Annotated in this window: 104 protein-coding genes, 1 tRNA gene and 1 riboswitch (1 of these 106 running past the window's edge); of the genes, 60 read left to right on the top strand and 45 right to left on the bottom strand. The window is 47.0% G+C overall.

The features are described from left to right. Positions 1–134: the 5' end (the start) of an adenylate kinase gene (locus QGP82_RS17705; RefSeq protein ID WP_348917911.1), read on the bottom strand. 493 nt of this gene lie to the left of the window's left edge; only the first 134 of its 627 coding nucleotides appear in the window; it begins with the start codon at positions 132–134; its stop codon lies beyond the left edge, outside the window. An 83-nt stretch (positions 135–217) separates the two neighbouring features. Here QGP82_RS17705 and rpmI point away from each other — a divergent pair, with 83 nt between their 5' ends. The 4 genes from rpmI to QGP82_RS17685 all read left to right on the top strand — a co-directional run bounded on the left by rpmI (position 218) and on the right by QGP82_RS17685 (position 2,226). Next, positions 218–415, top strand: coding sequence for a 50S ribosomal protein L35 (gene rpmI / locus QGP82_RS17700; RefSeq protein ID WP_006516368.1), 198 nt, complete (start codon positions 218–220; stop codon positions 413–415). Positions 416–479: 64 nt separating this feature from the next. Further along, positions 480–833 (top strand): 50S ribosomal protein L20, encoded by a 354-nt coding sequence (gene rplT / locus QGP82_RS17695; RefSeq protein ID WP_006516367.1) that lies wholly within the window; start codon positions 480–482, stop codon positions 831–833. 66 nt (positions 834–899) lie between these two features. Next, positions 900–1,625, top strand: a complete 726-nt coding sequence (locus QGP82_RS17690) for a transporter substrate-binding domain-containing protein (RefSeq protein WP_250564884.1) — start codon at positions 900–902, stop codon at positions 1,623–1,625. Between the two features lie 58 nt (positions 1,626–1,683). Beyond that, positions 1,684–2,226, top strand: coding sequence for a tetratricopeptide repeat protein (locus QGP82_RS17685; RefSeq protein ID WP_006516365.1), 543 nt, complete (start codon positions 1,684–1,686; stop codon positions 2,224–2,226). Positions 2,227–2,355: 129 nt separating this feature from the next. Here the strand turns inward: QGP82_RS17685 and QGP82_RS17680 are convergent, their stop codons facing one another. Continuing rightward, the gene (locus tag QGP82_RS17680; RefSeq protein WP_163662696.1) at positions 2,356–3,243 is read right to left on the bottom strand and encodes a 6-pyruvoyl trahydropterin synthase family protein; all 888 of its coding nucleotides are present in this window, start codon (positions 3,241–3,243) and stop codon (positions 2,356–2,358) included. Between the two features lie 318 nt (positions 3,244–3,561). Beyond that, positions 3,562–3,670: riboswitch (Glutamine riboswitch) on the top strand. Positions 3,671–3,704: 34 nt separating this feature from the next. Here QGP82_RS17680 and pirA point away from each other — a divergent pair. The 5 genes from pirA to QGP82_RS17655 all read left to right on the top strand — a co-directional run bounded on the left by pirA (position 3,705) and on the right by QGP82_RS17655 (position 7,465). Further along, the gene (gene pirA, locus QGP82_RS17675) at positions 3,705–4,127 is read left to right on the top strand and encodes an arginine synthesis PII-interacting regulator PirA (protein ID WP_499060525.1); all 423 of its coding nucleotides are present in this window, start codon (positions 3,705–3,707) and stop codon (positions 4,125–4,127) included. A 154-nt stretch (positions 4,128–4,281) separates the two neighbouring features. Next, positions 4,282–4,725 (top strand): tellurite resistance TerB family protein, encoded by a 444-nt coding sequence (locus QGP82_RS17670; RefSeq protein WP_006516362.1) that lies wholly within the window; start codon positions 4,282–4,284, stop codon positions 4,723–4,725. A gap of 110 nt (positions 4,726–4,835) precedes the next feature. Beyond that, positions 4,836–5,996, top strand: a complete 1,161-nt coding sequence (locus tag QGP82_RS17665) for a CobW family GTP-binding protein (protein ID WP_499060523.1) — start codon at positions 4,836–4,838, stop codon at positions 5,994–5,996. Beyond that, on the top strand, positions 5,996–6,451 hold the full coding sequence (gene dtd, locus QGP82_RS17660; RefSeq protein ID WP_499060522.1) for a D-aminoacyl-tRNA deacylase: 456 nt from the start codon (positions 5,996–5,998) through the stop codon (positions 6,449–6,451). Before QGP82_RS17665 ends, dtd begins: the two co-directional genes overlap by 1 nt. 258 nt (positions 6,452–6,709) lie before the next feature. Further along, positions 6,710–7,465 (top strand): HAD family hydrolase, encoded by a 756-nt coding sequence (locus QGP82_RS17655; RefSeq protein ID WP_163697550.1) that lies wholly within the window; start codon positions 6,710–6,712, stop codon positions 7,463–7,465. Here QGP82_RS17655 and mreD read toward each other — a convergent pair. Genes mreD through QGP82_RS17640 form a run of 3 tightly spaced genes read right to left on the bottom strand, consistent with a single transcriptional unit; the run spans position 7,462 to position 9,910 of the window. Beyond that, the gene (gene mreD / locus QGP82_RS17650) at positions 7,462–8,016 is read right to left on the bottom strand and encodes a rod shape-determining protein MreD (RefSeq protein WP_163662685.1); all 555 of its coding nucleotides are present in this window, start codon (positions 8,014–8,016) and stop codon (positions 7,462–7,464) included. The genes QGP82_RS17655 and mreD overlap by 4 nt on opposite strands. 24 nt (positions 8,017–8,040) lie before the next feature. Next, positions 8,041–8,823 (bottom strand): rod shape-determining protein MreC, encoded by a 783-nt coding sequence (gene mreC / locus QGP82_RS17645; RefSeq protein ID WP_163662682.1) that lies wholly within the window; start codon positions 8,821–8,823, stop codon positions 8,041–8,043. Positions 8,824–8,869: 46 nt separating this feature from the next. Beyond that, entirely contained in the window at positions 8,870–9,910 is a 1,041-nt protein-coding gene (locus QGP82_RS17640) for a rod shape-determining protein (RefSeq protein ID WP_156828612.1), read from the bottom strand. 350 nt (positions 9,911–10,260) lie between these two features. Between QGP82_RS17640 and QGP82_RS17635 the strand changes: the two genes are divergently transcribed. Next, a complete protein-coding gene (locus QGP82_RS17635) occupies positions 10,261–10,626 on the top strand; it encodes a single-stranded DNA-binding protein (RefSeq protein ID WP_006516355.1) in 366 nt (121 codons plus the stop codon). Positions 10,627–10,709: 83 nt separating this feature from the next. On the opposite strand, the gene QGP82_RS17630 is transcribed toward QGP82_RS17635, so the two are convergent. Next, positions 10,710–11,051, bottom strand: a complete 342-nt coding sequence (locus tag QGP82_RS17630; protein WP_163662680.1) for a hypothetical protein — start codon at positions 11,049–11,051, stop codon at positions 10,710–10,712. A 303-nt stretch (positions 11,052–11,354) separates the two neighbouring features. Beyond that, a complete protein-coding gene (locus tag QGP82_RS17625) occupies positions 11,355–11,891 on the bottom strand; it encodes a DUF2062 domain-containing protein (RefSeq protein ID WP_163697551.1) in 537 nt (178 codons plus the stop codon). Positions 11,892–12,061: 170 nt separating this feature from the next. Here QGP82_RS17625 and mnmE point away from each other — a divergent pair, with 170 nt between their 5' ends. Both mnmE and QGP82_RS17615 read left to right on the top strand, forming a co-directional pair. Further along, on the top strand, positions 12,062–13,441 hold the full coding sequence (mnmE, locus tag QGP82_RS17620; RefSeq protein ID WP_163662675.1) for a tRNA uridine-5-carboxymethylaminomethyl(34) synthesis GTPase MnmE: 1,380 nt from the start codon (positions 12,062–12,064) through the stop codon (positions 13,439–13,441). 39 nt (positions 13,442–13,480) lie between these two features. Then, positions 13,481–13,888 (top strand): VOC family protein, encoded by a 408-nt coding sequence (locus QGP82_RS17615; RefSeq protein WP_163662672.1) that lies wholly within the window; start codon positions 13,481–13,483, stop codon positions 13,886–13,888. Here QGP82_RS17615 and QGP82_RS17610 read toward each other — a convergent pair. Continuing rightward, positions 13,885–16,176, bottom strand: coding sequence for a RelA/SpoT family protein (locus QGP82_RS17610; protein ID WP_163662669.1), 2,292 nt, complete (start codon positions 16,174–16,176; stop codon positions 13,885–13,887). The genes QGP82_RS17615 and QGP82_RS17610 overlap by 4 nt on opposite strands. Before the next feature lie 501 nt (positions 16,177–16,677). Between QGP82_RS17610 and patD the strand changes: the two genes are divergently transcribed. The 3 genes from patD (at position 16,678) to QGP82_RS17595 (ending at position 19,380) form a co-directional block, all read left to right on the top strand. Beyond that, positions 16,678–17,028 carry a heterocyst frequency control protein PatD gene (gene patD / locus QGP82_RS17605; protein ID WP_163662667.1) on the top strand — a complete coding sequence of 117 codons (351 nt, stop codon included), beginning with the start codon at positions 16,678–16,680 and terminating at the stop codon, positions 17,026–17,028. 123 nt (positions 17,029–17,151) lie between these two features. Next, on the top strand, positions 17,152–17,721 hold the full coding sequence (locus QGP82_RS17600) for a TFIIB-type zinc ribbon-containing protein (protein ID WP_163662664.1): 570 nt from the start codon (positions 17,152–17,154) through the stop codon (positions 17,719–17,721). A gap of 21 nt (positions 17,722–17,742) precedes the next feature. Further along, entirely contained in the window at positions 17,743–19,380 is a 1,638-nt protein-coding gene (locus QGP82_RS17595) for a dipeptide ABC transporter ATP-binding protein (protein WP_499060516.1), read from the top strand. Between the two features lie 118 nt (positions 19,381–19,498). Here the strand turns inward: QGP82_RS17595 and petE are convergent, their stop codons facing one another. After that, positions 19,499–19,903 carry a plastocyanin gene (gene petE / locus QGP82_RS17590; RefSeq protein ID WP_006516346.1) on the bottom strand — a complete coding sequence of 135 codons (405 nt, stop codon included), beginning with the start codon at positions 19,901–19,903 and terminating at the stop codon, positions 19,499–19,501. 437 nt (positions 19,904–20,340) lie between these two features. Here petE and petJ point away from each other — a divergent pair, with 437 nt between their 5' ends. The 3 genes from petJ (at position 20,341) to ftsH (ending at position 24,574) form a co-directional block, all read left to right on the top strand. Next, positions 20,341–20,673 carry a cytochrome c6 PetJ gene (petJ, locus tag QGP82_RS17585; protein WP_163662658.1) on the top strand — a complete coding sequence of 111 codons (333 nt, stop codon included), beginning with the start codon at positions 20,341–20,343 and terminating at the stop codon, positions 20,671–20,673. Between the two features lie 328 nt (positions 20,674–21,001). After that, a complete protein-coding gene (locus QGP82_RS17580; RefSeq protein ID WP_163697554.1) occupies positions 21,002–22,576 on the top strand; it encodes an alpha amylase C-terminal domain-containing protein in 1,575 nt (524 codons plus the stop codon). A 144-nt stretch (positions 22,577–22,720) separates the two neighbouring features. Continuing rightward, on the top strand, positions 22,721–24,574 hold the full coding sequence (ftsH, locus tag QGP82_RS17575; protein ID WP_499060513.1) for an ATP-dependent zinc metalloprotease FtsH: 1,854 nt from the start codon (positions 22,721–22,723) through the stop codon (positions 24,572–24,574). A gap of 115 nt (positions 24,575–24,689) precedes the next feature. On the opposite strand, the gene QGP82_RS17570 is transcribed toward ftsH, so the two are convergent. After that, positions 24,690–26,702, bottom strand: coding sequence for an EAL domain-containing protein (locus tag QGP82_RS17570; protein WP_163662649.1), 2,013 nt, complete (start codon positions 26,700–26,702; stop codon positions 24,690–24,692). Positions 26,703–27,075: 373 nt separating this feature from the next. Next, complete coding sequence (gene recN / locus QGP82_RS17565; protein WP_163662646.1) at positions 27,076–28,794, bottom strand: DNA repair protein RecN; 1,719 nt, start codon at positions 28,792–28,794, stop codon at positions 27,076–27,078. Between the two features lie 460 nt (positions 28,795–29,254). Between recN and QGP82_RS17560 the strand changes: the two genes are divergently transcribed. Next, a complete protein-coding gene (locus QGP82_RS17560; RefSeq protein WP_499060511.1) occupies positions 29,255–31,180 on the top strand; it encodes an ABC1 kinase family protein in 1,926 nt (641 codons plus the stop codon). A gap of 112 nt (positions 31,181–31,292) precedes the next feature. Here the strand turns inward: QGP82_RS17560 and QGP82_RS17555 are convergent, their stop codons facing one another. Next, positions 31,293–31,742, bottom strand: a complete 450-nt coding sequence (locus tag QGP82_RS17555) for an HmpF-related protein (protein WP_006516339.1) — start codon at positions 31,740–31,742, stop codon at positions 31,293–31,295. A 487-nt stretch (positions 31,743–32,229) separates the two neighbouring features. Here QGP82_RS17555 and QGP82_RS17550 point away from each other — a divergent pair, with 487 nt between their 5' ends. Then, on the top strand, positions 32,230–32,793 hold the full coding sequence (locus QGP82_RS17550) for a hypothetical protein (protein ID WP_163697570.1): 564 nt from the start codon (positions 32,230–32,232) through the stop codon (positions 32,791–32,793). A gap of 48 nt (positions 32,794–32,841) precedes the next feature. On the opposite strand, the gene QGP82_RS17545 is transcribed toward QGP82_RS17550, so the two are convergent. Then, the gene (locus QGP82_RS17545) at positions 32,842–34,071 is read right to left on the bottom strand and encodes an FIST signal transduction protein (protein ID WP_163697571.1); all 1,230 of its coding nucleotides are present in this window, start codon (positions 34,069–34,071) and stop codon (positions 32,842–32,844) included. A 449-nt stretch (positions 34,072–34,520) separates the two neighbouring features. On the opposite strand from QGP82_RS17545, the gene QGP82_RS17540 reads away from it, so the two are divergent. From QGP82_RS17540 to QGP82_RS17525, 4 genes are all read left to right on the top strand, one after another. Beyond that, positions 34,521–34,745, top strand: a complete 225-nt coding sequence (locus QGP82_RS17540) for a Calvin cycle protein CP12 (RefSeq protein WP_006516336.1) — start codon at positions 34,521–34,523, stop codon at positions 34,743–34,745. A gap of 195 nt (positions 34,746–34,940) precedes the next feature. Continuing rightward, on the top strand, positions 34,941–35,537 hold the full coding sequence (locus tag QGP82_RS17535) for a DUF3177 family protein (protein ID WP_163697573.1): 597 nt from the start codon (positions 34,941–34,943) through the stop codon (positions 35,535–35,537). Between the two features lie 3 nt (positions 35,538–35,540). Then, complete coding sequence (locus QGP82_RS17530) at positions 35,541–35,831, top strand: DUF7734 family protein (RefSeq protein WP_006516334.1); 291 nt, start codon at positions 35,541–35,543, stop codon at positions 35,829–35,831. Between the two features lie 137 nt (positions 35,832–35,968). Beyond that, complete coding sequence (locus QGP82_RS17525) at positions 35,969–37,036, top strand: 3-deoxy-7-phosphoheptulonate synthase (RefSeq protein ID WP_499060507.1); 1,068 nt, start codon at positions 35,969–35,971, stop codon at positions 37,034–37,036. On the opposite strand, the gene QGP82_RS17520 is transcribed toward QGP82_RS17525, so the two are convergent. Continuing rightward, positions 37,033–38,271: a hypothetical protein gene (locus QGP82_RS17520; RefSeq protein WP_163662628.1), complete on the bottom strand. Its 1,239-nt coding sequence runs from the start codon at positions 38,269–38,271 to the stop codon at positions 37,033–37,035. The genes QGP82_RS17525 and QGP82_RS17520 overlap by 4 nt on opposite strands. A gap of 371 nt (positions 38,272–38,642) precedes the next feature. On the opposite strand from QGP82_RS17520, the gene QGP82_RS17515 reads away from it, so the two are divergent. Further along, a complete protein-coding gene (locus tag QGP82_RS17515; protein WP_499060505.1) occupies positions 38,643–40,088 on the top strand; it encodes a FecR domain-containing protein in 1,446 nt (481 codons plus the stop codon). A 169-nt stretch (positions 40,089–40,257) separates the two neighbouring features. On the opposite strand, the gene QGP82_RS17510 is transcribed toward QGP82_RS17515, so the two are convergent. Beyond that, complete coding sequence (locus tag QGP82_RS17510) at positions 40,258–42,678, bottom strand: CHASE2 domain-containing protein (protein ID WP_163662623.1); 2,421 nt, start codon at positions 42,676–42,678, stop codon at positions 40,258–40,260. 853 nt (positions 42,679–43,531) lie between these two features. On the opposite strand from QGP82_RS17510, the gene QGP82_RS17505 reads away from it, so the two are divergent. Then, the gene (locus tag QGP82_RS17505) at positions 43,532–44,050 is read left to right on the top strand and encodes a LabA-like NYN domain-containing protein (RefSeq protein WP_006516329.1); all 519 of its coding nucleotides are present in this window, start codon (positions 43,532–43,534) and stop codon (positions 44,048–44,050) included. A 3-nt stretch (positions 44,051–44,053) separates the two neighbouring features. Here QGP82_RS17505 and QGP82_RS17500 read toward each other — a convergent pair whose 3' ends face one another. Both QGP82_RS17500 and QGP82_RS17495 read right to left on the bottom strand, forming a co-directional pair. Continuing rightward, positions 44,054–45,037: a glutathione S-transferase family protein gene (locus QGP82_RS17500; protein ID WP_163697578.1), complete on the bottom strand. Its 984-nt coding sequence runs from the start codon at positions 45,035–45,037 to the stop codon at positions 44,054–44,056. 71 nt (positions 45,038–45,108) lie between these two features. Further along, a complete protein-coding gene (locus QGP82_RS17495; RefSeq protein ID WP_163662618.1) occupies positions 45,109–45,861 on the bottom strand; it encodes a 5-formyltetrahydrofolate cyclo-ligase in 753 nt (250 codons plus the stop codon). A gap of 278 nt (positions 45,862–46,139) precedes the next feature. Between QGP82_RS17495 and QGP82_RS17490 the strand changes: the two genes are divergently transcribed. From QGP82_RS17490 to lepB (QGP82_RS17465), 6 genes are all read left to right on the top strand, one after another. After that, positions 46,140–48,095, top strand: a complete 1,956-nt coding sequence (locus tag QGP82_RS17490) for a tetratricopeptide repeat protein (protein WP_163697580.1) — start codon at positions 46,140–46,142, stop codon at positions 48,093–48,095. A 593-nt stretch (positions 48,096–48,688) separates the two neighbouring features. Next, complete coding sequence (locus tag QGP82_RS17485) at positions 48,689–49,906, top strand: glycoside hydrolase family 10-like protein (RefSeq protein ID WP_163662613.1); 1,218 nt, start codon at positions 48,689–48,691, stop codon at positions 49,904–49,906. A 117-nt stretch (positions 49,907–50,023) separates the two neighbouring features. Further along, a complete protein-coding gene (locus tag QGP82_RS17480) occupies positions 50,024–51,220 on the top strand; it encodes an NAD(P)/FAD-dependent oxidoreductase (RefSeq protein ID WP_163662610.1) in 1,197 nt (398 codons plus the stop codon). A 157-nt stretch (positions 51,221–51,377) separates the two neighbouring features. Continuing rightward, positions 51,378–52,055 carry an HAD-IA family hydrolase gene (locus tag QGP82_RS17475; RefSeq protein WP_163697582.1) on the top strand — a complete coding sequence of 226 codons (678 nt, stop codon included), beginning with the start codon at positions 51,378–51,380 and terminating at the stop codon, positions 52,053–52,055. Between the two features lie 273 nt (positions 52,056–52,328). Then, positions 52,329–52,877 carry a signal peptidase I gene (gene lepB / locus QGP82_RS17470; protein ID WP_163662604.1) on the top strand — a complete coding sequence of 183 codons (549 nt, stop codon included), beginning with the start codon at positions 52,329–52,331 and terminating at the stop codon, positions 52,875–52,877. 59 nt (positions 52,878–52,936) lie between these two features. Then, positions 52,937–53,488: a signal peptidase I gene (gene lepB, locus QGP82_RS17465; RefSeq protein WP_163662601.1), complete on the top strand. Its 552-nt coding sequence runs from the start codon at positions 52,937–52,939 to the stop codon at positions 53,486–53,488. A 61-nt stretch (positions 53,489–53,549) separates the two neighbouring features. On the opposite strand, the gene QGP82_RS17460 is transcribed toward lepB (QGP82_RS17465), so the two are convergent. Together QGP82_RS17460 and QGP82_RS17455 are read right to left on the bottom strand one after the other, a co-directional pair. Continuing rightward, complete coding sequence (locus tag QGP82_RS17460; RefSeq protein WP_499060498.1) at positions 53,550–54,809, bottom strand: dihydroorotase; 1,260 nt, start codon at positions 54,807–54,809, stop codon at positions 53,550–53,552. A gap of 28 nt (positions 54,810–54,837) precedes the next feature. Next, positions 54,838–56,187: a histidine phosphatase family protein gene (locus tag QGP82_RS17455; RefSeq protein WP_163662597.1), complete on the bottom strand. Its 1,350-nt coding sequence runs from the start codon at positions 56,185–56,187 to the stop codon at positions 54,838–54,840. A gap of 407 nt (positions 56,188–56,594) precedes the next feature. Here QGP82_RS17455 and QGP82_RS17450 point away from each other — a divergent pair, with 407 nt between their 5' ends. Further along, positions 56,595–56,744: a hypothetical protein gene (locus tag QGP82_RS17450; RefSeq protein WP_163662595.1), complete on the top strand. Its 150-nt coding sequence runs from the start codon at positions 56,595–56,597 to the stop codon at positions 56,742–56,744. A gap of 193 nt (positions 56,745–56,937) precedes the next feature. Next, positions 56,938–57,669: a ComF family protein gene (locus tag QGP82_RS17445; RefSeq protein WP_163697588.1), complete on the top strand. Its 732-nt coding sequence runs from the start codon at positions 56,938–56,940 to the stop codon at positions 57,667–57,669. Here the strand turns inward: QGP82_RS17445 and QGP82_RS17440 are convergent. Then, positions 57,602–58,093, bottom strand: a complete 492-nt coding sequence (locus QGP82_RS17440; RefSeq protein WP_163662591.1) for a hypothetical protein — start codon at positions 58,091–58,093, stop codon at positions 57,602–57,604. The genes QGP82_RS17445 and QGP82_RS17440 overlap by 68 nt on opposite strands. A 791-nt stretch (positions 58,094–58,884) precedes the next feature. On the opposite strand from QGP82_RS17440, the gene QGP82_RS17435 reads away from it, so the two are divergent. The 4 genes from QGP82_RS17435 to QGP82_RS17420 all read left to right on the top strand — a co-directional run bounded on the left by QGP82_RS17435 (position 58,885) and on the right by QGP82_RS17420 (position 63,096). Further along, positions 58,885–60,081 carry a response regulator gene (locus QGP82_RS17435; RefSeq protein ID WP_163662589.1) on the top strand — a complete coding sequence of 399 codons (1,197 nt, stop codon included), beginning with the start codon at positions 58,885–58,887 and terminating at the stop codon, positions 60,079–60,081. Positions 60,082–60,248: 167 nt separating this feature from the next. Continuing rightward, positions 60,249–60,770: a hypothetical protein gene (locus tag QGP82_RS17430; RefSeq protein ID WP_499060496.1), complete on the top strand. Its 522-nt coding sequence runs from the start codon at positions 60,249–60,251 to the stop codon at positions 60,768–60,770. Continuing rightward, positions 60,754–61,899, top strand: coding sequence for an HTTM domain-containing protein (locus QGP82_RS17425; RefSeq protein WP_499060494.1), 1,146 nt, complete (start codon positions 60,754–60,756; stop codon positions 61,897–61,899). Before QGP82_RS17430 ends, QGP82_RS17425 begins: the two co-directional genes overlap by 17 nt. Before the next feature lie 30 nt (positions 61,900–61,929). After that, positions 61,930–63,096, top strand: coding sequence for a class I SAM-dependent methyltransferase (locus QGP82_RS17420; RefSeq protein WP_163662583.1), 1,167 nt, complete (start codon positions 61,930–61,932; stop codon positions 63,094–63,096). Positions 63,097–63,202: 106 nt separating this feature from the next. Here QGP82_RS17420 and QGP82_RS17415 read toward each other — a convergent pair whose 3' ends face one another. Continuing rightward, the gene (locus QGP82_RS17415) at positions 63,203–63,868 is read right to left on the bottom strand and encodes a pyridoxamine 5'-phosphate oxidase family protein (protein WP_163662581.1); all 666 of its coding nucleotides are present in this window, start codon (positions 63,866–63,868) and stop codon (positions 63,203–63,205) included. Positions 63,869–64,189: 321 nt separating this feature from the next. Here QGP82_RS17415 and pdxR point away from each other — a divergent pair, with 321 nt between their 5' ends. Continuing rightward, positions 64,190–65,647 carry a MocR-like pyridoxine biosynthesis transcription factor PdxR gene (gene pdxR / locus QGP82_RS17410; RefSeq protein WP_163662580.1) on the top strand — a complete coding sequence of 486 codons (1,458 nt, stop codon included), beginning with the start codon at positions 64,190–64,192 and terminating at the stop codon, positions 65,645–65,647. A gap of 559 nt (positions 65,648–66,206) precedes the next feature. After that, positions 66,207–67,502 (top strand): adenylosuccinate lyase, encoded by a 1,296-nt coding sequence (gene purB, locus QGP82_RS17405; protein ID WP_163662578.1) that lies wholly within the window; start codon positions 66,207–66,209, stop codon positions 67,500–67,502. Between the two features lie 183 nt (positions 67,503–67,685). On the opposite strand, the gene tatA is transcribed toward purB, so the two are convergent. From tatA to QGP82_RS17390, 3 genes are all read right to left on the bottom strand, one after another. Next, entirely contained in the window at positions 67,686–67,874 is a 189-nt protein-coding gene (tatA, locus tag QGP82_RS17400; protein ID WP_163662576.1) for a twin-arginine translocase TatA/TatE family subunit, read from the bottom strand. 67 nt (positions 67,875–67,941) lie between these two features. After that, positions 67,942–68,307, bottom strand: a complete 366-nt coding sequence (locus QGP82_RS17395; protein ID WP_163662574.1) for a hypothetical protein — start codon at positions 68,305–68,307, stop codon at positions 67,942–67,944. Between the two features lie 169 nt (positions 68,308–68,476). Beyond that, entirely contained in the window at positions 68,477–68,770 is a 294-nt protein-coding gene (locus QGP82_RS17390; RefSeq protein WP_163662572.1) for a hypothetical protein, read from the bottom strand. A gap of 216 nt (positions 68,771–68,986) precedes the next feature. On the opposite strand from QGP82_RS17390, the gene QGP82_RS17385 reads away from it, so the two are divergent. Then, positions 68,987–69,985, top strand: coding sequence for a glycosyltransferase (locus QGP82_RS17385; protein ID WP_499060718.1), 999 nt, complete (start codon positions 68,987–68,989; stop codon positions 69,983–69,985). 77 nt (positions 69,986–70,062) lie between these two features. Here the strand turns inward: QGP82_RS17385 and QGP82_RS17380 are convergent, their stop codons facing one another. Then, entirely contained in the window at positions 70,063–71,481 is a 1,419-nt protein-coding gene (locus tag QGP82_RS17380) for a phospholipase D-like domain-containing protein (RefSeq protein WP_499060491.1), read from the bottom strand. A gap of 153 nt (positions 71,482–71,634) precedes the next feature. Here QGP82_RS17380 and QGP82_RS17375 point away from each other — a divergent pair, with 153 nt between their 5' ends. From QGP82_RS17375 to QGP82_RS17365, 3 genes are all read left to right on the top strand, one after another. Then, complete coding sequence (locus tag QGP82_RS17375; RefSeq protein ID WP_499060489.1) at positions 71,635–72,150, top strand: DUF2518 family protein; 516 nt, start codon at positions 71,635–71,637, stop codon at positions 72,148–72,150. 135 nt (positions 72,151–72,285) lie between these two features. Beyond that, on the top strand, positions 72,286–73,440 hold the full coding sequence (locus QGP82_RS17370; RefSeq protein WP_499060487.1) for an iron-containing alcohol dehydrogenase family protein: 1,155 nt from the start codon (positions 72,286–72,288) through the stop codon (positions 73,438–73,440). 11 nt (positions 73,441–73,451) lie between these two features. Beyond that, positions 73,452–74,651: an aspartate aminotransferase gene (locus tag QGP82_RS17365; RefSeq protein WP_163662564.1), complete on the top strand. Its 1,200-nt coding sequence runs from the start codon at positions 73,452–73,454 to the stop codon at positions 74,649–74,651. Between the two features lie 101 nt (positions 74,652–74,752). On the opposite strand, the gene QGP82_RS17360 is transcribed toward QGP82_RS17365, so the two are convergent. The 7 genes from QGP82_RS17360 to QGP82_RS17330 all read right to left on the bottom strand — a co-directional run bounded on the left by QGP82_RS17360 (position 74,753) and on the right by QGP82_RS17330 (position 82,330). Continuing rightward, positions 74,753–75,280: a pentapeptide repeat-containing protein gene (locus tag QGP82_RS17360; RefSeq protein ID WP_163662562.1), complete on the bottom strand. Its 528-nt coding sequence runs from the start codon at positions 75,278–75,280 to the stop codon at positions 74,753–74,755. Positions 75,281–75,315: 35 nt separating this feature from the next. Further along, positions 75,316–75,855: a DUF456 domain-containing protein gene (locus tag QGP82_RS17355; protein WP_489670915.1), complete on the bottom strand. Its 540-nt coding sequence runs from the start codon at positions 75,853–75,855 to the stop codon at positions 75,316–75,318. Between the two features lie 119 nt (positions 75,856–75,974). Then, positions 75,975–76,688, bottom strand: a complete 714-nt coding sequence (locus QGP82_RS17350) for a DUF1995 family protein (protein ID WP_163662560.1) — start codon at positions 76,686–76,688, stop codon at positions 75,975–75,977. A 160-nt stretch (positions 76,689–76,848) separates the two neighbouring features. Beyond that, positions 76,849–78,033 (bottom strand): cysteine desulfurase family protein, encoded by a 1,185-nt coding sequence (locus tag QGP82_RS17345; protein ID WP_163662558.1) that lies wholly within the window; start codon positions 78,031–78,033, stop codon positions 76,849–76,851. Positions 78,034–78,190: 157 nt separating this feature from the next. Next, positions 78,191–79,828: a peptide chain release factor 3 gene (locus QGP82_RS17340; RefSeq protein ID WP_163662556.1), complete on the bottom strand. Its 1,638-nt coding sequence runs from the start codon at positions 79,826–79,828 to the stop codon at positions 78,191–78,193. 93 nt (positions 79,829–79,921) lie between these two features. Next, on the bottom strand, positions 79,922–80,563 hold the full coding sequence (locus QGP82_RS17335) for a hypothetical protein (RefSeq protein WP_163662552.1): 642 nt from the start codon (positions 80,561–80,563) through the stop codon (positions 79,922–79,924). 798 nt (positions 80,564–81,361) lie between these two features. Further along, complete coding sequence (locus QGP82_RS17330; protein ID WP_163662551.1) at positions 81,362–82,330, bottom strand: DNA-methyltransferase; 969 nt, start codon at positions 82,328–82,330, stop codon at positions 81,362–81,364. 119 nt (positions 82,331–82,449) lie between these two features. Between QGP82_RS17330 and ffh the strand changes: the two genes are divergently transcribed. Then, on the top strand, positions 82,450–83,931 hold the full coding sequence (gene ffh, locus QGP82_RS17325) for a signal recognition particle protein (protein WP_163662549.1): 1,482 nt from the start codon (positions 82,450–82,452) through the stop codon (positions 83,929–83,931). Between the two features lie 79 nt (positions 83,932–84,010). Then, entirely contained in the window at positions 84,011–84,625 is a 615-nt protein-coding gene (locus QGP82_RS17320; protein ID WP_163662548.1) for a hypothetical protein, read from the top strand. Here the strand turns inward: QGP82_RS17320 and hpsE are convergent. Beyond that, positions 84,611–85,684 carry a hormogonium polysaccharide biosynthesis glycosyltransferase HpsE gene (gene hpsE / locus QGP82_RS17315; RefSeq protein ID WP_163662546.1) on the bottom strand — a complete coding sequence of 358 codons (1,074 nt, stop codon included), beginning with the start codon at positions 85,682–85,684 and terminating at the stop codon, positions 84,611–84,613. The genes QGP82_RS17320 and hpsE overlap by 15 nt on opposite strands. Before the next feature lie 377 nt (positions 85,685–86,061). On the opposite strand from hpsE, the gene QGP82_RS17310 reads away from it, so the two are divergent. Next, positions 86,062–86,301 carry a hypothetical protein gene (locus QGP82_RS17310; protein WP_006516289.1) on the top strand — a complete coding sequence of 80 codons (240 nt, stop codon included), beginning with the start codon at positions 86,062–86,064 and terminating at the stop codon, positions 86,299–86,301. Between the two features lie 363 nt (positions 86,302–86,664). Here the strand turns inward: QGP82_RS17310 and QGP82_RS17305 are convergent. Then, positions 86,665–86,737 (bottom strand) — tRNA-Arg (locus QGP82_RS17305). Positions 86,738–87,075: 338 nt separating this feature from the next. Between QGP82_RS17305 and QGP82_RS17300 the strand changes: the two genes are divergently transcribed. The 3 genes from QGP82_RS17300 (at position 87,076) to QGP82_RS17290 (ending at position 90,095) form a co-directional block, all read left to right on the top strand. After that, positions 87,076–87,753: an Npun_F0813 family protein gene (locus tag QGP82_RS17300; RefSeq protein WP_163662544.1), complete on the top strand. Its 678-nt coding sequence runs from the start codon at positions 87,076–87,078 to the stop codon at positions 87,751–87,753. 334 nt (positions 87,754–88,087) lie between these two features. Then, positions 88,088–89,134, top strand: coding sequence for a hypothetical protein (locus QGP82_RS17295; protein WP_163702568.1), 1,047 nt, complete (start codon positions 88,088–88,090; stop codon positions 89,132–89,134). A gap of 64 nt (positions 89,135–89,198) precedes the next feature. Further along, positions 89,199–90,095 carry a helix-turn-helix domain-containing protein gene (locus QGP82_RS17290; RefSeq protein WP_163662540.1) on the top strand — a complete coding sequence of 299 codons (897 nt, stop codon included), beginning with the start codon at positions 89,199–89,201 and terminating at the stop codon, positions 90,093–90,095. A 57-nt stretch (positions 90,096–90,152) separates the two neighbouring features. Here the strand turns inward: QGP82_RS17290 and QGP82_RS17285 are convergent, their stop codons facing one another. Then, positions 90,153–90,845, bottom strand: coding sequence for an NUDIX hydrolase (locus QGP82_RS17285; RefSeq protein ID WP_499060480.1), 693 nt, complete (start codon positions 90,843–90,845; stop codon positions 90,153–90,155). Between the two features lie 94 nt (positions 90,846–90,939). On the opposite strand from QGP82_RS17285, the gene QGP82_RS17280 reads away from it, so the two are divergent. The 3 genes from QGP82_RS17280 (at position 90,940) to QGP82_RS17270 (ending at position 94,078) form a co-directional block, all read left to right on the top strand. Continuing rightward, complete coding sequence (locus tag QGP82_RS17280; RefSeq protein WP_163662536.1) at positions 90,940–91,728, top strand: ADP-ribosylglycohydrolase family protein; 789 nt, start codon at positions 90,940–90,942, stop codon at positions 91,726–91,728. Positions 91,729–91,761: 33 nt separating this feature from the next. Continuing rightward, entirely contained in the window at positions 91,762–92,790 is a 1,029-nt protein-coding gene (locus QGP82_RS17275; protein WP_163662534.1) for a cysteine hydrolase family protein, read from the top strand. Between the two features lie 598 nt (positions 92,791–93,388). Beyond that, positions 93,389–94,078 carry a zf-TFIIB domain-containing protein gene (locus QGP82_RS17270; protein WP_499060478.1) on the top strand — a complete coding sequence of 230 codons (690 nt, stop codon included), beginning with the start codon at positions 93,389–93,391 and terminating at the stop codon, positions 94,076–94,078. Positions 94,079–94,100: 22 nt separating this feature from the next. On the opposite strand, the gene QGP82_RS17265 is transcribed toward QGP82_RS17270, so the two are convergent. Then, positions 94,101–95,621: a DUF3370 domain-containing protein gene (locus QGP82_RS17265; RefSeq protein ID WP_499060476.1), complete on the bottom strand. Its 1,521-nt coding sequence runs from the start codon at positions 95,619–95,621 to the stop codon at positions 94,101–94,103. A gap of 120 nt (positions 95,622–95,741) precedes the next feature. Then, the gene (locus QGP82_RS17260; protein WP_163662530.1) at positions 95,742–96,536 is read right to left on the bottom strand and encodes a TIGR01548 family HAD-type hydrolase; all 795 of its coding nucleotides are present in this window, start codon (positions 96,534–96,536) and stop codon (positions 95,742–95,744) included. A 72-nt stretch (positions 96,537–96,608) separates the two neighbouring features. Between QGP82_RS17260 and QGP82_RS17255 the strand changes: the two genes are divergently transcribed. Then, the gene (locus QGP82_RS17255) at positions 96,609–96,941 is read left to right on the top strand and encodes a 30S ribosomal protein PSRP-3 (protein WP_499060474.1); all 333 of its coding nucleotides are present in this window, start codon (positions 96,609–96,611) and stop codon (positions 96,939–96,941) included. Between the two features lie 166 nt (positions 96,942–97,107). Here the strand turns inward: QGP82_RS17255 and atpC are convergent, their stop codons facing one another. From atpC to QGP82_RS17235, 4 genes are all read right to left on the bottom strand, one after another. Further along, positions 97,108–97,515 (bottom strand): ATP synthase F1 subunit epsilon, encoded by a 408-nt coding sequence (atpC, locus tag QGP82_RS17250; RefSeq protein ID WP_006516278.1) that lies wholly within the window; start codon positions 97,513–97,515, stop codon positions 97,108–97,110. A 190-nt stretch (positions 97,516–97,705) separates the two neighbouring features. Further along, positions 97,706–99,160 carry a F0F1 ATP synthase subunit beta gene (gene atpD / locus QGP82_RS17245; RefSeq protein WP_163662526.1) on the bottom strand — a complete coding sequence of 485 codons (1,455 nt, stop codon included), beginning with the start codon at positions 99,158–99,160 and terminating at the stop codon, positions 97,706–97,708. 185 nt (positions 99,161–99,345) lie between these two features. Beyond that, on the bottom strand, positions 99,346–100,218 hold the full coding sequence (locus QGP82_RS17240) for a hypothetical protein (protein WP_490793605.1): 873 nt from the start codon (positions 100,216–100,218) through the stop codon (positions 99,346–99,348). 427 nt (positions 100,219–100,645) lie between these two features. After that, complete coding sequence (locus QGP82_RS17235; protein ID WP_163662522.1) at positions 100,646–102,079, bottom strand: two-partner secretion domain-containing protein; 1,434 nt, start codon at positions 102,077–102,079, stop codon at positions 100,646–100,648. A 388-nt stretch (positions 102,080–102,467) separates the two neighbouring features. On the opposite strand from QGP82_RS17235, the gene groES reads away from it, so the two are divergent. From groES to QGP82_RS17215, 4 genes are all read left to right on the top strand, one after another. Then, positions 102,468–102,779 carry a co-chaperone GroES gene (groES, locus tag QGP82_RS17230; protein ID WP_006516274.1) on the top strand — a complete coding sequence of 104 codons (312 nt, stop codon included), beginning with the start codon at positions 102,468–102,470 and terminating at the stop codon, positions 102,777–102,779. 205 nt (positions 102,780–102,984) lie between these two features. After that, positions 102,985–104,613: a chaperonin GroEL gene (gene groL, locus QGP82_RS17225; RefSeq protein WP_163662520.1), complete on the top strand. Its 1,629-nt coding sequence runs from the start codon at positions 102,985–102,987 to the stop codon at positions 104,611–104,613. A gap of 674 nt (positions 104,614–105,287) precedes the next feature. Further along, positions 105,288–107,111, top strand: a complete 1,824-nt coding sequence (locus QGP82_RS17220) for a hypothetical protein (protein ID WP_499060469.1) — start codon at positions 105,288–105,290, stop codon at positions 107,109–107,111. 71 nt (positions 107,112–107,182) lie between these two features. Beyond that, positions 107,183–109,009 carry a DUF3685 domain-containing protein gene (locus QGP82_RS17215; RefSeq protein WP_163702572.1) on the top strand — a complete coding sequence of 609 codons (1,827 nt, stop codon included), beginning with the start codon at positions 107,183–107,185 and terminating at the stop codon, positions 109,007–109,009. 75 nt (positions 109,010–109,084) lie between these two features. On the opposite strand, the gene QGP82_RS17210 is transcribed toward QGP82_RS17215, so the two are convergent. The 3 genes from QGP82_RS17210 to hisIE form a co-directional block, all read right to left on the bottom strand. Beyond that, a complete protein-coding gene (locus QGP82_RS17210) occupies positions 109,085–109,828 on the bottom strand; it encodes a phycobilisome rod-core linker polypeptide (protein WP_163702573.1) in 744 nt (247 codons plus the stop codon). A 376-nt stretch (positions 109,829–110,204) separates the two neighbouring features. After that, a complete protein-coding gene (locus QGP82_RS17205; protein WP_499060467.1) occupies positions 110,205–111,386 on the bottom strand; it encodes a DNA double-strand break repair nuclease NurA in 1,182 nt (393 codons plus the stop codon). A 79-nt stretch (positions 111,387–111,465) separates the two neighbouring features. Beyond that, a complete protein-coding gene (gene hisIE, locus QGP82_RS17200) occupies positions 111,466–112,107 on the bottom strand; it encodes a bifunctional phosphoribosyl-AMP cyclohydrolase/phosphoribosyl-ATP diphosphatase HisIE (RefSeq protein ID WP_499060465.1) in 642 nt (213 codons plus the stop codon). Positions 112,108–112,414: 307 nt separating this feature from the next. Between hisIE and hemL the strand changes: the two genes are divergently transcribed. Together hemL and QGP82_RS17190 are read left to right on the top strand one after the other, a co-directional pair. After that, positions 112,415–113,716 (top strand): glutamate-1-semialdehyde 2,1-aminomutase, encoded by a 1,302-nt coding sequence (gene hemL, locus QGP82_RS17195; protein ID WP_499060462.1) that lies wholly within the window; start codon positions 112,415–112,417, stop codon positions 113,714–113,716. A gap of 146 nt (positions 113,717–113,862) precedes the next feature. Beyond that, positions 113,863–114,621 carry a HEAT repeat domain-containing protein gene (locus QGP82_RS17190; RefSeq protein WP_163662509.1) on the top strand — a complete coding sequence of 253 codons (759 nt, stop codon included), beginning with the start codon at positions 113,863–113,865 and terminating at the stop codon, positions 114,619–114,621. 19 nt (positions 114,622–114,640) lie between these two features. Here the strand turns inward: QGP82_RS17190 and QGP82_RS17185 are convergent, their stop codons facing one another. Then, complete coding sequence (locus tag QGP82_RS17185; protein WP_499060460.1) at positions 114,641–115,177, bottom strand: hypothetical protein; 537 nt, start codon at positions 115,175–115,177, stop codon at positions 114,641–114,643. Between the last annotated feature and the right edge of the window lie 166 nt (positions 115,178–115,343).

The following is a 115,343-nucleotide window of genomic DNA, read 5'->3' as shown; positions in this document are numbered from 1 at the left end:
TTTTGCGATTGAGTGCCTTTGCCTGAACCAGGACCGCCTAAAATCAATAGCCGCATAGATGATAAATATCCTTTTTCATATCCTCCCCGTAATAACCCTAGTCTGGGTTTGCGGAGTCGGATTGCTTTTTCCACGGATCTTAACTGGACTATTGAAGCAAGGCCTGAAGACGTAGTAAGCTATTAGACCGTGTAAAAGTTTATCCAAGTGCAAAACTATGCCCAAGCTTAAAACCCGTCGGGCTGCTGCAAAGCGCTTTCGCCGTAGCGGAAGCGGTAAGATTATGCGTCGTAAGGCGTTTAAGAACCACTTATTGCAGCATAAATCCACTGCCCGCAAGAGCCGTTTGTCTAAGAAGGCGGTTGTGGTAGATGCAGATGTACCTAACATCGAAGGCATGATGCCTTATTTGTAGAGTGGCATGCAACGTCTCTGCAATCAATTGATTGTTTTTTGTTTTTAGCTATTAACGACCTAATATGGCACGTGTAAAACGCGGCAATGTAGCTCGCAAGCGCCGCAAGAAAATTCTCAAGCTTGCGAAGGGTTACCGGGGTTCCCATTCTAAACTCTTCCGGACTGCAAACCAGCAGGTAATGAAGGCCCTGCGGTATGCGTATCGCGATCGTCGCAATAAGAAACGTGATTTTCGCCGGTTGTGGATTACGCGTATTAATGCAGCAGCTCGTCTCAATGGCACTACCTACAGCCGTTTGATTGGCGATCTGAAGACCGCAAACATTCAGGTAAATCGTAAGATGCTGGCTCAAATGGCTGTTCTAGATCCAGATACCTTTACCAAGGTGGTTGAGCTAGCTGGCAAGAAAGGCTAGTATCGCCACATGTGGCGATATATTTGGCAACATTTGCTAGGCATAAGTTTACTGTTAGGGGCACAGATGTCTGTGCCCCTAATTGCTATATCTGCTGAATTAGCTGAGATTGAGGCTCGCGGTCGGTTAATTGTGGCGGTTAAGGATAATCGGTTCCCCTTGGGATATCGTGATGCAACAGGCGAGTTAGACGGATTTGAAATTGAGATTGCCCGTCGATTGGCACTGGATCTTCTTGGGGACGAAACAGCTGTAGAGTTTCGTTCAGTGCATAATGTCGATCGTGTCAATGTGGTGGTTAATGGTGACGTGGATATTGCGATCGCATCAATTACGGTGACCGCTCAGCGTCAGCGCATTGCTAGTTTTAGTGAACCTTATTATTTAGATGGCACTGGGTTTATCACCACATCAACCCAGATTAAGACCTTAGATGACCTCGCCCCTGGTCGTATTGCGGTGCTGGCCAATTCCAGTACCCTGGCCCATGTCCGTTATCAATTACCTGATGCCAATCTGGTGACAGTGTTGTCTTATCAAGACGCCATTGCTGAATTGGCTAGGGGGCAAGTAGATGCCTTTGCTGGAGATGTGTCGCTCCTGACTGGATGGCAGCAGCAGGATAATCGCTATCGGTTGTTGGATGAAGTAATTTCAGTGGAGCCGGTTGCGATCGCAATTCCTAAAGGGACTCAGTACAGCGACTTACGTCGAGCTATTAACGATGCTATTCGTCAATGGGATGACGAAGGTTGGTTACAAGATCGAGCTACCTACTGGGGGTTACCGTAGCTACCATGGGAGAATAAAAGTAGACCACTGCAGTACGCATAACTGATAGAGCGAGTTCATGGAGAATAGCACCCTATTTTTGACATACCTGGGCATTCTTATTGCCCTACTAGGGCTTTCAGCCTTTTTTATAATTCGCCAGGTATTTAAGACTCGCCGTATTGAGACCACACTAGGCCGTTTACAAAAGAAGCTCACCAAAGAAAAGGGAACCGCCCAAGAGTATTACGAGCTAGGAAGTCTCTTGTTAGATAAAAAGCTTTTTTCCCAATCAGCTCTCTATTTGCAACAGGCCCTAAAGGCTTTAACAGAGGAAGAAGAAGCTGAAAATGCACCGCTAATCTATAACGCCTTAGGATATACCTACTTTGCCCAAGGGCAGTTTGATCTAGCGATTCGTCAGTATAAGGCAGCATTAAAAATTGCCCCAGGTTATGTAACGGCTCTCAATAACCTGGGACATAGCTACGAGAAAAAGCAACTGACCGTTCAGGCACTAGAAAGCTACGATCAGGCCCTTAAAGTTGAGCCTGATAACGCTACTGCCAAGCGTCGGGCACAGTCTTTACGTAAGCGTGTAGTCATCCCAATGAAGCAGTAGTCGTTTTACGTTGACACGTCTGGAGTTAAAGTTTTGGGGCTAACACATGACATGACATATGTCTGACTAGCCCCACATTTTCGACGGTATGCAGCCGTTCAGACCTACAATGCAAGCCCCGGAACCCGTTTAGACAGCTGCTAGTTCTGGTGTCGCTGACTGTTTTGGCGTAGTAGTTTCAGCCGTTGCTTCACAATAAACCTCAGCTGAATTATTTGGGCTCTCGATTAATTTCACCTTATGCAGGCTAGCTCCAATTTCCTTAATAGGCCCGCGTAGTAAATCCCGAATGTGCACTGCGATATTCTCAGCTGTGGGTACTACTTCGGCAAAGTAGGGAATATCCTTATTCAAAAACGTGTGGTCAAAGGGCTTCACCACATGGGTTTTCACGGCATTCTGAAACTCCACTAGGTCGGCAATCATGCCCGTGCGTGGGTCCATCTCCCCCTTGATTGTGACCTCCAGATGATAATTATGGCCGTGACCATTAACGCGGGCACAAAGACCATAAATTTCGCTGTTTTGCTCCAATGTCAGGGTTGGTAGAGCCAGGCGGTGGGCAGCACTGAAATGGGTGGAGATGGTCAAATAAGCTTCCATGGCGTTTCCTTTATAGTCGGCCCAGAGGGTAGAGGTTTCAAATAGTTGGACGTTGGTAATGGGTAAGTGGGGGACTAAACGCTGCCAGATGATACGGGCGATATTTTCTGTGGTTGGCAGCCCTCCCTTGGGAGTGTCAATTTGGAATTCGGGCCAAACATCGTTCAAGTAGGAAAAATCAAGCTGACTAGTGACTTCACGCTTAATTACCTTTTTGACATCGGACAGATTAAGCACCATGCCATACTCATCTAAATCGCCTTCCATAGAGACGAACAACTCATAGTTGTGGCCATGGCCTGGGGCACGGGTGCATAGACCAAACTTGGTCTGGTTTTCATCGTCACTCAGTTCGGGCAGCCAGTAACGATGGCTGGCGGAAAACTGAGCCCGACGGTTGATGGTGCATTTCATAGCAATACCAAAAACAGCGAGTCAAATATTAATTTTTGCTAAATCTTTTCCCTTAAGCATAGACCATCGTCAAGAAAATGATGGTCTAAGTATCCTATGGATACTAATGTGTTATCTCAGGGGATGGAATTTGATACGCGGGTTGCTTTAATGTGAGCGATAGTAACTCAAGTCATGAAGTTTTGACACGATTTTATTGCCTAAAAACCGTCAAATCCTGAAAAGCCTTGCAAGCTTTACTGTTTAGGATTTCTCAGCAGAAATATCAGGAGTTGCTAATTTAAGTTGTAAACGGTAAAAATAGATACAGAACAAATCCTCGTTCATCTCCAAGAATTCGTCCCCTGTTCGACGATGAGACGGAAGTAGGGTGTCCTATATGACTATGGTCCCATAGGTTATATTGGCCTGCCCGAAGGAACGCACGCGTAATCGGTGCTCATTCAGGAGGAGACACACTCATGAAACTTACTTACCGTGGTGTCGACTATGACCACAATCCGCCTATGTTAGAGGTTTCTGAAAGCGACATTCTTTGTAATTATCGTGGCCGTCAACATCGCTATACGTATGTGCGCCATGTTCCTTTTCCCCAGCCTAAAGCAGAGCTTACCTATCGTGGTGTAGCCTACCAGACTGATCGTTATGGTCAGCGTCAGGTTGCAGCTCAAACTGAGACTAAGTCAGTTTTCTCGGCGTTTCAGCGCAAGCTTGCAGAGCTGACTCCTCTAATGGATGAGCGTCGTCAGTTGCTACGTGAGGCAGCTCGTAGCCATAGCGATAGTATTCACCGCTCTTTAGAGCATCGAATTGCGGTGGCCCGTGCACAAGGCAACATGAATTTGTTACAGCAGCTGGAAGATGAACTGCGTCAAATGGCTTAAGGGCTGTTTTTTTACCGCTTGAGTTCCCAGATTCGTGGCTAGAGTAAGTTAGGGAGAAGCTCCCAAAGCTTCTCCTTTTTGTTTGTCCCCATCATGTTTCACAATAAGTTTGGTCTGACTATCAACGGCCAAATCTTATTCGCAAAAGGGTGTTATGGGACTATTTGATAAGGTTTTTGACCCGTCGCCAGAATCGCTCTCTATGAATCCAGCAGAAGCACTGGCGGCGATTTGTTTAGTTGCGATCGCTGCCGATGGATACCTTTCTGACCAAGAGAGTCGCGAAATGGACATGCTGTTAAGCCGTATGCGACTGTTCAAAAGTTACTCTACAGAGATGATGACTCGGATGAAGGATAGATTGCTGCAGCAGCTACAGCAGCATAGTCCTAGCCGTTTAGTAGAAGCGGCTAATACCGTACTTCCAGTTGAGCTAAAACCTACAGCTTTTGCCTTAGCAACAGATCTAGTACTTGCCGATGGTAGCGTGACACCTCAAGAGCAAGCCTTCCTGGATGACCTCTATCGCATTCTGGAAATCCCCAGCGAACAAGCGCTCACCATTGTCGAAGTCATGACCATCAAAAATCGAGGATAAAGAGTCAGTCAAAGTTTTTACTTCAGTGAAGCCTGAACCTCATTTTCTGACAAATACGAGATAATAAACTCTGCACTAACTCCAATCGACCCCACCATTTATTCTTGTCTATGACTGCTGCAATTTCAGCTCCATCCAAACAGATGGATGACTCCAAACACGGCTTGCCCGTAACGATCATTACTGGTTTTTTGGGGAGTGGTAAAACTACTCTGCTTAACCACATTTTGACTAATCAAGACGGCCTGAAAACAGCGGTGCTGGTCAATGAGTTTGGTGAAGTCGGGATTGATAATGACCTGCTCATTACAACAGATGACGATACTATGGTGGAGCTGAGCAACGGCTGCATCTGCTGCACCATCAATAATGATTTGTTAGAGGCAGTTTATAAGGTATTAGAGCGTAAGGACAAGATTGATTATCTAGTTGTGGAGACAACGGGGCTGGCGGATCCGCTGCCAGTAGCCCTTACGTTTTTAGGCACCGAGCTACGGGATCTCACTCGATTAGATTCTATTGTGACGCTAGTAGATGCGGAGAACTACAGCATCGATTTATTTAACAGCCAGGCAGCCCATAACCAAATTGCCTATGGTGACATTATTCTGCTGAATAAGACAGATCTAGTGGATGAAGCTGATCTAGATCTGCTGGAAGTTAAGGTGCGAGACATTAAAGAAGGTGCCCGAATCTTACGGACAACTCAGTCTCAAGTCCCGCTACCGCTGATTTTGAGTGTAGGTCTTTTTGAGTCTGATAAATACTTTGAACCGGCTAAAGAAGAGCACCACGATCATGGGCACGAGCATGATCATGGGCACGAGCATGATCATGAGCATGGGCATTCCCACGCAGAACATCACGATCATGCCAATTGCGATCATGAGCATGGCCACTGCGAACATGAGCACGAGCATGATCATGAGCACGAGCATTCCCACCTGGATGTAGATGGATTTACATCGATTTCTATTGTTCGTGATCAACCTCTAGCGATTCGAAAGTTTCAGCATTTCTTGGATAACAAGCTGCCGGATAACGTCTTTCGAGCCAAGGGGATTTTGTGGTTTGACGAGAGTGAAAAGCGCCACATCTTTCATCTCAGTGGTAAACGATTTTCTTTAGAAGATGAAGAATGGAATCATCGACCTCGGAAAACCCAACTGGTGCTCATTGGTCAAAATCTTGACCATGAAGCCTTAAAAGCTGAAATTGAAAAATGCTTTTGCCTTGAATCCAAAGGTCGTGGTAGAGGTTTCAGCAGCTAGTGCGCGTTGTAATTCAGCGTGTATCAGCATCCCAAGTCATGGTTGACGGTGAGGTTGTGGGCTGTATCGGTCGTGGGCTTAACCTTTTGATTGGGATCGCTGAAACCGATACAGAAAAAGAACTCGATTGGATGGTCCAGAAGTGCCTTTCATTAAGGCTTTTCCCGGCTGAAGGGTCAGGGCGTTTTGATTTATCGATTCAAGATGTTCAGGGTGCCTTGCTTGTTATTAGTCAATTCACACTTTATGGTGACTGTCGCAAGGGACGACGTCCTTCATTTGACCAGGCAGCTTCACCTGACCAGGCCGTTAAGCTATATGAACAGTTTGTAGCTAAACTGCGACAGAGTGGGTTACAGGTAGAAACAGGACAATTTGGTGCCCATATGCAAGTCGCCATCGATAATGAGGGTCCGGTTACGTTGTTCTTAGAACGAGACGCCCGGTTAGCCTAGCTTTTACTTGGGGCTGACCTGCATGGTCTAGCTCGTCCTGGGGGGACTATGGGCGATCGTTATTCTTTAGAGGAGATAGTCACTACACAAGCAATACAGAGAATATGCCACTTTATTTTCTTTGGCTGCGCTTGTGTCAGTTCCGGTTTCCCTTGATAAGGTAAAGAAATGTTAAATGGTCTAGCAACCCTTCCTACATAGAGACGATCCCAGAATACGACTATCACAGGTCCCTTTATGCTGCACAGTATTAATCTAATGTCCTCGTTTCAAGTGCCTGCTGGGCAGGTTTTGTTCTGTGACTTTGATGGTCCTATCGTAGATGTTTCGGAGCGTTACTACCGAACCTATCGCTTAGGACTTTCAACTCTGCAAGCTAGTTACCAAGAGAGTCATGGTGCAGCGTTATCGCTGCAAATACTGTCTAAAAAGCAGTTTTGGTGGATGAAACGCAATCGAGTGGCTGATACCGACATTGCTATTCGTTCGGGGGTACCTACAGAGCTGGTCGATACTCTTTTACAGCAGGTTCAGCGGATTGTGAATCATCCCCATTTGCTACAGTGGGATACTCTACAGCCCGGTGCTGACAAGGCTATTCATTATCTCAACCGTGAACGAGGTCTACGTTTAGTTCTAGTAACACTACGCCATCCTCGACAGGTGCAAGCCTTTTTACAGGCCCATGATCTGAGTCAGTATGTTGACGAAATCTTTGGGGCATCTGATATCAATGCCGCCCACTTGAACCGAGCTGAGCAAAAGGTGGCGTTGCTAGAGCGTGCGATCGCAGCTCAGAAAAGCCAAGGTTATCAAACTTACCCCACTTGCATGATTGGGGATACAGAGGCAGATATTATTGCCGGGCAACGAGCGGGCATCGTTACTATTGCCCTCACCAACGGCATTCGTAGCTGTGAACACCTAAAGCGATACCAACCAACCTCTATAGAACCTAGTTTGCTCAACGCGATTCAAAGCCGTCATATGACACAGGTTTTACAGGCGGCCTAACCCTTCCACCAGCGATGCAATGGATAGTAAAGTGCTGGTGTCCATAGGCTGCTAAGAATTGCTGAACTGAGAGCTACTCGCTGATGGGTACGCCAAATTTGCCAAAGGCTCAGGTAGGGTGAATCAGGCCATAGCAGATGGCGAAAACTCATTTGCAGAGCCATGATTGTGGCGGCAACCACAGCCATGCCAAAAACAATAAATGCCACTAGCACGACATTTTCTTGAATCAACCGCTGTCGCTGTAACCTAGCTGTCAACATACCTACTACTAGCAAGCTTAAGGCATGGGTGGGAAAAGGACCTGTCAGACCGTCCTGTAATAATCCCAAGACAATCCCAGCGATGGCCCCATCGATAATGGGATGGTGAATACTCCAGATAACGACCCAGATTAGTAACCAGTTTGGAGCGATACCCAACAATTCGATGCCAGGAAAGCGCATAGGAGATAGCAGCAAGCAAATTAAGCCTGAGCCCACCACAATAACGATATTGAGGCAAGTTTTTTGAAAGTCGGATAGCGCTTCCTTCCCTTTAGATGAAGTCATATTGTCTCAGGTAGCGCTATCGCGCTATTCATTGTCGATTATCTCTGCGGGAGGCGCATTAACGTCGGTTTTGGCTTCAAAGGGATGAATAGTAACCCATTCAAGAATATTTAGAGGAGACGATAGTTTAATCACAGCTTCAGGCGCGGGACTTTTCTTTAAGTCCATACTTTCGATACGCCCGACGGGAATCCCTTGAGGGAAAAGACGGCTGTAAGAAGACGTGACAATGACATCACCCGGTTTGACATCAGGCGTAGTCTCAAAAAACTGCATAACGACCCGACCGTCAACATTGCCACGTACTACGCCTAAGGACCGGCTACGACTGACCTTCACACCCATCTGGCTAGTGGGGTCAGTAATTAACAAAATTTGACTAGTATTTAGAGAAACACTAGTAACTCGACCTACTAAACCCCCAGGCCCCGTGGCCATGTCACCTTCTGTAATGCCTTCCAAACTACCTTTATTGACCGTAATTTGCTGCCACCAATTATCGGCACTACGCCCAATCACAGCAGCAACGGTAACCTTGCCTTGACTATCAGCATAGTCAATATTTTCCCGCAGGCTTTGATTTTGGTTTTCTAATTCAATCACCCGTTGTTGCAGCTCTAGGATGTAGGCATTTTCCAGCCGCTCTGCTTGTGTAAGGCCAGGTTGAAGCGGTGCTGTTAGTACCTGATAGATTTCATAAATGACAGCACCCTGGCTTTGACGCATAGCCCAGGCTAAGACGATAACAAGGGTGGTAATGCCAGCCCTCGTTGCGTATCTATCCCACCAGCGTCTCAGTGCAAACATAATTTGCAAACAATAGTTGTCAACCTGTCAACCGTCTACGGAAACCTTAGAGATCGCGAGAACGAGCACTAAATACCCGCTCCATCTGACTAAAGTTTTCAAGCACACGTCCAGTTCCTAGGACTACACAACTCAACGGATCAGCCGCAACGTGAACTACAATGCCGGTTTCATGGCTAATCAGGGTATCTAGACCTTTTAGTAACGCTCCGCCACCTGCCAGCATAATACCCCTATCGATAATATCAGCTGCCAACTCTGGAGGAGTTCTTTCCAGGGTTCGTTTCACAGCCTCAACGATCACCGACAACGGTTCTGCCATACTTTCGCGGATTTCAGCACTTTTTACAGTCACTGTTCTGGGTAAACCGGATAGCAAGTGTAAGCCTCGAACATCCAAAACATTTTCACTGTCATTAGGACTGGGATAAGCAGAGCCAATATTGATCTTGATTTCTTCGGCTGTGCGCTCACCAATGACCAAGTTATGGACTTTTTTCATGTATTGAGAAATGGAATCACTCAGCTCATCACCAGCTACACGTACCGATTCACTTAAGACAGTGCCTTGTAAACTTAGCACTGCGACTTCAGTGGTACCGCCACCGATATCAATAATCATGTTGCCTGTGGGCTCAGCTACGGGTAACCCAGCGCCAATAGCTGCCGCAACGGGTTCATCGATGAGATAGACCATACGAGCCCCAGCCTGTAGAGCTGCATCCATAACTGCCCGACGCTCTACACCGGTAACACCACTGGGAATGCCAATCACGATGCGGGGCATTCCTAACGCTCGACCTTCATGCACTCGTTTAATAAAGTGCTTGAGCATGAGCTCGGCAGTATCAAAATCAGCAATCACACCGTCCCGTAAAGGACGCAGAGCCGTAATGTTGCCTGGCGTACGTCCTAGCATTCGTTTGGCTTCTTCTCCAACAGCTAAGGGCTTGCCGTCCTTATCCCTAGCTACAACGGAGGGCTCTTGCAAGACAACGCCTTTACCCGAAACATAGACCAGAGTGTTAGCTGTCCCCAGGTCTATTCCCATGTCACGGGAGAATGAAAAGCGATCGAGTAAACTCACTGTTAGACGTGCCCCCAAACGAGCTGTGAAAAAACAAATGGATGGTTTATTAGGCCGGTGTGGATTTTATTACGTTTTATATCTGTACGTCTAGTCCGCACTTCTGAACGCAACCAATATTCGGCCTATGGCGATGATGTTGAGAAACATCCTGAGGGAACGTTGACTATTAATCAACCTGCGCTATCTACCATACTCCAAGGTTACACGGTCTGAAATTCTGTAATCTGGAGTACCGGGGGTAAAACCTTATGCCCATCTACTTCAAAGCGTAAGAGATAAAGATAATTCTAGACGGTGGTGTATCTCTCGCATATAAAGTAGTTAGCACAGTAGCTGGTGAAATAGCGATGAGTCTCAATGTTGTAAATCTTGTAGGGCGAGCGGGACGAGATCCTGAGGTTCGCTATTTTGAGTCAGGCAATGTGCTGTGCAAGTTTACGATTGCTGTGAATCGACGTACTCGTAATAGCGATCAGCCTGATTGGTTCAACCTAGAACTCTGGGGACGCAACGCTGAGGTGGCTGCTAATTACGTCAAGAAGGGGAGTCTTGTCGGCGTAGTGGGCGCGCTTAAGCTTGATAGCTGGCAAGATCGCGCTACGGGTGCACAGCGCTCTAGTCCTGTTATTCGAGTAGAACGCCTTGAGCTTTTAGGGTCTAAGCGAGACAACGCTGCTCCCATGTCAGGTAACTACGATGATGACCAGTTCTAATGCCTGCTACTTAGAGAAGGCATTAGAACACGTTTTATTATTTTTTACTCAGTGGGCAAAGTCGAAATTAGGCAGAGTGAATACTAGCTAGCTAAACGATCGTTCTGCTCGGTCGTTTCGCCATCGGCTTGAATGCTGGCTTGAACCTCGCACCAAGCAGCCCCAGGAATCACCTCAATTTTGCCACGATTAGGGAAACGCAAATCTTCCACAGCTGTAACACCGTTGGTAAAAAGGTATTCACGTAAAAGCTGATAAGCCTCATCTATATTGCTAACTGTATAGTTGGCAGCGTATAGATAAGGCTTTAAGCGATCTTGATTACGAGGGGCAGTTTCTCGAAACGTGACGCGAGTTGTCTTAGGTGAGCTATGTTGGCAGCTGATCCGATACTTAATGGTGTGACAAGCTGTGTTGGGGAACATTTCACTGTGAAAAGATGGAACTCTGGAGAAGCTGCCAGGATTATCCAGCTAGCTGAATAAACGAGCAATAAAGATTTACGGGAATATTTCCTCTAATAATACAAACTGGTACTAATAAACGAACCGTAATCTATATTGTCTGAAGTTGTCAAAAGTAATATTGGGTTACCTGTTACATTTGATCAACTTTTATCAATGCACCCGATGTTCATAATAACGTCCATTAACGTCAATTATCCAAATTATTTGAAATGGATGCTGGGATGCTCTTACGGCTAGTAAGTCGCAAATAATAAATAAATTCTAACGGCTATTACGGTTGGATTGGATATGGTATGCCATATGTAAGCAGCCATAGTAGCTGAGAAAAGCTAAAATCATCCCTACGAGAGTACTGCCTACCATTAGGGCAACTGTGATATCAAGGCCAAGGTTCATCCATTCTTGAGGAGAACGCCCTGTCAGGCTGGTTGCTGCACTTTGTCCTAAAACCCAGCGCCCAATTTGGTAGTTGAATGCATAAATAGGAACATAGGTCAGTGGATTGCTAATCCAAGTGCCGGCGGCTGCAACAATTTTATTGCCTCGAATGGCTACAGCGATCGCAACGCCAATGATTGTCTGTAACCCAAACAAGGGATAGCTGCCGGCAAAAACCCCCGCTGCCAGACCCCTGGCAATGGCTTGAGGATGGCTTCTGAGACGGATAAAGCGAATATAGACATACCTGGCCAGACGCTGCAATTTACCTCGCTTCTGGCGTTTTAGGGGGCGATGTGATCTTTTGTAAGATTGTTTGCTGGATTGATTATCGTCAGAATGACCTTGTGGGTCTGCCACGGCTGGATTCCTTGTGAAAAATTGACATGTAATGGAGCAAGGCCGCCGTCCATGGGCTACTAGGATTAATTATGACAACATAACCAACTTTGGTCATTCCAGGTGGACTTGCGTGCAAGGCGGCACAGGGGGCGTTAAAGTTTGATGTTGGCAGTGTTTGAGTCAGGAATGTGGGTGAGCCAAGGGAAACAATTGTGCAGGGTGAAACCATTGCTGCGATCGCAACCGCGATTGTGCCACAGCAGGGGAGTGTCGGCATTGTGCGACTCTCGGGTTCCACAGCAGTTTCCATTGCTCAACAGGTGTTCCACAGCACTGCACCTTGGGAAAGCCATCGTATTCTCTATGGTTACATTGCCCACCCAGAGACTCGGCAGACGATTGATGAAGCTTTACTGCTGTTGATGAAATCCCCACGTTCTTATACCCGTGAGGATGTGGTGGAATTTCACTGCCACGGTGGCATCATGGCGGTGCAGCAGGTATTGCAGTTATGTATTGCCCAGGGAGCGCGCCTGGCAGAACCAGGGGAATTTACTCTGCGGGCCTTTCTCAATGGTCGTCTAGATTTAACCCAGGCCGAAGGTATTGCTGATTTGGTCGGAGCCCAATCACCTCAAGCGGCCCAAGTGGCATTGGCTGGAATTAAAGGCAAGCTGACCCAGGTGATTCGCCAATGTCGCAGCCGGTGTTTAGACGTGCTGGCGGAGGTGGAAGCTCGCATTGACTTTGCCGATGATCTTCCCCCTTTAGATGAAGATCATGTGCGTAATCAGGTGGCGGTGCTCCTAGCTGAAGTATCCCAAATTCTGTCTACAGCCCATCAGGGGGAGCTGCTGCGGACAGGGCTCAAGGTGGCAATCGTGGGGCAGCCCAATGTGGGTAAATCCAGTTTGCTGAATGCCTGGAGTCGTTGCGATCGCGCCATCGTCACCGCCTTACCCGGCACCACCCGTGATGTGGTTGAATCGCAGCTGGTGGTTGGTGGCATTCCTGTGCAGGTGCTCGATACAGCGGGCATTCGTGATGCCACTGACCAAGTAGAGCAACTGGGAATTGAACGTTCCCAGGCAGCGGCTAAAAATGCAGATTTAGTCTTGCTGACCGTGGATGGCACTGTCGGCTGGACTGATGCGGAAGCCGCACTATATGGCGATATTCAGCATAAACCTCATATTTTAGTGATCAATAAGGTAGATCTAGGGCCGCCGGTTAGTCTGCCTGGGGTGGATGGGCCTGTTGTCCACACAGCCGCCGCCCAAGGTCAGGGCATTGACGATTTAGAGAATGCCATCCTTACCATTGTGCAAGCGGGTAATGTCAGTGCTGCCAACATGGATTTAGCAATTAATCAGAGACAGGCAGCGGCCCTAACCCGTGCCCACAGTGCGCTTAAGCAGGTGCAAGCCACCATAGAAGCTGTGCTGCCCCTTGATTTTTGGACCATTGATTTACGGGACGCCATCCGTGCTTTGGGAGAGGTAACCGGTGAGGAGATGACCGAGTCGATGTTAGATGAGATTTTTAGCCGATTTTGTATTGGTAAGTAATGCCGATTTTGTATTGGTAAGTAATAGTGGATCATACCTATGGCAATAGTTAACGGCGATCCTAGGGTAGGCATCGTCCACCCTATCAAAATGCAGGACGCCTTCGTGACCCTAGCCAGTGAAAATCTACAGGCCTTAGTGGAGTTTTATCAGGGCTTATTAGGCCAAGCACCCCACCGTTATATCCCCCAGTGTTATGCAGAATTTGTGTTACGAGGTTTAAGGCTGGCTTTATTTAAACCTGGCGATACTCAGGAGTTTACTGGACCAGCCGGGAGTATGAGCCTGTGTCTTGAGGTGGAGGATTTACGAGGTGCGATCGCAACTGTAACAAAACTAGGCCATGCACCACCGGATGACATCATCCACGCCAGCCACGGCCAAGAAGTCTATGTATACGATCCAGCTGGGAATCGCCTGATTTTGCACCAATCATCGGTGCCTTAATCCATCTGACTAAGGCGCTTAAGTTTTAGCACATCGGTCATCTTGCGCAATTTCTTAATGGTTCGATCAAAATGGGCATGGTCTTTAACATCAAGGCCCAAGTCAATTTCAGCAATTTGATCCGGAAATGTCGTGACTGTTGCTCGATGTACGTTGATCTTAAGATCTGATAAGTGGCTCAAAATATCCTTAAGAACACCCACCCTATCAATAACCTCCAGTTTCAGCATGACTGGGTAGGTTTGAGGTCGGCCAGTGGCGGCTCCCACTGAATTCCAACGTACTGGTATGAGGCGATCCCCAGGTACCGAGGCCACATTCGGACACCCTTGACGATGGATAGCAATGCCCCGAGCACCCATTGATACGGCCCCGAGAATCGGCTCCCCTGGCAGTGGATTGCAGCAACCGGCAATATGATGCAGTAACCCCTCGACACCGATGATGGAACTGCCTGATGCACTACTATGGGTATCGCCGCCCCAGCGAGTACGAACGACTGCGCCTTCATTGATTTGCTCTGCTAGGGCTTCATCGTTTCCTTCGTCTATTGGCTGGAGTTCTTTAGTGGCCTCTTGCAGACGGTTAACCACCGCATTCAGTGTGATTTCTCCGTAACCTAAAGCTGCCAACATATCCTCAACACAGGGATAATTGCTGCGTCGCGCTGCTGCTTGGGCTGGAGCTGATTTCAACAAAGAATCTAGACCATCACGCCCCATGACCTTTTCCAGCATGGCATGGCCACGGGCCATGTTCTCATCATGGTGAGACTGCTTATACCAATGACGAATACGGTTACGAGCACCGGCGGAAACGACAAAATTTAGCCAGTCCAGGCTGGGGTGGCTGTGTTTGTTGGTCAGAACTTCAACAATGTCACCGTTTTCAAGTTGGGTATCGAGGGTGACAATGCGATCGTTTACCTTGGCCCCAGCACAGTGATGCCCTACTTCTGTATGGATACGATAGGCAAAATCTACAGGCGTGGCTCCTTGACTTAAGGCAAATACATCACCTCGGGGACTGAAGACATAGACTTCTTCATCAAAAAGGTTATCTTTAACATCGCTCAAATATTCCTGGGCGTCTTTGAGATCGCTTTGCCATTCCAGGAGTTGTCGCAGCCAGGTGAATTTTTCGTCTTCTGCGTTGACCTTGGTATTACTGTTACCAGTTTCCTTATATTTCCAGTGAGCAGCGATCCCATATTCGGCAACGTGGTGCATTTCCATCGTACGAATCTGCACTTCAATGGGGCGACCTTGCTCGCCAATAACAGCCGTGTGTAATGACTGATAACGGTTCGCTTTAGGTAGACCAATATAGTCTTTAAAGCGTCCAGGAATTGGCTTGAATTGATCGTGAACGACCGCTAGAGCTCGATAACATTCCACCTTGGTACTAACGATGATGCGTACTGCCGCAATGTCATAGATCTGGTGGAAGTCTTTTTTCTGACGCTGCATCTTGCGATAGATGCTGTAAAGATGTTTGGGGCGACTGCTGATCTCAACACAGTTGATCCCGTCATTGGTCAAATGAGTTTCTAATAATTCGGCAACCTGTTTTAACCGGGCCTCTCGGTCTACACGCTTTTCAGAAATTAAGTTTTTGATTTCTTGATAAGAAGACTCTTCTAGGTACTTAAAAGAAAGGTCCTCTAGTTCCCACTTCATACGACCGATCCCCAGTCGATTTGCCAGTGGGGCAAAAATTTCGATGGTTTCGCAGGCTTTTTGTACCTGCTTTTCGGGTGGCAGATGTTGCAATGTCCGCATGTTATGGAGGCGATCTGCCAGCTTAACTACAATGACTCGGATATCTTGAGCCATAGCCAAGAACATACGGCGGAAATTTTCAGCTTGACGCTCTGTTTTACTGTTGAACTGAAATTTTGATAGCTTGGTGACCCCTTCTACCATTTGGCGGACTTCTGCCCCAAAATGAGCCTCGATTTCATCCGCTGAAACATCTGTGTCTTCTACGACATCGTGTAAAAAACCGGCTGCAATCATAGCGCTGTCTCCCCCTAGACTGCGCAAGATATTCGCGACGGCTACCGGATGGGCAATATATGGTTCCCCAGAGGCCCGCATCTGCCCTTTGTGGAGTTGATAGGCAAATTCAAATGCGCGACAGACTAGCTGATTGTTATCTTTAGGACGCTCAAGCGGGACCTGGCTGTCCCCATGGATCTCTATTGGCTGGCTGTGTTCTAGGATGCAAGACCTAAGCCAGGTCGGTAAGGTACAGTCTTTGGGGATAACAGGGGCTACTGGTGTCATGGTAGATCGGGGGAGAGGATAAAAACTGCAAAAACCACATTGGCTCCGGGTGGTCTGAATAGGGCCAGTACCGATACGCTCTGTTCTACTGGAAGTTGCGTTAATTCAAAACGTCGGTACTTAGTGAGCAAGCAAGATCCGCAATCATCTGTCTTATGTAAGAAATTACGCCTGTGGCACGATGCATCAAAGTTTCAAGTGCCATCTTGACCAAGACGTTTATCCTCTTAATTCGTAGGATAGATTACAGAGTATAAATTCTTACAATTGTAGCTTTATGGTGAGGTTATTAGTGGTCGTTACAGACGATTGCCTGAGTTCTGTAAGTGGATAATTTCAAGGCTTAGATTAGTGCTTACATCAGTTACCAGGCGATTTGCTTGCCTTTACTATTAGAATATGTGCGTAATTAAAGAACAATAAAATACTTATATAAAAGCTATAGAGATTAAAAAAAAAGTTCTAAATGGCTTTATTAAAATCTTGCATTATTATTAAATCATGACATTTGCTACTGTAGTTGATGATCTCAATGCCTATAGTGCTCAATTAGCTCAGGTAAAGTTGGCATTAGGGCAGATGGAAGGGGCTGCAAAGGCTAATATTCTGCAACAGTTCTTTGCTCAAACCCTTTGGCCTCAGCTAAGTCAGACAGATATGTTGGAGCAGCCTCAAGGGCGTGCAGCGATAACGGAAATCCATCGTCACATGCGGCTTTTGATGGTGGAGGTCAACTTTGTGACCTCAGCTAGCCACGGTGATACTCGGCAGCAGCGTCTACAGCAAATGGAGCAGCGTCTGCAGCAGTTAGAAGGGTTTACTCAAGTCTTAATTAACCTCTGTAATCAGTGATTTGCTCCTAGATTTGCTCCTAGAAAAACTTGAGTTTTCCCCTGCTAAAAACTACAGTTCTGGATGTAGACGCGATTTAGTACATGTGTCTGTATAGTTTTTGTACTTTATTCACGGAGGGCGATGTTCTGTCCAAAGCATCCGCAGGAATCGCTGCTGATAGGTGAGCTAGTAGATGGGCTAAAGGCTTCTAATTGTCCAACCTGTAGTGGCTCTTGGATAGCTCCTGAGGATTATCAGTCTTGGCAAGCTACCCAGACAGATCCGTCTCTTAGGATTGATGACTTGACGTTGCCCATTAACCAAGACATTGATTATCAGCCAGCTCGCTACGACAATCGAGCTGGCCTTTGTCCGAGCTGTGGATTTTATTTAGTTAGAAGCAGAATTAATCTACAAAAAGTTGCATTTTTTCTGGAACGCTGTCCTGCTTGCAAAGGTGTTTGGTGTGATGCAGGGGAGTGGGATGTGCTTAGTGAGCTTGGTCTGAGTGCCTATATCCCTGTGCTTTTTACCGATGAATGGCAAAGCCGTGTGCGTGTTGCTGAGGCCGAACTGCGTGAGCAGGTGGCGACAGCGGAGAAACTTGGGCCAGAAATTGCGGAGAGACTTTTTGAGCTAGCAACTTTGCTGGAAAATCACCCCAATGGAGATTTTGGGGTGGCTTATTTGATGAGGCGATTTGAGAAGTGAAATATCTATGTTTTGAGTATTATGACTCCTCCCTTGCTACAGCTTGATGACTTTGGTGTCGCTTATCCACAGCAGGAAAGTTGGGCAGTTGAGAATGTGTCTTTATTGCTACAGCCTGGAGAAATGCTGGGGCTAGTGGGAGAATCTGGATGTGGCAAGTCCACCTTGGGGCGAGCTGCTCTACGGTTGTTGCCAAGGGGTAGTCAGACTAAAGGACGGTCACTGTTTGAAGGGCGCGATGTGTTGGGCTTTTCGAGCAAGGAAATTCGGCGGTTTCGAGGAGAAGCGGTGTCATTGGTGTTTCAAGATCCGATGACGCGACTCGATCCGCTGATGACCATCGGGGATCACTGCGTAGAGACCCTGCGCGCCCATCGCTCCGATGTGTCTAAGCAGGTTGCGAAGGAAATTGCGATCGCAACCCTAAAATCCGTCAGTATCCCTGCCAACCGCTGGGATCAGTATCCCCACGAGTTTAGTGGTGGTATGCGGCAGCGGGTTGCCATCGCCCTGGCGCTGCTACTCAATCCCAAGCTGATTGTGGCAGATGAACCCACCACCAGTTTGGATGTCACGGTTTCGGCGCAAATTTTAGACCTGCTGACTCAGCTGTGTCGAGAACGGGGGATGGCCCTGATCCTGATTTCCCACGATCTGGCATTGGTTGGGGAATATTGCGATCGCATTGCCGTCATGTATCAAGGCAAACTTGTAGAGCTGGGAGCGACCGCAGACGTTTTGTATCATCCTCAGGCGGATTACACTCAGTCTTTGCTACAGGCGGCCCATCAGTTGCAAAACTATGAGGCTGATGATTCGGCATTAGAACAAGAAACCGCAACCGCTCCTCTTCTGCGAGTACAAGATCTAGTAAAGCACTACACCATTGAGCAAAATTTGCTTTCGAAGTTGTTTAATCGAGCACAATCGGAGGATATCAAAGCCGTTGATGGCATTTCTGTAGACTTGCATCCCGGTGAGATCCTGGGTCTGGTGGGAGAATCAGGCTGCGGAAAAAGTACGTTTTCCCGTGCATTGATGCAGATTATTCCACCGACATCAGGGCGGGTGGAGTTCATGGGACAAAACTTGGTAGGCATGTCTCGGGCTCAACTGCAGGCGCAGCGACGCAATTTCCAAATGATTTTCCAAGATCCCCATGCTTGTCTCAATCCTATGATGACCGTGGGGCAGGGGATTGCTGATCCGTTAATTATCCATGGTTTGGCGAATGCGTCGGATGCCAAGCAGCAGGTCCGTGCCATGTTGAAGCGGGTGGGACTGACGCCGACCGAAGACTATTATGGCCGTTATCCTGGTGATTTGTCTGGGGGGCAGCAGCAGCGCGTTGCTATTGCCCGTGCCTTAATTACTAAACCTAAGCTGGTGATTTGTGATGAGCCAGTGAGCATGTTAGATGCGAGCGTTCAGGCCCAGGTCCTAGAGCTGATGCTGGAGCTGAAAGGAGAGCTTGACTTAACCTATCTATTTATTACCCACGATTTATGGGTGGCGCGGTATCTTTGCGATCGCATAGCTGTCATGAATGGTGGCAAAATCGTTGAAATTGGACCAACAGAGCAGATTTTCATATCACCGCAGCATTCATATACGAAAACGCTCTTGTCGGCTGCCCCTTTATTGGCAAAACAAACATGACTTTAGCGATCTCTGAGCATTGCTGTGTCCAGTGAGAGTTCTTGAGAACGACAAAAAGGTCGGGCCATTGACCCGACCTTTTGCGTTACATTCAAATGACTTGATTAGCAATCATCATCTATTCAACGATAATCTTGCCAACCATGCCAGCACCACGGTGAGGGGCGCAGAAGTAGCTGTACTCACCAGGCTCAGTGAATTTGGAGGAGTAGGACTCACCAGGGGAGAAGGTTAGCTGTTCTTGGGATAAGGCGTCTGCAACGTCTTTGCCGCCAGGAACCTGAGCTGCATCAAAGATAACGTTGTGGGGGGCCATTTTGTTGTTAACCCAAGTCACTGTATCGCCAGCCTTAATGGTGAGGGTTGCAGGCTCAAACGCCAGCAGACCTGCATCGGAACCCATTTTTACTTGGTAATCAGTAGCGTAGGCAGGAGCTGCATTGAAAACAGTGCCTGCAAAAACCAGAGCAGCCGCTACTAATAGCGCACCCATGGCTCGCAAAGCGCGATTGATAAAGGTCATGGTGATTTCTCAAGGTTGAATTTAGAGGTAGTTAAGCATTCTTAACTACAACATGCTTAGTTATTTTAGAATGCCGGATGTCGTCGTAGACAAATAAACAAAAAATAAAGCGTTGTTCAGCAGTACCAGACCTCTAGTCAACTATTCGATAGCGTTTCGGACACGTCTAATGGTCTCTTTCTCTAGATGTTAAAACTAGGGAATGCCTTTCAGCATATAGGTTTGAGTCGATCTCCAAAAGACATGTGCCATGGCCTAATAGTTAGCTATGGCTGGCTAAAGCTGATGGCAAGGCTCTTTACAGTTGTTAATGTTTGACCTGCTGTCATTTGACGCGGTCTGAAAAAACTGGAGACGATCATCTTTAGTCAAACTTTAAGCTTTTGGCTGAAATCGTTTGATTATTAGACTGTGACTTTTTTTGAGAGGAGTATCCGATGAAGTCTATTTTGGCTACTGTTGTAGCGTTTGTAGCAAGCGCAGTTTTCTTGATTGCGCCTCCTGCTATGGCTGCTGATGCTGGTGCTGGTGCTCAGGTATTTGCTGCTAACTGTGCGGCTTGCCACATTGGTGGTGGTAACGCAGTTAACCCTGCTAAGACTCTAAAGAAGGATGACTTGGTTGCTAATGGCAAAGATACTGTTGATGCAATTACGACTCAGGTAACAAATGGTAATGCTGGTATGCCCTCTTTCGGTGGTCGTTTGACACCTGAGCAGATTGAGAACGTTGCATCTTATGTATTGGCTCAATCCGATAAGGGCTGGTAGTCACGTCCTACTTTTGAACCAGTTATATTTTGATTAGCCTTGGCTTTCACCTAGCCTAATCCTCAATTTGAATTAATAAAGCCTGTTTTTAGGGGGATTCCCCCCCTGGAAGCGGGTTTTTGTATTAGGTAACGTAGTTCTGAAGCCTAAAAAAATCTCAAGAACTCTGAATGCGCTATCACATCCGTGTAAAAAATATTACTTGGTTGGCGGAGTGCTAATCGTGGATAATACGTGACCGATACTGGACACAGTTGTGAGGCTATATAATGCTCGCTTTGCTTGTTGAAACAATGAGTCTCCCTGCGATCGCAGGTGGTGCAGTCCAGTGGGTTCCTTGGTGAGTTCAGGACGACTGGCATCCTTTGCCAGGCGCTCGGCAGCTATAGCCTGTGCCTTAGGAATGGGAGGATGTCAGGTAGCTGCCCAATTGCCCCCCTCAGCGGGTGGACGACAGATTACGAGTTCCCGTTCGGTGATCGTTCAGCTATTTGAGTGGCGTTGGCCAGATGTTGCCCAGGAGTGTGAAAGTTGGTTAGGGCCAAAGGGTTACGGGGCTGTGCAAATTTCTCCCCCCCATGAACATCGGATAATCGCTCAAGACCCCACTCCATTTCCTTGGTATCAGCGCTATCAGCCGGTTAGCTATAAATTGTCAAGCCGTAGCGGTGGTCGAGCTGAGCTAGCAGATATGATCAAGCGCTGTTATGACTCGGGTATCAAAGTCTATGCCGATTTGGTGATCAATAATATGGCTAGTGCTGGCGCTGGCAAAGGCAGTGACGGCAGTGATTTCGATACAGCGACGTTTTCCTACAACGAGGTGCCGTACATTAAGGCAGACTTTAATGCCCCATGTACGATTGCGCCTCGGGACTATGTTGAAGACCCCTGGCAGGTAAAGCACTGCCAGGTGGAGGGGCGTCAGGATTTGGATACGGGGAGTGAGACGGTGCAAGCTGCGATCTCAGCTGCCATGAATGAACTGTTAACCCTCGGTGTGGCTGGTTTTCGTATTGATGCTGCCCAACATATTCCACCACAGCACATTGCCAAGATTCTGCGGCGTCTGCATCCCCTAAGCCCCCGATTCTATCCCGATGGAGGGCGTCCATTTATTTACCAGGAAATCACGAGCCCCGGAACAAACGCTATTCAAGCCAGCGATTACTTTAGCAATGGTGCGGTTACCGAGGTCCGCTATGGTCGTAATCTGGGTGAGCAAGTGCGCCATGGTGAACTAAAAAACTTGGTGCTATTTGGGGAAGCCTGGGGATTAATACCGAGTCATAAGGCTGTTGTTTTTACGGATAACCACAAAACTCAGCGTAGTCGCGATCGCAACATAATCACTTTTTATGCACCAACCGATGGCGGAGCACGATATCGGCTAGCCAATATATTCATGTTGGCATGGCCCTATGGCACTCCAAAAATTATGTCCAGCTATGACTGGCCGCGAGAGCAGGGCAACTGGGTAGGACCGCCTGCGGATGAAAACGGACAAACCTTACCAGTGAGCTGTGGGGATGGCTGGGTGTGTGAACATCGCTGGTCTGACATTGCCAGTATGGTGGAGTTTCGCAATGTGACCCAAGGTGTTTCTACCATTGACCATTGGTGGGATAACGGCAAGAGCCAAATCGCATTTGCCCGTGGCAATCGGGGGTTTGTAGTTATTAATAACGAAAATAATACTCTCAGTGAAATATTGATGACAGGATTGCCAGCGGGTGGTTACTGCAATGTTTTGTCTGAGACATCGATGGCCGAATCTGGTGAAACACCTAGCGAAACGTTAGACAGTTGTAAACGCTTGATTACAGTAGATTCAGAGGGTCGAGCTCAGTTCGATGTAGCGCCTCAACAGGCCGTAGCATTGCATATTAGAGCTCGTCTGTAATGACACCTTTGACCGAGGTTGCTTTCAGACCTGCTCACAAAGCGTTGAAAACCCGACCACTGGTGTACGGTTTTCAATCAAGTTTTTTCTTCAGCTGCGTTGATAGGCTAAAGCTAAGGACGTATCTGTAAGGAATTTCAGCCCATGCCAGTCAATAAGGACCCACGCCCGCCACGCTCTCGACAAATTGGTAATTTGCTATTTTTGCTAGGGGCAGTTTTGCTGGTCCTAAATATTTTCCTACCTATTCAGCGTACCCCACGTACTCCTTACAGTATGTTCCTCCATCAGGTACAAGAGCATGAGGTAGTCAAAGCATCGGTGGGGCAAAATGAAATTCGCTACCAGGTGAAAAATGAGCTAGGAGAGCCTGGTGCGATATATTCCACAACGCCAATTTTTGATTTGAAGCTACCGGATTTGCTAGAAGCCAACGGTGTGGAATTTGCGGCCACTCCCCCGGCTCAAAATCAGTGGATTGGTAGTTTACTAAGCTGGGTGATTCCGCCACTAATCTTTATTGCGGTTTGGCGCTTTTTCTTAGCCAGAGGTGGAGGTCCTCAGGGTGCACTTTCTATTGGTAAAAGTAAAGCCAAAGTCTATGTAGAAGACGAAGCCACCAAAATTACCTTTGAGGATGTCGCTGGTGTTGAAGAAGCCAAAACTGAATTAGTAGAAATCGTTGACTTTTTGAAAACACCCAAGCGGTTTACCGATATTGGAGCCAAGATCCCTAAGGGGGTATTGCTGGTGGGACCACCAGGAACCGGTAAAACCCTATTGGCTAAGGCGGTAGCGGGTGAAGCCGGAGTCCCTTTCTTTAGTATTTCGGGGTCTGAATTTATTGAACTATTTGTAGGTGTCGGGTCTTCAAGGGTGCGTGACCTGTTTGACCAAGCGAAAAAGCAGGCCCCTTGTATTGTCTTTATTGACGAGCTAGATGCCATTGGTAAATCTCGTGCTTCCGGTGGTTTCTATGGTGGTAACGATGAGCGAGAACAAACACTAAACCAGCTGCTCACAGAGATGGATGGCTTCAGTGCCGATGATAATACCATCATTGTGCTGGCAGCCACTAACCGACCTGAAACATTGGATCAAGCACTGCTACGTCCAGGCCGATTTGATCGTCAGGTACTGGTCGACCGCCCCGACCTCAAAGGACGTGAGGCGATTCTCAAAATTCATGCCCAGGAAGTCAAGCTGGGCGACGATGTGAATCTCAATGCCATTGCTACACGTACCCCTGGATTTGCAGGGGCTGATCTGGCCAACTTGGTGAATGAAGCTGCCCTGTTAGCCGCCCGTAATAACCGTCAGGCAGTTCTCCAGACTGATTTTGCTGAAGCTATTGAGCGTGTTGTTGCGGGGCTTGAGAAAAAGAGTCGTGTCCTCAATGCAAAAGAAAAAGAAATAGTCGCGTACCACGAAGTTGGTCATGCCATGGTGGGCTCACTCATGGAAGGGGGTGGGCAGGTAGAGAAAATCTCTATTATACCAAGAGGTATGGCGGCGCTAGGGTACACGCTCCAACTCCCCACGGAAGACCGATTTCTCCGCAGTTCTGACGAGTTAAAAGGTCAAATTGCCACATTGTTGGGGGGCAGATCGGCGGAAGAAGTTGTGTTTGGCTCCATTACAACGGGGGCAGCAAATGATCTACAGCGGGCAACAGAAGTGGCTGAGCAAATGGTCACCACCTACGGTATGAGTGATGTCTTAGGACCATTGGCCTATGACAAAGGCCAACAAAGCTCATTCCTAGACAGTGGTATGCCCAATGCTCGACGCAATATGAGTGAAGAGACAGCGCGAGCAATTGATGCAGAAGTCAAAGGACTAGTAGAAGCAGCCCATGAACAAGCTCTGACAATTCTGCGGACTAATCGGGATTTATTAGAGAGTATTTCTCAACAGCTGCTAGCGGAAGAAGTGATTGAAGGAGACACGCTAAGGGAAATGCTGGCACAAGTTCAACCCTTAGAGGTGTTGGTATAAAAACTTTTGTTGATGGCCCTCTCTTGTAGAAAGGGTGTGTAGAGAGGACCATCAGCAAGTTTCCGAAATCACCTACATTAGTTCAAATACCATAAATCAAAAACTGGTATAAGGGCTATGCGCTGATCGATGGCAAGGGCCTGGGCTTACTAATACCGTAACCCTGAGCATAATCTATGTTCAGAGTGCGCAGTCTTTCTAAAATGGCATCGTTTTCAGCAAACTCAGCAATAGTTTTCATGCCCATCATGATGGCCACCTGATTGACCATATCTACAATTGTTCGAATGTACTCTTCTTCATCAATGTTCCGAATTAAATCCCCATCAATTTTGAGGTAATCAACGGGTAATCGTCGTAAATAGCCAAAAGAAGAAACACCACTGCCAAAATCGTCTAAAGCAAAGCGGATACCAAGCTTTTTCAAGGTGTTGATAAATTTAAGTGCTTGATCGAGCTGAGAGATAGTTGTTGTCTCAGTTATTTCAAAGCATAGTCGTTCTGCTGGCATAGCAGACTGTTGCAACAACTGTGTCACAAACTCAGTAAATCTCTCGTCACTCAAACTACTACCTGAGAGATTGATAGCTACTATTGTGTTTGCTTCAGGATAGTAGTGGTGGTAGTTTGTTAGCACAGTTTTCACTACCCAGCGGTCTATAAGACCTATCATTCCATAGCGTTCTGCCATGGGGATAAACAGATTTGGCTGAACAATATTCCCGTTCTCGTCAGTCAATCGCAACAAAATTTCAACATGTTGATATGAGTCATTGAGCAGTGAAATGATCGGTTGTTCCATCAGGTAAAACCGGTTTTCTTCAATTGCTTGAGGGATATTAGCGATATGGACTAATTCAAGATGTTGTCGATCAAGTTCTGTATCATTTTGGTCGGCTAAATAAACGCGACCTCGCCCTAGATCCTTGGCTTTATAACAGGCCAAATCAGCTCTGCTAAGTAGGTCAATCACATTAGAGGCATCACCTAATATGGGCACTAGTCCAATACTTACCCCCACCTGAAATTGGCGGCCACGCCATACAAATTGATAGTCCTTAATTTTGTCGACGAGATGCTGAGATAGTTTTTGGCCTTGCTCTATAGAGCAACCTTCCAGCAATAAGCCAAACTCATCACCACCAAGTCGCCCTAAACTATCAGAGCTACGAATATTTTGTTGCAGCAGCTGTGCAAGTTCTGTCAATAGCTGGTCACCGATGAGGTGACCAGCTGTATCATTAACGATCTTAAACTGATCTAAATCCAGATAGCCCAATACTGATTGAATCCCACGGTCACGTACGCGCTGAATAGCTTGCCTGAGTCGGGTGTCAAACTCGTTACGATTAATTAAACCCGTCAACGGGTCATAGGCAGCTTGATAGGCAATTGTCTGGGTGAGATTGTACTCTTCTGTAATTTCCCGTTGTAAACCTCGATACCCCTGAAAGACATGATGCTCATCAAATAAAGGATGGGCGTTGAGTTTAAAGATGCGTAGCGTTGTGTTGGAAGTGTGTAATCGTAGAGTGAAATTTTCCAGAGGTTGGTGCTGAAGTAATCGCTCGTTCAGTTGCTCCCAGTTGGCCTCCAAATTAGAAATAGTTTTTAGGGCTTGACCCAAGGCTTGACCTTCTAATCCTTCACATTGCAGATAGTGAAAGTTCCCAGACAAATAGGAGATTTTTAGATCTTTATCTAACTCCCAAAATAAATCAGCTCCCAATGTCGCCAGATCTTGGTATCGTTTCTCATTTTCTTGTAAAAGATAGGTATGTTGATTGTGACAGCGATATATGACAATCAGCAATGCGCCAATCCAAAGACTTTCTAAGCATAGGCAAACGATCAGCCACATGATTGCTGAAGTAAATCTAGTATCTTGCTTTGCTAACTGTGCCCAAAAATATGTATTTCCTATTTTCACGCCTTTCTGTTCAAAAGATAACCCTGTCTTGGTCTGTAGCTCGGCTTGTAATAAAGTTGGGCCATATTTAGGGATGATGTCTCTGGTGAGTTGGTTAGCAGGTGTTGTACTGGAGGTGATTAGCCATAAAGCACAAGCGTTTGCTCCAATCCAGGGAATCTTTAGGGCATGCCATGGAATAACAGGAGGATTAATCACGGTTTTGAGCAGATAATAGCTATAAGCTGGCAATAATGTTGACTATTGCTGCCAATGAAGAGTCGATAAGTAACCGGTTACTCCCTATTGATATCAACTATCACCCACGGTGTGCATGTGCTGAATATCGTATATGTTGCCTTGGCCTTCAAGAATCGATGGTTGAACTCGGGTTCAACATACCCAAGCCGTGGCGGAATGTATAACTTAGGTATTGCTGAACCTCGGGATGGTTTCAGCTGTTAGATCTAAGCTGTTAGGGAGTTTTACGGATCGATGTGTCCTTTCAGCAACGGTAACTGACGTATACCCAGATGACAGTATGCCCCTTGCGTATGAGTCAGTTACCGTTGCCCATGGGTGTGGCTCTTGCTTAAGTTTCACGGATAGAGGCTGCCTGGGCTAAAAGCGATTCAGCAAATGCAATGCCTTCCTGATGGGAGCGACCCCCAGCTAACTGGGCAAGCTCTTCTCGACGGGCATCTTCATCTAAGCCAGTGACCCTAACAACTGTTCGCTCATCGGTCTTCTTTTTGCCGTTTGTGACGACTTGTTTGTCAACATGAAAATGGGCATCAGCCATAGCTGCAACTAAGGGTTGATGAGTAACACAGAGCACTTGGCGATTCTGACTTAACTGATAAAGCTTTTCTGCAATTGTCTGAGCAACACGTCCTGAAACACCTACGTCAATTTCATCAAATATGAGGGTGCCAATCGGATCTACTTTGGTAAAACAGGCTTTGAAAGCTAGTAAAAAACGGCTCATTTCTCCACCAGAAGCAGTTTCTGTCAGTGGTTGTAAGGGCTCGCCGGGGTTGGGACTAAACAGAAATTCAACCACATCGGCTCCATGGGTTTGTGGGGATTCCAGGGGGCTCAAATCGGCTTTGAACTTGACCCGCTCCATAGCTAAGGGTTTGAGTTCCTCAACCAGCTGTGATTCCAATCGTTTTGCCGCTTTCTTGCGAAGTTTGGTGAGCTTTGCACATTCAGCTTCTAATGTGGTTTGGGCTTGTTCATTCGCTGCTTCTAACGCTTCAATGGTTTGCCCGTCACCATTGAGCGCATCTAGAGCCACTTGAATTTCTTGGTAATACTCAATTAACTCGGGTAAATCACGCCCATATTTCCGACATAGCTGCTTGAGATAACTCATGCGTTCTTCAACCTCAGCTAAACGAGTTGGGTCTGTCTCTAAATTTTCACCATAGGTATTGATTTGACGACCTGCTTCTTCTGCTTGGGCCAGGGCATCGCTGACGAGATCCAGTATGGGTGTGACGTCTTCATCAAAGCGCTGCATGGAGCTGAGTAGCTGTTCTACTCGTCCTAGTAAGTCAGAGCAGCTGTCAAAGCTACCGTCACTTTCATAGAGCACTTGGTAAGCCTCGTAGCTTTGTTTTTGTAGCTCGACGCTATGGCTCAGGCGTTGATGCTCTTGCTTTAAGCGATCTAGTTCATCTGGTTCTTGCAAGTTAGCTCCGCTCAGGTCTTGGGCGTGATATTCAAATAAATCTAGCTGCTGCTGCCGTTGTTGTTCAGCGCGATGACGACGGTCTAGAGCCTGTTGTGCATTGCTGGCGGCTGTGTAAGCTTGGGCCACTACCTGGCGTTGTTGTAATTGTGGATTACCGCCAAAGCCATCTAGCCAATTGCGCTGAGCATCTACAGACCCGAGCTGGACTGTTTGCCCTTGAGCGGTAATTTCTACTAATAAGCGCCGCAGCTCTTCTAGTTGATTCTTTTTGACGACAACGTCATTGAGGCGACTACGACTACGGACGCTGCCTCTGCCTGTAGTGAGTTCGCGGGTACATCGTAAGCCATCGCCGTTGAACGGGATATCGTTGGCTGTGAGCCAGTCGGCTACGGCAGGAGGTGCATGGAAAGTAGCTTCGATTACGGCTTTTTTCGAGCCGGTACGCACTAACCGCCCACTGGCTTTTCCTCCCAGGACTGTATCAATGGCATCGAGAATAATAGATTTACCGGCTCCTGTTTCTCCGGTCAGTACATTGAGGCCAGGCTGTAGCGATAATTCAAGCTGATCGATCAGGGTAAAATTATCGATTTTTAAGGAGGTTAGCATGGCCATTGCCTCCTGGATGCAAGTGTTAATAAAGAGATGTGACGACTAAACCAGATCACAGTGTGGGACAGCCAAATAACGGCACTGCTCGGTCGGCGAGCTAATCAATTTTACTGTGGATTTTTTACTGTGAAAATCATCGGTGAAGTGCCAGTTGCTGCCGACATATAAAATCCTTACGCTTTTTTAGGCGACAATTATGGCACTGAAGATCGCTAAGGACATTTTGATGCAGCTTGAAGGAAAGTAGTGGGTAGGAACTTCGGTTTCTTCGACTGTCGCTTTCCTGCCGAGCAAATTATGCTGATATTGACGGTAGGGGATGAGGAACGACGGGGGGACTTGTTACAATAGTTAACAAGTATGCCAGGCTTGGTGTTAGTTTCATTGAGCCAAATGATATATCGCTAAGTCGCGATCGCACTTATTTAAAAGCTTATAGATAATAGAGATATAACCTATGCGTGCTGCGTCAATGTCCTCTAGCCTGAATGATCCTATGGTGTCGCCAGTACGATCTTTAGATGAGCTGCTCACTTATGATCCGGTGGCGATTGAACGTTACTATCGCTCTCGACCATTCCAAATTATTCTGCGATTGCTAGAGCTCGTTTGGACATTTCTTGGATTGGGTCTTGCCGCTCTTTGGGATAAGCAAACTGGCGGTCAAGCTAAGAATGACGTTAAACGTGCTGTCCAGCTTAGGGAAGCGTTGACTAAGCTAGGGCCTGCCTACATCAAAATTGGCCAGGCCCTATCCACACGGCCTGATTTGGTGCCTCCTGCTTTTATGGAGGAACTAGTCAAGTTACAAGATCAGATTCCTCCTTTTTCAAACGAAATTGCCTTTCGTCTGATTCGAGAAGATCTGGGCCAGGACCCATCCATTATCTATGGTGAGATCTCACCAAATCCAGTCGCTGCGGCTTCCCTGGGACAAGTCTATAAAGGTAAATTGCAAACGGGTGAATATGTGGCCATTAAGGTGCAGCGGCCAGGGCTGACTGCCCAAATTACCCGTGATATTTACCTGTTACGACGATTAGCACAGTGGGCGTGTAATAACTTGAGTGTGGTGCGCAGTGACTTAGTCAGCATCATGGATGAGTTTGGCACCCGCATCTTTGAGGAGATGGACTATAACCATGAAGGAGAAAATGCCCAGCTGTTTGAGGCCCTCTATGGCTATATGCCTGACATCATTGTGCCGAAGATTTACACTGAGCTGACGGCTCGTCGGGTGCTGACCATGGAGTGGATTAATGGCACTAAACTGACCGAACCCCAGGCACTTGAATCTAAGGGACTAAAGGCGACTGAAATTGTTGAAATTGGAGTGCAATGTTCCCTCAGGCAGCTGTTGGAACATGGGTTTTTCCATGCTGATCCTCACCCTGGCAATTTACTCGTAACCGACAATGGCAAATTGGCCTATCTCGACTTTGGCATGATGTGTACCGTAGAGGATTATCAGCGCTACGGTTTGATTGAAGCGATTGTTCATATGGTAAATCGTGATTTTGATGGTTTAGCTCACGATTACGTCAAATTAGAATTTCTTACGCCTGAAACTGACTTAAATCCTATTATTCCGGCATTGGCCACTGTTTTTAACAATGCTTTAGGTGCTTCAGTGGCAGAGCTTAACCTCAAAAGCATCACGGATGAGTTTTCAGCCCTGATGTATGAATATCCATTTCGGGTGCCTGCCTATTACGCCCTGATTATTCGTTCCCTTGTCACCCTGGATGGTATCGCTATTAGCGTTGATCCTAACTTTAAGGTGCTGAGTAAGGCCTATCCCTATGTGGCTAAGCGGTTGCTGACTGATCCCTCTCCAGAATTACGTCGATCCCTGCAAGAGCTTTTGTTTAAGGATGGTGATTTCCGTTGGAACCGTCTGGAAAATCTTTTGCGCAATGCTCGTTCGAGTCAGGACTACGACTTGGAAAAGGTTTTACAGCAAACCATTGACTATTTGTTCTCAGAGCGTGGCGATCACATTCGTGACTATCTTGCGGATGAGTTGGCTAAAAGTCTTGATCAGTTTGGCCATAGCTTAGTCCAACGTCTGCAAATCGCAGTCAAGAGTGAGCCTACTAAACCCACTGTTGCTGTCGGTCCATCTTCCAAAGATTGGGAGCATATTAGCCGTATCGTAGGTCTTTTGGGAGAAACTAAGGGGGTGAGTGGTGGCACTGTCGTCAAACTAGTGCCTCAAGTCCTTTCTAAACCAGAGACTCGTCAGATGGGGCAGCGCGTGGCTCGAAATCTAGCACAGCGTGCGGCTGCTAGGCTACTTCGCGGTATTTTTCTGCAAACGACGACTCAACCGCAGTCGGTTTCTGTCAGTGCGCCTCTTTTATCCGCCCAAAAGTCGGCATAAAATTTGGCGTATTAGGTAAAGCTAAGGCCTGATTCGAGTCAGCATGCAACAGCGACGGCTCCCCTATTGTGTTGATTGAGTTTCGTTCTGTCGCTCTATAGCGACTGCACCTCTACTGTGTTGATTGAGTTTCGTTCTGTCGCTCGATTTCTTCCTGTTCCAGCCTGAGTTTTTTTTCTAATGCTTGAATTTCGTCGCGTCGAGCAGCAGTCTCTAAAGCTCGACGACGAATTTCCTGGCTCTGCAACGTTAGAGACTGACGCCACTGTTCGGCCCGCTCAACTTCTTGATGGAAAAACTGTGGGGTCACCCCCTGGGTCAAAAATTGAGACACTAAATCTAAAATCCAGTCCGTTGCTTCCTGGATATCAACCACTTGATTTGACGCATCTAGCTCCACTAAAACTAGGGTGCCTTCATTAAAAGTTACAGGTAGAGTAGATACGACTTCTTGATCACCGATAGATAATTCCCAAAGATAGTCTTCAAGCTGACGCGCCAGAAATTGTAAGACAGGCGCGCCCTCAGACGTGGTGTGGCAAACTTTGGCCAAGTGCTGCATGGTTGGATAAGCAAACGGCTAAAACCTAGTATACCCTTACCCCCTACGCCGTTTATCTGCTCTGTCGGGGAGGTTCGTCAAGATTTCGTACCTGTCTCGTATAAAGGGACACAAAATTGAACTTATGGGGTCTTCAGATTACCATTGAGCGAGTCATAATTCGATGAATAATTTTATTCGGCTACTGCTCTCAGCCTCAGCTCAAAATAAGGGTGGGTTTTATCAAGGACCGCGTTCGGATTACTTAAATATGATTTAAATTCCGTCAAAAAAGTCTTTGCGTTCCGGATACTTTTTGCTATGCCCAACGTCTGATATCTCAAGTGCAATAGTTAAGACGCTGTTTACAAATGTAGATCGTCTGGTTTCAAATACCTTCCTTTCGCCTTGGGTAAAGACGAGGGTCTTTGGAACAGACGCTACGCTTATATCTCTTAGGGGATTTGCTTTCAGAGTTTAGGGTTACTAATTAAGTAGAGTCCAAATTATGTCCTTTCATCATGCTCAGCCTCATAAAAGTGGCTCGTCTGGTAATTGTGAACCTTTGGATGGTTCACAAAAGCATGCCGGTGGCGAACATCGTGAGTTTTCTGCGGTTGATGCCTCTGACCAAAGGACGTCTAATCGTGACAGTTATGACGAAGAAGCTCGTTTTGAACTTCTCAGTGCCTATCTAGATGACGAAGTCACTGCTGAAGAGCGGAAGCTTGTAGCTCAGTGGCTGATGGACGATCCCAATACCCAGCAAATGTATCAAAGGTTGTTGATGTTGCGTCAGGCAATTCGAACAGCGCCGGTACCATCCCAACCATCCTTGCAAGTGCCTAACTCATCACAACAGGCGTGGGGAGCTTGGTCCCTATGGCCAATGCGTCGAATGTTGGTCTGTGCCATTGCGATCGCACTGTTTAGCAGTCTTAGTCAGTTGGGCACTGCTTGCGGACGTCAGCAATTACAAGAGGCCTGGCAATTTATTAAGACCTTACCCCAGGGGACCTTATGGGAAATTGCTGCAACTGTGACTGAGCTATCTTCTAATCCTGATAAGTAAGTGTGAGCATACGTCATGAGAAACTGTCTGGAGTTAGCCAGTAAAAACTTACTTGTCCAATTCTCGGCAAATCCCAAATACTGAAGTAAAACCGTGGAGAAACGTTGTATTTCCAACGGGACCAATTTCGCCACTACAAAAAAAACCTCCCAGCGGCACTGGTCCCAGCTGGCTACTAAACTGTTTTGTGTCACAGTTAGGCGTATCAAATAGACTGGTACCTCGTCCATTGCAGGCAAACAGCAATGCGCCCGACGGAGCAGATCGTGCTTGATTTTCCAATCGGTAGGTTTTCAGCAGTGCTACCAAGTCGTCTTTAGCCGTGTGAGCATCTCGCAGATGGAACTGAATTCTCTGACCTGGACGAATTCGATCGGCAATGGCAATGGCACCCACTTTTGGGTCTACTCCCACCAGGTTGCGAATAAGAAAATCACCCTGTCCTAAGGCTTGTTTAAAGCTACTTTGCGCAAGACCAATAAATAATGATTCTTGAGCCAGTTGTCGATCAGTTTCATCTAAATCCTGGAACAATTCCTGGAGTGCTTCCAAGGGCGTTTGGGTATCAGCTTCATTTTGGGAGGCTTGAGCTGCTACTTTCGTCACGACATTGCGGTCCCCTTCGACTACGCGAAAGGTGGGACCTATGGGACGGCATCCCTGGGCGACAATGGCATCAATGACGATGTTGCCCGACAGGGCTACCCCCACGACGCCTTGGCGATAGAGCTGTTGCCCGCAGAAGAGTCCACAGCTACGGCTAATACTTTCGATGCCTGCGAGTCCTCCCACCTTGACTGATTCTGGATAGGCAAAATCTAACCCTTGTAGAAGGTCATTCATTCCTGATGCAAAGGGATCGGCCATCAATAAAAAGTGAGGTTTCTCTGCCGGTGACACGCCAATGATTTCAGTCCATTCGCTAGGAGGACTATCTAAATCAGGGAGTTCATCAATTGACAAATGAAATCCCTGGATGTTGACATCGGGAAGATAGGCAACGGTTAGACTGATTCCTGCGGTTTCTTCGACTTCAACTAACTCACCTGTATTACTTCTGCCAATCACTCCGCCGCCACTGCAGCCAACGATGTGGGCACCACCTAGAGGACCTTTGAGTAAAGGCAATACACGGGAATATTCACTAGCAAAGGCTGATGAAATAAAGATAATGGCTAAGTTAGGTGCCATTTCTAGCTGGGTTAATACCCGCTCAATCACCTCCCGCAGTGCTAATTCCAGTGAAGGATGGGTAGAGACGGCACTAGCCCATTTCATAGCGTTTGGTGGCGATGATGGCAAACTCAATACTCTCAAAAATAAATCAAGATGTTAATAGTCTAGCTTCCAGCCTATTGCCGTTAAGTTAAATTCCAGAGGGGAGCAACGACTCTATTGATGCCTTCATCCGATGGACTTAGACTGTCTTGGCTACAAGATTCTACATAATGTGGCTATAAAGCTAGGCTTTACAAGCTAACCTTACCCAGGTGTTAGGTATATCTGCGGCTTTAAAGCATACCTTGCTGCTGGAGCAGTTCCATTAATTGCAAAATGCTTCTTTAGATACAACGAGTTTGAAAAAACCGAAGCTAACATAGAAGGGTAAACCACCTCCATGCAATGCTGTTCTCAGTGGGGAACTCTAAGCAGGCCACTGGCAACTGCTATAAGCACACTTTCAAATCAAATACTTCGTTGAAAGTAAAGGTAGATAATTAAAAGCTATGAGCGATATTCAAGAAAAGATCTCTGAAGAAATCAAAGCAGCTCGAGATGTCTGCACCACTGACGGTAGCGGTTCTGATGCATGTGCAGCTGCTTGGGATGCTGTGGAAGAACTTCAAGCTGAAGCCTCTCACCAGCGTGAATCTGAGAAGCCAAAGACCAATTTTGAAACCTACTGCGATGAAAACCCTGAGGCAGATGAGTGCCGCATATATGAGGACTAAGCACAGGCTGTGATTCTTGTAAGACTGATAATTTAATGCCGTAGAGCTGAATGATTAGTCTGATTGGGTACATTAGGCCGAGCTCCCATAAAAGGAGCTCGGCCTTAATAGTGCTAGAAGAGGGGGATGGCTCTCTATTCTCGCGGCCCAACGGTGTTAACCTAGAGAGCGTTTTGATAGCACGCCATAATTTCTATGCCGAGTTCTGAACTCCTACAGTCATTGGTTTGGATGGACTATCGCCTGGCCGTAATATTCACGGTTTTATTCCCCTTACTCCTTTTAGTATGGGGACTCATTGGCCGAGCGGAAGTGATTCAGCAGCTGTTAGTGATCTATTGGAAAGTCTCTAGCCTGCTGGCAATTACCGTTTATCTGATGATTGCAGGGTTACCCTTCAGCTTTTTGACTGCTGTCATGGCGAGGGTCATGATGCCCGTATCTTTGTGGTTCTGGGCCGATCTCAATGAAGAACTTCGAGAGCAACCCTTCTCTGGGTTAAAACTTGTGTTTACATCTTGGCGCTGGGCGCTAACGTTCTACTGCGGTTTAGGTTTGCTTTTCCAGCTACCCTTTTTGCGGTGTAGTTTTTCTCGTGTTGCTTTTGCCGCTGAAAGTTGCCAAGTTTGGTTGGAGGCTCCCAAGTTATTTAGGCAATCCTTTCATACTGGCTTTACCCCTGGATTCCTGGGATTCTGGGCAATTTTAGCGTTAGTCATTTACCTGCTAACCCTGAGCTACTTTATTTTTGTAAAGTTAGGACGTCAAGGACGGTCAGCACTCAACCAGTAGATCATGGCTATTTCAATTGAGAAACAACTTGAGCAATATACGTTGCAAAACCTCCAAGAGGTTTTATTGGTGACTGTTGAGATCGATGGAGAAATAGATGAAATTCTTGTCTTTCGAGGCTTTTCTAGCTCTCTGATGCGACCAACTGCCGCAGACCCAGATGTGCCAGTGTTACCTGATGATGCTGTCATTACTACGATTGACCGGTTGGCGAGTCCCTATCAACCTGACTGTCCAAATTATCTAGAACGGCAGATTAGTTGGGCAGACTTTTCCCAACGTTTAAACTCCTAACTAATCCTTCAGGTCACACGCGTTACGTTCAAGACCTGTCACAATAGATACAAGCTGCGGTATCCTAGGTCGTCCCCAATGTAATCCTGTGTGGGACTGGCTGTTTTGCTAGCTTTACATCGCGATTTTTCCTGGTTATGTATCAAACGCAAGATTTACACGTAGTTGAGACTCGACCACTGATCAGTCCCGCTCTGCTCCATGCGGAGCTGCCTTTAACTCAATCGGCTGCGGCTCTGGTCGCCCAAACTCGCGATCGCATCCGCAATATTCTCTACAACGAAGATCGTCGCCTACTTGTCATTGTGGGGCCTTGCTCTGTGCATGATGTAGATGCTGCCCATGATTATGGCCGCCGGTTAGTGAAACTACGGGAAGCTCTAGCAGGTCAGCTTGAAATTGTGATGCGAGTCTACTTTGAAAAGCCTCGCACCAACATTGGTTGGAAAGGGCTGATCAATGACCCCCACTTGGATGGCAGCTATGACATCAACCAGGGGTTGCGCCTGGCCCGTCAGTTGTTGATTGATCTTGCGGAGATGGGGTTGCCAGCGGCAACCGAGCTATTAGATCCAATCACGCCTCAATATATTGCTGATGTCATTTCTTGGACAGCCATTGGCGCTCGTACTACCGAAAGCCAAACCCATCGCGAAATGGCGTCGGGGTTATCCATGCCCATTGGTTTTAAAAACAATACTGATGGTAGTTTGCAGGCTGCGACCAACGCCATGATGGCAGCCAGTCGCGCTCACCATTTTCTGGGGATCAACCACAGCGGCCTTGCCAGCATCGTAGCAACCACAGGTAATCCCGATGGTCATTTGGTGTTACGGGGTGGCAAGAATGGACCTAATTATGACGAGCAAAATGTTCAACAGGCTGTGCAGCAGCTCTCCAAAGCAGGCCTCAATCCCCGCTTGATGGTGGACTGTAGTCATGCCAATGCTAACAAGCAACACCAACAGCAGTCTGTGGTTCTCGAAAGTTTAGCAGACCAGCTCAAAACCGGTTCTCGCCATATTCTTGGGGTAATGATAGAAAGCCACATTAAAGCTGGCCGTCAATCAATTCCTGAAAATTTAGATGACCTCGTCTATGGTCAAAGCATTACTGATGCCTGTGTTGATTTTGAAACAACCCAAGTCATGCTAGAACAGCTTGCTGCCGCTGTTGAACCGCATCTCTCAGCTGCGTCCCTTTAAAAAAGAGGCACATTGACGTTAATACTTGCACCGTAAATAATGTCATCAAAGTCGACATTCGACAGAGAAGAGCGACCAAATCGAAATCCAGTGAATAAGCTCAATCGAGTTGTACTTGATAGGTCGTGGCTAAACTGAGCCAGGATCTGATGATAGGTATCGTGGCGCTCTATTTCTGTGTAGTCATCGAGAAACAGCTGATATAAGAAGCTTACGCGAGTTTGAGGATCAAAACCGTAGTTGATAGAGCCAGTGGCGATCTGAGTGAAGCGACTGAATGCTTTTGGATCGCTAATGCTCAAACGAGCCTGATAGTAAGTGTCTAACCAGGTGCGGTTATTGAGAATGTCACGCCGACTAAGCAGCAACTCGACATAGTTGGCCTGAAAAAATGAGTCGCTACCAGGGGTGCTGAGATCCTGATAACGCCAATTCAGCTGTCCATAGCTGCTTTGCCCTAAACGCTGACGAATGCCTGCTTGAAACTGTAATTCGTTGTAATCGACGATCGATAGGTCTTCATAGCGAGCTAGATTGGCTTCGGCGCTGAGCAACAAATTAGTGCCGTCTGCAATGCGTGGAAATGCGAAAACACCGATTCCTGTTTGATAAATGCGATCGTCAATGGGGTTGGGAGTGCGGAAGAGGTTGTTGCCTCCGTAGACGTTAGCTCGACCTGTTAGAAAGACGGTTGTTTGCCGTGTAGGTTCTGGCTCTACTTCCAGGGGCACATCTTCAGTGGGGCGAATGCGCAGGATCCCTAGCTCACTATCAATGCCAATGGGTTGCGATCGCACCCGTAAAATACCTAGCTCATCATCAATTGCTCCGTTTCTTTCATCTTCATCTTCGTCAGTTTGTGATTCATCTTCAGTGCCGAGTTCTTCATCCTCTGCAATCTCCAGGCTGACGCTACCAATATTGCGATCGTTGTCGCTATCCTCAAAAGATATTTCGGAAGACTGCTCTAATAGCTTTGACGGAAAGCTAACACCCGTAACATTCTTCCTGGCGGTCAAGAATTGCTTATGCTCTAGATAGGTGAATGGCTCTGTTAAAGGCACAGGTGTACCCGTTGTTTCAAGTAGCTCTGTAGCTGCTGGTCGCCTATCAATGACTCTTTTTAATGGAAGTGACGACTGAGCATCCGCTTGATGGCTCAGTCCTCCCCAACTTCCTAGGCACACTGCCAAAAACTGTATGCTCGCCAATGGCCCAGAAAACAGCCTCATCATCAACTAATTTTCCATCAATACTAATTAACCTATCTGTATATCTAATTAATTTTCCCAACATGAAAGACTGAGCTGAGTCTTGATATCCCCAGAAAAGCGCAGCATTTGTAACTATAGTTCACAAGAACTACCACTATGGATTGATGTCGTCTGTCTAAATACTTAAAGCATTCTTCCCAGACTCAAAAAAATACCGAACAATCAGGATAAAGACCAGGTAAATTACAAAATTTGGGTAGCAATTTAAAGAAAGTATGAATACACTATGGCCATGATGCTGGAAAGTTAGGTACTATTACTAATGGAGCAGAGGAAAAGCTTCTGCCCGGTGTATTTGCCCAGTACTTCTGCCCATTAGCCCTTGCTTCACTATGTGCAAAGTTTCTGCTCGCTGGTATTCGCTTTTACTGGGTGCTGCTCTAATTTTTGGGCTGCCAAGCGCCGCTTTAGCTCAGTCCACTCTTACTTGGGCTAAGGTTGAGAGATTGCGTAACCGGGTACACCTTATTCCTAATAATCGTAATGCCCGACGTGCAAGAGTTGCGGACGTTATGGGTGTGGGTGATGCTCTTCGTACAGCTGCATCATCGCGAGCTGAGCTAAGTTTCAACGATGGTTCTCTGGCGCGGGTTGGCGAGCAAGCTACCTTTCGATTCACTCCCAATACCCGTAATTTTCAGTTGTCTAATGGGACTGTCCTATTGTTGATTCCGCCCGGTCGTGGTCGCACCACTATACAAACGCCCAATGCAGTTACCGGGATTCAGGGCTCTGCTTTATTTGTTCGTGTGCGTTGTCTAGCAGAACTGTCATCTGAAGGCCACTGTCCATCTCCTGTAACTTTAGTTGGAGCTCTAACTAACAATCCTGCTGGTCCCATGGTTGCTTACAGTGGAAGCGGCTTTCAACAGCAGCCTATTTATGCAGGAGAAGTGGTGGTCATTGAGGGTGATGTCATCACCCAGCGGCACCAATTTGATTTAAAAACTTTTTACGAGACAAGTGGGTTAGTAGAGGGGTTGCAACTTGATAGTTCTACTCCTCCTGCCAATTTGCCTTTGGAGCTTCAGGAAGTCTGGCAAGAGATTCAGGATGCTCTAGAACTTCAAGGAGATTTTGATAATCAGGGTTTAGTGGAAGAAATAGTTGAGAACCCTGGTTTTATTGCGCCAGTCGTCAATGCTTTTCATGATGAGCTAAATGAAACCGCAGGAGACGATTTTTTTGTTGATTTCCCACCGTTCGCATCTTCACCTGCTGCTGCCTTCCACGGCACAAGTGGGCAAGTTGCAACTTCTCAATCAGAGGATCCTGCTACGGTGACGGTCACTGAGGTGCCAAGAGAAGTTGACACAACTGTAACTAGTGCCATTGTAAGAGAGGCCTTCAATAATACAAATAGGGGTATCTCATCGGGGGGGCCTACTGTAGGTGTGTCATCTCCTGCGACTCCGGAGGTGCCAACAACGGTAACGCCAACGCAACCCGAAGTGCCCACAATTGTCTCAACACCGACACAGCCTGAGGTACCTTCTACTCCAACGGTACCAACGACGCCAACGCAACCCGAAGTGCCCACAATTGTCTCAACACCGACACAGCCTGAGGTGCCCTCAACTCCGATTTCCAAGCCTACGCCTGAAATTCCGACTACGCCAGTGGTCACTAATCCGCCAGAAGTCGTAACACCTGATTTAGAACCTGATCGGGTACCTGTGGATTCTGAAGAATTTAACTGGCAACAACCCTCTGGTGCTAACGATCCTGACGTCTTGCAGGGGCCCAATTTTTCAATTGATGGCTCAACTGTCAATTGATATTGTTAGTTTGCAATATTTTTTCGCCATTGCTGATGGATGGGGATGAATCGTACTGACAAAATCGCTATTTCAGCATTCTTAAGAAAAAGCCTTTAATTTTGAGTATTAATTACTTAATAATGTGCTTGAGTGGAATGGAGCGGCGTAATTCTGTGTGGCTATAAAATTAACCAACATCTAACTCATCCTGCTTATCCAGCACCGTAGTTGCATTGGGTAGCTTATAGTTTTGGTTCCAATCGGTTGGCAAAATGACCGTAGATAGCTTAGCTTCTTCGTCATCTTCAGGAAGACTTTGAGCAGGAATTTCTTTCTCAGGGGCTGCTTCTGATAAAAACTCTAGCTTTAATTTTCGGATATCCTTAAGAACAGCTTGAGCTGTTGCGTATCTTTGGTTAAAGTCATATCGCACCATCTTATCGATAACGTTAGCCAGACCAGGATCTAAGCCTGGGACTTTATCGGTCCAGATAATTTCTCCGTGAGAATCGCGCTGAAGTGCATGGGGGGGTAACCCTGTGAGGGCCTCTATCGTTGTTACTCCCAGAGCATAGAGATCGCTACTAAAATTTGGTAAACCAGCCGATTGTTCGCTGGGCATATAGCCTTGAGTACCAATGCCAACAGTTGAAGTGATGCGAGCATTGGTATCCGTGAGACGATTAGAAATTTGTTTGACAGCGCCAAAATCGATTAGAACATACCGCTGATCGTTATTGCGAGAGATGATATTGGATGGTTTGATGTCACGATGAATAACGCCCTGGGCATGGACTGTTTGAATGACTGGCAATAAATCCAGTAAAAACTGGGCGGCTGAGCGCTGTGACATTGGCCGCTGTGGATTGAGCTTATCTTTGAGTAATGTCCCTTCAATCATTTCTTGAACTAGATAGAAGGAATAATTAGATTCAAAATACGCTAACAGGCGTGGGATTTGATCGTGTTCACCTAACCTTTCTAAGGTGGTAGCTTCTGATGCAAACAAACGTTGGGCTAGTTGGTGAGCTCTGGGATTATCACTAACAATTTTTAGTTGTTTGACGACGCAGATAGGATTGCCAGGACGCTGCATATCTTTTGCAAGATATGTGTCGCCAAATCCACCTGAACCCAAAATCTTACTGATGCGATAACGTTCGCTTAAGAGAGTGCCAATTATCTCACTCTCATGGGCCGCCAGCAAATCTTTAAAGTCATCTTGTTGACTAATAATTTCTTGAACAATAGGGGACGTTACATAACGTGCCAAGGTGCTACGTAATGTCTTTTTCTGTAGCTGCTCACTAAAGAAGCCAATGGCAAAGTCAGCCATGGCAAATCCCAATACACTTAAAATTGGCATGGCAATGGGAACAAAAATGCCTCCTGTCGTAAAGACAACAAAACTTACGAGTCCCCAAGCCAAGCCCGATGCAGTAGCTCCCACCAGTCGGCGAAATGGTGTTCGAGATGAGATTCTACCAATGACTATGGCCATTCCTCCTAACCAGCCAGCCACAATTAAAGCACTGGGTAGGGGGCTTTGCACCAGAGAATATAGTGCCAGGTCATCTCTGAGCGTTGCAACAGTGTTGGCTAAGATTTCCACCCCAGCCATAGGCGTAGAATGTAACCAACTTTTAGAAAAAGGAGCTGCATGAAAGTCTTGATGTAGTGAAGCTGTAGAGCCTACGAGAACAATTTTGTCCTCAAAAAAACGACCATTATCCAACTGAGATTTCCACAGCTCGTCATCTAACAGATACCAAAAAGGAATATGTTGGAAGGTTTTTGCCGGACCATGAAAGAAAATGTGATCGCCACTACTGTTGGTATAGTCAACTTGAGATGCCTTTAAGGTAGCTTCGGCAAAGCTTAAAACTGAAGGGTCTGAGCTACTTTCTAGAACTAAATCTTCACCTAAGAGTTCTGCTTCGACGACCTGAAGTGTTTTAAGAAATTCACGGCTGAGACGATGAATCTTGCCGTTAGGTTCCAAGATAAAGTTAATTGCACCAACTTGAACTGGCATTTCTCGAAAGTCTGGCAAGGGTAACGTTGGTTGTAGTAATGAGCCTTGCCGCAGATCGATATCACCATACTCTGCAGCCAACACTACCTGTGACCCCTTATCAGCTAGAACTTCAGCAAAGGCTTTGTCATCTTCAGGACCATAGCTGCTGGGTAATGCGAAGACAATATCTAAAGCAATAGATTTTGCGCCAGCGTTTAAAATTTTGTCTATTGCTGAAGCATAGGTCGCCCGTGGCCACGGCCATGAACCTATGGCTGCTAATTCTGGATATGCTTCAGGCTGATCTAAAAAATGTTGCCCTTGGGATAAAGATTCTTCATCTATAGCTAAGATAATGATGTCATCTGGGGCTGCGATCTCACCTCGTAATTCCCACATCAATGCCTGCCCCTGATGCTCTAATGAACGAACAAATCCAGGACTTAGCCCAGTCACTAGTGCAGTTGTCCCAATCAATAGGCCATTTATGCAAGCACGCCATCGCTGTGCAAAATTGATGGTAGGTATAAATTGACGCAGACGATCCTGAGATGTCAGCGTAGCTGTGATATCTGCCCCATCTTGTTTCATTCGTATAAATGTGGGTATTTAGACACGGTACAAATCAAAGCAGTAGATGATGCAACCTGAATGAAACTAGGGACTACCTTTAGAGGTAGTTCAATCTGAATAATTTCAGTATTTATAAATCATGGTGTATAAAATTACATAAACTGTGGGATAGTATTACGGTCATCGAACAATCTAGAACCATAATAGCTTGAAGCTATTGCTAGTAGTCTATTCTGACTGAGAGTACTAGCGATTTTTCTTGTACTGACGTGAATGTTTTAAAGGGTAGGTCTGTGTCACTAGTAGGATTTGCTGAAAGTTAGAGGAATTCTTGGTTGCCCCGCATGATAGTCAAATCTGCCTTATAGTAGTAACTTGACCCTTTAAAACGAGGTTAAAGATTTAGCTCAAGCCATGACTTATCTAAGTATTAGAGCGTTTTTAGATGATTGTCATTGTTTGCCGTAAATAGTTCCATACAGCGATGATTATTTATGTGCTGAAATTGCGCATTCTAATTGAAAAGGTATGGATATAAAGCTCTATGAATTTTTATAAGTGTTCTACATATGAGGCAAGTAAAAAACGTCTAGTCAATTAAAGTTGCATCAATCAAGTCCATCTACAGTTTTGATTATTTATATATCGTCACCTTCAAGCTCTACATAAGTTGGTTTTAATTACCTACTATTGGGCTATATTCTGTATCTTTCCTGACGTTAAGGCTTACGTACAGATCACGGACAGTTGAGTCCAACCGTATAGTTGCTTTTCTATATTTGTTTCTGGACTATTACTAAGTGGTTGAGCCGACTATTTACCTTCGGTTATAGCTATTTAGTTTCCAGTTATTGTTATTGTTTTTACTTCTATGCATACGCAACCGTTAAGTCGACTTTCTATATTTGTAGATGGCAATAATATGTTTTATGCCCAGCAGAAGAATGGCTGGTTTTTTGACCCTAAGCGCGTCCTTGAGTACTTTACCCATGAAACAGTTCCGTCTACGTTAATCAATGCTTTTTGGTATACAGGTCTCAAAGATCCTCAAGACCAGCGTGGCTTTCGTGATGCCCTCATTAGTCTTGGCTACACGGTGCGTACAAAAATCTTGAAAGAATATTATGACGATAATTCTGGGCGTTATTCCCAAAAAGCTAATCTAGATATTGAAATCGTCGTTGACATGTTCAATACAGCGGCTCAATATGATCGAGTTGTTTTGTTCAGTGGCGATGGTGATTTTGAGCGGGCGATTGAATTGCTGCGCTCTAAAAATACTCACATTACGGTAGTGTCGACTGAAGGTATGATTGCTCGAGAATTACGTAATGCAACCGATCGCTACATTGATCTAAATTCAGTCAGACGCTACATCGAGAAGGATTAGGTGCTAATTCCCTCGTCCATGGGGAGCGTTCAAGTTTTCTAAGTCTGGTCCTAGGGGGATGATGCCCCCTGGGTTTAGAGGAAATAGATTGCCGAAGTAGTCTCGTTTAATGGCGTTGATATCGCATGTGGCAGCGATGTCAGGAAGTTGGTAAATATCCCGTACATAACCGCTGAGATGTTCATACTCGGCGATACGATGGCGATTGCATTTAAATAGACAATAGTAGGCAATATCAAAGCGAATTAAGGTAGTGAACAAGCGCACGTCAGCTAGCGTTAACTGATGACCGCAGAGATAGCGCTGATGGGCTAGAGTTTGGTCAATAGTATCTAAGGTATCAAATAATTCATTGCAGGCACTTGCATAAGCGGTTTGGGTTTGCGCAAAGCCGCAACGATAAACTCCATTATTGACTGTGTTGTAAATGCGAGTATTCCATTGGTCAATGTCTGTTTTGAGCTTGTCAGGATATAAATCGAGGTCAGGCTGGGTTGACCAAGCGTTAAAAGCACTATTCAAGATTTCAATAATCTCGGCACTTTCGTTATTAACAAGGGTGCTTGTATGGCTATCCCATAGGGCTGGTACGGTAGCACGTCCCTGATAACCTGCCTTAACTTTGGCGTAAAACTGTGGCAGGGTGCGGCAGCCTAAAGAGTCTGTTTGGCTGGGCTGTTCAAATATCCAACAGCCTTCATTACCGGAGGGAGAGACCACTGTAATCGGAATAGCGGTTTCTAACCCTTTAAGGGCGCGAACAATTAGAGTTCGATGGGCCCAAGGACACCCCATACCCACAATGAGGCGATAACGTTGTGCTTCAGGTGGAAAGTGTTCAGATGGAATGCGATCGCAAAACTCACTTTTAGGTCGCTGATAGGCTCCTCCTTGATCGCTCGGGGCCATTTGGGACATCATAGTGCGCCAAAGTGTGGTCCAGATCGTTTTGGCAGTACGGATCAACAGGCTGGGGGGGAGAGCCATGGGAAGAAGAGAGTCTACAGAAGGTGAGTAGGTGCAGGTGAGCACCACCCACCCTATTTATAGCTCGGTGTTTAATCGAGTTGTTTCGACCAGGCTTGCAAAATCGGAATGCTGGCAATCTGATCCCGTTGAATTGTATCCCAATCTAGACCCTGGGGCTTAGGATAATGATTCTCGGTCGTGAAACACTGCGTAGGCGTCACAATCAAATCAAGGCTCCAATCATGGGCTTGCATCGGCAGGTCTGCGGCATTGACCAGCTGTAAATCATGGACGGTGGTGGCAATGGGGGTTTCCTCTGAAATGAGTTGGCACTGCCGCAGCATGGCTAATTCCAAATCGGCAAATCCTGCGCCTTTACCTGTACGGCCGCCGTTCATGGCTACAGCTACACAGCCTACTACCACCAAATCAATGGGCTGCATTTCGACAAAGGACACTAATTGCCCATGGGCCATGGCTCCTCCCATAGAAGCCGCTGCCTTCAGGGGAACTCCTTTTGCTGCAAGGGCAGCTGCTGTGAGTTCAACAAAACACTTTTTGCGAGATAGTCGAGGGACTGCCATATAAAGGATTTTGCCATCAGCTAATGCCCTGAGTCTGACAGCTGTATGGGGAGAGTCAGGATTGCATTTAATCACATGAGCCTGCTGCCATAGGTCCGTGTTGGCCAGATTGTCAGCGGCAATGCCAGCTCCAATAAAGTTGGGAATGTGACCTACCGGATCGCGACGAGTCGCCTTGTGAATTTTGAGTGTGGCCCAGATGTGTTGCCGCAGTGTATCTTTGCCGGTGTGGCGACCGGACCAAGTTGAGGTAGACATGGCAACGGGAGGAGAGGAGAAAGACAATAAAAGTTGACGTGCTGATACCTGATTCAACATTAAGCTTATTCAACATTAAGTCAGGCTTCAACTCTGAATGTGGCTCAGCAATGGCTGAAGTTTCTAGAACGTTTCGTTTCCTGTAGAGGGCCTGGCGTGAGCAATTCCCTGCAACCTACAACTTCAAACTCGTTCACGCCTTACTAAATGTTTTCTAAATCTTTTGGATAACTGGGATAGCTTGACTCTAATGTGGATGAATCTACTGGGGATTCCCGATGGCGAAGAAAGCAAAGAAGAAAAAGAAACAGACCGTACTCAGCCGTGGTTTTGGCAGTCAATCATTAACAACCGAATTAGCCCATGTAGAGGCTTTACTTCGTCGAGAACAGTGGCTAGAAGCTCATTCTCTTCTTATCCGTCTGAAAGCTTCACATCCTAATAATTTGGATATATTAGCCTATTTGTTAGAGGTGCATTACGAGTTAGGGCATCTGCTACAGTACCAGGCCACCTGCGAAGACTTTTTAGCCATTAAGCCCAACGATGCACGGGTCAATTTTTTGCTGGGTTATGCTTATGTTCTCAATTACTACCCGCTATTGGGGATAAAGCAATATCGATATGCCATTGAGCGTTGGCCTGATCATCCAGGTAGCGTCGAGGGTAAAGAACATTTAGCCATGATTGAACCCAATTTATCAGAGGTTTTAGACTCTATGGGGCTAAAAAATCCCGATGACTGGGAAGTGGGTCTACTTTACGAGCAAGCTCGGGCATATACGGAAACAGGACAAGCGGCCAAAGCGATTACATCGGCAACGTCTCTGATTGAAAAACGCACTGATTTTTTGGCTGGGTACAACATTTTGGCGTTAGCCTACCTGGCTAATGATCAGTATGAGGATGCGATCGCAACGCTACAATCTCAATTAAAACAACACCCAGACAGCATTCTTTTACGAGCTAATCTAATCAGATTTCTCTCCTTGCGGGGAAACTTTACCGAAGCTGAAACCCATAAGTCCCAACTGTTGGCTAATTCCAGCACCGATCTGGATGATCTGACCCGTAAAGCCGAGGCTTTAGCCTATCTAGATGATATGGCGGCCATCGTAGATTTATTAGCGACCGTTCCCCCAGATTTAGAAAAAGACAATCGACCCTTGGTCTCAGGTCTATTTCACCATTTGGCAGCCGTGGCGCTTGTCTGTCAAGGGGATGTCAAAGCTGCTAGAAAACAGTGGAACCTGGCACTAGAACTATATCCAGACTTAGCGGTAGCTAAGGAAAACTTGGATGACCTTGATATGACATCTACCTTTAAGGAGGGGCCTTGGCCGTTTGAACTCAACAGTTGGGTAGAGAATGGGGCCTATCAAGACCTGCGTCAGGTGGCCATTGCCATGACTCCGGAGCGTACGCCCCAGCCCGCTCTAATAGCGACCGTTGAGACGCTATTAACAGATTATCCATTTATTAGTGAGCTAGTGCCAGTCTGGCTTAAGCGAGGGAGTCCAAGGGCACGGATGTTAGCCATGATCATTGCCAAGAGTTGCCCCAATGAAGCCCATGTTGCAGCTGTTAATGAATTTGTTGCTGGCACTGACGGTAGTGAGTCCCAGAGATATCACATGGCATCCTATTTTGCACAACGGCACCAGCTGACAGTACCAAAAATCTGGCTCTATGGTGAATGGCACAGAAATCCGCTACTGGCGACTTATGAGATTGTGCCTGATCCGGTTGTTCTCCAGTCACCTGAGGCCGAGCAATTATTGCATAAGGCGTTGAAGAAGATCGCGCTGGAGTCTGCTAAGGCAGCAGAAACGGCTGAGGTGTATTTGAAACAAGCCTTAGAAATAGAGCCTAACAATCCTGTATTACTCAATAATCTGGCACTAGCCTATTCTCATCAAGAACGGTTAATCGAGTCGCGTCAGGTGACTCAGCAGATTGTTGATGAGTATCCTGAGGATATTGATAGTCGCGTTGCGATCGCACAAATCTATCTTGAAGAAACAAACTTGGATGCAGCTGAAGCGGTTTTGAATGAAGTGCTGCGATGCTCTTGTTTGACCGAAGATGCGCTAGTTAGCCTGCTGCTAACCCGAAGTCGTTTACTGATGTTGCAAGGAAAAGAAGACATGGCTCGTCTTTGGTTCCAAGAAGTGTTGCCCATGGTGAAAGAGCATCCACTGCTACGCCAGTTGGGGTTTGGGGCACGCAAATGATATGGGTAGTTGTTTTTCTCTCAAACACCTCTATCTATCTCTTTGAGATAGATGCCACAATGGATACACCATTTTTAACAAGGTCTATTTGAGAGAAAAACAACTGCTCGTTTGAGGCAAAATAACAACAATTTAAGATGGTCATAGAACAGTCTCACACTTTGTGTGAGACTGTTCTATGATTTTTTGATATGGATTTAGGATACGAAATCCTGACTGATAGCGTTCAGTATCACAGGGCATCCACCAGGGAGTAACCCCTACAGGATTGTCCATTGTTAATCGAGTTTAATGAATTCGGATTTGGTATGAGACATAGTTGGACCTGGCTGCCTGTGATTATATGAGTTTTCCTTTGAACGATATCTTCTATGGCTAGGATTGTATTTTGCCTGGGCTAGGTGGTCTTCTTACCCAAAACTTGAAATTTCAGTGTCGCAATAGCTGTAGAATTTTCATGCTGACGACTTTTAGGATGTTCTGAAACAAGTGGCAGGTTCATGAATAACTAAAAGTATATCGGCTATATCCATGGGTACAAGCCGCCCTATGGAATAGTAAAAGCCCTCTCTTTGGATGCTGCCTGAAAGATTATGGACTCATGCACCTGGCGCTGGAAGCCGCTGTCAATTCTACTCTTTGGACTATCGTTTTTCGCTGCTATTACTCTGCAATTATTAACTCCGGCAATGGCGTTAGTCAGGCCTGTGCCCCAAGAAATTCGTGGTGTATGGCTTACCACCAACGATACGGATGTGTTGATCGATCGCCCAAAGCTCCACAGGGCCATTGATGAACTAGCCGAGTTTAATTTCAATACTCTTTATCCTGTTGTTTGGAATGGCGGCTATACCTTCTTTGATAGTGGTACAGCCCGACGGGAAGGCATTCAGCATTTTGTGCGGCGTGGCATCCAGGATTACGACATTCTGGCGGAGCTGACAACTGAGGCCCATGCTCAAGGGATGTCAGTCATCCCCTGGTTTGAATTTGGCTTTATGGCTCCAGCTACTTCCGAACTGGCTACGTTGCATAGCAGCTGGTTAACCCAAAAACAAGATGGGAGTCGAGTAGATATGAGCCGCGAGGGTGGCGATATGGTTTGGCTCAATCCATTTAGACCTGAGGTGCAGCAGTTTATTACTAACATGCTGTTGGAGCTGATCAGTCGTTACGACGTTGATGGTGTTCAGTTTGATGACCACTTTATTTTGCCGGTAAATTTTGGCTATGACAGCTATACCCGTGCTTTATATAAAGAGGAAACGGATAGAGATGTGCCTAATGATCCCCATAACCCCCACTGGGTGAAATGGCGCGCCGACAAGCTAACAGAGTTTGTCAAAACGCTGAATGCAGATCTTAAAGCTCGACGCCGCAATATTGTTTTCTCAGTTGCTCCAAATCCCTACGACTTTGCTTATAAGGGGCAGCTCCAGGATTGGCTTACCTGGGTGCGCCAGGGGGTAGTAGATGAGCTGATTGTGCAAATCTATCGCAACAACTTAGGCGTTTTTCGCCAACACCTCTATACCCCATCTATGCGTGAAGCTCAGCGCACTATTCCCACAGCGGCAGGTATTCTGACTGGACTGCGTAACTCTCCTGTCCCAATTAGCTTGATTGAGGCTAAAGCCCAGTCTGCTCGTTCTGCTGGGATGGGTATGGCTTTCTTCTTTTACGAAAGTCTTTGGGAGGATGCGCCTGAGCCGGCTGATACCCGTCAGGCTAGTTTCAGGGATTTGTTTGCCACACCCATGCAGCGGGCAGAGTATAGCGCAGAGGTGCCTGCTGGTGCTTTGAGTGAGTAAGGGTAATGGGGTTTGAGTTTTGAATAGATTCGCATTTGGTGTTAAAACTCAAACTCGCTAATTTTGCTAGCCACGTTATCCTAATAACCGATAACCCACACTATTAGTGATAGCTCAATGGCAGTATCAAACCAACGTGTTGTGATTTTGGGTGGAGGGTTTGGTGGTCTCTACACCGCTTTGGCCCTGAGTAAGTTGCCATGGGACAAAGCGATCAAGCCAGAAATCACGTTAGTTGATCAGCGCGATCGCTTCTTGTTTGCTCCCTTACTGTATGAGCTGGTGACCGATGAACTCCAGACTTGGGAAATTGCGCCACCCTATGCCGAACTCTTAGCAGGAACAGGAATTAAGTTTCATCAGAGTGGTGTTTCTGGCATTGATGCTGTCGCAAATTCGGTGTGTTTGCAGGATGATGCGGTACTGCCTTACGACTATCTAGTCTTGGCTCTGGGGGGTGAAACTCCCATGGACATGGCTCCAGGGGTAAAAGAATATGCGATAGCATTTCGCACCCTCAGCGATGCCTATGCCCTCAAAGAACGGTTACGTGAACTAGAAGCCTCTGACGCCGATCAGATTCGTGTGGCGGTTGTAGGCGGTGGTTACAGTGGTGTCGAACTCGTCTGCAAATTGGCGGAACGCCTTGGTGAGAGAGGTCGACTGCGCATTGTCGAACGGGGTACCGCTATTCTGCAAAATTCTCCAGAGTTCAATCAGAAAGCGGCTCAAGATGCTCTGACCGATAAGGGTATCTGGATCGATTATGAAACGACGGTAACTGAAATTGATGTAGATACTATTTCTTTAAAGTATAAAGATCAGGTGGATGTTCTGCCGGTAGACTTGGTGCTTTGGACCGTGGGCAATCAGGTCAATCCTTTAATAGCCAGCTTGCCTTTTGATAAAAATGAACACCAGCAGCTCAAAATTCAGCCTACGTTACAGTTGCTTAACCAGGGACATATTTTTGCCTTGGGTGATTTAGCAGACGGCCAAGATGCTGATGGTAATAAGGTGCCGACAACGGCCCAGGCCGCCTTACAACAGGCTGATTACACCGCATGGAATATCTGGGCGGCCTTAACTGGGCGACCCCCTCTCCCGTTTCGATACCAGCATCTTGGCGAAATGATGACCCTTGGTAGCGATACTGCAACACTGACCGGGCTAGGGCTCAAACTCGATGGTACAGCTGCTCACATTGTTCGTCGTTTAACCTATTTGTATCGCATGCCTACGTTTGAGCATCAGCTCCGAGTAGGGCTGAATTGGATTAGTCAACCTTTACGAGAATTGTTGTCAGCGTCATAAGGTTTGTCTTAGTTTTGGGGGTTGATTGTTGAATTTTTAGGGTTGAGTTGTCTACCAACGACGGTGTTGGATTCTTGGCAAAGCGTGTCCCCCCAATCATTCAAATTCAAAACTCAAAATTCCTTGGAAGTTTTTCTGTAGTGCCCCGTCTTATCCCATGACCATACCTAAAGTCATTTTTCTTGATGCCGTCGGCACCCTCTTTGGAGTCAAAGGTAGTGTGGGGGAGGTGTATCAGACCCTGGCTCAGCAAGCGGGGGTGCAAGCTTCAGCCCATGAACTGGACAAAGCATTTTATCGAAGCTTTGCTGTTGCAAATGCCATGGCATTTCCTGGTGTCCCTGACGTTGAGATTCCCCATCAGGAGTATTTGTGGTGGTTAGCGATCGCAAAAGATACATTCCAACGAGCAGGCGTTTTCCAGGAATTTTCTGATTTTGAAGTTTTCTTTGAAGGTCTGTATCAACATTTTGCTACGGCTGCACCCTGGATGGTGTATCAAGACACGGTGAATTCTTTAAAGCGTTGGCAACGTAAGGGGATATCCTTAGGTATTATTTCTAACTTTGATTCCCGTATTTATGCGGTGCTCGATGCTCTAAATCTGAAGCAATATTTTCAGACGATTACTATCTCCACTGAAGCAGGGGCTGCTAAGCCTGACGCTTTGATTTTTAAGACGGCATTGCAAAAGCATGACTGTAACCCTCAGGACGCATGGCACGTTGGTGACAGTCGAAAAGATGACATTAAGGGGGCTCAATCCGCAGGATTACGTGGGATCTGGTTAAAAAGACCTAGTCAGAACCAAATACAGTCCCCCATTGTGGCCTAGAAGCCGTCCCACTGGCATTAACGTCCTAAGTTTACTATGATCCAGCAGGTTAGTGTGCCAAAGGGGTAGCTTGCTAAAAATAGATGGCTCAACGTCATCGTTAATTTAAACTAGGAGCGAATGCGTTTTGAGTGTGGAACTTTAAATTGAGGGCATTTTTACCTTCATTAGCGGATAAATGATTCACCCTAAGGCTTAAGGACTTATACGTTCTACCCCTGATCTCACGCTACGCTTGTGTCAGCATCATTACACTGTTTCTAGTCGTCAACTGTGTCTCAAAAACAACAAAATCCCTGGATCGAAGGTTTTCAAACTATTGGACTTAGTATTGCTCTCGCTCTAGGTATTCGGCAATTTGTAGCAGAAGCCCGCTATATCCCGTCTGAGTCAATGAAGCCCACTTTGCTGGTCAATGACCGTCTAGTGATTGAAAAGATTAGCTATCGGTTTCAAGAACCTCAGCGAGGCGATATTGTCGTTTTTTGGCCACCCTTAGAAATTGTGCCAGATGAGCAAAAACGGGATGCGTTTATTAAACGGATTGTTGGGTTGCCAGGAGATACGGTAGAGGTGGTCGATGGCACTGTTCTAGTCAATGGTGATGCATTAGATGAAAGCTACATTCAATCGCCACCTACCTATGAACAAGCACCACTGACCATTCCGGACGGAAGTTACTTTGTGCTTGGCGATAATCGTAATGCTAGCTATGACAGCCATGCATGGGATATTTCTGAACCATTTGTGCCTGAGGATCAGATTATTGGTAAGGCCGTTGTCCGATTTTGGCCCCTCACCCGTCTTGGTGGTTTAAATTAAATTGATTATGATTTCCTCAGATGTGCTAGGGTGCCCCTACTTCGCTGGGGCCAGTTGTTGTGGTTGATCAAAATACTAATAATATTTGGGTTGAAAGTTTGCAAACGATTGGGCTTAGCGTAGTGCTGGCCCTAGGAATTCGTCAGTTTGTCGCAGAAGCTCGCTATATTCCTACTGGCTCCATGGAGCCTACCTTGCAGGTGAACGATCGCTTAGTGGTTGAAAAGCTTAGCTATCACCTAAGTTCACCGGAGCGGGGCGATATTATTGTGTTTTGGCCCCCAGCAGAACTAACCCCTGAGGGCCAACCTCGCAATGCGTTTATCAAACGGGTGGTTGGGCTGCCAGGGGATATCGTAGAAGTCACTGATGGCAAGGTATTGATCAACGACGAGCCCATTGATGAGCGTTATATTAAAGCTCCACCCACATATCAGTGGGGGCCTGAAACTGTACCTACAGAAAGCTACATTGTCTTTGGTGATAATCGTAACAACAGTGTCGATAGTCACGCTTGGAGTCGTCCATTTTTGCCAGAAGATCAGATCATTGGCAAAGCTGTAGTGCGGTTTTGGCCGCCTGGTCGAGTGGGATTACTCAAACGAAATTAAGGTAGAGTTTTAAGTTTTTAATGGTGAGTTCAAGACCATAGGGGTTTACTCCAGTAAACCCCTATGGTCCCACGGTGGGTAGCCAGATATGCTTTGCTTTACCTTGAATAGTTTGATGACCATAGGGGGAATTGATAACGTCACACCCTAAGTTCTTTGTACTAACGGTCCAGCTGTGGCTAGGGTCGAAGAGTACAAGGTTGGCTGGACTATTGATTTGTATTTGGGCGGGCTCAATATTTAAGCATTGGGCTGGTTGCAGGCTGAGATAGTTCCAGAGCTGTAGGGCACTCCATCGATTGGTGGCGACAAATGTTTGCCAAAGAATGGGCAGGGCCAACTGTAGACCAACGGCTCCTGGAGGGGCGACGCCAAAGGGAACCGCTTTTTCTTCGTAGGTGTGGACACAGTGATCAACTGCGATCGCATCCAGAGTGCCATCCTCCAATCCCCTAATTAACTCCGTTTGGTCTGTAGGATTACCTAGGGGTGGTTCAAGGCGCAAACTAGGTGCATAGCTGTCTAGGTCGGCGGTGCTAAACAGTAAATGGAGCCAGGTTACACTAGCCGTAATAGGCAATCCACGGGCTTTACTTGCACGAATGAGTTCAACGCTGCGAGCGGTGGAAATGCGCATAAAATGTACTGGGCGTTGGGTCGTAACCACCTCCTCTAACAGGGCTGATAGCGGGATAGTTTCGGCAGTCGCTGGCAAGGGAGATAGCCCCAGACGGATCGCATCGGCCCCATCACGACAGGTACCGGTTTGTTTGCGATCGCAAGGCCACAGGGCTATAGGTAATGGCAGCGACTGGGTATAGTCCAACAAGCGCTGCATCATCAGTCCGTTGGTGATAGGCTGACCGTCACAAAAACCAACTACTCCGACCTCACCTAGCTCCATTAGGTCAGTTAACTGTCCACCTTGAGTCCCCTGAGTAATGGCTGCCCAAGGCAAAATTTGTGGTTGGTGGTTGTATTGGTTAGCTAACCGCTGTTGTACTTGAGCCAGGTTGTCCACAGCTGGTGTGGTGTTGGGTAAGATCCCAATGCGTGTAAATCCTCCCTGGGCTGCTGCCGCCAAAAGCTGCCCTAGGGTTTCCCTAGACTCATGGCCCGGTTCCCCAGTCTGGCTATACAGATCCACCAGCCCTGGGCCCAAAATACAGCCCTGGCCATTTATTTCCGTCACATCATCACCAGATACATCAAGGGAGTCACCCATTGCCTGGATGACACCCTCCCGTATCAACACGTCACTGATCTGGTCCCGCTGAGTTAGCGGATCCAGTATGCGTACCTGTCGTATCCAGCTATTCATGTTTCCTCAGGTCTGATAAACCTTTGCGTTACAGCGCTCCCGCTGCTGTTGTATCAAATATGCTCCCTGAAAGGTGGACTGTGATATTAGCAGCACTGAGCATTGGCTTACTACCCACACCATCCGGATAATCAATGACGCTAACGGCCCCATTGCCCTGCTTAAACTGCCAGAATGTCTCGGGCCCGAGGCCAGTGACATAGCAGAGAATAGCCTTATTGATGGCATCGTGAGCGACGACTAATACAGTTTGAGGAGCTTCCTGTTGACTATACTGGGCAACAATTTCATTCCAGGCTTTAACTGCTCGATCCCACACATCTTGCAAGTTTTCACCACCAGGCATTTGAACTGTTTCAGGTTTAGTCTGCCATGCTTCTAACATGCCTGGAAATCCTGCTTCAATCTCATGTTCAAATTTTCCTTCCCACTGACCATGGCTGATTTCCCATAGCCCCTCAGTGACCGCCAAGGAAACATCAGGATGTTTTTGTAAAATAATTTTAGCGGTTTCCTTTGGGCGCATCATGGAGCTAGAAATAGCCCCATCAATGGGAACATCTGCTAGAAACTCCCTGGCTTGATCGGCCTGGGCACGACCGTTGTCGTTCAGTGGAATATCAATCTGCCCCTGGAAGCGTGATTCTCGGTTCCATTCAGTTTCACCATGGCGAACTAGCAGTAGTCGCGGTCCCTTAAATCCTCGACGTAATGTCGGTATGGGGGCTCCTGTATGGCTCGTAGAGTTCATGGATTCTAGCTGAGCACGCTCTCCCCAAACGCCTGGAAAATTAAGAACGCTAATGCCACAGTTGGCCTGATACATACGGTTCAGCGCTTCAGGGCCAAGACCAATAGCTGTGCCAACTAAAGCACGATTGATAGCACTGTGGGCCACGACTAAAACAGTTTGCCCCCGGTGATTATCCAATAATCCTTGCCAAAATTCTGCTGCCTGCTGCCATATCGCCCGAACGGGATAAAAATCTTTGACAGTGCCATTTGCTTGAGGTACGGCCATCTTGAAGTCATTCGGCTGATGTCGCCACGCCTGATATTCTTCGGGATACTTGGCTTCAATATCTGCAAAAGATATTGCTTCCCATAGGGGGAGGCTTATTTCTTTAAGTAGATCCGTTACTTGCGGTGTATGACCTTGATTTAGTGTGTCTGTGATTAATGCAGCTGTGCGAGCTGCCCGCTTCAAGGGACTACAGTAGACAGTATCGATGGCAATACCCTTTAGAAATATGCCTACTTCTCGTGCTTGAGCTTCGCCTGTTTCTGTGAGGAGCGACTCATCATGGTGCCCTTGAACAATACGCTTTACGTTAAATGTACTTTCACCGTGCCGAACCACAATCACTCGCGTTTTCAAGGTTCTGTCCTCTCTCGATTTACTGCGCTAGATCAAACAGTGTGATTGTACGTGATATCCACTGACCCATGGGAGATTTCTCAAACTGGATAGCAAGTGAGTGCTATGCCAAGTTGCGTAAACCAACCAGATCTCTGGCTGATGCTTGTCATGTTTTTTGAAGCTGTTATAAGTTCAAGACAACAAAACTTTTATCAAGCTTAAAAAACTTGTCTTTCTGAGCTTTATCTTTAGCCGTTACGATGACAGTAAGTGCTATGGGTGCTTGCTTAAAACTTGCTATTAAAGGGATTCAGAGTCTTTATAGTATTTTCCAAATTCAGGCATTCAAAATCCATAGTTTCACCCTGATGATACCTGTTCACTCTGATAAACAATTAACTATATACGTCCCTGAGATAAGCAGTATGGATTCTAAAAAGAACCTTTTAGGATTGGCAAATAACGATCAAAATCACGGCCAGAGCCAGTCTTCTTCTGAGCCCCATCAAGATAATACGATGTCTTTGGTTTATCCCGATGGTCGAGTGAAGAACGTCAAGGTACGTCAGAAGTGATAAATCATTTCAGCGTTGCTGACTTTCGGGAGGATTTAATCTGAATAATGCTGATATAGGTAAGGCAATCCTAACTAGGTCAATCCCTTCTCCTATTCAGCAGTAGCTAATTTCTTTTGATATAGAAATATGTAGAGCACCTGAACTATAGGGCACCTTCATGTAGAGGCCTTTACTCGCATCCCTTTTTGCCATGGCATTGCCTAGACTTTTAAGCCAACTCACCCAGGTTTTTCTAGCGGTGCCATGCCCACTTTGTCAGCGGCCTGCTTCATCGCTTCTGTGTGCCGATTGTTATGGGCAGATGTGTGCGTGCCAATGGTCTTCTGGCCAGGCTCATGCCATGCATCAGATGCCTGCTACATCAAAACAGCCAGCACTATTAGTCTTTTCCTGGGGAAAATATCAGGGTGTTCTCAAGCAGCTATTGGCTTTGCTCAAGTATGGCAACCAGGCTGAGCTTGGGCTTTGGTTGGGTTATCAATTAGGGCAGCAATGGAAAAAAAGTGGTCTTCAAGGGACACATCGGCCCGTTGTTGTCCCAATCCCGTTGCATCGTCAGCGCCTCAATCAACGAGGGTATAACCAAGCTGCTCTGATTGCTCAGGGATTTTGTCGTGTTACAGGTCTGCCGTTAGCAGAAAATGGTCTGAGGCGGATTAAAGCCACTGAGGCAATGTATCATTTGAAAGCTCACGAAAGGCACAAAAATCTGATAGATGCATTCCAATTGGGTAAGAAGTTGCCATCCCAGCAACAGCCCATCTTACTCATGGACGATATTTATACTACAGGTACCACTGCTAAAACAGCAGCTATTCCCTTGATGCGGGCTGGTTATTGCATTGTCGGCATTGCTACCGTTGCTCAAGCGATTTTATCGTCCCCATTGGCGGGGTCAGGAAGATCTGATCTTCCTCATTAAATACCAGGCTCGCGTCTAATCCTGTAATTTGCTCAAATTGGCTAGGTGTCAGCTTTACATCTATGGATGCAGGATCGATTGAACTGGGTTGCACCGTTTTCACATCCAGAGAAGTTACCCCCAACGACTTAGCGTGAGGGGGCTTAAATGCGCTGGGTAATTGGGGCGATGATTCTGGATCAGGCTGCCAAGTTCGAAGACGTTCATGAACATCGTAAATAAATGACATACCTTTTTGCATGGGCACCTTAGACCAACCTTTGACAAGAGCTTCTGTTAGAGCAAGTTCGATTAAAGATTGGGGATAAGTCTCTACTAGCTTGGCCAAATAGTCTGCAAATGTATCACCATCATTGCCATCTAATTGATAGATATCAACAATATGATTCACGCGCTGGCGGGTGATACGTTTTTGGATGTCCATTATTATGCTTAGAACCTGAAAATTAGCAGTTCGTTTAGCCTGTTATGGCAGATAAATCAGAGCGTGAAATGCAGAATTATTGATTTCCCTAAATACTGATTTAGGTATTTACACCTGAGAACGAGTAATGCGGGAATAATGACTGGCAAAAACGATGATTAGGTTTTCTATTAGACAATAGAAAAATAGCCTAATTAAACCTAATTAGCATAACTCTAATATTTAATTTTCATAATAGATGAAGAAGACCTTACTCTGTCAATACGAGAAAACGTAGTGATGACTATTTTTTATTCATCATACTTTCTTATATTATCTGTGGCGAGGATATGATCCTAATGGTGAGTAGCTCTGCTGGCTTAATACTGTTCAGTCCCATGGCTGAGCTTTACTTTTCTGAAAGTTTTGCAGCTTTGACAGAAAATGTCTGGTTTCATTGGCAGAGGTTTGCTTTTAATGCTTACTTTCATTTTCTATTTATCAATACTAATTCTGGGTGAAAGTGAGGATAGATCATCATCTATCCTCACTCTTTAGTACAGACACAGATGGCTTTTGTAGAAAGATCGTTATCGTTTCTGGGGGTTCGGGAAACTTAAGAGAGCATCCAGAGACACTTGCTCAATGCTGCCTTGTTGGGATTAGACTGTATTGTCTAGCCTAGCAATTGGAAGCTGCATAAGATGTTCCATTGCAAAAAGTATCTCTAAATATTTTTTGAGAACGGCACTGGAACGTACCAATGTCCTCCTTTACGAGAGCGTTAAAATCATCGCTGGGCAATCAAAAAGATGACTGAGTCTGTACTGAATATACTGCCGCTAGAAAATGGTTTTTCAGTGGCTTCGCTGATTAAAACAATGAAGGCAATTATTCAGGCTCAGACAAATGGCTATATTCACGTAAAAGCGATTTCTGGGGAGCAATGGTGGCTTGATTTTCGGGTAGGACGGCTATTGTGGGCCGGTGGTGGCCAACATCGGTTTCGGCGATGGCAGCGTTTGCTTCAGACCTATTGTCCAGATTTGCAGCCAACTGAGTTGCGGTTGCGAGAAGCGGAGATATTTGATCACTGGGAGTATGTGGCACTTTTAGTGCTATTACGGCGGCAGCAGATTACACGGGAGATTGCGATCTCAATTATCCAAGCTACTCTGACAGAAGTGCTGTTTGACATTTGTCAGGTGGTGGGTAGCATTACCCACGTCGCGCATTCTACGGATCATCAATCGCGGTTAAGTGAACCGATGGCGATTTTGAGTAGTACAGCGTTGTTTTATCGGGTAAGGACGGACTTGCAATCTTGGCAAAATGCTGAGCTAGGTAAAGCATCCCCTAATTTGGCTCCGATCATTGTGGACACGGAGCGGCTGAAGCAGTGTACTCAACCGCGCACTTACCAGATTTTGAAGCGGTTGTTGCAGGGGACGCGCTCATTACGGGAGCTGAGCCAGATTACAGGTCATGAGGTGTCCTCCCTCGGCTGTATGATATCTGCCTATGTGGAGCGAGGGATGGTAGTGCTGAATCGGATTGAGGATTTGCCGAATCCTTATGCGGCAGCAGCGCAGAAGGTGCCGCATAAGGTGGTGAATAAACTGCCGTTGATTGTTTGTGTGGATGATAGCCCTCAGGTGGGATATCTGATGGAGGAGGTGTTACGTCCAGCTGGGTATAGATGTATTAATATTCAGGATTCTGTTCAGGCCTTAGGGCAAATTATTCGCCATAAGCCAAGTTTAATTTTCTTGGATTTGGTGATGCCTGTGGCGAATGGTTATGAGATTTGTAAACAGATTCGTCGGGTGAAGGCTTTCAGGAAGACGCCGATTATTATTTTGACTGGGAATGACGGCATTGTAGATCGGATGCGGGCTAAGGCGATAGGAGCCACAGACTTTATGGCAAAGCCTATTGATCCAATTAAGGTGATTGAAGTGGTGAGAGCTCAGTTATCGAATATGGAAACTGAGGGTGAAGAGAATTAGGTATACCTGACTCTGTTTAATGATTCACTGGAGCTTGTGTCATGCTTAGATTATCCTTATTAAAAACAAGGTAGAACACACGCATCAATTTGCGGCGACTCAGACAAATTGCATGTTCATCAATGGGGGACCTAAGATGATACAGAGTCGACTTACTGAGATAGGTAGTGATCAAAAAGCTAGGGCTACGACTGCTCATTCTGTTGGGGCTATTGTGCCCATTCCTTTTACGAGAGGCCAGCAATAGCCTTGAACCTTATCCGGCTGTTCTGCAGCCATCAGGCGCTACAAAAATATCTGCATCCGACGGGATACTAAGGTTTTCTAGAACTGAGCTCATTGCTATTAGTCATGCTGGCACTGAACAGCCGCTAGATCCAAGGGAGTTTTTTGATGTAATTCCTAATCAATATTGGTCCCATATTGCCCGTAATGGTTTTGGATTAGGAGAAGCAAAAACTAGAAGTGTTTCCCTCGGGATTTGGACATTGAGTGCTACCACAATATTAGAAGCGTCTCCTACGGAGCGAAAGGCAGCTTTGGACTGGATGACTACCCGTTTGCAGATGCTAGGTATGTCTGATGTAGAAAAGCTGCAAGTGCGACAAGTCAAAACCTGGTTCGATATTGACAAAGGAGTAGCCGTAAAAAGTGAGATTACTGAACAAACAAATGTTGAACTTCGTTAGTAACTCACTGGACTCTCTGGAAGCACAGATCAAACAGTCAACCCGTATCGACGCTACATCACTATGCTTGTTTCGAGTTGTCTTTGGGCTATTTACCCTCTTTTTAAGATGGCCGAGTTTTCGTTGGCTCAGTACTGTTCCTGACGCATTTTACAATCCACCTATTTTCAGCCTATCGTCCTTTTTGGCAGGCTTTCCCCATGCGTTTGTGTTCTATGGTATCGATTTCTGTCTATCTGTTTTCATTGTCGCTCTTCTAATTGGTCTGTTCACAAGATTCGCAACCGTTGCTCTTCTGACTACCTTGATTGTTGCCAATAGCTTTCAGTACTCTTTGGGGAAAATCGACCATGGTGGAGTGCTTTATCTTTGTGTGCTTCTAGTCATGTCTTTTCAGGATTGGGGACGATACTTCTCAGTTGATTCATTGTTGTTTTATGGACGACAAGTTCATCAAGAGTCTTCTAAACCACATAAGAATCTTTATTTTTTGGCTCTCTTAATTGCTTTTAGCTTTTTTACAGCTGGCTTTGGTAAAGCCCTTGCATGGGTCGATTTTGACTTGTCTACCAGTGGCTTTCTCAGCTGGCTGTATTCCGGTTATTTTAGCTATGGGCGTACGCATTTACTAGCTCCGTTTATTGTCGGTCTGGATCTGCCACTGCTATGGGAACTCATTGATTACTCGGCAGTCCTCTTTGAGCTGGGCTTTTTATTGGCTATGTTTTGGCGTAGGGCTTGGTATGTATGGCTTGCTTTGGGGTGCTTCTTTCATTTATCGAACAGTCTGCTACTCAATATTCCTTTCAATACGAATGCGATCGCATATTTAGCATTTATCCCTTGGTCACAACTAGGTCTGTTTGATCGTTTCTCGTTCCATACGTTTCGTCGATGGATATGGCTACTACTAGCTCTGTGGGCTAATGCTCTTGCGCTGAGTTTCTCCCTAGGTAGTTCGTTTTCTGGTTTAGCTTACTCTCTTGGAGACCTACTCAATATTCCTATTCCTGGACTAGTGATAAGTTGTGTCCTGTGGATTATCTGCCTTTCTCTTTTCATTTGGGTTATAGCAACTGGCAAACTTAATTATGCACTCAAGTCTTTCGATCCCAACCTGAATAATTGACTCTAGGACCGTACTTCTTGCAATTCTGACATGACGTCTACCTCTGCACTCACTACCATTATCACTGAGCATATTCAGACTGCTCCAAAAAATCGCATTACCTTTAGGGAGTATGTGAATTTAGCCCTTTACCACTCTCAACATGGTTACTACACCACTAAAGTTTCCATCCTTGGCCCTAGCGGTGACTTTATAACTTCTCCTCATCTTAGTCGCGATTTTGGTGAGCTTCTTGCCAATCAATTTGCTGACATGTGGTGTGCCCTGGGGCAACCCACAACATTTCATTTAGTTGAAATGGGGGCCGGTCAGGGACTTATTGCTGCTGATGTGCTTTCATATCTGCAACAGCATTTCCCTGATTGTTATGCCACACTCAACTACATCATTATCGAAAGATCCCCTGCACTGCGGTCAGTTCAGCAAGAGCGCTTAAAGCACAAAAAGGTCAGTTGGACTACCCTTGACGCTCTACCACCCATTACCGGTTGCTTGTTCTCCAACGAACTCGTCGATGCGTTTCCTGTTCACATTATTGAAAAGAACAACAACCAACTTCAAGAAGTTTATGTCACTACCAAAGACAATAGTCTGAAAGAGACTCTAGGTTCTCTCTCCACCGACAAACTCGCACAATACTTTGACCTAGTCGAGATTAATCTCCTTGCTGACGATTACTCAGATGGCTACCGCACTGAAGTTAATCTTGCTGCTCTAGACTGGCTTTCTAATGTCGCCAGCCGTATCGCTCAAGGATTTCTTCTCACCATCGATTATGGCCATATTGCCCAGCGTTACTATAGTCCTGCTCGTCATAGGGGAACTCTTAAGTGCTATTACCAGCACCGACACCATGACGATCCGTACACCAACATTGGTCAACAAGATCTAACCGCCCACGTAGACTTCACTGCTCTAGAGCGCTATGGCGAAAAGGTGGGATTTACTAATGTGGGCTTCACCCAACAGGGGCTCTTCCTCATGGCTCTCGGGCTTGGCGATCGACTCGCCAATCTTACCCAAACTATAACTCCCGGACCCGACGGCTTCAACCACCTCATCCAACGTCGCCAAGCTCTTCACCAACTCATGGACATGACTCCTATGGGGCTCGGAACTTTCGGGGTTCTAATTCAAAGCAAAGGTATCGACTGTAATGTTTCACTTAAAGGTCTAGTTGTTCCTCCGCTAACCTAAACTACTTTTCCCAACCTCATGAATTACTAAGGCAGCACATTTTTAAGGTTTCAAACCCTCTTGTTCTCGAGGTAAGAGGGTTTGTGTGGAGAAGCGTTTAGAAATTTCACACAACCTCCAAAAACTCACGCCGTTTTCTTAAATATTGTTTTACATGTGCTGGCATCACGATTCCTTCGGCCAGCTTTGGATCCACAATCGGTTCACCCGCCTGCATCCTTAAAGGAATTATTCCAGCCCAATGAGGCAATCCATAATCCGCTGCATCATCTACCGGTGGTCCAGTCCGAATCTTCGCTGATGCCTCATCAATCGGTAATGCCAAAACAGTTGTCGCCGTTAACTCCTGCTCATTTGGCTCGCGCGTTTCAGCCCAACGGCCCGGCATCACATGCTCTGTCAACGCATAGAGTGCCTGCATTTTCTCTTCTCGTTCACTCACCAATTCTGCAGTCCCACATAGCACCACAGACCGATAATTCATCGAATGGTGCATGGCTGATCGCGCCAATACTAAACCATCCAGGAGTGTTACCGTTACACAAATCTCAATCCCTTGTTGCAGCGACCTCAGCATACGGCTGGCCGGTGAACCATGAATAAATAACCGATTATCCATGCGCCCATAAGCCGTAGGAATCACAAATGGCTGATCATCCACAGCAAACCCCACATGACAAATAAGGCCTGCGTCTAAAATCGAGTAAACCGTTTTCAGATCATAATGACCACGCTTAGGTATACGCTTTACCTGAGTCCGTGTTGTTTTCATAATGCTATCTCCTTTCCAGTGAATCAAATTATTTAAGTTTGAATAGATCTCCTTCGGTCCTCTCTCAGAATAGATTCCCGAAGAGAAGAGCGAGTTTTCCTGTTTCGGAAAAGTGTTTGAGCAGCAGGTGCATAACTGCTAATGCCAAAATGTATCCCCAAGCCTCTTTTGGAAAGGGCTTGGGGCCGTTTCATATGACTAAAACCAGTTGAATTACCAGCGATATTGCTACTTTACCGATGTAGATTGGCATGCGTCTAGAGCCAATTTAGAATTAAACTATAAGTCCAATTTCTTAGGATAGACCTTTAACAAGTACCGATGGAATTAGCCTTAGTGATTGATGCTGCATTGTCAGAACCTTTGCATCAACAGGTATATAGTCAACTGCGTTGGGCAATTCTCTCGGGGCGATTAGTCTCGGGACAGCGTCTACCTGCTTCACGTACTTTGGCAAGAACCTTGGGGTTATCACGGACTACCGTGACCCAAGGCTACGATCAGTTGATTAGTGAAGGGTACTTACAAACCCGACGAGGAGCAGGCACTTACGTCTGTGCTCAGCTGCCAGAAATGTTGTTAGAAGCTGATGAGCCAGTAAAGTCCTCGCCTCAGCCTGTTGTTAAGGCCCCTCTGTCAGACTACGGCAAACGGGTAAAGCAGGTATCCCTCAGCCCATTGAGAGAGTCTTATGAGATTAGTTTTCGCTATGGTCATCCTGCTTTAGATTTGTTCCCAGTAGAGCTATGGCGAAAACTGTTGTCAAAACATTGTCGCGAAACGAAACAATGGCTTAATTATGCGGGAGAGACTTTGGGGTATTGGCCGTTGCGAAAGGCTGTAGCCCATTATTTACAGCATGCACGGGCGGTACGTTGTACGCATGATCAGGTGATTATTACTAATGGTAGTCAGCAAGCACTGAGTTTAATTACCCAGCTCTTGGTGAATCCAGATGACAGTGTGGCTATTGAAGAGCCTGGCTATCGAGGTGCCCGTCATATCTTTAAAGCGAGTGGTGCAAACTTATTGCCTATGCCGTTAGATCATGATGGTCTGATGGTTGATACGTTATTGGCCTATGACAATCCTCCTAGATTGGTTTATGTCACACCGTCTCATCAGTTTCCGACGGGAGCTTTACTGTCGCTACCTCGTCGATTGGCGTTGTTGCAATGGGCATGGAGGACTGGTGCACTCATTATTGAAGACGATTATGATAGTGAATATCGCTATGGAGGACGACCTATTCCATCATTGCAAGGGTTGGATAACCATAGCTCTGTGCTCTACGTGGGCACATTTTCGAAGGTCATGTTTCCCAGTATTCGCTTAGGGTATTTGGTGGTGCCTCAGTCTTTGGTAGAGGTATTTGGTAAAGCTAAGTGGTTAGCCGATCGCCAACCCCCCACGCTGACTCAATATGCTTTAGCAGAGTTTATTTCAGCTGGGCATTTGGAACGCCACATTCGTAAAATGCGCCTGTGTTATGAGCATCGCCGTCGTGCCCTGCTGCAGGCTTTATACAAATACTTTGGCCAAGAGGTGAAAATTTTGGGAGATAGCGCGGGGCTGCATGTGATGGCAAAGCTGCCCCTGAGCTTCAGGGATGATGAAGTAGTCGCAAGAGCCGCTCGTGTTGGTGTAGAAATATGTAGTGCTTGCATTCAATATGAAGTGCCGCGTAATACAGGAGAGTTTGTGTTTGGTTACACGGATCTCACTGAAGAGCAAATAGAAGAGGGAATACACCGGGTTGCTAAGGCATTATGGACATAGTTAATGCCCATTTTCGAGACTGACTCCTCAATACTTGAATTGACAGGAACGTGAATCATTAATAAGTTTTTTGCCAGGGTTAATACTCCCTTGACGAAATATCTACTATTAAAGTTGACAGCAATATTTGAGGACAAGGCTTTGGATATTACACTGCTTGCCCTACTAATTATCAGCATGGTTTTATTTGGGTTACATATGCCCTATGTAGTTATGACCATGGTATTGATTATCGCACTCGCTACTGTAGCAACCCGTCTATCTTGGTCTGTGTTAAATGCGTTTGAATCGATAGAAATCGACTAACTACTCTAGTCAGTGGTGCGTGCACTTGTCTTTTGTTCAGCCTAATAAACGATTACCCCTAGTAGATGATTTACAAACCTACTAGGGGTAATCGTTTGGGCGGATAATGTGATGCTTGGAACAACAACGCTATCTTCTAACGGGTGCCTATCGCTAAAAGGCGTGTAATCAAATCCTCACTATTATTAATTTCGACTTAGTAACTTGCGGCTACACCTTTACAATAGATCGGTTGTATCCTGCGACACTAGTTTTGATTGAACGTTACACCCTGCCCGAAATGGGCGAACTTTGGACCGACGAGTACAAATTTAAGACCTGGCTACAGGTTGAGATCGCTGTGTGCGAAGCCCAAGCTGAACTGGGCCGTATTCCCCAAGCAGCGGTGGACGAAATCAAAGCCAAGGCCAATTTTGATGTGGCGCGAATTCTGGAAATTGAGGCTGAGGTTCGTCACGATGTCATTGCATTTTTGACCAATGTTAATGAATACGTTGGCGATGCAGGTCGCTATATCCACTTAGGGATGACTAGTTCTGATGTGCTGGATACGGCACTGTCTCTACAGATTGTCGCTAGTCATCAGGTAATTTTGTCTCATGTGGAGCAATTAATTCAGGCAATCCGCAATAAAGCTCAGGAACATCGCAATACCGTGATGATCGGTCGTTCCCATGGCATTCATGCTGAGCCTATGACCTTTGGCTTCAAGTTAGCTGGTTGGTTGGCTGAGGTGCTTCGCCATCGTGAACGTTTGTGCCGTATTCAAGATGAAATTGCCGTTGGCCAAATCTCGGGAGCGGTTGGCACCTACGCCAACATTGATCCAGAAATTGAGGCGTTGACTTGCCAAAAGCTGGGTCTGAAGCCTGATACTGCTTCGACTCAGGTGATTTCTCGAGATGTCCATGCTGAGTTTATGACGACATTGGCAGGACTGGCTGCATCCATTGAGCGGTTTGCAGTCGAAATTCGGAATCTACAGCGTACTGACGTGCTCGAAGTTGAAGAGTTTTTTGCCAAGGGTCAAAAGGGGTCTTCAGCTATGCCACATAAGCGTAATCCAATTAAATCTGAGCGGTTGGCGGGGCTGGCTCGCATCATTCGCACCAATGCCCTGGCTGCATTAGAAAATGTTGCCCTGTGGCATGAACGTGATATTTCCCATAGTTCAGTGGAACGGGTTATTTTCCCTGACAGCTGTATTTTGATTCACTTCATGCTGGTAGAGACTACGAAGCTGGTGCAAAACCTGCTGGTCTATCCCGAAAATATGAAGCGTAATATGAACATGTACGGCGGTGTGGTCTTTAGTCAGCGAGTGCTGCTTTCTCTTGTGGAGAAAGGCATTGCCCGTGAAGACGCTTATCGTATTGTGCAGAAATGTGCCCATGCTGCATGGAATGTTGAAGGTGGTGATTTCCATACCTTGATTTCCCAGGATCCTCAAGTGAAGGAAAAGCTGTCGCCAGAGGAAATTAAGGAGGCATTTAACCCTGACTACCAGCTGAGAAATCTGGATAAGGTTTACCAGCGCTTGGGGATATAGGTGAATGACCTTTGATGGGGCACCCCTAAGTGGAGTCTCTAAGCATAAAAAAACAGGGAGATGGTAAATCCACTCCCTGAAATGCCTACTATATGCTCACTAGACGCTTGCTAGTAGTAGGTAGCTCCAACCATGTACCTACTACAACTACAGACAGTCATAAGCTAAGTTTGTTCCGATTACTTAGTGCGACTCTGGATCCTCAACATACTCAGCGTCTTCAAAGTCAGCTGTTTCGGCATCCATTTCCTCTTTGAAACCTCGTAAAGTTTTTCCGAGAGCACTGCCTAACTCAGGAATTTTTTTAGGCCCAAAAATTAAAACAGCGACAATGGCAATAATGCCTACCTCTGGCCAACCTAAACCGAACATGGCACCTTTCCATGAATGTTTCAATTACTATACCGTAGTCAATCGGGGCCTTAACTAGCCTGTAGTTTTAAATCGGTGATCCAAATTCAACTCGATCTTGAGGGAGCTGATCAAATTGTGTCGCTGACTGTGGAGTTTCAGATGGACGATTGTTGACTTCTGTATTTAGCCGTTCTGATGCAGCAGTGTCTACAGGACCGCTATAACATAGTAGGGTGAGATCCAATACTTCGTTGGGACGTACGGGTACAGCTAGTCGCTGATTTCTGGAAATATCAGCTGATGTGCTATCAGTCAGAAAGACGGGACAGGTTTGGGCTTGGATGTCTGATAGATGACGACTGTTGTTGCTAACGTTGCTTTGAGCGTAACCCGCTAATGCTAAGGTCAATGTTCCCAAGACTGCATTGCTGATGATGAGCTTAATATTCATGGTCACAGCATCCCTTGAAGCTACTTATATTTCTATTGAATCGTTAGCTTTAAGAGCGCGCATGTAACGGTTGCAAAAAGCAATATATTTTGCAACATTTTAGAAGTTGTCAGAATACTTAGTCGAGCCTTGCTAAGTCTGTAACAGACTGCAAGGCCCGGCTTTAGTATTAGTGCCTGTATCGCTGTTCTATCCAAATGCGCATTGCGTCTTCGGAATCGAATCGATTATGTTTACCACTGATGGGATCGTGTACGCACCAGTAGTTCCCTTGTTTGGTTTCTTTCACCCAAATGCGTAACTGATCTCCTTCAGTCAGGGATTTCACTAACCATTGACCAGCTGAATGCAGCCATTTGCTGGATGTTTGTCTGATTTTTTGGATTGGGGTAGGCTGCCACAGTCGCTCTAAGTACCGACGTTTAACTTCAAGTTCTTGCAAATTGGAGGGGTAAGTATTCATGGAAGCCTCCTAATGGAGTAGCGATTGCATATCCCTAATCTATGTACGAAATTTTGAATCATCAAAGCATAGGATAGATGGGAACTATCTACGAAATTAATAGCGGTGAGTATTGGGGCTTAATGATGGTCTCTGGCAGTCTTAGGAACTATGCAATCAATCCAGGTATCTGCCGTTCATCCTGTAAAATACTGGGCGGCCCATACTCCATTTGTAATGAGAAAGCTTTATTTTCTCCTGCCTGGAACTACTCGTACGTTTTACTGTGGTGGTCTTTTTGCTGAACTGAATACTCTGCAATTAGCTCAACAGATTTGTGAGGCTGACGTGGTTACCTATCGGCAGCGAGAGGACGATTATCCCTTTCTTGACGATCTTTTGCAGGAGAATGATCTCAGTCGTTTTATTTTTGTTGTTAGCTGGGGGTTTGATGTTCCTAAACAACTTAAAAAACTTTCTCATTGTCATGTGGTATATCATGCCCATAGCTCGGGGTATGGTTTTGTATTACCGCCTCAAGTGCCGATTCTTTCTGTGAGTCGTAACACTATGGGGTATTGGGGGATGCGATCGCAAAATTCCCTTATTTACTGGCTCCCCAATCAGTTACCTGCCAATGTTGTTAATCATCAGGTTAATCGAGATATTGATATTCTAGTGCAGGCAAGAAAATCGTCAGAATATTTAACTACTCAGTTAATTCCTGAATTACAAAAGAGCTTTAATGTTGTTGTGATCGACTCCTTTGTAGATGATTTAATGGCTCTCTTTAACCGAGCTAAGGTTTATCTCTACGATTCAGCTGAATACTGGGCGCAGTATCGCTTGACCGAAGGCTTTGGTTTGCCGCCTATGGAAGCATTGGCCTGTGGTTGTCAGGTCTTTTCCAGTGTCAATCATGCCCTGGCCGATTATCTTGACCCTGGGATAAACTGTCACAAAATTGCAGGCTATGCCACAGGCTATGATTGCCAGCGAATTGCAGCCGTGCTAGATAATTGGCAGCCTAATGATTTACCAGATGCCTTTTTTAACCCTTACCGTACTGAACAGTTAGTCCCTCGCATGGAAACTATTCTGATCGAACTCAACCAATTCTTTGACTATCGGCAAAAACAGCCATCAGATATTCCTGGTCTGACTCGCAAGCGACAACTTTACCTTTTTTACAACCGCGTGCAAGCAAAACTGGCAAAGCTTCAGACAAGGAGATAAAGCGGTTTTGAGTTCCTAGTTTTGAGTTGATCACCCGTTGTCAGGAATTTCTTAGTCAAAGGCTACTCATTCAAAAATCAAAACTGACTTGTGCCACATTTCTCCTGCATCTTTCTCATCTGATTCACAAGATAGTCTGTGCGTCCTAATTTAGCTTTTTGGTAGAGGCGTTCAAATTCCTGTTTGAAATGTTGTGCAACAGTGGCGTTTTCGATGATGAGGAGATTTTCATCATTTTTGTTGTTAGCGGCTTTACTCCAGTTATGAGATCCAATAACCACTGTGCGATCATCAATCAGGGCAAATTTGTGATGCAGCTTATCGCCGTCAGCTAGGTGTGGATAACCGACGGTTTTGATGGGCACATGCCACGGTTGATTATCTTTTTCATACTTGCAACGGTGATCGGGTAAACTCAGGCCGAGCATATCCAATGCCTCACTGTGGTAGCGATAGATGAAGCTGCGATCAATCAGGGTGCGGAGTTGAATTTTAGGATTGGCAGCTAGTGTATTGGCAATGCCTTGATCGGTCAACACAAACAAAGCTAGATCAGCGGACTGTTGTGCTTGACTAAGGGCTTGGGCAATGATGCCATTGGTCGTCTGTTCCCTGGGGGTATCAGCTCGGTGTGGTGAAAACTGCACTGTGATTGTGCTGCCTGGAAGAGAAACTGTTTTTAGAGATCGCATTGGCTTTGGAGATCCAAAGAGACTATCGGGTTGCCCTTCAGGACCGTCACCCCACATCAGATTAAATTCATCTGTGTAGGCAGTGGCGAGCTCTGCACTATTGATGTGTAAGAGTGCATTGGCATTGCCTTGGCTCTCAGGAATTAACCAGTCTCCATGAATGCCTGACAGGGTAAAGTTGGCAGAACCGGTGACTACCGTGCGATTGTCCACCACGATAAATTTATGGTGCATGAGGCCGCTGCCTTTGGTGCCGTCGGCAGTATCGTCCACGATGGGAATGTCAGCCTGGTGCAACATGAGGATGGCATCGCGTTTAGCTGCTTCATCGGGGGAAACGTGTCCGTCTGCATCTATGTCACCAAATGCAAACAAATTTTCGTATTTGCCTCGGCTGTAACTATCTTGTTGACGAATCCAGTTGCGATCGCGCCCGCTCCAACCCTCACTATATTGATTATCTAGAATCACCCTCACCGCTATTCCAGCCTGAGCCTTATTGATCAAGGCATTTGCCACATATGGCAGGTTTAGTTCTTGTACAGCCACATCAACCGAGATATTTGCCTGGTCAATGGCATCAAGCAATACTTGTTCTAAGTTTTCACCAGACCGTCGAATTTGACGATAGGGATCCTTATATCTATGGGTTTCTGCTTGATTAAAAAAAACTTGAACATAGGGGTCTTGCGGTAAAGGGCTGGGATCTCTATTACTTTTTTTCCAGCCTAGATAAGCTAATCCAAGGCTGCCAAGGGCAAGGGCAAGTAGGACAAAATGTCCCACTTGAAATCGGTTGAGCATTGCACCTGATGAATTCTTTAGACAGTCTTTAGTGAGCCCTGCCAAGCTGACCAATTAGCAGCAGATTGCTGCCTAATGCCCACGCTCAAAAACGTGTCCACTGATACGATTAATCACGTTATGCTGATTACACACAAAAAGCGCTAGTTTGCTATGCCAACTCCCGAATTTTTCCTAGAGGCAACCAAGTGGATGGGCCTCACTACGTTAGCCTTTGCGGCTCTGGCAGCGCTGGCGTTTATAGTCCAGTGGGGTATTCGATTCAGACTAGTAGGGGTTACTGGGTTTTGTGGTGTGCTGACAGCAGGTCTGTTTGGTCTGAGTTTTCAGCCCTTAGTGTCGACTACGATTGAAGGCTCGGTCTCCTACACAACTGTTTATGATTCTGGGGCAGCTCAGCTTGTTATTTCAGTTCCTGTAGATATTACAGAACCTGAGTTGGAAGCGACTTTGCGGCAGGCGGCGGTCAATTCGTTTAACCCTAGTCGTTTAGGTGGTGGACAAACTCCGATGATCCGGGCTCGTACTATTGTGCATCGTGACCCAGGTATCTCAGACTTGTTGTATCTGGGTAAGATTCAGCCAGATGTTAAATCAGAATCTGGCTATACCATTACCCTTTCTCGTTCTGATTTGGCTAGGGCGCGAGCGGCACTCCAGAACAGTTAGCTTGAATTGGGATGCCGTCGCTGCTGTTCTGGAATAACTGAATTTGATCCCTGGTATGTAGCTCTCCGTTACAGATTATTTTTGTAGCTGCTGCTAAATCTCTTAGGACTTTTATCGATTTGCTGAGAATCAATTATGTCTACGATATCGACGCTGATGGTGGCACCGTCTCAGGTGGTGCGCGGCTCCGGGATTTTATCTGGCAGTGGGTCACTGGTCGCCAGATTGGGGCAACGGCCATTATTAGTGGGGGGTGATCGCACTCTACAGGCGGCAGCGCCCTTTTTGACTGAGATGCTTCATGGTCTGCAGGTAGTCCAAGCGTCCTACCGAAATGACTGTTGTGAAGCATCATTGGCCCAATTGCGTCAGGCAGTGACGGATCATGGAGCTGACCTAATCATTGGTGTCGGTGGTGGTAAAGCCCTTGATGCAGCTAAACTGTTGGCCCATCAAACACAGTTACCTGTGATCACGATCCCCACTTCGGCAGCGACCTGTGCTGCTTGGACTGCACTATCTAATGTGTATTCTGAGCAGGGGGCCTTTCGTTATGATGTCGGGCTGCCGGTTTGTCCTAATCTATTGTTGTTGGACTATGAACTCGTTGCAACTGCACCTCAGCGCACACTGATTGCGGGGATTGGGGATGCGATCGCAAAATGGTACGAAGCCTCTGTCAGCAGTGGCCATTCTTCTCAAACCTTAATTATTGGTGCAGTGCAACAGGCTCGGGTCCTGCGAGATATCCTTTTCCAAAAATCAGCGGCTGCTTTAGAAAATCCTGGTGGAGACGATTGGCGGGAGGTGGTCGATGCTTCGGTGCTGATGGCTGGTGTGATTGGTGGTATGGGGGGTGCTCAATGTAGAACTGTCGCCGCTCATTCGGTTCACAACGGTTTAACCCAGATCCCCGCAAGCCACAGTATGCTCCATGGCGAAAAAGTAGCCTATGGTATCTTAGTGCAACTGCGCTTAGAGGAAATGGCAGCGAACAATGCCCTAGCTGTAGCTGCTCGCCAGCAATTGCTTCGGTTTTATACCCAAATTGGGTTACCAATGACCTTAAACGATCTGGGTTTAGAAGAAATGTCTGTCATGGAGCTACGGCAGGCTGCCGAGTTTGCTTGTCAGCCCCAATCAGATATTCACCATTTGCCATTTGCTGTCAGCCCTCAGCAGGTAATGGCTGCCATGGTTTCAACCACAGCCCCCTGTCGCCGCAGTCAGCCCGAGGCGTCCGTATCCCCATTGCCCAGCAAAGCCCAATCACCGTCACGCAAGTCATGAGGAGGTAGGCCATGACCCTAGCTTGGATGAAAAAAGCACAGCGACTTGAGCAGTTACCTCCCTACGCCTTTGCGCGTCTGGATGAGCTGAAGGCCAATGCGCGAGCCCAGGGCCTTGATTTAATTGATCTCGGGATGGGAAATCCTGGTGGCCCCACCCCTGCTCCAGTGGTAGAGGCGGCTCAGCAGGCCCTGGCTGATGCTAGCCAGCACGGCTATCCTCCCTTTGAGGGGACTGCCAGTTTTCGAAATGCCATTACAGCTTGGTACCGTCGTCGTTATGGTGTGAACCTTGATCCCGAGGGAGAAGCGCTGCCCCTGTTGGGTTCTAAAGAAGGTTTGACACACTTGGCGTTGGCTTATCTTGATCCCGGCGATACGGTGCTAGTGCCGACACCTTCGTATCCGGCTCATTTTCGGGGACCTGCGATCGCAAACGCATCTATCCATCCCCTGATGCTAACGCCAGAAAATGACTGGCTGATCGATATCTCCACCATTCCAGAAGCGGTTGCCCGTCGGGCCAAAGTTCTGTATTTCAACTATCCCAATAACCCAACAGGAGCTACCGCTCCCCGCGCCTTTTTTGAAGAGATCGTAGCCTTTGCCAAGCACTATGAAATTATGTTGGTGCATGATCTATGCTACGCCGAGCTAGCTTTTGATGGGTATCAGCCCACCAGCGTTCTTGAAATTCCCGGTGCTAAAGAATTCAGTGTCGAATTCCATACGTTATCTAAGACCTACAACATGGCAGGTTGGCGTGTAGGTTTTGTTGTCGGTAATCGCCACATTATTCAAGGATTACGTACCCTCAAAACCAACCTCGACTACGGTATTTTCTCCGCCATTCAAACTGCTGCGGAAACGGCCCTTAATCTGCCTGACTCCTACTTGGAAGAAGTTCGGCATCGCTACTGTACCCGGCGAGACTGCCTGATCTCAGGTTTGGCAGAATTGGGGTGGGATGTACCTAAAACCAAAGCTACCATGTATCTGTGGGTGCCGTGCCCTCCCGATATGACCGCCGCAGATTTTGCGTTCTATGTGTTGCAAAATACTGGCGTAGTCGTCACCCCTGGTAGTGCCTTTGGTGAGGGTGGAGAAGGATTTGTCCGCATTAGCCTGATTGCAGAAGAAGATCGCCTGAAGGAGGCACTCCAACGCTTGAAGGATGCGGGTGTACGTTACCCATCGTCAGTGACTGTCTAGGGCTAGTTTCACTGGTGATTTTGGCGCTGGGCATCCACAAGGGAGTGCCCCTACAGGACTGATGCAATCGCCTGTGCCGCTTGCAGAAATATACATCCTCTCTAAGCAACCAAGCGTTTTTGAGGATCTGCTGTTGTTTCCAAAATGGCTAGCTCAAAATTTCGAGCTAGCCTTAGGTGTATATTTGCCAAATCTTGAGCTTGACTAAAGTCAGTTTCTTTGACATCGGCTTGACCAAAATAAGTCTGATTAATCAGACTGTTCGTTAAGTTCGCTTTTTCTAGGTTTGCATGCCCAAAATAGGCCTCCGTCAGGTTTGCCTGGGACAGATAGGCATGGTACAAATTGGCATTCGCAAAATAGGCCTGGGTGAGATCAGCACCAATCAAGCAGCAGTGGCTAAGATTAGCTCCCTGAAAATTGGTTTCACATAGATTGGCTTCAAAAAGATAGGCGCGACTTAAATTGGCACCACTCAGGTAGGTGAGTCGTAGGTTAAACCCTGCTAAATCAACTCCTTGTAAGTCAGCGGCTCTCAAATTTGGTCGGATTTGGGCATTTTGCTGACGCCAGCGGTTCCACGCTCTGACACCGCTTTTCAAGATGTCTAGGTGTTCTGGGTGGGCCATATCTGTGACAGTGTAGACGGCTCATAACTAACTGATTACAACGCTGGTGACATGGCTGTCGGCCAGGTTGTTATTAGGAACACTACCGTTGCAATGATAGACAAAACCCCAGCAATCACGTTTCCCAGCAGAGAGCTGACCACGATTGCCAAACTTACCTTTGCACCCAATTTGCAGCGTGCGGCTAAGGCTAAATCACGGCGGTATAACATTTCGCCAAGAAAAGCCCCGATCATGGAGCCAAAAAGAAGGCCAAAGATAGGACCGCCTACGGGAAGGGCGGGTAGTAGCCCCAGCAGTCCGAGAATCATACCGATGATGGCTCCAATTTGACCCCAATTACTGGCTCCAACCTTTTTGGCCCCTAGGTAGCCGGCCAAGTAGTCAATGGCGGTAGTGATTAGAAAAATCGCGATCGCAACGCCCAGGGCAATGAGCACAGCTTGACTGAAGCCTGAAACAGCACCCCAAATTGCAATAGCCGCGACAATTAACCCAATGCCAGGAAATGCAGGAACAAATGCACCGACAATGCCAGCTACCATGACAATGAGAAGGACCCAATAAAGAACCATCAGCCCTATAGTCATATTTGCTTATCTATTCAAAAGTGCACGCCTACTTTTTACTCTAGCGGTCGATTGATAGACATGACAACGGTTTTTGTTTCGGGGATACCGTAATGTGTTGTTCTCTATTGACTCAAAGCACGCAGGAACTTTTGCACTTCACCCAGTAAACTCTTCTTGGGTTTGGGAGCCGCCTTCCCTTCGGTGTCTTCGCTGCCGTAGAGAATTTTTTCTAAGGCCTCGCTAGAGGGGCGTTCAGGCAATTCAGCTTTAAGCTCGTAGTCATCCCCGACGTCTTGCCAAACTTGCCAACCTTGGGGATGGCGACGCAGTACAGCAGAATCGGTCATGGGTCGGTAGTAATAGCACGAGGTTAGGGTGCTTAAAAATCGTTCGCGTAACTGACGCGCAGCATAGCCAATGCCGACAATACTGACATCTTCTAACTGAGGATTAAGCAGAACAACAGGACGATCTTGCGCCTCATTACAGAGTTTTTCCACATCCTGAACTTCCACCGCTGACGGATTGACAATTAGAAAGGCTTCATCATCGGGCGTAATAGCGGCTTGAATTTCGTTGATGCCACGGATGGTGAAGTCTGGGTTGTCCCAGTCGCGTCTAGCGAGGGCGGCTGCACCAGCATCAGGGAAATAGACTTTGAACTGCAGACCCAAGTCTTGGAAGAGGGTTAAGAAGCGTTCTGCGATGGGTTGTTGCTTGAGTTCTGGAATGACCATTTCTACCTGTAGGCGGATGATGCCATCTTCAATGGCTGCCTTGGTAGAGGCAATGGCTTGCTCGATGGTTGCTTCAAGGCTACTCGGCAGGTCAGACATGGTTGGATTTGTCGTTTTCAGAAATCAATCACCCTCTGATTATCTGCTTTTTTGGCAGCCTAGCATTTGAGTTTAATGATGGGGTTACCATTGACGTCCTTTTTATAAACGTCATCAACGTTCTCGTGGGTGGCTGCAAGCGTTGGAACTGATGGCTTCGTTATTTGATCCCTGCTGTAACCAGCTGCCTCATCATTACCCGTTCAATAATCTGTCTTACCACCATTGCTGTCCAATCTACATCAGCCTCCGTAGTCTGATGTCCAAGGGTTAAGCGAATACCTGTTTTAGCTGCTGTATTACTAAATCCCATGGCCTGCAGAATTGGACTCGGTGTCAGTTTTCCGCTATGACAAGCCGATCCTGCACTGATGCCGATTCCCGCCAAATTCAACTGACGTACCAGGGTTTTACCAGAGACCTGCTCCCCATTGGCATTGGGCAGATAGAAGCTGACATGATGCGGTAGCCGCTGCTGTGGATGTCCCGTCAGTAATAGTTCAGGATGACATTGCAACTGCTCAATTAATCGATCGCGCAGTTTTAGCAATCGTTGTTGTTCTTGAGAGAGTTCTTGCCTGGCCAGCTCCGCGGCTACACCAAAACCCACAATGGTGGGTACTGCTTGAGTCCCTGAGCGCAAGTGATTCTCTTGACCACCCCCGTTAATTAACGGCATCAAGTCAGTGCCCGGTTTCACATACAGTGCTCCCGCACCTTGTGGGCCGTAAATCTTATGGCTGGATATGGAGAGTAAATCTACACCCAGTTTTTGTACATCAATGGGCAAGCGCCCAGCTATCTGCACAGCATCGGAGTGGAAAAGGGGTTTAGAAATATGCTCACTGGCTTTAATTATCGCCGCAAGCTCAGCAATGGGCTGTATGGTACCTACTTCACTTTGTCCGTAAATAACAGAGACCAGTACCGTATCCTCTCGCAGTGCTTTGGCTAAATCTATGGGATGTACCTGACCATAGCAATCCACAGGTAACCGAGTGATTTGCCAGCCCCACTGTTCGAGAAGCGTGATGGGTTTTGCGATCGCAGAATGCTCCACCGCCGAAATAATCATATGGCGAGGCTTACGATACTGCTGCGCCACCCCCATGACGGCCAGGTTATTTGCCTCAGTGCCACTGGCTGTAAATACCACAGCATCTCCAGACGCACCCATTAGATCCGCCACCTGCATCCGTGCCGTTTCCATGACCGTAGCCGCCCGACTACCCCAGTTATGTAAGCTCGATGGATTCCCCCAGCTACTTTTCATAGCCGAGCCCATCGCCGCCATCACCTCAGCTCGCGGTGGCGTAGTAGCGCTGTAGTCTAGATAGATCTGCATAACATGCCCTGTCCTGCCTGCTTATGATATGCCGTCTTTCGACTGGTCAGAGCCCAGTTAAGTAAATGCCAGCATTGCTCACAAATTCACCTTATGGCCCCCTGGGTAACTACAAGGGCTTCATGGCCCAAGGGCACCCACAGGGGGATGTCCCTACCTAGATCTCCTCTGGCTCTTTACCCGAAACCACCGGAGCCGTCTTACTTAACGCTAGTTTTGGATGTTCTCCTTCCACTTGCTGACAGTTCCACTCATTGCGGAATAGCAACACCGGACGCCCATAACTATCCTTAACCGTTACTGTATTAAACAGCCGACCTGCATCGTGCAATGCGTCCCAGCCACCCGTCACCCAGCGAGCCACACTATAGGGCAACATTTCTATCATCGTATCGACGTTATATTCATTTCTCAGACGAAACTGCACCACCTCAAATTGCAGTTGACCTACAGCTGCCAAAATTGGATCTCGCTTTGACTCGTCTGCTGAGTACATAATCTGGACAGCGCCTTCTTCTCGCAGCTCTGTTACACCTTTGCGAAACTGCTTGAACTTAGAAGGGTTGGGGTTTTTCAAATAGGCAAATAACTCAGGCGAGAAAAATGGAATGCCTTCATATTCCAGCTTTTTGCCTTGGTAAATGGTATCGCCAATGGCAAACACACCAGGGTTATTGAGACCAATAACATCGCCTGGATAGGCCGCATCTAAAGACTCCCGTCCTTGGCCAAACAACTTTTGTGGATGGGATAGCCGTACATTTTTGCCGGAGCGAGCATGATTAACCACCATGTCCTTTTCAAAACGGCCAGAGCAAATGCGAACAAAGGCAACGCGATCGCGATGTCGTGGATCCATATTGGCCTGGAGCTTAAACACAAACCCAGAAAACTCTTCCCGGGTGGGGGGGACTAAACCCACGGTGCTTTCCCTAGGGCTAGGCTGTAGGGCAAAGTCTAAGAACGATTCTAAAAACAGTTCTACACCAAAGTTGGTCATCGCACTGCCAAAGAACACAGGGGTCATGTCACCTGAGTGCACGAGTTCCAAGTCTAGTTCGGGACCCAGTTCATCGAGCATTTCTAGTTCTTCTAAAAACTGACCGTAGACATCATCATCGCCAATCAGTTCTTCAATGCGGGGATCTCCCCATTCCAGAACCGTTTCCGTCGCAGCCTTACTACCGTGAGCCGAACGCTCAAACAAATGCACTTGTTTCTTGCGACGATCAAAGACTCCCTTAAATCGATCACCCATGCCAATGGGCCAGTTAACGGCGTAGGTAAATAGCTCTAGCTCTTTTTCAATTTCATCTAGTAGTGCCAGCGGTTCCTGACCAGGGCGGTCTAATTTGTTGAAAAAGGTAAAAATTGGCAGCCCACGCATCTTGCAAACCTCAAACAACTTACGTGTCTGTGGCTCCAAACCTTTAGCCGCATCTTCCAACATGACCGCATTATCTGCCGCTGCTAGAGTCCGGTAAGTGTCTTCACTAAAGTCTTGGTGACCGGGTGTATCCAGCAGGTTGATCCGATAGCCACTGTAGTTAAACTGCAGCACCGTCGAGGTAATGGAAATACCTCGCTGTTGCTCTAGCTCCATCCAATCAGAAACTGCATGGCGTTGAGCACGACGAGCCTTAACCGAGCCCGCTTCATGGATAGCCCCTCCATATAGAAGGAGCTTTTCAGTCAGGGTCGTTTTACCGGCGTCGGGGTGGGAGATGATGGCAAAATTTCGGCGCTGCTCAACGGCAGCATCGATATTGGCTGGAGACGATAGGGTGGAGGTCATGGAGATGTTTCAGCTCAGTGAGCATTGCGCGATCCCCAAGCTAAGCACTGGGGTATCCGTCATTGTACTGTCCGGGGCCTATTGTCTGGGAGGCTACCAGTCAGCATCGTGGTGCTCAATTATCTCTCCTTGGGTGGTCACTATCGTTAAAGGGAGATCTGCTTCTGACTCATGCCGAGCAAACTGAACCACTTGCATGCCTTGATTATCGGGTTCCACAGTCATGATGTAGCGATCATCTTGCCACTGTAGATCGACGACGTGATGATGCATTAACCAGGCTTCAGCGAGGGTACCTCCGTTAATAGCACTGCCTTCATCATGGCTATAGCAGTTTGCCCACACTTCATCTGCCACGGACCACAGGCCTGACAAATTCACGGGCTCCATACGGGCACTGAGACCATAAGTGGTAAAGCTTAAAACATTATGCTGCCAAAACTGATTGGCAAATTGCTGAAATTCTTTATCCTGTAACAGATCGCTATAACGCTCGTCGGTAGCTAGCTGCTTTTGCTGTTGATCCAGACTGGGGCGTTGCCAATCAGTTGCTTCACTACAGACTGAAAACTCTGCTGTATTTTGAATGGCCGTAGATGTCGTCTGGGGTTGAGTCACGACAGCGTCAGCCACATTGATAAATTTACTTACAGCTTTGATGCCTCCCATCAGGCTGACCATTGCCATAATCAGCAGCCCTTGCTTACCTAGCTGCTTGAGTTTAGATGCCACCATAGCCAATTGCTGATTCGCCCCTCTAACAAATTTTCTCTAAAACAAAGTGACGATGTCTAAAGCGCTTGGAGACAGGCTATAAAAATAGCTTACCTCCGAATGGGATAGCCGATCCCCTCGAATACGGGAACAGATCGGGGTAAGCATACGCTTTAAAATCCGATCAGATGCGATCGCGAAGTCAGAGCGTCACTTGCATCTCAATGAGATGTGCTTGACACGAATACGACCTGCCTAAAATTAGCGATCTTCCCGCTCTAAATAGCAACCCCCGGATCTTTTTGAGGTTTTTTGACACAGACAGTGCCAGTCACACTTGGGTAAAACCTCAAATTGTCAGAAATCAAGGGCTCAACCAGACAACATCTTGCTTTGGAATACTTAAGGTGACAAGCACCCAATTCACGCCTTCAAGACTTTCAAATTAAGCCTAGTTGATGATTGCCGCTCAAGATCAAAACAATGTTTTGCTGCTCTGAATTCTGAGCCTGTTCCTTACGTACACTTTCGCCAAAATTATGTCCCTATTATGAGGTAATCCTTGCTGTACGTAAGTATCCCTAGGACAGTTTTTAGAATTTGTAATGACTGTCCCCAAGAATCATAGGGAGGCCTTAAGATTTAAGAGATCAACGGATATTTTTCAGGTTTTTTGCCGATGCAAACTTGTCAGACTTGTCCTGAATCTATAGAACAATCAAAACTGATTGAAATCTCCAACAATTGAAATCTCAAACAGTCAAAACCGATATAAGTCTGAGTCAAGTGCCTGTTCTCTCGAATTATCCTGGCATTGCCCTAGCTTTTCTGCTGCCGTCGGGCCTGCTGCTGTGAACTGAGACTATTTCTTTCCCAGAAGTAGCCACCAGCATATCCTTGAATATTACGTTGTGTGTTTGCTATTTCCAATCGCTTTTCAGCGATGCAGGCATAATCCTCATCCAGTTCGATCCCAACATAGCGACGGTCCAGTTTCTTTGCGACGACTGATGTTGTCCCTGAGCCTAGAAAGGGATCAAACACCATGTCCCCAGGTTGACTACTGGCCAAAATAAGTTTCGCTATCAGCTTTTCTGGCTTTTGGGTTGGGTGATCAGTATTTTCAGGCATTGACCAGAATGGAATAGAAATATCTGTCCATAGGTTAGAGGGGTGGGTAATGCGAATTTTGCCCTGCCCTGTAGTTTGCCAATCCTTGGGATTGCCGTTGCGATCTCGATATGGAGCTAGTACCCGACGTTTCAGCTTAACGGCCTCAACATCAAACCAATAGTCTTCGGATAAGGTGCCAAACCAGATATCCTCCGATGAATTTTTCCAATTTTGTTTGGATCCCCGTCCCTTCTCCCGTTCCCAGGTGATACGGCTACGCACAATAAAGTAACGCGAGAAAACACTGTACACCGCAGGTGATGATTGCCAATCACAGCAAATATAAGCAGAGGCATCCGGCTTGAGCAATCTGATCAGCTGTGACATCCAGCTATCTAACCAGGTTTCGTAATCCTGTAGGGAACGATGAGCAAATGTGGACTGATTAAAAACCTTGGAGCGATTGTAGGGCGGATCAACAATTAACAGATTGACAAAATTATTGGGCAATAGAGGCAAGGCTGTGAAGGCATCTTGCCAGATAGTAATATTTTCAAATGGCAGGTTTGCTATGGGTTTGGTGAGGTTAACGAGCTGCTGACGATATCTGCGATGATCCTCTGCGCTTAAGACCAACGTACGATTATTGGGCGCTCGTTTCTTGTCACCATTCATCCGTTTGCAATTTGCATCTACAGTAGCATAGCAAGTGTTTGTCGGTTGGATATTCGGTAGACGGGAGCAAAGCGATTAGTATGGAACAATACTCCGGTTAATCGATTTCCCTTCTTCCCATGTTTGAAGCCCTCTCAGAACGATTTGAATCCGCCTGGAAGACCCTGCGCGGTCAAGATAAAATCTCTGATTCCAATATCAAAGAGGCACTGCGGGAAGTTAGACGTGCATTATTAGAGGCCGATGTCAGCTTTAACGTTGTCAAAGACTTTGTAGTTGATGTTCAAGAGAAAGCTCAAGGTGCTGAAGTTGTTTCTGGTGTTGCTCCAGACCAGCAGTTTATCAAGATTGTCTACGATGAACTAGTTGCCTTGATGGGGGACGCCAATGAGCCCCTAGCTGATGTTGAAAGTAAGCCTACCGTGGTGCTCATGGCAGGTTTACAAGGAACCGGTAAAACCACTGCATCGGCTAAATTAGCCCTTCATCTGCGTAAGCAAGAACGTTCAGCCATGCTGGTGGCTACAGATGTTTATCGTCCAGCCGCCGTCGATCAGTTAATCACCCTGGGTAAGCAAATCAAGGTACCTGTTTTCGAAATGGGTACAGACGCAAATCCTGTTGATATTGCCAAAGCGGGGATCGCCAAAGCCCAAGAAGACGGTGTCGACACAGTGATCGTGGATACTGCTGGGCGATTACAGATTGACCAGGACATGATGGCTGAGCTGGAACAAATAAAAACAGCCATTAGTCCTGATGAAGTACTGCTGGTAGTAGATGCCATGACGGGCCAGGAAGCAGCCACCCTGACCCAAACATTTCACGAACAAATTGGCATCACGGGCGCAATCCTCACCAAAATGGATGGTGACTCCCGCGGTGGTGCAGCTCTGTCGATTCGCCAGATTTCAGGCAAACCAATTAAATTCATCGGCATCGGTGAAAAGGTAGAAGCGCTTCAGCCCTTTTATCCTGACCGCATGGCTTCTCGCATTTTGGGTATGGGAGATGTTCTCACCTTAGTCGAGAAGGCCCAAGAAGAAGTCGATATTGCAGATGCAGAGAAGCTTCAGGCCAAAATCTTAGAGGCACGGTTTGATTTTAATGACTTTCTCAAGCAAACCCGCTTGATGAAAAATATGGGTTCCTTAAGCGGGATCATGAAATTGATTCCGGGGATGTCCAACAAATTATCGGCAGACCAACTGCAACAGGGAGAAACCCAGCTCCGCCGCTGTGAGTCCATGATTAATTCCATGACTAAGCAGGAGCGGGAAGACCCTGATCTGCTGGCCAACTCTCCTGGTCGTCGTCGCCGAATTGCTAAAGGCTCTGGCTACAACGATAAAGATGTCAGTAAGCTAGTCAGCGATTTCCAAAAAATGCGCTCCATGATGAAACAAATGGGGCAAGGGGGCATGGGCGGTTTCCCTGGCATGGGTGGTATGCCGGGTATGGGTGGTATGCCGGGTATGGGGGGCGGCATGCCCGGCATGGGTGGTATGCCGGGTGGTGGTCGACCTGGTTTTCGTGGCTACAACGCAGGATCTAAAAAGGGTAAGAAAAAGAAAAAGAAAAAAGGCTTTGGCACTCTTTAGAAATTGCATAAAGAGTATGTTGGCGGGCTTAGGGAGGTCACCTAGCTGGGAAAGCTAATCAACATATGTTGAAATCACAATGGGATCTATGAAAAACCGCATTGCTTTGGGGCTATTGGTTCTAGGTGTTAGTTGGCCGAGCATTTTATCTGCTGGCCCCGGCTATGGGTTACCTGGGGACTCTGTCAATGAAGTGAAAACCTGGATGCAAGGACACCCCACGCTGCGGGCCAATAGCCGTGAGGGTTTAAGAGTTCATCGGGCTGATATTCCCTCCCGGCGGTTTACATTTCAGGCCAGTGTTTTTCCTATAGGTGGTTTTCAACGCCCTGAAAACAATGCTGTTTGGTCCTCAGCCAACAGACAGCGAGACTTAAGTACCGTACGTCGTGAAGAATTTATTTTGGTGGATTACGATGAGCCGGTAACCATTGCCCGATTAGAAGAGTCCCTGCGAACCCTTTATGGGCCAGATACCTACGCTGACTATCGTCGTGCCCCGTCCGTTTATAATTACACCTCCGAGACTAACACCATTCAAGGCGAAGTCCGCTTGGGTAATAATTATGCCTATTGGGTTGAAGTGACTCCCGATATCCATGGTGTGATTACCACCGGCAGACTAAATGTGATTTTGTCTGAAGATGTTGACCGTTTGCAAAACTATCTGCAGCGACAGTTATCTGTTCAGTAGAGAACGGTTCAGTGTGAGTCCTATTTTGTTGAGTTCCTTTTTAATACTGCGCTTTGCCATGAAAAAAGGGCTAATGAGGCTAGCCGTGTATAGAGTGAGCTCACAGGATGCAACATCATCGTAAATAACCTCTTGGCGATAGCGGAGGCAGTGGCGTAGTATCTTGCGGATATCATTCATCACATACAGGCACAGCATAGTTGGGCGCTGCCATGGTGAGGTGCTCAGCATGCGAGTCCGATAGCGACTGAGACCGATCCCACGACATAGTTTTTGCAAGTATTGTCGCGTCAATCGAGAACTAGGAATTTGATGCTGTAAACGCATTTGGGGGTTGTACCAGATTTCCCAGCCTGCTCGCTGAATGTGCAAAATCGATTCGGTATCTTCTCCAGTCAGCATGCTGGTACCTGTACGGCCTGTGAGGACAAGTTCTTCGGGTACATTTTCTAGCCATGCCTGCCGTCTAACCACCATTCCAGCTGATGGTGGAATTACTTTCTGTTGTGGAACATACATCAGTGGTTCCGAACCACGTTCAGTCAGGGCGAGTAGGGCAGCTATCCGCTCAAAATTTTTAGGGGGCTTCGTTTCAAAACTTCCTCGAATACGGCTGGCAATGACCCCAGCTTCTGGGTGCTTTTTGGCAAAACGATAGGCCGAGCTCAGCCAGGTCATATCAGGTAAGGTATCGTCATCTAGAAAACCAATTAGTGGACTAGTGGCGATTTTGATGGCCTTTTGCCGTGCATAGGCAGCCCCTTGCTTCGACTCAAATGCATAACGTAGTGGTGCTTTCTGGTCCCATTGCTGTTGATACTTTTGGACGATATCGGCAGTATTGTCTGTACTGTTGTTATCAACAATAATGATTTCCCAGCTAAGGTCATGGGCATTTAACTGCCAGCGTAATGACTCCAACACAGGAGCTAAGCGCTGAGCTCCGTTATAGGTGGGAATAGCAATGGAAAAATCGAGACCGACTTTTTCAGGGAAGAAGCGACTGAAGATAGGTCGTAATCCCACTAGGCGATCAACATGTTCCAAAACATTAGTCATTTAATCAAGAACCTAGAGAAGAGCGGCATTGCATTGCCCTAATTGCCTCAGGTCGAAATTAAGGTCAGCAAATGTTGCTTTCAGCATTCCCCTCAATGAGTTTGAAGTTGCAAATTATACCTGTATGTTTCTGTATGAGCATGTACTTATTATGTTGATGCAGCTTAGGTTATGACTGCTTTTAGGACAATGAGTACCTGGATTAGTTGGCTGCTACTTATGGAAACTCAGATGTATTAATTAGCACTTGGTTGGGTATTCTTGGCTTTGGTACAGGCTTAGGGATAAGTGCTGTAGACCTTGCCATCAGGCGATCCCCGTTGACAGTCCAAAGTCGGTTAGCTATATTGTTTGGCCACACCATAGGTTGACTCACCATGAAAGCATCTGACTGGCTAGAAAACCTACCTGATAGATTAATCGCGGCTAGAAAGCTCGTATTTCCAACCATGACTGATGCTGCTAATGCACTTGGTGTTAGCAAACAAGCTCTGGAACAACGCGAGCGTAAACGTTATAAGGGCGCAAAGATAGAAACCTTGATCACGATGCTGAAACTGCTGGAAGAACAAGCTATTATTAGCCCTCCTACTGAACGTGGTCAGACTCTGGATTGACTATGTAAATATGTCTTGTCGCGTAAATGCCAGCTACAGGTTGAAAGTAGCGTCTTTTCCCAACCAAACTTCTATTGACTATCAAGCAACTTGCCGGTTGAAGCAGTAAATAGCTGGCTTTCTAGGCTGCTTTGTAAAGAGTAATTGTTACAGTTCGTCAAAAGTTCGTCTGTTCTAGAACATTGAATAACCTTCTATGAAGTATTGAAGGTCTGTTTAGGGAAATCTATTGGAGCAACTGTAGTGAAAGAATAGGCGGACATACTGCCACTTATTTCACATTATATTAACCATTTATAACAAAACAGCCCCCGGTGTTCTATGAACTGGGGGTTATTTATTGGAGCGATTCTAGAGTATCAACGGACCCTACTGGATTCGAACCAGTGACCGACCGCTTAGAAGGCGGTTGCTCTATCCACTGAGCTAAGGGTCCTCAACATAACGCAACAGGCTGTACTAGGATAGCTGACATTGACCGTTAATTTCAGGACAAGATGCAGCCTGATCACTAAGTTTAGGCGATCTTAGCCAAAATCTATCATCGCTATGAATTACCTAGAATTTTTGCTGTGTCATTGCAGAATGGCGAACTGGGTACGCTGGGGTCACAAAATGGTTTTAATCAACGGTTTTTCTACTATCGTATTTCTACTATCGTAGTGAGTTAAGTTCATCTTACCCACAGTACAGAAAAGCAAATTGACAGGCTAATGGTTTACTTGCTCAAGCTAGTAGCGTGGGCTCCTCGGGTTAGCATTTATCAGTGGCACCATGTTCATCTTAAAGCGCCAGGATGTAGAAATCGGTAGTTTTCAGCATCCGTCTAAAGAGCAAAAGATTCCAATCTTGTCTTATCAAGGGCAGACATTTCGCTTGCTGAGTGTGTTTAATGCTGCCCAGGAAGAAGAGGCTCGTATCCTCTGGCGAGATCTAACGGATAACCGAGGTAAGGCTTGTGTCCTGCTTGAAGAGCCTGAACGTTTTAGTGTGTGGGGCAAGATTCAGCTTGAGCAGGTGTCAGGAGAAAGCGCTGCGGCTGAGACTACAACTGCCAATGGCGTCAGTGCTGTATTTGTGAAAGCGGGTGTGCTGATCATTCAGGCAATGCATGAAGATATCGAAGATTTAATGGGGGGCAAGCAGGCCAAGCGTTTTGCAGGAGACTTGGCAGACATTGGTGAGCAAATGCGTTTGCCTCAAATGACATCCGCTGAATTAGTGGCCGGGCTGCTAAAACTAGATCCCTTTTCTGCCTCATTGCCACCATGGCAGACTAATCATCTCAATACTATATTCAAAGAACTGCATCGTATTGGTAGAAACTATTTTGGGCGTTCTAACTTTACGGAGCGTGCCTTAGAAGCTTTAGATGACCTATCACCCACAGAACGGGATGCTTTTTTGACTTGGCTGAAACAGTTATCTAGTGGCCAACTTTGGCAGTCTTGAAAATGCCTGATTCTGGATTCATTTGGCGTTTCTTTTTTTTGCGAACCGGTATTTTTGATTAGCATTGCGGGTATGCTTGCGGATGCGCAAAACAAGTTCCTGATTCAACTTGATGGTTACCATTGGATGGTTTCAATCGCTGTAATCATGTGGGTTAAATCATATGAGTTAAACCGTGGGAGGATTCTTTATAAGAACCCCTCATCACTAACGTATAGTTACTTACTCGTTGTGGTTAGTCATACATGGGATAAAGTTTTGTCCCAGTGCTAGGTGGGTCAACAAAATAGCCTACGGCATTATCTTTGGTGTTATCTCATTAGGGAGTAGAGCATTGACTCAGTCCTCCAAGGCTTCTCCAACCAACTCAGCCCAGTCTACTTTGATGCTTTGCCTTGGTTGGGGCATTGTGTCTATCCTTTTCTTCTTACTTTTTGGAGCGTTGGCACCCGGAGAAGATTCGCGGCCAGACTGGTTTTTAATCTCAATTAGTTTTTTAGAGATTTTTGCATTTCTGTTAGCAGCTCTCCTATGCTTTCGTAATTCTGGCAGTTCGCAGATTATCAGTGGGCGTACTGTCTGGCTGTGGTTAGGCATTGGTATGTTGGCCTATGTAGCGGGTAATATCTTCTTTTTCCTATGGGGTACAGTTTGGGGGTTAGATCCGTCGGTATCTTTGGGAGATGGATTTTATTTTATTAGCTATGTTGCCATGGTGGTTGGCATGTTGCTGGCGGCGTTGCCCCGACGGATTGATTTGACTGTGTCGCAATGGAGCATGATTTTTGCCATTGGTGCAGTGGGTGTTGTCCTTGCCTGTGTTTTGAACTACGGTCTACCGTTTGCGACAGCCCAGCTATCGCCACAGCCAGTAATGGCTGCTGAGATCCAGTTAACTCAAGCACCACCGGAATCTGAGCCAGTTGTAGAACCTGTGGAAGAGGCGGCTGAACCTGTGGAAGAGGCGGCTGAACCTGTGGAAGAGGTCGTGGAATCTGAGCCTAACGAGGTTGACGAAATAGTGGCTGGAATGGTGCCTGCTCCCGGATGGGCGCAGGCCTTAGATGCCACCCTTGAGCAGTTTGCTGATCCCGTGGCACTCATGTATGTTGTAGCCGATTGCTTTTTGGTGGTGATTGCGGCTACCCTATTAGTCGCGTTTTGGGGTGGGCGTTTTTCGCAATCGTGGAGATTAATTGCGATCGCAACCTTCTGTCTATACATTGCCGATATGGCCTTCGCTGCTGCTGGGGATAATTACATTGAAGGCGCTTGGTGGGAGACCTTTTGGACATTATCCGCGCTTTTCTTTGCAGCGGGAGCGGCCATTGAATATGACGTTTCTAAACGGTCACGTCGGGGATCGCGTCGTCGCGCATGACATCAGGCCTAAACCTGGCATACTAGAAAAACATTTTTAACCTACCCTTTGGGCTGTTGCTAGTATGGCACCGCGAAAACTGTCTGACGCCGATAAGCAAGACGTAATTGAAATCTATCGGCAACCGGGAGAAACAACCTCGACCATTGCCAAGCGCTATGGTGTCAGTACCAGTACAATTAGTCGCATTCTGAAAACACAGCTGCCCGAAGACGAATATCGGGCACTGATTTCTCAGAAGCGTTCGGCACCTGCTGAGAAGCCGGCAGTTTCTCCTCCACAGCCGGTTAAAGATGAAAAAACGACTACACCTGAAAAGCCGGTGCGTCGTGCTCGTAAACGTTCAAGGATCGTAGAGGCTAGTCCTTCCCAGGCTGAAGAAGATGGCCAACTAGAGCTTCTGGCTGCTTCTGAAGAGGTAAATGACACTGCAGATGAGAGGTCCTCTTCGGCACAAGATGACGTGTCAGCTGTGGCTACTGAGTTGCTTGAGCACTCTTCGGATCATGACGACGATGATTTGGGCGAGGATCTAGATGATTTAGATGATTTAGATGAAGATCTAGATGATTTGGACGAGGATGAGCTCGATGGTGAATTTGACGATGATGACAGCATTGACAATGATGCTTCTCTTCTAGGAAATTCTGTCGAAATTATGCCTATTGCGGATGCAGTCTTTCCACGCACCTGCTACTTGGTAGTGGATCGTCTATCTGAATTAATTACGCATCCCCTTAATGAATTTGCCGAACTTGGTACAATCCCTGTCGATCAAGCATCAGCTCTGACGCTGCCGATTTTTGATAACCATCGTGTGGCGCGAAGATTTTCACGGCGAAATCAGCGGGTCATCAAGGTACCTGATGGTCAGCTAATCACTAAAGCGACGTCCTATCTTCAGGCAAAGGGAATTACCCATTTGCTAATTGATGGCAATATCTATTCTCTGTTGGGCTAGGGATATTGGGATGATGTAGTGGCGTTCCGTGGAACGCCACTACATCCGTGATTACACCTACAAATCAAAATTGAATCCCGTTTTTTGGCGCTCCATATATTTAGCCTGGTCAAACTGATAGAGCTGCGCTGCGCGGTGGGTCACATTGGTTTCTTTTTCGTCTAGAGGTATGAGGATATTCAGTTTAAGCAACTTTTTACGAAAGTTACGCTTATCAAATGGGCGAGCTAGGACAATTTCGTAAAGTCTCTGGAGCTGGGTTAGGGTGAACTTTTTGGGCAGCAACTCAAACCCAATGGGCCGATGACAGATGCTGGCTTGTAGGGTTGAGATCGCATCCTGCACAATTTTTTCATGGTCGAATGCTAATGACGGCAGCTGCTCCATTGGCCACCAGCGAGCCTGCTTAGCATCAGTTGCCGCTTTAATCTGATAACTCCAAAGATTGACCAGGGCATAGAACGCCACAGTAACTGTATGTCCCCTAGGGTCTCTATGGGGTTGGCCGTAGGCTTTTAGCTGTTCTAAGAAGAGACCACTAATGCCACTCTCTTCCTGGAGTTCACGACGGGCAGCCTGTTCTAACGCCTCGTCTAACTGTACAAAACCACCGGGGAGAGCCCACTGTTCGACAAACGGTGGCAGCCGTCGTTGAATCAGTAGCACTTGCAAAGAATTTGTTGGATCCAGACCAAAAACTACACAGTCTACTGTGACCGCTGGTCGAGGATAATCATAGCTATAGGTCATGGGTTGCAGTTGACGTTTCAGAACGCCTTGGTTATAACCAAACTACACCTTAGTGTAAAAAGTACACAATTAAGCTTTTCTGCTACTTTTCCCTATGCTCGGCGCAATCACAGGCGACATTATTGGCTCTGTCTACGAGTTTGACGGCCACAAGACCAAGGATTTTCCTTTATTTACAGACGAAAGTATTTTTACTGATGACACGATTCTGACGGTGGCTGTGGCTTCAGTGTTGCTCCATGGTGGCACCTATACTGAAGCTTTCAAGCGTTATTACCAGCTTTATCCCAATCCCTGTGGTGGCTATGGTGCACGCTTTCAGGCTTGGGCAGCAGCAGCAGATAGTCAGCCTTATAACAGCTGGGGCAATGGAGCCGCTATGCGCGTGAGCCCAGTGGCCTATGTCCACCAAGATTTAGCAAGTGTTCTACAGACGGCAGAGCAGACGGCCATTGTGACCCACAACCACCCTGAAGGTATTAAGGGGGCCCAAGCTACGGCTGCGGCTATTTTTTTAGCTCGTCAGGGTGAGTCGAAGGCCGCTATTAAAGCGTATGTGGAAACTAAATTTGGCTATGACCTGAGTCGTAGCCTTGAGAAAATTCGACCTGCCTACCGGTTTAATGAGTCCTGCCAGGAAACGGTACCTGAGGCCATCATTGCCTTTCTGGAGTCCACAAGTTTTACAGATGCAATCCGTAATGCAGTTTCCCTGGGGGGAGATGCCGATACCCTAACTTGTATCACCGGGAGTATTGCTGAAGCCTTTTATGGAGAAGTGCCGGGGGCAATTGTCGATCGTGTTTGGGGCTTGCTGCCGGATGATTTAAAGACTGTGATTGTACAGTTTAAGGCCAACTATATGCCCGTACTCAAGGCATAACCGCCTAAGAAATACCCTGGAGAAATAAGCACTATGTCCCATTCCGTGCCAATTCCTGAGTTTTTCGCCCCGAATCGTGTGGGTGATGTGTGGCGTGTGCCCTATGAAGAGCGTGCGGTTCAGGCTCAAGCTTGGGCTCAAAGCCACGGTATTAAACCTGCAGACACCGATCGCCCAAGGCTGTGTCTGTTGGCAATCGATGTGCAAAATACCTTTTGTATTCCTGGGTTTGAGCTATTTGTAGGTGGTGCTTCAGGGCAGGGGGCTGTGGATGACACTCGCCGTTTGTGTGAGTTTATCTATCGTAATTTGGGCCAAATCACAGAAATTGTGCCCACGATGGATACCCATCGGGCCATACAAATTTTTCATGCCGCTTTCTGGGTGGATGCGGAGGGGCAGATGCCTGCTCCGATGACCATGGTGAATTTAGACGATGTGCAGAGTGGTCGATGGCGGGTAAATCCGGCAATTGTCCCGAGTCTGAATGCGTCTCTCGAACAGCTAGAGGCCTTTGCTCTGCATTATGTAAAACGACTCAGCGATAATGGTAAATATCCGTTAACGGTGTGGCCTTACCATTCCATGCTGGGAGGGATTGGCCATAGTCTAGTCTCTGCGTTTGAAGAGGCTTGCTTCTTCCATAATTTGGCCCGGCAGTGTCAAACACGATTTGAGCTGAAAGGTAACAATCCATTAACGGAAAATTATTCGGCACTGCGGCCAGAGGTGTTGGATGATCCCAAGGGTCAGCCAGTGGCGAAAAAAAATCAGGTGCTGATTCAGCATTTGTTGACATTTGATGCGGTTGCGATCGCCGGCCAAGCCAAAAGCCATTGCGTCGCTTGGACTATTGACGATCTGCTGAATGAAATTCAGCAAGTGGATGCTTCTTTGGCCCAGAAAATATATTTGCTCGAAGACTGTAGTTCACCCGTGGTAGTGCCTGATATTGTAGACTTTTCAGACGCTGCGGATGCTGCCTATCAAAAATTTGCTGCTGCTGGTATGAATATTATTCAGTCAACTAGCAATATCTCTAGTTGGTGGTCCAGCAGCTAGATTGTCGGTAAAGATGAATGCATTCCATGGATTTTCTCATTGCTTTCTTGAGATAACTCAATATTGAGATAGATATTTATTAGTGATAGCTTAAAAATACTTAGATCTGAACGTTTATTGATGTTGCTAATTATTATTAGACTCTCTTCAGAAGACGGTTCGTTGTTTGTTAGTCAGTATTGTAGAGTTACAGACTATTAACTCGATGGGGTCGTTAATCAATTTTCTAGATGAAAATTAGAGCTTTGTGGAGAGTGGTCAATATCGGGAGCCTTTAATGGATATAATTGGCTGGAAGCCTTTTCATTTAAGGGCTCTTTTGTTTAATTTATTTATCAAAATTATTTAATAAAGATGATTTAGTGAGCTAAGAAGCATGTTTTTGTCTCTTCCTATTACCTGCCATAAAACTTAGCTACTTATCAAAATGTGGCAAAAATATCATTATTCTGCCACCTCTTGAATAATTCAATTACAGTGAAGTTAACGTGGTTAACTTGATGGTGACTTCACAAGTTTTTTGAAGTATTGAGCTGGTGCTGTTCACGTTAATACGTTGTTTTATCTATCGTCAAAGCCATTTAATCAGGCCCCTGTTATGCATTGCCCTTGTTGTCAGACGTCCACTTTAAAACGCATTCGATTAGATGAGTATTTGGCAGCTCATGCCTGTGAAACCTGTGAGGGGCAATGGGTCTCTTCCTATGACTATTGGCATTGGCTAGAGTGGCAACCAAGTAGTGGAAAAATCAAGCAATGTGACTCTCCAGAGTTAAAAGAGTCGGTTGTCGATAATCGTCGCGCGTCTTTCTGCCCTGAATGTAATCATTTGATGCGACGTGCCAAGGTTGGTCATGGTCTGAAATTTTATCTAGACCGGTGCTCCCACTGCGGCGGTCATTGGTTTGACAAAGGGGAGTGGGAAATCTTGCAAGCCCATAATATACATGACAAGGTGCATCTGGTATTTTCAGAGCCTTGGCAGTCCCAGCTCCGCCAGGCAGAATTTAATCGTGTTTTAGAAGAAACCTACCGTAATGCCCTGGGAGATGACGACTATACTCAGGCATTGACGATCAGAGCTTGGCTTGAGCAGCATCCCCATCGAGACTACATCTTATCTGTCCTGAACCACCTACCCCCTGCTACGGATGAATCGCGTTACATCCCTGTACAAAAGCCATTGCCTCAGAATCCCGTGCCTAAGGCGCAGGCAAATCATTGCCCTGTAACCTATGGGCATGGAGGGCTATCTCAGAACTGCGACTATCCCAAACCGGCGAAGTAATTGCTTTAAGCCTCAAGCTATCTCAGTTATTTTCATAGGTAGTAAGCGTCAGCACCTGAGGTGGTGTAGCGTCGGGGGGATATAAAAATTGAACTTCTACGGAACGTTCTTCTCCAGGCTCTAGGGTTAGCTCTACTAGGGGTGAACCTAATTGTCCTCGCCGTTGCACCAGGTGAATGTAGTCAGCTCGCCGCTCACCCTGGTCGTTTGTGTATAGAAACAAAACGGTCCCGCGAAAGAAAATGCGCGAGTCGTGGGCAGTCAAAAAGGTGAGTGCGTTTTTGATAGTTTCGTTTTGTAATGGGGTTTGGACAGACAGGGCAACAGTTTTTGGCTGATCTGTGGGGTTATGAAGCGGCAGGGTTAAATCGTATTCAGTGCCATAGTTACCATGGGCTCGATATGCTGTATCGCTATAACGTCTAAGCATTCGGGCGCTTTGGATTTGGCCTGTACCGAAGGTGTTGTGATCAACGGTGCTAATGGCATAGGAAATTTGTTTGCCCGTTTCGGGAATTTTGAGCCTTGATGAGCGTCGATCGCTCAGGCGAGCTTGCCAACTGGAACCCTGGCTGACTCCGGCCACTCGGCCATATATAAAAGGGTTGGCCTGACGACCGGGATGTGTAGGCTTGAGGTCTCGAGGAGTGGCAAGATTACCATTAATAAGAACCTGCAACCATTCATCTGTCGTAGGGACCCGCTCACCCCCACTTTCTGTTAGGGGAGCGAGCATTGTGAGGCTGGCTGCATACACCGGACCATCGCTAGACAGGCGCAGCAGTGTGGACCTGGCATTGCTGCGATTACCGTTGAGGTTGCTAGGCAGCGGTGGCAATAGCTCGCTACCAGCTGGGACACTACCATCAGTCGCTACCGATAACCTCCGTACCGGCAACGGTGCATTCAGAAGCAGGTAGCTTGCTTGGGGAGGGATGACAACATCATTGGGCCAAAATGATTGGCGACGATCTCGCAGGATTTCATTCATCAGGCGGCTGCCTGGTCCTGAGAATTGATTGCTAGCTAAGTTAAATTCCACATCATTACGACCATGCCAAGGGGCTTCTTGGCTAAGGTAGCTGGCGGCCTCGCGAAATTTGAGGGTGACAGGTCGGCGACTGGGGTTATGCAGCAGAATTCCTAAGTATCGGGTGCGAGTGTCACTATCGTCTCGAGCCCTGACAACATGGTGGTCAAAAATATCAAAACGTCCCTCAAAGGCATAATCCAAGTGTGCTGATGGTTCAGCCTTACCTTGAGAGGGAAAGGTGGATAGAAGAATTCCTTCAGATTCAATGAGTTCGGGGCTATTGCTGTTAAAAACAGGCACATTATCCAGTCTCCCCGGTAAAGGGCGAACTTCCTGGATTTGTGGAATGATCTCTGGAGCCCTGTTTTGAGCAATTGCTCTGTGGTTAGAGAAGTCTGTTGCTGAAACGTCGATTGTTTGGTCTGAGGAGGTTTCCAATTGCTGCTCTAACGTCAATGGTGAAGATAATGGAGCAGCTAAAAGCGCAATTAAAAACGGCAATAGACCCATGGAACTAACAGTTACTCAAATTTCTACGGCAACAGTCGCATGACTGTCGCCTAACCTACCATTCAAGCGGTAGCTGATGTGACTGACTGTGCCGTTCAGGTGACTGGTTCCTGGAGCTTGTTAGCATCCTTTAGGTTTGATCAAGGTTTGAATTTTTCCGGCAGTTAATTGCTCCACATGGGATAGCACTATGGATGCCCCTGCTTCTTTTAGGGTATGGCTATAGCGATTTTGGTAGCCGGTGTCCGTTTGTACGTGAGGAGGTAATACCCCTACTCCTAGCCAGACGCGCTCAGGGAATTCCGCTTTAGCAGCCTCGATAGTGGCCATGTCAGCCACCGTATCTCCGGCATATAAAACCGGTAGTCCGGCAGGGGTGCTTTTTTCTAATTGCTCCACAGTCATGTAGAGTCCTGTAGGATCTGGTTTACTCGGAGCATCTGCCATGGCAATGAGTATGGGCTGCACTAAGCCAATCCGTTGTTGCAAGATGTAGTTGGCTGAGCCTCGAGTTGCCCCACTAAAAAAAGCAGAGGGTACGCCACCGCTGGCTAGCTTAGTCAGATAGTCAACAGTCATTAGAATGGGTTCTTGAGTGATATAGCCCGTCCATTGACTCGGATCGTCACCAGAACCCCGGTAGCGTTCTTGAAAATACTCCACAACAGCATCATAGTCACTGCTGTACGTCTGTCCTGAGGCTAGACCGTGGCGATGGATGAGTTCTTGGGACGCTTTCCAGTCGTTGTTCCAGACGCCTTCGCTTTTGAGCTGGTCAATATCTATGGGGCTAGGTCGATAGTGCCCTTGTGTAAAATGCTCCACTGTATCTGCAATGGCTCGACGATATGAACCACTGACGTCACGAACAACGCCATCGATATCAAATACAGCTAGGGCGATAGGGATAGACATTTTTTACGTAGAAGAGACTAATTTCGATGTGCTTAAAACAGCAAATGCGATAGAATTATAGACCGTGTAGTTTTGAAGCCAAAAGGCGTACAGCGGAGGTTTGCATTGTCTCGATTTATCTTAAAGGTTCTCTGGCTCGACAAAGATGTGGCTCTTGCCGTAGATCAAGTAGTGGGCAAGGGATCGAGTCCGCTGACCTCTTACTTTTTCTGGCCTCGTAATGATGCATGGGACCAGATGAAGCTAGAGCTTGAATCCAAAACTTGGATTGCTGAAGAAGAGCGTATCGATCTTTTGAACCAGGCAACAGAGATTATTAATTACTGGCAAGAGGGTGGAAAAGCTCAGTCTATGCAAAAAGCAGCTGAGAAATTTCCTGACGTAGCTTTTACTGGTAGTTCATGATTTAGGTTTAGTCCATCGTAATTTCTCAAAGAACCGACCCGCCCATTGAGCGAGTCGGTTCTTTATGGTTGATCGACTATTTCTGCAAGAAAAAAGAACTGGGAGACCTTGATGTCTCCCAGTTCTTTTCTTGTGTAGTCTTCAGTGTCTAGGCGCTGCTCGTCGACTAGATGCTGCCGCCAGCAGCTTGAACACGAGCCCGTGCTCTCTTCAAAGACTTTCTTGCCTGGATAACGGCTTGCTTATCGTCAGAAGAAATGCTATCGGCTTTTGACTTTGCAGAGGTATATTCTGCTTCAGCTTCGGATAGGTCAATGCCTTCACCGCGCTCGGCACCGTTTACCAAGATGGTAACTTCGTTGTTTTCCACTTCGGCAAAACCGCCCATTAGTGCGATCGCAACCCAATCCTTGTCAGCCCGTACCCTTAATACGCCGATATCAAGAGCTGTCAGCAGCGGAGCGTGACCACTCAAAATACCCAATTGACCAGTCGTGCTAGGTAGCACGACCTCTTCTGCCTCAGCATCCCAGACAGTTTTGTCGGGAGCTACCACACGAACTGCTAATGACATAAAACTCAAGAAGTAAAAATGAATTGTGAATCGTGAACTGTGAGTAGTGAGTCGTAAGACCTGAAGATCTTCTTTGACTCACTCAGAGCTAACTGGTTTAACCACTCACTACCCTTAGACAAGCTCAGGGCAAACTCGCAACTCACCACTCACAAAGCTGTAATCTGTGCCACAAGAAATAAGCGATTGCTTAGCTCTCAGCCTTCATCTTTTCAGCAGTCTCAATTACTTCATCAATGCCACCCTTGAGGTAGAAAGCCTGCTCAGGAATATCATCCAGCTCACCAGAGAGAATCATGTTGAAGCCCTTAATGGTGTCCTCAAGACTAACGTACTTACCAGCCAGACCAGTAAAGATTTCCGCTACAAAGAAAGGTTGAGAAAGAAACTTCTCAATCTTACGAGCGCGGGCAACCGCGAGACGATCATCTTCAGAAAGCTCATCTAGACCCAAAATGGCAATGATGTCCTGTAGTTCCTTATAACGCTGCAGGATAGATTGAACTGCACGAGCAGTTGTGTAGTGCTCACCACCAACAACGTCAGGCTGGAGCATAGTGGATGTAGAATCCAGAGGATCCACAGCGGGATAGATACCCTTAGAAGCCAATGCACGAGAAAGTACAGTGGTCGCATCCAAGTGAGCAAATGTAGTTGCAGGTGCAGGATCAGTCAGGTCGTCCGCAGGAACGTAAACTGCTTGAATAGAAGTAATAGAACCCTCCAGAGTAGAGGTAATGCGCTCCTGAAGGTCACCCATATCAGTACCCAGAGTGGGCTGGTAACCTACCGCAGAAGGCATACGACCTAGCAGGGCAGATACCTCAGAACCGGCCTGTACAAAACGGAAGATGTTATCGACGAACAGTAGAACATCCTGTTTATTAACATCACGGAAGTACTCAGCCATCGTTAGCGCAGACAACGCCACACGCATACGAGCACCAGGGGGTTCATTCATCTGGCCGTACACTAGAGCAACTTTGGACTGCCCCAGGTCATCAGCGTTAATTACACCAGAATCAATAAATTCGTTGTACAGGTCGTTTCCTTCTCGAGTACGCTCACCTACACCAGCGAACACAGAAACACCACCGTGCTGTAGAGCGATGTTATTGATCAGCTCCTGAATCAATACGGTTTTACCCACACCAGCACCACCAAAGAGGCCGGTCTTACCACCCTTACGATAAGGTGCTAAGAGATCAATAACTTTAATACCCGTTTCAAATACTGAGGGCTTTGTCTCCAATTCAGTTAGCTTGGGAGCAGCTCGGTGAATGGGCAGTGTGGTGGACATATCCACATCACCCTTCTCATCCACGGGCTCACCAAGAACGTTAAAGATGCGACCCAACGTGGGAGGGCCAACAGGTACGTTGATAGGTGCACCCAAGTCAGTGACCTCCATTCCCCGTACCAATCCGTCGGTAGAACGCATCGCTACGGCTCTTACCTGGCTGTCTCCTAGTAGCTGCTGTACCTCACAAGTAACAGAAACAGCCTGACCAGCGGGGTTAGTGCCTTCAATCTTGAGGGCGTTATAAATGCTGGGCAGCTCGCCAGCGGGGAACTTAACGTCTACAACAGGGCCAATAATCTGAGTGATATAGCCAGTATTTGTTTTCTCTGCAGTGGTGACCATGCTTGCGCCTTATCCTAAGGGTATTAGCTACTGCGGCGACTTTTAATTTTATTTTTACTTTCAAAGTGCCATGTAAAAGATTATCACTAGATGTATCACCCATGGCACTGGTATTTGCTATAGTCGGGGTTCTTTTGCGTTTTCACCAAGATTGTATTTGTGCTGCTCCAAGACAATAGGTTTGGTTAATTTGGTGACTTACGCTGGTCTATTGATTTACTAAATAGCAGAGCTAACACACCCATAATGACCGTTGATGGTTCAGGAACTGCTTGAGGTAAGGTCACAGGTTGGGCTTGGGGGGCGAGAACCTTGGGTGGTGAAACACCAGGTTGAGGTGGCACAGCTGGCGCTGGTGTAACCGGTGCTGGTATAACCGGTGCTGGCGTAACTGGCTGAGGTCTTTTCAGAATGGGTTGGGGAGCTTTGATAGGTCTGGGGTTGGTTGGCTGAGTCTTAGGGCGTTGTGGTGAAATGACGGGTGTCTGTGTGGCGTTGGTCCGGTAGTCGGGACGCTGTCTGATATAGAACCGCTGATTGGGAATCGTATCGGTAATGAAGTAGTTAAAGCGGACCGTTTCGCCTGGGTTTACTCCATTCCCCCGATAGAAGTTAATAAAGTCGCGTACATCCGTAATTTCGTCAGCTCTTTGATAGTGACTAGATGTGTAAGGACGAACAGGACCTATAGCTTGGGCAAAGGATAGGCCATCGTTTTCGCCACTGGCGTACCCTGCCGTCTCTTGCAATTCATGGTCATAAAACCGCCAGAATGCCCCTGTCAGGTTGCGCGACACAATACTAATTGCAAAGCCTGGCCGATTAAAAACTGAATGCTGTGGAGCATTGGGTAAATTGCTGACGGCCAAAGAGATGTCTAGGCCCCATACATCTTGGTAGACCACAAATGGGTTGTTATGGGTACCTCTGCCGGTCACATTCGTGATTCTAAAGTTGGCTGATGCTTCGCTAAATATGAGGCCATTTTGACTACAACGTCCCGGTAGGCAAGCGGCTTCAGAGGCGTCACCACCAAGTGCTAATAATCCGATACTCAAAAGGCTTGCTGCACCAACTTGTGGAGCAAAAGTAAAAGGTATTCGCATGGGTAAAGTTTCAGGATTTGGGCAATACGATACTTTTGGTTGCCGAGTATCAAAAAATACTGATTCTATGGCGCACCATTGATGTTTCGAAGAGATTTTGTTGAGGGGGGTATAGTCTCTTGAAACTTTATTTTTAGGGGTTTTTCCAGAGTGACACTTTTTCTTGAGAAGCTCCTTGAAAGTACGTAAGCTTTATGAAAAATACACATCAATCTTGGTTGAATTCAGGTGGTATTACGGATATGATGCATGCTTGATGGAGTCTGTTTTTGACGGATCTGCTTGCTAAAAAAAGCGGGTCGTTAAACTAACGACACCGCTATGTGGTGTATTCAATTGCTGAACTGATTGAGTGGGTCGGGCTGCTGTAGCAATGTGTTTATCGGCTGACGGCTGGTCGACGCACATCCAGTGAGTTGCCTGCATTAATTGATATGTCACCATCTAAATCTGATGAGGCCCCATCTGCGGTTGCTTCACCATAGAAACGAACAGTGTCACTAGCCCATACGTTAATAACACCCCCGTTGGCCTCTGATGAGTCGACAGAAAGCTCAGAGCTACGGTCAATTAAGACATAGGTAGCACTGAAGGTATCTACAACGGGCATGCCACCGATAGAGATGGTGCCTGCTTGGTCGACGGCATTGGCATAGATGCTGCCTCCAATGAGGTTGATCTGATCTCCAAGGATATTGACCTGACCTGGGAGTCTATTGGGGGCAGGTATGGCGCTGTCGGAAATATCCACAGTGCCGCGAATTAAAACTGTGCCTGCGGTTGGTGTTAGGGGTGGGGTGTTGTTTAAGACAAAAGCACCGTCAGCAGTGATTGCGAGTTGAGTTGCATTATTATCTTCACCACCGGTCAGCATTTCCGCTAGATTCGCTGCTGGTAATAGGGTTATGGCGGACTGTGCTTCAGTAGAAGCGATGGTTTGGAGAGTGTCGGCCGGAATTACCTCCAGGCCGAGAATATTACCTGGTTGGGTGAGTCTCAGAAGGTTGTCTCCAGAGGCCGCGACTAGATTGACATTGCCACCGGGGGCAGTCAAATTGCCGTCATTTTGAATGTATTGGCCAATTAAGGTGATGGATGCTTGGGGAGGGACTTGAAGGGTGCCTTGGTTTTCGATGCTACCTGTAGGCAGTGCGGTGGAGAATGGGGCTGATATTTCTGAACTGGTTGATCCTGTGAATAGTAGATAGCCATTAGGGTTACCAACGAGATTCCTAATGCTGGGTGTTCCTGAATGGTGCTCAGATTGGTGGTCTGAGAGAGCTATTTCACTAATGGATCCATCTACAGATAGGAGATATCTATCGTTAAATAAAAGACCGGAACTTGTGGTAGCAGTCAGATTTGCAGGCAGGTTCAGGGTGACATCTTGCCCAAAAATAATGCCCGCCGGGTTGACTAGAAAAAGATTGGCGTTGCTTGGCAGGTTTGGATCATCGCTAGTGATTTGGAGTAAGCCATCGATAGCTGAAGGCTGAGTGCTGTTGATCAGGCTGATGACGTTGGCAACATCTGGGGCAACGATGAAGTTGGCGGCATTGTCAGAACCTACATCAAACTGGTGAAACTGATGAACTAAATTAGGCTCAACCCCGCCTGAAGACTGCCCACCTAAAATATTGAGCTGATGATTAGACTGCCTAACAACGCTTGTGTCGGACGTTGCTGGTTGGATATGGGTTGGTGCTGTAACGGATGCTTCTGATGATGGTGAGACCTGTGCAGAAGCTACTCCCTGTAGACCGATTATCCATAGTGGCAGGGCATTTAAGAGCAGGGAAAATTTGAAATTCATGGGACTAGCAATTGCTAGACAACGTGTCAGCATATGCACTAGGTGAAAATGTATCAAGAACTACAGATGGCACCCATTCATTTAAATAATACGAGGAATTTTTAATACAACCTGAAGCAGCTGTGAAGATCACTGTGTTGAAACCATAAAGTTTGCTAGGAGTTTTGAGGAATCACTAAGTTCGGGAACCCGTACCCCTCTATCTGTTGCGATCGCTTCTCTTCAAGCGATAAATTAGCACTCGGCAATAGAGAGTGCTAAACCGTGTTCAGGTTGCGGCTCCTTTCCCTATCAGATCCTTCAGTTGGAAAAAGGGACTGCTCAGGCGAACTGATATCGCCTTGGTGCAATTGCCGAATGATTGATCTATCAAAGTTCGGAGAAAACTATGGCAGCCATTTCTTTGAGTGTTTCAAGTGTCACTCCCCTAGGTGATCGCGTTCTGATCAAGGTCAGCGCATCTGAAGAGAAGACAGCTGGCGGCATTTTGCTACCTGATACCGCTAAGGAAAAGCCCCAGGTTGGCGAAATTACTGCAGTGGGTCCTGGTAAGCGTGGCGATGACGGCAGCCGTCAAGCTCCCGATGTAGAGGTTGGTAACAAGGTCCTCTATTCCAAGTATGCAGGCACTGATATCAAGCTGGGTGGTGAAGACTACGTATTGCTTTCTGAGAAGGATATCCTTGCAGTCGTTGGCTAAGCACCAGCTCAGTTATGAGTTTTAAGTTTTGAATTTTGAATTAAAGGTATTCCAAAAAGTCAGAGGTAGTTGACTTTTTGGTGGGTGACATAAAGCCTAAAAGCCTTAACTAAGAGCCCAAAACTCAAAAATGCAAACTCAAAGAAGCTTGCTTCTTGTACCCACCCCAGATCCCTCTCAAACGTTCTGAAACATAGGTTGATTCATGGCTAAGCGCATCATATATAACGAGAATGCTCGTCGTGCCTTGGAAAAAGGCATGGATACTTTGGCTGAGGCCGTTGCTGTTACCCTTGGCCCCAAGGGACGTAACGTCGTTCTTGAAAAGAAATTTGGCTCTCCTCAAATCGTTAACGATGGTGTCACCATCGCTAAGGAAATTGAACTAGAGGACAACATTGAAAATACAGGTGTTGCTCTGATTCGTCAGGCAGCTTCTAAGACTAACGATGCGGCTGGTGACGGAACTACCACTGCAACCGTATTGGCTCACGCCATTGTTAAGGAAGGTTTGCGTAACGTGGCGGCTGGTGCAAATGCGATCGCACTCAAGCGCGGTGTCGAGAAAGCAACTGCTTACCTCGTAGAGCGGATTGCCGAGAAAGCCCAGCCCGTTGGTGACTCTACTTCCATTGCCCAGGTAGGTACTATCTCCGCTGGTAACGATGAAGAAGTCGGCAAAATGATTGCTGAAGCCATGGAGAAAGTTGGCCGCGAAGGCGTCATCTCCTTGGAAGAAGGCAAGTCTATGACGACTGAGCTGGAGATCACTGAAGGTATGCGTTTTGATAAGGGCTATATCTCCCCTTACTTCGCCACCGATACTGAGCGCATGGAAGCGGTTCTAGATGACCCCTACTTGCTGCTCACTGACAAAAAAATTGCCCTGGTACAGGATCTAGTTCCCGTGCTTGAGCAGGTTGCCCGCTCCGGCAAACCGTTACTAATTATCGCTGAAGATATCGAGAAAGAAGCCCTGGCGACCCTTGTGGTTAACCGTCTGCGCGGTGTGCTTAACGTAGCTGCTGTTAAAGCGCCTGGCTTTGGCGATCGCCGTAAGGCCATGCTTGAGGACATTGCTGTTCTAACTGGTGGTCAAGTCATCACTGAAGATGCGGGTCTTAAGCTCGACGGCGTCAGCATCGACATGCTGGGTACCTCCCGTCGCATCACCATTACTAAGGACAACACCACCCTGGTAGCCGAAGGCAACGAAGCCGATGTGAAGGCACGCTGCGAGCAGATTCGTCGTCAAATCGAAGAGTCTGATTCCAGCTACGACAAGGAGAAGCTACAGGAGCGTCTGGCTAAGCTCTCCGGTGGTGTTGCTGTCATCAAAGTTGGTGCAGCGACTGAAACTGAGATGAAGGACCGTAAGCTGCGTCTAGAAGACGCCATCAACGCAACCAAGGCTGCCGTTGAAGAAGGTATTGTTCCTGGCGGTGGTACTACTTTGGCCCACCTGGCTCCTGGTCTAGAAGAGTGGTCTAATGCTAATCTCACTGGCGAAGAGCTGACTGGTGCTTTGATTGTCACCCGTGCTTTGACTTCTCCCCTCAAGCGCATTGCCGAGAACGCTGGTCAGAACGGTGCTGTTGTCGCTGAGCACGTCAAGGAGAAGGACTTTAACATCGGCTTCAACGCAGCAACTAACGAATACGTGGATATGTTGCAGGCTGGTGTTGTTGACCCTGCTAAGGTAACTCGCTCTGCGACTCAGAATGCTGCGTCTATTGCTGCGATGGTATTGACGACTGAGTGCATCGTTGTTGATAAGCCTGAGCCTAAGGAAGCTGCTGGTGCTGGTGCCGGTATGGGTGACTTCGACTACTAAGCTGCTCCTACAATCCATTAGTCGATGCTTTTGAGTGTCGATAACTGTGAACTAAAAGCGGTTGGTGTTTCTCACCTGCCGCTTTTGTCGTTGGTGATTGAGGGCATGCACCGATATCGCTCTACGAGGCTATAACTACCATGGCATCAGGAGTCTGGGATGGTGCAGATTGCAGAGACTGATTTTTGGGTCTGCGTTGTGGTCTGAGTCATGGCTGAGCTGTCACCGCTTACCACTTAAAGGAACATACCTGAACTAATGCAGCTACTCATTGAAGGATATCAATCAGTCAATGGTTTGGAGGTGATTTAGGGGGGCAAACTCATTTTGAAGGAGCACTTAAATTATTGTAAGCAAAGGTTTTTCCGAAAACCTGTGTAATTTAGTCAATTGCCTCTACAATGACAGCAAAATTTTGGTTTAGTCGCTGGATAGCTTTGCTAACCCAGTCAATGTTTTGTAGGAGTAAGTAGCCTGAAGATGGGCTAATCCATATGAATTTTTAAAGGGTGGCTTTAGCCAGTTAAGCCAAAAGCGATATTTACATCCCTGACGGCTCGCGTTAGAACAGTCAGACCCAGTGTGGATATTGTTCCTTCCCATTGATTTTTTCCCGATTTTTTCGGGGGAGACCTATCCGTTAATGGCCTGCACTGTCTGGGACGCTGTTGCTAATGACTGCTACGCCTACTGATCCACAACAATTTAATTCATCGCCCGCAGACTCTACGGGGAAAGACTTGGTAAGTCTTGAGGGTAGAAGTAAATCGAGAGGGCGACAGGCTTGGTTCTGGTCAAGTGTGTGGTTGATGTTGCTGGTAGCATCGAGTGCTCTAGGTCTATGGGCGGTCGCCTTGATTACTCGTTTACCCCCTTTGCCCAACTGTGATCGAATATCTGTATTTAGTGCTGACAGTGAGCGACTTTACTGTGCTAGGCAATCGGCAGTATCGGGGGCTGAGCAGGATTTGGTGGCTGGGATACAGCTAATTTCTGCTTGGGATGAGACCCACCCTCTTTATCAAGATTCTCAAGAGGTGGCTAATCGTTGGTCTAAGGGGTTATTGAAGCTGGCACAACAGCGCATGCAGAAGGGGCATATAGACCGAGCGACCCAATTGTTGGGCTATATTCCACCTCGGGCTGAAATCTATGCAGAAGCCCAGGTCGCTTCAGAGCGTTGGCTGCAAGAATGGGTGAAGGGTGAAGAAATTTCGGCTGTGGTGATAGAAGCCGTGGGTAATCAAAATTGGAGTGGTGCCCGTCAGCAGCTACGAGACATTAAGCGTTTGACCAGTGATTATTGGCTCAAAGATCGGCATCGCTATCTGGGGCAGCATATCCAACGCGAAGAAGATGCTCGTCGTACCTTAATCAAGGCACAAACTCTGGCTAGCGATGGTCAGATGGAGAGTCTGGCAGAGGCGCTGACCTTGATCCGACAGATTGAGGTGCAAAGCCATGCCTGGCCTGAGGCTAAACCGTTATTGACGGACTGGGCTGATGTGCTACTGACCTATGGATTGCAAAAGTGGGAGCAGGATGATTTAGCTGGAGCGATCGCAATTATTCAAAAAGTGCCAGCGGACTTGGCCACTAAGTCAGAAGCTCAAGATTTGGTTCAATTTGCCCATGCTCAGCGGTTAGCCGCATTCCAGCAAGATTGGGAGCCCACCTATGGAGATGTCCTAAATTTGATGGATGCTATCCAGGCGGTGCAAGACATTGGTCGTGAGAGTCCGTTTTATCAAGATGCCCAGGCAAAGTTAGAGCTATGGACGAAACAGCTCAGCGATCTACAGCAGCTCTATGGAGCTACGCTCATGGCTCACCTTAATCAAAAGGCTTCCTTGAAGCTCGCTATAGAGCAGGCGCAGATCATTACGACCGACCGACCCCAGCGTCAGCAAGCTCAAACCTTGATATCCCATTGGTCCAAAGAGATTCAACGCATTGAAGATCGGCCTGCATTGGTTCGAGCTCAGCAGCTGGCGGACAGTGGAGATAAGGCGAGTTTACAGGCGGCCATTGTTGAAGCTAGAAAAATTCAACAAGGTCGAGCGCTACGGATCGATGCTCAAACAAAAATTGCCCAATGGTCTAAGCAAATCCAGGTCTTAGAGGATCAGCCCCTCTATAGCAAGGCGCTTGATTTAGCGAGTAAGGGCAAGCTACGGGATGCGATTACGGAAGCTCGCAAGATCCAAAAAGGACGAGCTTTGTATAGTCAAGCACAGGAATCGATTAAGAACTGGACTAATCGGATTCAAATTGCTGAAGATCGACCAATTTTAGATGAAGCTGAGGAGCTAGCTTATCAAGGTCGGTTGTCGGATGCGATCGCATTGGCTGCTCGCATTGCCTCTGGTCGTGCTTTATATCGTGAAGCCCGAAATGCAATCTCTATTTGGGATGCTGAACGCGCTTATATTCAGTCGCTACAGCAACCAATAGATGATGACTACTACGAAGAAGATGGCCATTACGATCATGAATAGTCATTCATCCATATCCTAGACCTGTGAGGGATACTAGAACTGATTAAACCGATAAAACGACATCAGGCGGCATGAGTGAACGGCCCTTGCAATTAATGCTGGTGGATGAAGATCCCACCTTTCGATTGGGGTTACGGGTCTGGCTAGAGCAGTTACCTGGGTTTCAAATTGCAGCTGAGGCGGCTAATGCATCTGAAGCCATGGGGATTATTCGGAAATATGCCCGCACCCAAGCTAATGCATTTACGGACCCCACGCTGCGTGGACAACGACCCATTAATTTAGTCATTGTAGACTTGGGGTTAGGTGCCAGTGATGCCAGCACAGAGCCCGTTAGCAGTTCAGGATTACAGTTATGTAAATCCATTAAAACTGAGTTCTCAAATCTTCCTGTATTAGTGCTGAGCGCTCGCGATGAGCCTGTGTTAGAAGCGGCTGCTCGTCAGGTCGGAGCCGATGGTTATGGTACCCGCAGTATGCCTGTGCGCGAACTCGCCCAGCTGATTCGTACAGTCGGTCGAGGGGCTAGTAAAACCATAGAATCCAGTTCTAAATCATCGCTTCAGATTCCAGGACCGCTGACAGCGATGCGTTTAAGCATGCGGCTGTCGGGTTTAGAACAAATCGATCAACAGTTGGCCAAAACATCAGCTGAACTGCGTCGTCCCCGCCTGTCCTGGTTAGAGCGCCAAGTTTTAACTGGCAAAATGCGTGAGCTCAAAGCAGCTCGTTGGTTGACTAAGCAGCTGTGGGCCACTCACAAATACACCGATGCTGGTTGGGTGAAAAAGAATGTCAGACTGCAGAGACGCACCAGTGCGCCCATGGCATCACGACCACGCCCCAACTCTGTCGGGGCGGCGGCAGCAATTACTGTCCCAGGGCCCAGTTCTTTGAGCCTTCGCAGTGGTGATGTTCAAAATATGGTGTTTGAAGCTGTTTTTGCGAAGCTTCAGACTGGTTTAGAAAATACAACATCGGAGCCGCTGGAAATTGACATCCTCCGCCTCGATAAAAAACGGGAACTGCTGTTTATTGTTCTTCGCCGGTTTGAAGATTTATTGGATGATCTGCGGCAATCGTCCCTACAACCAGGGCAGCTACGTTTTAAATTCCCTCAGCTTTTGCGGGATCTGTGGGTAGCCACCATCGAAGAATTTTTTGGCCGCTATTACATGGTGCCTCTAAACGGTGTTGAACAAGAACTGGTGGCGGTGCTGTATCAAGAAAAAGATAGCGTTGAACAGGAAATCCTCAATCACATTCCATTAGTCCCAGAACTGCTGAGCCATTGGCTATTTCAAGATGCCATGGTGATAGATGGAACGAGTTATATTGCCACCACGCCTGAGGCTTTAGCCCATAGTGAAAAACTTTTAGAAAACCTGCTGATCCAAATCGGTAATGCAGTCATGCAACCCTTGCTTAATCGCTTGGCAGATGTGGAAGCGATCAAAAAGGGATTGTATAGTCGTCGGATTATCTCTACTCGAGATATTGAACGCTTTCGTAATGACCTCTCTTGGCGCTATCGCTGGAATCGTTTAGTCGATGAGCCAACGGCCATCTTTGAGAGCCAGTATCGTTTATATACCTTAGGACCGAGGGGTATCATCAGCTCCTCTATCTATGCCCCCCGTCGCCAGGAGTTAGACCAGCTTTCAGGGTTACCCTGGGCCATGACTTTATTGCTTGAAACCCGTGATGCCCTTAGTCCAAGGGTACGAGCGTTAGTTTCCTTGGTGGGTAGCAGTGTAGTTTACGTACTCACTGAAGTAGTGGGTCGCGGCATTGGTCTCGTGGGTCGCGGTATTTTGCAAGGTATTGGTAGTGCCTGGCAAGATACCCGTCGCACGAGGCAACGGCAGGCTCCACCGACATTTAATGAGTGGGAGTAGAGTCTTAATCTGCTCAGTTTTAGAGAGAATTGACTGCTGGAAGCGATAAGCTTCCAGCAGTCAGGTACTTACTTCTTAGATCTTTAACCAGCCAAACCAGGATAGGATGACGGCCAAGATTCCGCTGCTTAGGACTATAGCGCCTGCGATTGTAATAACCGCACCGACTTTCCGCAGTCCTTCGGGAGGCATACCATCGCCAAAGAGGAAGTCGCTGCCAGTGGCAGAAAAGTCATTACCTAGGGCAGTGAGCTGTTCTAAATGATCGCTACCGTAGCGAGGCATGCGTTCAAAGGGAACTTCACCCATGGCTTGCTGAGGTAGAATGCGTCGCCGCTGATAAGGCACAGTCTCTTCACCAAAGTTATCCAGGTATTCATCGCTGTTTAGCAATGCGTCAACAAATCCTTGGATACCCTCGGTGGCTAGCACAATTGACCAGGCGAGAGTTTCGCGCCGATCGTAAACCTGACGCCCCAGCACCCGCTGAACACACATGTCAACAAAGCGATAATTGTTGCTGCACTCGTAGTTCAGTCGTCTAAAAGATTCAGAAAGTAGCAGGCCACGAATGAATTCTCGTACAGATATTTGGGAGCTACGCAGCTGAGATTCTAAAAAGCGATCGCGATGGCAGGCTAAGAGCTGCTGCTCATTAAAAATGCGGCGATAGGCCGCAAGGATCAGAATGTCAACTTCCTGGGCATCGGGTAGCAACGCGGTGGAAAAAATACGGGGCTGCTCATCACCGGGGATTTCAAAACCGCTCACACGCTGGTTTTGGCAACTGGTGGGATAGCTTAACAAAGGTAAAGTCATCAGGGTCAAGTCCTTTTGCGTTTCAAATCCTTGTTATGGGCAATGCCAGAAAAAAAACTGCAGGGTAGCCATTGAGACCACCCAAATGCAGTTATATAAGGAGTTCTCGTCCTCCATTCGTTATTTATCCTATGGATATGAAGGGAGTAGTCAGAAAAATACGTACTGAAACGCAATTAAACACAACAAAAGTAAATGATTTACTAATTAACCGTCGAGGCATGCTATGGATAGCGTTTGGTTTTATATATGAACAAAAACGCTGAGTTCGTTAGGCCTAAGTAAAAATACTTATTTAATCTACGGACAAAATATATTATTTGGTTTCTGAGTGGGAGAGGCTCGTAATATGAAAAGCTGTAATATTCCGTTACCTTTATCGGCGACGCAGCTTGCTCATCATTTTGCGAGACCAGCGCAGCTGTAAGTCTTCTTGGCTGGCCCAGTCTTGGAGGATGCGAAAGAAAATTTGGCGGTCGTTGGTTTGTAACACAGCCGTTTGATCAGCGGTTTCAATGGCGTAGGGGTAGCCGCCACCAACGATAATTTCAGCCCGTACCCAGTTAAGGACGCGGTCGATAATGCCAGCTTTATGGAGCCAGCGGGGCATTTCAAGGCGGGCTGGAGGGCCCTGGTTGGTTTTGAGATAACTGAATATGATGCGGTCAGAGTAGTCTTTATCTCGGGTTTTGTATTCAGCAAGGATGCCGGTGCGATCGCACTGAAAAATCGGCGTACAGTCACCCCATTGCATGTATCGATTCAATAGCTGAGCATCGGTCACCTTCGGAATGGCTGCGACGCTGGCAGAATGATGCTCTAGCAATGTGGTCAAATCGTGGGCAGAGCTAGTGTCTACATAGCCCACCAGCGGCACACGGTATTCTTCGCTAGCCTCCAATAAGCTGATTAAAGCCTCGACATACTCTTTACGATCCTCATCTTCATAGGCATCGGCAAACGTGGCAACCAAAGCCCCATCAAAAAACACCAGACAGTGTTCAGGATCGCTGACCTGTTCGATGTACTCCACCAAACGCCGAATTTCCATCCTAAATCGATGTTTATTGACCAACCGATCTAGAGGTTTGGAGGTATCTCCCAGTTCTAAATCCCTGGGAGTCATCACATCGAGCTCAATATCTTTGGTGTAATCCGCTGCTGAGGTATGGGGATTTTCAAACCAGCCAATTTGTACCAGAGCAATGGGAGGGGACAAATCCTTGCTCGGAAAAATCTGAGAACCGTCTACGGCAAATGTGGTGATGCCTTGCAGGTGTTCATTAACCCATTGCAGACTGTGTTCTCGATTTCCCCACTGCAGCCTACTACGATGAATGCCTTGCTCTGTATCACTTAGAGATGTCAAAGGCCTTGCACCAATGGTGCCATTCTGACGTGCTAGCCAGGCGTCTAGCTTTTTTTTAGGTGTCTCGCATAATGCCTTCCAGGCCGTTTGGTAAATATCCAGACTCGATTGTTGCCTCTTTTCAAAGGTTTCAAAATGGGTGCGTTTATTTTGTAGAATTGCCTGGATTTGAGACGGTTTGATGGCCATGGCACCATAGGGCATTTGTACTGCTATTGTGCCATGGGTTGATTATTTAGAGACGTTCCGAACGTCTCTAAACATGGCGTTATCGACGTGATTGCAGCTTCCGATAGACGTCCTTGATATCTACGTTGTGATGGGCCAGAGCGACAAGGGTGTGATAGAGCAGGTCGGCAACTTCTCCGGCAATATCATCAGGCTCGTCATCTTTACAGGCCATGACCACTTCGGCAGATTCTTCGCCAATTTTTTTGAGGATTTTATTATCGCCACCTTCGAACAGCTTGTTGGTGTAAGAGTCGGGTTGAGGGTTGGCTTTGCGATCGCAAATCACCCCATACACCTGAGATAGCGTATCCGCTGCCGGTGGTGTAATGCCCCCATCCACCTGGTGGAAACAGCTACGTTCCCCCGTGTGGCAGGCGATGTCACCCACTTGTTCAATGGTTAGCAGCAGGGCATCGCTGTCGCAGTCATAGCGAATAGCCTTTAGTTTTTGTAAATGACCGGAGGTGGCTCCCTTATGCCATAGCTCCTGACGGGAGCGGCTCCAATACCAAACGTCGCCTGTTTCCAAGGTTTTTTGTAGGGATTCTTGGTTCATCCAGGCCATCATGAGCACGGTGCCATCCAGATAGTCTTGTGCGATCGCAGGTACCAGGCCCTGGTCGTTGTAGCGAATTTTTTCAGTGGGGATAGCGCCAACAAAAGAAAGCGGGGTACTCATGATCCGTGTTAGTTCAGTATCAATGCAGCTCAGTGCAGCTCTATTGTCGCAGTTGGCGAGCTTTTACTGTTTTGCTACATTCCTTAACATATTGCAATCGGTGTAATCACAAACGCTACGATTGAGAATACTGCGATCTTCGCCATCCTGATTAATGCCGCTCTGAGAGGCGCAATCAGTTGCCTGACGAGGTATCCATCCAAATTATGGATTCAGGCATTTCACTCGTATCCTTTCACAATGGCAGCCATGTAAGGTTGTCATCCTAACCCTTCGACAAACGACTTTTAACCATAAGGAGAGCCCGTTGGTTACTACCACATCTTTAAAAACGACAAAATCAGATGAGATTTTCGCGGCTGCCCAAAACTTAATGCCTGGGGGCGTTAACTCTCCCGTGCGTGCTTTTAAGTCCGTTGGCGGCCAACCCATTGTATTCGACCACGTTAAGGGCTCTCATATTTGGGACGTTGACGGCAATGAATACATCGACTATGTCGGTACTTGGGGGCCTGCTATTTGCGGTCATGCTAATGACGAAGTGAATGCAGCCCTGATGGAAGCCCTACAAAAGGGAACTAGTTTTGGAGCACCCTGTTACCTGGAAAATGTGCTCGCTGAGAAGGTGATTGCCGCCGTTCCCAGCATCGAGATGGTACGCTTTGTCAACTCTGGTACCGAAGCCTGTATGTCGGTATTGCGAGTGATGCGGGCATTCACCAAGCGTGAAAAAGTGATCAAGTTTGAAGGATGCTATCACGGTCATGCCGGTATGTTCCTGGTTAAGGCAGGGTCTGGTGTAGCCACCCTGGGTCTACCGGACTCTCCTGGTGTACCCAAGAGCACGACAGCAGCTACATTGACTGCGCCTTACAACGATCTTGAGGCTGTCAAAACCCTATTTGAGCAGAATCCTGGTGAAATTGCGGGTGTGATTCTTGAGCCCATTGTTGGTAACTCTGGCTTTGTGACGCCTGATGCTGGGTTCCTTGAGGGGCTGCGTGAAATAACTCAAGACGATGGTGCATTACTCGTATTTGACGAAGTTATGACTGGTTTTCGCATTGCCTATGGTGGTGTGCAAGAGAAGCTTGGCGTCACTCCTGATTTGACCACCTTGGGTAAGATTATTGGCGGTGGTTTGCCCGTCGGTGCCTATGGTGGTCGCCGCGAGATTATGGAAATGATCGCACCTGCGGGTCCTGTGTATCAGGCTGGTACCTTGTCAGGTAATCCTCTGGCCATGACTGCCGGTATCAAGACTCTGGAAATTTTGAGTCGCCCCGGCAGCTACGAACAGCTTGAAGAGAAAACCAACAAGTTGATCACAGGCTTGCTAGAAATTGCCCGTGAAAATGGCCATGCTGTATGTGGTGGCAACATCAGCGCCATGTTTGGCCTGTTCTTCACTGAAGGACCTGTGCATAACTATGACGATGCTAAGCAATCTGACTTAGCTAAGTTCAGCCGTTTCCACCGTGGCATGTTGGAGCAAGGGGTATACCTGGCACCTTCTCAGTTTGAAGCTGGATTTACGTCTCTTGCCCACACCGATGATGACATTGCCAATACGTTAGCTGCAGCACGTACTGTTTTGTCTGCGCTCTAAAAAGTAAGGGTCGCTTTCAATAAGCGGGCCGCTATTAAAGCCGCCCGCTGTCAAGGCGGTCCGAGGTCAATTACTTTTTATAAACGCATGCTGGGTAATGGTTCATGTGGGCCATTACCTAAGTTTTATCCCTTCCTCTTTCAAACATGGACGATATAGATGCTCTCAAAGTTTTAGAAACTGAGGTCGGCTTAGAGACCCCTATCGATCCTTTAGATGACATTCCGTTAGAGGACGATAGACCTCGCTATAACCCTGACCAAATGCTGCCACTGCTAGAGTCAGATGACTTGCAGCAGCGTATGTTGGCAGCCCGTGCGTTCTATAAAATTCAAGAGCCCCGTGCCATACCTCGTCTGATTGACCTATTAGGTGACGAAAGCCCTCTGGTACGAGTCAATGCGGCCTATGCCCTGGGTCGAAATCCCAGTGAAACGGCTGTGGATGCTCTGATTGCGCAATTGCAAAATGACTCCCATGGCTATGTACGTAAAGCTGTGGTTTGGGCCTTAGGTAACTGTCGTAATGAGAAGGCGGTTGTGCCCCTGGTGGAGGCCATTGAGAATGATATGTCTGTGGTCAGGCTCTGGGCGGCCAGTGCCTTAGGCCAAATGGGAAAAATCAGCTTTGAGGCGATTTTGAAAGCTATCCCAGCCTTGGTTAAAACCATGCGCAATGACCCAATTGCTATTGTGCGTAGCAACTGTGCCTGGTCCATTGGTGAACTGTGCAAAGACTTAACCTATAACGTGGTTTATGCAACGGCCATTGATGCACTGATCGAAACCTTTGCCGACGATGACGATCTAGGCGTCAGGGACGATGCCCGAGCTGCCATCCTCAATTTGGGTGATCCGCGTGGTTTACAAGTTGTCGAAGAAATTGAACAAGAACAAGATTTTTAGCCCGATTGTCAGTCGGTACCTAATCGCCTGCAGCCCAGCGAACATAGGGATACTGGCCGACAATTTCCTGATGAGTAATAGTCGCAAAGTACCAGTTTTCATGAGGCTCCGGTGCAATTGGACTGATATCAAAGTGAAAATAAACATGTCCTTCCTCAAACCAAAGGCTGTATAGAGGTCGGTAATGTTCTTCGCTTTCGCCAAGTTTGCCAACGCAATTATAAAATTCCGGCGCAAGGGGTGTTCTGAAGGTAACAGAGTGCTCCTGGCTATCGATAAATTCGGTTTTTCCTCGGCTGACGCTGGAGACATCAAGCATAATGCCACTATTCTCACCAGCTTCGAAGTTGCGATGGGTTTCTTTCCAAAAGCGAACTTCTTGGGGACAACTGCCTGATGTGGCCTCGATTGGAATAATCAAATCGTCTAGTCGCTCAAAGTGATCACGGCTGGAGGGTGAAAGGCCTTGTGCGAACTGACCAGTCAGCGCTTGCGCGATCGCAGCTGGACCCATGAGCAACAGGCTACCCACAAGCAACACAGGGGTACGAAACATAGAGAGAGCTATTAAGGAATTCTGGAAACAACTTCAGTAATTGGACTTTTAACAAAAAAAGAGGCAAGAGCTTCTATCTCTGCCGATTGCAGAGTGTGTTGTCACCGGGCAACATGAGTGCAAGCAATCAACGTTAAGCTGCTTTTTTCTTCTTTTTCAGTCTAGC

Origin of the sequence: Leptothoe sp. LEGE 181152, assembly GCF_032906605.1 — a bacterium.
Taxonomy (GTDB): Bacteria; Cyanobacteriota; Cyanobacteriia; order Phormidesmidales; family Phormidesmidaceae; genus Leptothoe; species Leptothoe turfae.
The sequence above is the reverse complement of the archived record's forward strand: the minus strand, read 5'-3'. Positions and strand labels throughout refer to the sequence as shown.

Bases quoted from the DNA above. Each gene is read 5' to 3' on its own strand.
- rpmI (WP_006516368.1), top strand. From the start codon at position 218: ATGCCCAAGCTTAAAACCCGTCGGGCTGCTGCAAAGCGCTTTCGCCGT.
- rplT (WP_006516367.1), top strand. From the start codon at position 480: ATGGCACGTGTAAAACGCGGCAATGTAGCTCGCAAGCGCCGCAAGAAA.
- QGP82_RS17690 (WP_250564884.1), top strand. From the start codon at position 900: ATGTCTGTGCCCCTAATTGCTATATCTGCTGAATTAGCTGAGATTGAG.
- QGP82_RS17685 (WP_006516365.1), top strand. From the start codon at position 1,684: ATGGAGAATAGCACCCTATTTTTGACATACCTGGGCATTCTTATTGCC.
- QGP82_RS17680 (WP_163662696.1), bottom strand. From the start codon at position 3,243: ATGAAATGCACCATCAACCGTCGGGCTCAGTTTTCCGCCAGCCATCGT.
- pirA (WP_499060525.1), top strand. From the start codon at position 3,705: ATGAAACTTACTTACCGTGGTGTCGACTATGACCACAATCCGCCTATG.
- QGP82_RS17670 (WP_006516362.1), top strand. From the start codon at position 4,282: ATGGGACTATTTGATAAGGTTTTTGACCCGTCGCCAGAATCGCTCTCT.
- QGP82_RS17665 (WP_499060523.1), top strand. From the start codon at position 4,836: ATGACTGCTGCAATTTCAGCTCCATCCAAACAGATGGATGACTCCAAA.
- QGP82_RS17655 (WP_163697550.1), top strand. From the start codon at position 6,710: ATGTCCTCGTTTCAAGTGCCTGCTGGGCAGGTTTTGTTCTGTGACTTT.
- mreD (WP_163662685.1), bottom strand. From the start codon at position 8,016: ATGACTTCATCTAAAGGGAAGGAAGCGCTATCCGACTTTCAAAAAACT.
- mreC (WP_163662682.1), bottom strand. From the start codon at position 8,823: ATGTTTGCACTGAGACGCTGGTGGGATAGATACGCAACGAGGGCTGGC.
- QGP82_RS17635 (WP_006516355.1), top strand. From the start codon at position 10,261: ATGAGTCTCAATGTTGTAAATCTTGTAGGGCGAGCGGGACGAGATCCT.
- QGP82_RS17630 (WP_163662680.1), bottom strand. From the start codon at position 11,051: ATGTTCCCCAACACAGCTTGTCACACCATTAAGTATCGGATCAGCTGC.
- QGP82_RS17615 (WP_163662672.1), top strand. From the start codon at position 13,481: ATGGCAATAGTTAACGGCGATCCTAGGGTAGGCATCGTCCACCCTATC.
- QGP82_RS17610 (WP_163662669.1), bottom strand. From the start codon at position 16,176: ATGACACCAGTAGCCCCTGTTATCCCCAAAGACTGTACCTTACCGACC.
- patD (WP_163662667.1), top strand. From the start codon at position 16,678: ATGACATTTGCTACTGTAGTTGATGATCTCAATGCCTATAGTGCTCAA.
- QGP82_RS17600 (WP_163662664.1), top strand. From the start codon at position 17,152: ATGTTCTGTCCAAAGCATCCGCAGGAATCGCTGCTGATAGGTGAGCTA.
- QGP82_RS17595 (WP_499060516.1), top strand. From the start codon at position 17,743: ATGACTCCTCCCTTGCTACAGCTTGATGACTTTGGTGTCGCTTATCCA.
- petE (WP_006516346.1), bottom strand. From the start codon at position 19,903: ATGACCTTTATCAATCGCGCTTTGCGAGCCATGGGTGCGCTATTAGTA.
- petJ (WP_163662658.1), top strand. From the start codon at position 20,341: ATGAAGTCTATTTTGGCTACTGTTGTAGCGTTTGTAGCAAGCGCAGTT.
- ftsH (WP_499060513.1), top strand. From the start codon at position 22,721: ATGCCAGTCAATAAGGACCCACGCCCGCCACGCTCTCGACAAATTGGT.
- recN (WP_163662646.1), bottom strand. From the start codon at position 28,794: ATGCTAACCTCCTTAAAAATCGATAATTTTACCCTGATCGATCAGCTT.
- QGP82_RS17560 (WP_499060511.1), top strand. From the start codon at position 29,255: ATGCGTGCTGCGTCAATGTCCTCTAGCCTGAATGATCCTATGGTGTCG.
- QGP82_RS17555 (WP_006516339.1), bottom strand. From the start codon at position 31,742: ATGCAGCACTTGGCCAAAGTTTGCCACACCACGTCTGAGGGCGCGCCT.
- QGP82_RS17550 (WP_163697570.1), top strand. From the start codon at position 32,230: ATGTCCTTTCATCATGCTCAGCCTCATAAAAGTGGCTCGTCTGGTAAT.
- QGP82_RS17545 (WP_163697571.1), bottom strand. From the start codon at position 34,071: ATGAAATGGGCTAGTGCCGTCTCTACCCATCCTTCACTGGAATTAGCA.
- QGP82_RS17540 (WP_006516336.1), top strand. From the start codon at position 34,521: ATGAGCGATATTCAAGAAAAGATCTCTGAAGAAATCAAAGCAGCTCGA.
- QGP82_RS17535 (WP_163697573.1), top strand. From the start codon at position 34,941: ATGCCGAGTTCTGAACTCCTACAGTCATTGGTTTGGATGGACTATCGC.
- QGP82_RS17530 (WP_006516334.1), top strand. From the start codon at position 35,541: ATGGCTATTTCAATTGAGAAACAACTTGAGCAATATACGTTGCAAAAC.
- QGP82_RS17525 (WP_499060507.1), top strand. From the start codon at position 35,969: ATGTATCAAACGCAAGATTTACACGTAGTTGAGACTCGACCACTGATC.
- QGP82_RS17520 (WP_163662628.1), bottom strand. From the start codon at position 38,271: ATGATGAGGCTGTTTTCTGGGCCATTGGCGAGCATACAGTTTTTGGCA.
- QGP82_RS17515 (WP_499060505.1), top strand. From the start codon at position 38,643: ATGTGCAAAGTTTCTGCTCGCTGGTATTCGCTTTTACTGGGTGCTGCT.
- QGP82_RS17510 (WP_163662623.1), bottom strand. From the start codon at position 42,678: ATGAAACAAGATGGGGCAGATATCACAGCTACGCTGACATCTCAGGAT.
- QGP82_RS17505 (WP_006516329.1), top strand. From the start codon at position 43,532: ATGCATACGCAACCGTTAAGTCGACTTTCTATATTTGTAGATGGCAAT.
- QGP82_RS17500 (WP_163697578.1), bottom strand. From the start codon at position 45,037: ATGGCTCTCCCCCCCAGCCTGTTGATCCGTACTGCCAAAACGATCTGG.
- QGP82_RS17495 (WP_163662618.1), bottom strand. From the start codon at position 45,861: ATGTCTACCTCAACTTGGTCCGGTCGCCACACCGGCAAAGATACACTG.
- QGP82_RS17490 (WP_163697580.1), top strand. From the start codon at position 46,140: ATGGCGAAGAAAGCAAAGAAGAAAAAGAAACAGACCGTACTCAGCCGT.
- QGP82_RS17485 (WP_163662613.1), top strand. From the start codon at position 48,689: ATGGACTCATGCACCTGGCGCTGGAAGCCGCTGTCAATTCTACTCTTT.
- QGP82_RS17480 (WP_163662610.1), top strand. From the start codon at position 50,024: ATGGCAGTATCAAACCAACGTGTTGTGATTTTGGGTGGAGGGTTTGGT.
- QGP82_RS17475 (WP_163697582.1), top strand. From the start codon at position 51,378: ATGACCATACCTAAAGTCATTTTTCTTGATGCCGTCGGCACCCTCTTT.
- QGP82_RS17460 (WP_499060498.1), bottom strand. From the start codon at position 54,809: ATGAATAGCTGGATACGACAGGTACGCATACTGGATCCGCTAACTCAG.
- QGP82_RS17450 (WP_163662595.1), top strand. From the start codon at position 56,595: ATGGATTCTAAAAAGAACCTTTTAGGATTGGCAAATAACGATCAAAAT.
- QGP82_RS17445 (WP_163697588.1), top strand. From the start codon at position 56,938: ATGGCATTGCCTAGACTTTTAAGCCAACTCACCCAGGTTTTTCTAGCG.
- QGP82_RS17440 (WP_163662591.1), bottom strand. From the start codon at position 58,093: ATGGACATCCAAAAACGTATCACCCGCCAGCGCGTGAATCATATTGTT.
- QGP82_RS17435 (WP_163662589.1), top strand. From the start codon at position 58,885: ATGACTGAGTCTGTACTGAATATACTGCCGCTAGAAAATGGTTTTTCA.
- QGP82_RS17425 (WP_499060494.1), top strand. From the start codon at position 60,754: ATGTTGAACTTCGTTAGTAACTCACTGGACTCTCTGGAAGCACAGATC.
- QGP82_RS17420 (WP_163662583.1), top strand. From the start codon at position 61,930: ATGACGTCTACCTCTGCACTCACTACCATTATCACTGAGCATATTCAG.
- QGP82_RS17415 (WP_163662581.1), bottom strand. From the start codon at position 63,868: ATGAAAACAACACGGACTCAGGTAAAGCGTATACCTAAGCGTGGTCAT.
- pdxR (WP_163662580.1), top strand. From the start codon at position 64,190: ATGGAATTAGCCTTAGTGATTGATGCTGCATTGTCAGAACCTTTGCAT.
- tatA (WP_163662576.1), bottom strand. From the start codon at position 67,874: ATGTTCGGTTTAGGTTGGCCAGAGGTAGGCATTATTGCCATTGTCGCT.
- QGP82_RS17395 (WP_163662574.1), bottom strand. From the start codon at position 68,307: ATGAATATTAAGCTCATCATCAGCAATGCAGTCTTGGGAACATTGACC.
- QGP82_RS17390 (WP_163662572.1), bottom strand. From the start codon at position 68,770: ATGAATACTTACCCCTCCAATTTGCAAGAACTTGAAGTTAAACGTCGG.
- QGP82_RS17385 (WP_499060718.1), top strand. From the start codon at position 68,987: ATGAGAAAGCTTTATTTTCTCCTGCCTGGAACTACTCGTACGTTTTAC.
- QGP82_RS17380 (WP_499060491.1), bottom strand. From the start codon at position 71,481: ATGCTCAACCGATTTCAAGTGGGACATTTTGTCCTACTTGCCCTTGCC.
- QGP82_RS17375 (WP_499060489.1), top strand. From the start codon at position 71,635: ATGCCAACTCCCGAATTTTTCCTAGAGGCAACCAAGTGGATGGGCCTC.
- QGP82_RS17370 (WP_499060487.1), top strand. From the start codon at position 72,286: ATGTCTACGATATCGACGCTGATGGTGGCACCGTCTCAGGTGGTGCGC.
- QGP82_RS17365 (WP_163662564.1), top strand. From the start codon at position 73,452: ATGACCCTAGCTTGGATGAAAAAAGCACAGCGACTTGAGCAGTTACCT.
- QGP82_RS17360 (WP_163662562.1), bottom strand. From the start codon at position 75,280: ATGGCCCACCCAGAACACCTAGACATCTTGAAAAGCGGTGTCAGAGCG.
- QGP82_RS17355 (WP_489670915.1), bottom strand. From the start codon at position 75,855: ATGGTTCTTTATTGGGTCCTTCTCATTGTCATGGTAGCTGGCATTGTC.
- QGP82_RS17350 (WP_163662560.1), bottom strand. From the start codon at position 76,688: ATGTCTGACCTGCCGAGTAGCCTTGAAGCAACCATCGAGCAAGCCATT.
- QGP82_RS17345 (WP_163662558.1), bottom strand. From the start codon at position 78,033: ATGCAGATCTATCTAGACTACAGCGCTACTACGCCACCGCGAGCTGAG.
- QGP82_RS17340 (WP_163662556.1), bottom strand. From the start codon at position 79,828: ATGACCTCCACCCTATCGTCTCCAGCCAATATCGATGCTGCCGTTGAG.
- QGP82_RS17335 (WP_163662552.1), bottom strand. From the start codon at position 80,563: ATGGTGGCATCTAAACTCAAGCAGCTAGGTAAGCAAGGGCTGCTGATT.
- QGP82_RS17330 (WP_163662551.1), bottom strand. From the start codon at position 82,330: ATGAATGGTGACAAGAAACGAGCGCCCAATAATCGTACGTTGGTCTTA.
- ffh (WP_163662549.1), top strand. From the start codon at position 82,450: ATGTTTGAAGCCCTCTCAGAACGATTTGAATCCGCCTGGAAGACCCTG.
- QGP82_RS17320 (WP_163662548.1), top strand. From the start codon at position 84,011: ATGGGATCTATGAAAAACCGCATTGCTTTGGGGCTATTGGTTCTAGGT.
- hpsE (WP_163662546.1), bottom strand. From the start codon at position 85,684: ATGACTAATGTTTTGGAACATGTTGATCGCCTAGTGGGATTACGACCT.
- QGP82_RS17310 (WP_006516289.1), top strand. From the start codon at position 86,062: ATGAAAGCATCTGACTGGCTAGAAAACCTACCTGATAGATTAATCGCG.
- QGP82_RS17300 (WP_163662544.1), top strand. From the start codon at position 87,076: ATGTTCATCTTAAAGCGCCAGGATGTAGAAATCGGTAGTTTTCAGCAT.
- QGP82_RS17290 (WP_163662540.1), top strand. From the start codon at position 89,199: ATGGCACCGCGAAAACTGTCTGACGCCGATAAGCAAGACGTAATTGAA.
- QGP82_RS17285 (WP_499060480.1), bottom strand. From the start codon at position 90,845: ATGACCTATAGCTATGATTATCCTCGACCAGCGGTCACAGTAGACTGT.
- QGP82_RS17280 (WP_163662536.1), top strand. From the start codon at position 90,940: ATGCTCGGCGCAATCACAGGCGACATTATTGGCTCTGTCTACGAGTTT.
- QGP82_RS17275 (WP_163662534.1), top strand. From the start codon at position 91,762: ATGTCCCATTCCGTGCCAATTCCTGAGTTTTTCGCCCCGAATCGTGTG.
- QGP82_RS17270 (WP_499060478.1), top strand. From the start codon at position 93,389: ATGCATTGCCCTTGTTGTCAGACGTCCACTTTAAAACGCATTCGATTA.
- QGP82_RS17265 (WP_499060476.1), bottom strand. From the start codon at position 95,621: ATGGGTCTATTGCCGTTTTTAATTGCGCTTTTAGCTGCTCCATTATCT.
- QGP82_RS17260 (WP_163662530.1), bottom strand. From the start codon at position 96,536: ATGTCTATCCCTATCGCCCTAGCTGTATTTGATATCGATGGCGTTGTT.
- atpC (WP_006516278.1), bottom strand. From the start codon at position 97,515: ATGTCATTAGCAGTTCGTGTGGTAGCTCCCGACAAAACTGTCTGGGAT.
- atpD (WP_163662526.1), bottom strand. From the start codon at position 99,160: ATGGTCACCACTGCAGAGAAAACAAATACTGGCTATATCACTCAGATT.
- QGP82_RS17235 (WP_163662522.1), bottom strand. From the start codon at position 102,079: ATGAATTTCAAATTTTCCCTGCTCTTAAATGCCCTGCCACTATGGATA.
- groES (WP_006516274.1), top strand. From the start codon at position 102,468: ATGGCAGCCATTTCTTTGAGTGTTTCAAGTGTCACTCCCCTAGGTGAT.
- groL (WP_163662520.1), top strand. From the start codon at position 102,985: ATGGCTAAGCGCATCATATATAACGAGAATGCTCGTCGTGCCTTGGAA.
- QGP82_RS17220 (WP_499060469.1), top strand. From the start codon at position 105,288: ATGACTGCTACGCCTACTGATCCACAACAATTTAATTCATCGCCCGCA.
- QGP82_RS17215 (WP_163702572.1), top strand. From the start codon at position 107,183: ATGAGTGAACGGCCCTTGCAATTAATGCTGGTGGATGAAGATCCCACC.
- QGP82_RS17210 (WP_163702573.1), bottom strand. From the start codon at position 109,828: ATGACTTTACCTTTGTTAAGCTATCCCACCAGTTGCCAAAACCAGCGT.
- QGP82_RS17205 (WP_499060467.1), bottom strand. From the start codon at position 111,386: ATGGCCATCAAACCGTCTCAAATCCAGGCAATTCTACAAAATAAACGC.
- hisIE (WP_499060465.1), bottom strand. From the start codon at position 112,107: ATGAGTACCCCGCTTTCTTTTGTTGGCGCTATCCCCACTGAAAAAATT.
- QGP82_RS17190 (WP_163662509.1), top strand. From the start codon at position 113,863: ATGGACGATATAGATGCTCTCAAAGTTTTAGAAACTGAGGTCGGCTTA.
- QGP82_RS17185 (WP_499060460.1), bottom strand. From the start codon at position 115,177: ATGTTTCGTACCCCTGTGTTGCTTGTGGGTAGCCTGTTGCTCATGGGT.